Source organism: Idiomarina sp. 28-8, from assembly GCF_000320945.2.
Classification (GTDB): domain Bacteria; phylum Pseudomonadota; class Gammaproteobacteria; order Enterobacterales; family Alteromonadaceae; genus Idiomarina; species Idiomarina loihiensis.
Genome location: NZ_DF266792.1, coordinates 256,866 through 372,208 on the forward strand (window position 1 = coordinate 256,866; position 115,343 = coordinate 372,208).

Below are 115,343 nucleotides of genomic sequence, written 5' to 3' on the forward strand. Positions count from 1 at the left end.
GTGTGTAGGTTCCGCCGTAGAGTTGTGGTGTCGTCACTATGTTATCGCCCTGACGGGCAAGGGTAATTAATGCGTATTCAATAGCTGCCATGCCCGAGGCTACGGCAAGTGCGGCCACACCATGCTCCAGTTCCGCGACACGCTTCTCCAGAACATCGTTGGTGGGGTTCATTATGCGCGTGTAAATATTTCCCTCAACCGCCAAATCAAACAGGTCAGCGCCGTGCTGTGCGTTATCAAACTCGTAAGAAACGGTTTGGTAAATGGGAGTGGCTACTGACTTAGTTGTTGGGTCAGTTTCATAGCCATGGTGGATGGCTAACGTTTCGTCTTTCATACGGACTCCAGTTCAGATTCAGTTAAAAAATGCGTTAAAGCCGATTGGTATTGTTCAACATTCTTGATAAAACCATCGTGGCCGAACGGCGTTTCAATAGTGACCCTGCCAAATGAGTTGGGAAGCAAGTTTTCCAGTTCATTAACCAGACTCGGTGGCGCAATGGCGTCGTTGTTAAAGTCGACTAGCTGTACTTTTGCCTGCACGCGGGTTGGGTCAATTGAGTAGTGGTTGAGTATCGGCGTAAGGTGTGTAAATAAGCTGCGGCAGCCATTGCCGTTTTGCTTCAACAGTTTTTCGCCCTGATACAGTAAGTATTCAAAGGCATCGTCCGCATGGTTAAAACGTTGTTCGAATTCTTCGGCGGTGCGATAACTCAGCATGGCCAGCGCCCGCGCCAGAATAATGCCTGACTGTTTATCATCGCAGCGTTGAATGAGCGCCTGCTGAAAATAACGCAGTAACGCTGAATGCACTGACGGTTTATGGGCCGCACCAATAGCACTTAAACGAGGCAGTTCAGTTGGATGGTCAGCGGCATACTGAAGTCCCAGAACGCCGCCGAAAGACCCCCCGACCCAGGCTTGTAGGTTGTCGGTTTCCTGTTTCAGCGCGTGCCGAATGGCTTCACTGTGTTGCTGCACCGTTAAAGGCACCGACGGACACTCGGAGCCTCCTATTCCTCCGGGGTAGTCGAAGCTGATGACTTGCACATCAGTCAACTCTGCAAAGAGCGGATGCAGTGACTGCCACCAGCCACTCTCATCAGCCTTCCAGATTAGGCCGCTGGCACTAATCCCGCCCTGAACAACAACGACCGGCTTATCAGGATCGCCATAGCGATAACCTTTAAGACGTGCGAACGGCGTGTCTGCGTAAAAACTGCGGGCAACTGGCTGAACCATAGTTAACCTCAATATTCTGAGTGAGGTTTTGACTGTAATAAATAGATATCAGGACGTCAAGACATTTAGACGTCTAAAATGGCTGGGTTTATTTCGCTGTCAGCGGAATATGGTATGATTTATTTTTAATTTCGAAACAAGAGTGACGCCCATGGTGTATTCGGTCAGCCAGTTAAATATTGAGATCCGCCAGTTGTTAGAGCAGGGCTTTGGTCAAATAAGCCTGGTTGGAGAAATCTCAAATTTTGCCGCACCGGGTTCAGGGCACTGGTATTTCACTTTAAAAGACGAGCGGGCTCAGGTTCGCTGCGCTATGTTCCGCAATGCGAATCAGCGTGCAAAGGTTCGGCCGCAAAATGGTATGCAGGTACTGGTAAGAGCCAAAGTCACGGTTTATGAACCGCGGGGCGACTACCAACTGATTATTGAGCAGGTTGAAGACGCTGGTCAGGGGCTTTTACAGCAGCGTTATGAACAGCTAAAAGAGAAATTGTCAGCCGAAGGGTTATTTGCGGCAGAACGCAAGCGCTTACTACCCGACCATATTCGCAAAGTCGGCGTGCTGACCTCACCCACCGGCGCTGCTATCAAAGACATTCTGGCGGTGATGAAACGCCGCGACCCCGGCGTCGAAGTGATTATTTATCCGAGCGCGGTACAGGGAGAGGCAGCGGTTCCGCAGTTGCAGGCTATGCTAAAAACGGCATTTGAACGTAATGAAGTGGATGTACTGTTAGTCAGCCGTGGCGGTGGCTCTCTGGAAGACTTGTGGTGTTTTAACGATGAGACTTTTGCGCGTCTTTTGGCAACCGCGCCCATGCCAACCATTAGCGCTGTAGGTCATGAGATTGATTTCACTATTGCCGACTTTGTTGCCGATGTCCGCGCTCCTACACCTTCCGCAGCCGCTGAGTTAGTTACCAGAGATCAACAACAACAACAGCAAAAAGCGCAGGCACTGCAACAGCGCTTAGGGCTGGCGCAGCAAAGATTGCTGCAGCGTTTACAGCAACGTTGGCAATTTTTACAAACCCGGCTGCAACAGCAGCACCCGCAACGACAATTGCAACAACAGTCGCAATTAGCCGATGAACTGCAAGCCCGAGCTAACCGGGCTTTGCAGAACCGGCTGGCGCGGCAGAAGCAGCAAGTGTCATATTTACATGGGCGCCTGCAGGCAATGCATCCGCAAAAAGAATTACAGCGTTTGCAGCAAAAACTTCAGACGCAGCAGCAACGATTACCGCAGGTTATGCAACGAGTTTTAAAAGACAAGCGAACTCAGCAGCAACAGTTGATGCAGGCTCTGAACCTTGTCAGTCCTTTGAATACTCTGGAAAGGGGCTACGCTATTGTCCGTACAGAAAAGGGTGATGTGGTTCGTAGCGAGAAGCAAGTGACTGTGGGTGAATCAATAGAAGTTCGTCTGGCTGACGGTAATATTACCGCTAAACGGCAATGATTCTGCGGCTATTGTCATATTCCTGACATTCGCGCTTTGTTATACTGACTAGGTTATTCACAAAGGAGTCGTGGTATGAAACTCAAAGCACTGGCAGCCGGTATTGGACTGGCGTTGGCATCTACAATGGTGCAGGCAGAAGAACAGAAACCCAATATTATTTATATTATTGGTGACGGTATGGGATTTGAATATATTAGCGCGTACCGTTATGCCATGTCTGATTTAGACAGCAAAACGATTGCTGAAACTGAGTTTGATGCCATGCTGAAAGGCGCCGCAACAACCTATCCTGATGATAATACCTGGGTTACTGACTCAGCTGCGGGTGCAACCGCTCTGGCTACAGGCGTTAAAAGTTACAATGGCGCTATTGCGGTCGATTCAGATAAATATCCGCTGCAGAGTATCATGGAACTGGCTCGTGAAAATGGCTGGTCAACGGGTTCGGTATCGACATCACAAGTTAATCATGCAACACCGGCATCGTTTTTCACTCATCACCCGTCGCGCTACGAATATAATCAAATAGCCGACAAAATTGCGACTCAGGTGGTTGAAGGTAAGCCGTCTTTTGACGTCATGCTAGGTGGCGGACAAAGCTATTTTAACCGTGACGACAAAAACTGGCTGGATGTATTGCCAGAGCATGGCATGCAGGTAGTAACCGATATGCAAAAGCTAAACTCGGTTGACTCTACGCCTGTAATGGGGCTTTTTGCAGAAAAAGGTCTGCCGTTTGCTATTGATGGCGATGTTGATGCGTTGGCCAATATGACACGTACCGCTTTGCGCTTATTGGATAAAAAGCAGCAGCCGTTTGCTTTAATGATTGAAGGCAGCGAAATTGACTGGTGTGGTCATGCTAACGACATTGCTTGTGCCGTACACGAAATGGACGGGCTAAACCGCGCCTTGAAAGTGGTGAGTGAATACCGCGAAAACAACCCCAATACCTTAATTGTTATGACGGCTGATCACTCAACTGGCGGTCTGACACTAGGGCGTGACGGCGAGTATGCCTGGCATTCTGACCGTGTTATGAAAATTAAAAGCTCTATTGCGTCCATGAGTAAGGAAATGCTGACCATGGATACGGATAGCTGGGCGGAGTATGTAGCTGACAAAGTTAACTTTGAGCTGACTCAGGAGTATCTTGATGAACTTGCTATTGCTGCTGAAAAAGAAGGTGAAGAGCAGCAGGAGGCTCTGCATCAGGCATTGGTCTATATAACGGGCGATATTACCGGCACTGGCTGGACAACCAGCGGACACACCGGCGTTGATGTTCCTGTCTTCGCCGACGGCCCGTATAGCGAGAACTTCGGTGGCTATATGGACAATACTGATATTGGCAAGCAGCTAATAAAAGTCGTTAAATAATCCCTCTTTGTAAGTTCCCTCCGACAGTCGCGTTTTATAACGCGACTGTCATATTACTGTCATAAAAATACAGTCCGAGTACGCTAGGCTAGTGGCATGATGTATCTGTTGCCATGTCTACGCTATGAAATTTTTTAATAAAGAACTAAGCTGGCTTTCCTTTAACGAACGAGTGTTGCAAGAAGCTGCTGACAGCACGGTTCCGGCAATTGAACGAATTCGCTTTCTCGGAATTTTTTCCAGTAATATGGATGAGTTTTTTCAGGTGCGCGTGGCTGACGTAAAGCGCCGTATTTTCTTTAGCCAGGGGACAGAAGAGCGTGAACAATATGAGCAGTTGATGGCACAGTTGCAAAAAAAAGTTGTGTTGCTGCAAAAACGCTTTGATGAAGTACTGGAAGAAGTCTTAGAAACCTTAAGAAAAAATGGTATTTCACTACTAAGCATTGACCAGCTGAACGAGGAAGAAAAGCAAAGGCTGAAGCGTTTTTTCACGGAAAAAGTACAGCGTTTTATTGTGCCTATATGGGTTAATGGTAAAGGGAACCTTTCTAATATTATCCGCGAAGATGAAACCTATCTTTGTGTTGAAATTATTAACGCTGACGGCAAACAGTATGCGCTGCTGGAAGTGCCATCTGATCAAATGGATCGCTTTATTAAGTTGCCTGCTAAGGGGCGCAGTAAAAAGCACAAGCTTTTGTTTTTAGATGACATTCTGCAACTGAATTTAGAAGTACTGTTTAAGGGAATTATTCCGTTTAAGCAGCTGCGGGCTTTTTCATTTAAGACCACCAGAGACGCCGAATACCGTCCTTCAGATGATATTGAACAAAGCTTGCTTGAACGTATGGAAGAAGGCTTAAAGCAAAGAGTAAAGGCTGATCCTGTGCGTTTGGTCTATGATCGCGCAATGCCTGAAGATATGCTCTCTTTTTTGAGTGAAAAGCTGCAGTTAACCCAGTTTGATTCCTTTGTCGCTGGCGGCCGTTATCGTAACACACGAGATTTCGTTAAATTTCCGCATTTGGGCAAAAAATCACTGACGCACAAAGCTCTGCCTGCACTGTTTCATCCAAAATTTTCGCATTTTGATAATGTGTTTGATGCCATTCAGAAAAGCGATATTGCCTTGTATTACCCGTATCATAGGTTTTCGCATTTTACGGAGTTTGTCCGGCAGGCCGCTTACGATCCTAAAGTTACCCGAATCTCAATGTGTATTTATCGTGTGGCGCCTAACTCTCGGGTGGTTCGCTCGTTGATGGACGCGGTACAAAACGGTAAGCATGTGACTGTTATGGTTGAGCTTCAGGCTCGGTTCGATGAAGAAGCAAACATTGAATGGGCTAAAGAATTAACCGACTCAGGTGTTCGTGTCAGTTTTGGCATTCACGGGCTTAAAGTGCACTCAAAGCTGGTGCTAGTTCATCGCAGTGAGGGTAGCCTCGACCGACGGTACGCGGTAATTGGAACCGGTAACTTTCATGAGGGAACGGCACAAATTTATACTGACTTTAGTTTATTTACCTGTCAGCCGGATGTTTGTACCGATGTTGAATCGGTATTTCATTACCTTGAGCAACCTTACCGGGCACATAAGTTTCGTCATTTAATGGTGGCGCCGGTCAACATGCGCCAGAGAATAAATGATCTTATCGAGTTCGAGATAGACCAGGCCAAAGCCGGTAAACCTGCCGAATTGTTTTTTAAAGTGAATAACTTAGAAGACGAAAGTTTAATTGTGCAACTTTATAGAGCGTCACGTGCCGGGGTTAAAATTCGGGGCATAGTGAGAGGCATGTGTTCTTTGCGCCCGGGAATTGAAAACCTCAGCGAGAATATTGAAATTCGCAGTATTGTTGACCGCTACCTGGAGCATGCGCGGGTGTACGTTTTTGAGCATGCCGGTAAGAAAGAAGTCTTTATTGCTTCAGCCGACTTAATGACCCGTAACTTAGACCATCGTGTGGAAGTTGCTGCGCCCATCTATGATGATGAGGTGAAAACTGATATTTTGAAAATAATAAACTTGCAGTGGCAGGATAAAGCGAAGTCACGCTTTATTGATGCGGAGCAACAGAATAAATACTGTTTTGAGTCGGATAGGCTGGCTCCTAAAGGCCGCTCGCTGGTGCCTTCACAAGTCGCTATTCATCGATATCTTAAGCGACGTAAGAGAGATTATGAAAGCCAACAAAAAGACCTCTAATAATGACCCAAAGCAGTTTGCTGCTTTGGATATTGGCTCCAATAGCTTTCATTTAATTATTGCGCGCTTAGTTGAAGGTCAACTGCAGCCTATTTTCAAATTCAAACAACCGGTGCAGCTGGGAGAAGGTCTTTCTAATCGCCATCTGAGTGATGCTGCGGTTTACCGGGGAGTTGAAGCGCTCCGGCAATGCGCTGTCCGGCTGGAAGGTTTCCATCGCGATACCGTCAAAGTTGTGGCTACACACACATTACGTAAGGCTAAGAATCGTAAGCGCTTTTTGGCAGAAGCGGCCAAAGTATTACCCTTTCCTATCGAAGTGATTTCAGGTCGGGAAGAAGCCCGGTTAATTTTTCGGGGCGTGGCAGAAACCAGTTCCGAATCTGCCGGTTCTCAGTTGGTTATTGATATTGGCGGAGGCAGCACTGAGTTTGCTATTGGAATGAATCGCCAGCCGAAGTTTTTAAGTTCACGAAGTATTGGCAGCCTGGCTTTTTCAAAAGAGTTTTTCTCATCAGGGAAAATGACCCTCAAACGTTTCGATAAGGCGGTTGTATCCGCTCGTCAGCATGTTGAACCCATAGCGAATTATTTGGCTGAGCACCCGGTAGAAAGTGTTTTCGGTACGTCGGGAACCATTAAGGCTATTTATCAGTGGATTGTGAAACGCGATGGTGAACAACCTTTGGGCATAACTTATTCCCAGCTTCAGGGGTGCCGAACAGACCTTATTGCTGCTGAGTCGTTAAAAAAACTGAATAAAGAATGGGTTTCGCCCGAGCGCAGAGAATCTATTGCCGGTGGTGTTGCGGTGCTGTTGGGTATTTTCGAAGAACTGGGAATCGAACGTCTGGTTCCTCACGACTCCGCGTTAAGAGAGGGCGTGTTGTATGAACTGGCAGGTGAAGTCTTGCTGCACCAGGACGTACGTGAGCGCACTATTAACAGTTTAGCGCAACGCTACTCGGTTGATTCAGCTCAAGCTCAGCGGGTGTTATCTACGGTTCAGCAAATTTGGGGGAGCGTAGCTGAAAACTGGGGACTCACCGGACAAGATTTGGAAGTGTTATTAGAGGGGGCAGCTAAGTTACACGAGGTGGGACTTAGTATTAGTGCCAGTGGTGTACAAAAGCATTCTGGTTATATTTTAGCTCACGCTTATATGCCAGGGTTTAATGCCGAAGAGCAGCGTTTTCTATCGACCATTGTCCGGTACTTTCGTAAAAAAATACAAACCGCAGAATTTCCTGACTTGATTTTGTTTAGCCAGAATCAGCTTATTAAAATGCTGATAATTATGCGTCTGGGCGTTATTTTAAACAGCGATAGACAAAACTCGAGCTCATTGGATAAGGCTGTTATTGAAGACGGGGCGTTGAAACTGCAGCTGAAAGGCTCTGCTAAAGAGGATTCAGTGCTTACTATGCAACTTGAGTCCGAGGCCAACGTTATGCAGAAATTAGGTTATGAACTGCTAGTCTGCTGAAAACAGCAGGCGCACAAAATAAAATACATTTCTTTGTGCGCCCGTATTTATTTTATTGATTAAAACTTATACATAGCCATCAGCTGTAAACGGTTTAAGTCACCGTCGACATTGGCTTCAGTTTCACGGTTCGCTTGTGAAATTTCAGCACCAAAAGTCAGGTTAGACGCTGGTGAATACATCAGGTTAAATGCCAGACGTTGCGTGTATTCAGTGTAAGTCGCTGGGTTGACAGATGCTAATAACTCTTCATCGTTATCTGCCCAGCCACGCGAGTAAACCACGTTAGAACGTAATTTCTCTGACCAGAAGTGGCGATAAGCAAAGGATACACCGGTTGAGTCAATGGCTTCTAACTCACCATTGCTGTCAATATAAGCACCATTCCAGGTGTTTAGACCTAAATAACGACCTAAACCTGAACCTGTGGTAACTGATGCGCGGATATCATCCATGCCGAAGGTGTATTTAGCGCCAAAGCTGACACCGTAACCAAAGGTGGTTTCATCATCGCCAGTTTGACTGACATCGTACGTTAATTGGCGTAAAAGTGCGGAAGCCTGCCAGGTTAAGTTGTCAGTTTTACCGGTATATTTAAAGGTTACGTCCGGTGCAAAACCGTCACTGGAAATAATACGACCGCCACCAACCGGTGTTACGGTTGTTTCAGGGTTTTCAATTGAGGCGCTAAAGCCACCGGAGGTGTAACGAATTTGTGCCTGGCGGTTGAAGATAATGCCATCGGTGATGCCGATAAAGTCGACGGATTCAGCCAGAATGTTTAGGTCCTGAAAGTTAGACCAGGTTTGACCAAAAGTCCATTTCCCATATTTTAAAAATGCGTGACGTAGACGCGGATTATAAGAGTTTGAAATACGTTGGTCACCGTCAGGGGTCAACATAAAATCCATTTCGATATGGCCGGTCAGCGTTTCACCATTATCTAACTCAGTGTCGGTGGTAAGGAAAAAACGCGACTGACGTGCGTGAAAATCGGTGACCATGTCGTCGCCTTCACCACCCACAGGGGTGAGGCTTGGAATATACTGTTGCCGAGCGATACTGCCGCTTGAAGGTGCCTGACCATCGGTGTAGTCCGATACCATCATGTCCAGTTTAACAAAACCACCAAAATCGATGTCAGTTTCGTTTGCCTGAGCTCCTAAGCTCATAACACCGAGTACGGCAGCGCTTGCTGCTGATACGGTGAATTTCTTTGCGATACTTGCTTTAGCCATGGTGTTCTCCCCTGTAAGCCAAGTGTTCGTTTTGATCGTGCATTTTATTGTTATGCCAAAGATAAACGCTGTTAATTCTCGTTAACTGGTCAATTTTTATCAATCTAGACTATGGTCTAATAGTGTTTAAGCCCTTTAAAACGTACAACAGATACCATCTTGCGAATAAGGAGGAAGAGGTAATGTCGCAACTGTATTCAGTTCCTGAACATATCAAAGCTAAAGCCAAAATCGATAATGACGGTTATAAGAAACTTTACCAACAGTCAGTAGACGATCCTGAAGGTTTCTGGAGTGAACACGGACAGCGAATTACTTGGTTCACACCTTACACCAAAGTTAAAAATACCAGTTTCGAACCGGGTAAAGTCAGTGTTAAGTGGTACGAAGACGGCACTCTAAACGCCTGTTACAACTGTGTCGACCGTCACCTTGCTGATAAAGCCGATAAAACCGCGATTATCTGGGAAGGCGACGACCCTAGTGTAGACAAACACATCACCTACCGCGAGCTACATAAAGAGGTATCCCGTTTTGCTAATGGCCTGAAAAAACTAGGTATAAGCAAAGGTGACCGCGTTGCTATTTACATGCCAATGGTGCCGGAAGCGGCTTATGCCATGTTGGCTTGTGCGCGCATTGGTGCGGTTCACTCGGTTATCTTCGGTGGCTTTTCTCCGAACGCCATTGCTGACCGTATTAACGACTGTCAGGCAAAAGCCATTATTACCGCTGATGAAGGTCGTCGTGGTGGCGGCACCATTGGTTTGAAAGCTAATGTTGATAAAGCCATTGCTGACGATGCTTGTCCAACGCTGGAGCACAGCATTGTGTGCCGTGTAACAGAGGGTGATGTTGACTGGACTGAGGGTCGTGATGTTTGGTGGCACGAGCTGGTTGGCAACGTCAGCGACGAGTGTCAGGCAGAAGTGATGAATGCCGAAGATCCGCTATTCATTCTTTATACCTCGGGTTCAACCGGAAAACCTAAAGGGGTTGTGCACACCACCGGTGGTTATATGGTGTACGCATCCATGACCCACGAGTATGTTTTTGATTATCATGAAGACGAAGTCTATTGGTGTGCAGCGGACGTTGGCTGGATTACAGGCCATTCTTATATTGTTTACGGACCATTAGCAAACGGCGCAACGACCCTGATGTTTGAAGGTGTGCCTACTTATCCCGGTGTTGGTCGTATTGGCGAAATTGTCGATAAACACAAAGTGAATATTCTTTATACGGCGCCAACCGCTATTCGCGCGTTAATGGCTAAAGGCGACGAAGCGGCCAAAACCTCAACCCGCGAAAGCTTGCGTATTTTGGGCAGCGTGGGCGAGCCGATTAACCCTGAAGCCTGGGAGTGGTATCACCGCGCTATTGGTAACGGTAAGTGCCCAATTATGGATACTTGGTGGCAGACCGAGAACGGCGGTATTTTGATTACTCCGCTGCCGGGCGCCACGGATTTGAAGCCGGGTTCTGCAACTCGTCCTTTCTTCGGTATTCAGCCCGCGCTGGTTGATAGCGAAGGCAACATTCAGGAAGGTGAAGCCGAAGGCGGGTTGGTTATTAAAGACTCCTGGCCGGGTCAAATGCGCACATTATGGGGTGACCATGAGCGCTTTGAGCAAACCTACTTCTCTACCTTTAAAGGTATGTACTTTAGTGGCGACGGCGCACGCCGCGATGCCGATGGCTATTACTGGATAACCGGTCGTATGGACGATGTACTGAACGTTTCCGGCCATCGCCTGGGTACCGCTGAAATTGAAAGTGCTCTGGTTTCGCATAAAGCGGTAGCCGAAGCAGCTGTTGTCGGATATCCGCACGACTTAAAAGGTCAGGGCATCTACGTTTATGTCACGCCGGTTGAAGGTGTTGAAGTTACTGATGAGCTGACTAAAGAAGTTCGTAACTGGGTTCGCTCTGAACTTAGCCCAATTGCAACTCCAGACTTAATTCACTGGACTACAGGCTTACCAAAAACCCGCTCCGGTAAAATTATGCGTCGTATTCTGCGTAAAATTGCCGCTAATGAGTACGAAAACCTTGGTGACACCTCTACGCTTGCCGATCCAAGTGTGGTAGATTCTTTGATAGAGAATCGAATGAATAAATAATGTCACTTAATCTGGAATCTCATGGCGAAATTTTTAATCGCAGATGACCACCCATTGTTTCGCGAGGCGCTGCAGGGCGCTCTCGCGAATCACTTTTCTGAGCTGACCTTACGCGAAGCTGAAGACTTAGACTCAACTCTGACTGCACTGAATAACGACGACGATGTCGATTTATTGCTGCTGGACTTACACATGCCCGGCAGTGGTGACTTGTATGGTCTTATTCGTGTCAGAGAAGACTATCCGCTGCTTCCTGTTGCCATCATCTCCGGTAGTGAGGATTCCTCGATTGTGGCCAAGTGCATTGGCTTTGGGGCTTTGGGCTTTATTCCAAAATCATTACCCTCTGCAGAAATAGCCGAAGCAATAGATACCATCCTGCAGGGCGACACCTGGGTTCCGAAAGAAAACAGAGAACGTCTCGATGTGATTTCGGACGAAGATCAGCAGCTTGCACAAAAGGTTTCGGAGCTTACCCCGCAGCAGTACCGGGTTTTGCACTTTCTTCATGAAGGCTTGCTGAACAAACAAATTGCCTATCAACTGGGCATTACTGAAGCAACAGTCAAAGCACACATTACGGCAATTTTCCGCAAACTGGGAGTGTACAGTCGTACCCAGGCAGTTTTGGTGGCTGAACGTCTGCAATTATGACCTGGTTACTGATATTTGCCTCGCTGGCTTATGTGATTTTCCTCTTCGCAGTTGCCACCTGGGGCGACCGTTTAGGCTCGTGGGCGAATAAAATCAGTCACAAGCCAGTTGTCTACTCTATGTCGCTGGCCATCTACTGCACGTCCTGGACGTATTACGGCGCTGTGGGTAATGCAGCAGTTGACGGTTGGGCGTTCTTTCCTATTTTGCTCGGGCCAATTTTGCTGTTCTTGTTTGGTATCCGAATTCTGGAAAAGCTGGTTTCGGTTAGTAAACAACAAAATATTACTTCAATAGCCGACTTTATTTCTTCCCGCTTTGGTAAACGCCGCCGGCTTGCCGTGGCTGTTACCGCCATTGCTGCCGTTGCTATTATTCCTTACATTGCGCTTCAGTTAAAAGCTGTGGGCATTAGCTTTGCGGTTCTGACTGAAAGCTCTGGAGTGATGGCACAGTTTTCGATAAAAGAACTGGGTGCTGCTGCGCTAATGGCAATTTTTGCTATGTTGTTTGGTACCCGCCACGTCGAAGTCACTGAATATCGCAGTGGCATGATACTGGCTATTGCTGTTGAGTCGATGATCAAACTGGTTGCATTGCTGGCAGCTGGTGTTTTTGCCTGGTTCCTGATTCAGGGAGACGCGCAATCGGACTTATTCAGTTCATTCAGTGACGCAACGAAACCTCAGTGGTCATTTGCAGCCTTTGGCGAGTTTGAGTTCATTGTACAAACCCTAATGGCGGCCGGGGCAATTTTGTGTTTACCCAGACAGTTTCATGTGGCGGTAGTGGACAATGTTGATGTCCGGCATTTACGCACGGCTCGTTGGGGCTTTCCTCTGTATCTGGCGCTGACCGCTGCCGCAATTGTCCCCATTGCTATTGCAGGAACTTTCTATTTGTCAGCAACCACCGACGGTTCAACGTTTGCGCTGCAACTGCCGTTACTCAAAGACCAGCTTTGGTTATCACTGGTTATTTTTATTGGTGGTATATCCGCAGCAACAGCCATGGTGATTATCGCGTCCGTAACCTTAAGCACCATGATAACCAACGACGTTATCATGCCCATTTTGCTGCAGCGCGAGTCGCGCTTGCCGCTAAAACATCGGCGTCGTGAATACGACCGGGCCTTACTATTAATTCGGCGTGTGGCTATTGCCGTTACTATGGTGCTGTCGTTCTTGTGTTATTACTTCTGGGCAGCCCGGACTAACCTGGTCAGTATTGGTTTGTTGGCGTTCTCGTTGGTGTTGCAGTTGCTGCCGGCGTTGCTGGCCGCTCTGTATTGGCGTAAAGGCCACGCGCGGGGTGTTTACGCCGGGTTGGCTGCAGGTTCAGTCGGCTGGGTTTTAGCGGTACTAATACCACTTTACACCGACTTGCAACTGACCGATGTGGAAATAATAACCCGCGGTACTGTGGTTTCTTTAGCCTTAAATTGCTTCGGGTTCATTGTATTTTCATTGTTGGCAAAACCACGTCTGGTTGATCGTATTCAGGCAACGGCTTTTGTTAAACCCCGAGCCGCTTTACCCGATTTGCATTTCAACAAAAACGACAGTGCTACCAATGCCGATATGTTGTTGCTGTTAAGGACCTTTTTAGGGGCGGAACGGGCTCAGCAGTTAATGCAGTATTATCAGCGTCCGGAAAACACTGAGCTTCCGCTGGAAGGTGTGGCTGAAAAAACCTTTATCAGTTTTGTGGAAAGAGCGATAGCTGGTGTACTTGGCTCTGCCACGGCGCGCTCTCTTGTCGATGCTGCACTGCGCGATAAGCAGCTAAATTTAGAAGAAGTTGTTCACTTCTTTGACGATACAACGCAAGCTCTGCAAACTCAGCAATCTATTTTGTTTAGCTCACTGGAGAACCTGGCTCAGGGCATTAGTGTTGTCGATGCAGAGCTGAGGCTGGTGGCCTGGAATAAACGCTATATGGATTTATTCCAGTACCCTGAGGGCATGGTGAAACCCGGACAGCCCATAGCGACCCTTATTCGCTATAACGCAGAGCGCGGTGAATGTGGTCCTGGTGACGTTGATGGGTTGGTTAATAAGCGTTTGCGTTATATGCAGTTGGGGTCGCCACACCGTTTTATTCGTCGCCGCGCCGATGGCCGGGTGATAGAAATGGTCGGTAACCCTTTGCCGACCGGCGGCTTCGTTACCAGCTTTACCGACATTACGTCGCACGTTGAAACCCAGCAGGCACTGGAAGATGCCAATATTGATCTGGAACAGCGGGTTGACGTTCGGACCCAGGAAATACGCGAGATAAACCAGGAGCTGACAGCAGAAATAGACAGGCGCCGACAAGTTGAGGATGAGCTGAAAAAAGCCAAGGCCGAAGCGGAAGCGGCCAATGCTTCTAAAACGCGTTTTCTGGCGCTGGCCAGTCATGATATTTTACAGCCTCTTAATGCGGCGCGTTTATACCTTTCGGCTATTCAGGAAAAAGAACTTTCGGAGCGGAACTTGTCGTTAGTTGGTAAGCTGGATACTGCGCTTGGGTCAACTGAGCATTTACTCTCTACCTTATTGTCGATAGCAAAAATGGATCAGGGGGCTTTAAAACCGCAGTTCCGGCATGTGCAGCTTAGCTCATTACTGGAACCGCTAGTCGAAGAATATGCGGTGCTAGCCGAGCAGCGGAAGCTGGATTTTCGTGCATTTTATAAAGACCGGCCGGTGTACACTGACCCAACGTATTTGCGCCGAATTGTGCAGAACTTTTTATCTAATGCCATAAAATACACCCAAAGAGGCAGCGTGTTGTTGGGTGTGCGCAAGCGCGGAGATGAGCTTCAGATAGCCGTGTGGGATACCGGGCCAGGTATTGCGGCTCAGCAGCAGAATAAAGTGTTTGATGCATTTTATCGAGTACAGAACCAAACTGTAGACGGTGTCGGCCTTGGATTAAGTGTCGCGCAACGTATGGGAGAGCAGTTAAACTGTGACGTGCAGGTTGAGTCGGTTGAAGGTAAAGGCTCGTGTTTCTCGGTACGAGTGCCTTTAGGTAATGCTGCTCAGGTTGTCAGCCGGCCGAAGAAACAACTGGAAGATGCTTTATCTGATCCTTTACAGCTTATTGTGGTCGATGACGACAATGAAAACCTAAACGCGTTGAGTGCGCTGCTGAATAAGTGGGGGTGCGAAGCCCTGACCTTTAATCGCTATAGTAAAGCTTTAGCTTATGCCAAGGCTCACAGCCAGAACAAAGCACCGCACGGACTGCTATTAGACTATCAGTTAGGTGACGGTGACGGCTTGCAGTTGGCGCAGGAATTACGTGATATTTGGCAGCAACAGATACCGGCCGCTTTGGTAACAGCCATGCGCGATGATGCTGTGAAGCAGGCCGCCCGCAAAAGCGGTCTGCAGTTTTTACCTAAGCCGGCTAAGCCTGCCGCATTAAAAGCATTTTTAAAATACATTAGTACCCGAAAGGCGGGAGGAGCCAGAAGTTGATAGAGCTTTCCGAGCGACACACATTTAAACTCCCGGCACAATGCCGTTCGTTAATTGAACTGAAAAGCAGCGACGACGTCGAGGATTTAGAATTTGAGGAACCTTATTATTTGCTTGGTGAGGGTAGTAACACCTTATTTGTCGATAACTTCTATGGAACCGTCATTTGCAACCGGCTACTGGGTGTCTGCATTGAAGAACAGGAAAGCTCGTATTTAATTACTTCCGCAGCAGGCGAGAACTGGCATAACTTTGTTGCTGACTTACGCGCAAGAAGTATCGACGGGCTGGAGAACTTAGCGCTAATTCCGGGCTCAGTCGGTGCTGCTCCGGTGCAAAATGTTGGCGCTTATGGGGTCGAGGTAGCAACCTTTATTGAGCAGGTAACCGCCTGGGATATTAAAGAAAAATGCTGGGTTTCTATGAACAGAGAAGCCTGCCAGTTCGCGTATCGCGACAGTGTATTCAAGCAACACCCTGGCCGTTGGTTGATAACTTCGGTGGTGTTTCGGTTGCCCAAAGACTGGCAGCCGGTTACCCACTATGCTCCGTTGAACCAACTTCAGGGGCATGTGAGTGCCCAGAAAATTTTCGATACGGTTGTGGAAGTGCGCCAGAGAAAGTTACCGGATCCAAAAGTTATACCCAATGCCGGCAGCTTTTTCAAAAACCCGGTTATCACCAAAGCGCAGCTTGATGAGCTGTTGCTGAAATGGCCTGACATGGTCTATTTCCCAGTAGCCGGTAACCAAGTGAAAGTGGCGGCTGGGTGGCTCATTGAACATTTAGGCTTGAAGTCAGCGTTTGTCGGCGATGCTGCGGTTAACCCGCGTCAGGCATTGGTGTTGATTAATAAAGCACAGGCCACGGGCAGTGATATTAAGCAACTGGCACTAAAAATTATGAAACAAGTGGCGGATGCCAGTGGCATTATGCTCGAACCTGAAGTTCGTCTGGTAGGCCAACATGGTCTTGTGCAGTTGGCGGTAGAGAAATGAAGCAGGCAGAACGTCTTGATCAGTTAATTACTTTACTGGCTAATGGTGAGTTTCATTCCGGGCAGGCTATTGGTGAGTCTCTGGCTATATCCCGGGCTGCGGTAAACCAACACATTCATAAACTTGAAGAGCTTGGGCTTGAGCTGTTTTCGGTAACCGGGCGTGGCTATAAGCTTGCCCGGCCGATAGAGCTTTTGCAGGCGGGGGTTATTGAAAAGGAAAGCCCGGAAGAGTGGCGACAGTCGCCGGAGTTTGAAGTGAAGTCGGTGGTTGATTCCAGTAACGACCGGGTTAAAGAGTTGGCCAAAGAAGGGCCTTTAGAAGCGGGGTTTTCTATTTTCGCCGAAGCTCAGACCGCCGGACGCGGGCGTCGTGGGAAAAAATGGATTTCGCCCTTTGGCAATAACCTTTACTTTAGTGTGTACTGGCCTTTAGATGACGGTATTCATGGCGCCATGGGGTTAAGCCTTGCGGCCGGGGTCGCCTTAGCGGAATGTTTTACCGACCTGGGTATTGAAGGCGTTAGCGTAAAATGGCCTAACGATGTTTATATTGGCGGGAAGAAAGTGACCGGAATACTGGTCGACCTTGAAACCTCGCCTGAAGGCGCTGCGCACAGCATTATTGGTATTGGCATTAATTTAACCATGCCAGAGCATGTTGGTGCGAGCATTGATCAGGCCTGGACGGATCTGAACTCCGAATTGCCGCGGCCAATGTCGCGTAATCATATTGCGGCGCAGGTACGTGCCTCTGTGCTGTCGGCTTTACAGCAATACGAACAACACGGGCTGGCTGCTTTTCAGCAAAGCTGGCGCCGATACGACTGCTTTTTGGATAAGCCGGTGAAGCTCATTATGGGGCAAAGAGTTTGTTTAGGAACCTGTCGTGGAATCGACGAAAATGGTGCGTTACTGGTAGAAGATGAGCAGGGCGTACGTCGTTATTTTGGTGGTGAAGTTTCATTGAGGGCGCAAGATGCTACTAATTGATGCGGGCAATACCCGCAGCAAGTTTGCATGGTGGGATGCTGACACCGATAAAATAGAGATTCTGGGAGCTATTTCTCATCAAAGCTGGCTAAACGATTTAAGTCAGCCGCTAAAAGATTTGCTTCTTGAGGTTATTAGCGGCCGTCAGCTAAAACGTGAACAACAGGCCATTGGTTGCAGTGTGGCCGCTGTTCAGGTTATGGATACGTTAAATAGCTCGCTGGCGGAACTGGGTATAAAAGTTTTCTGGCAAAAAACCAGAGCACAGCAAGCAGGGGTTACTAATGGTTACACTAAAGAACCTGAGCGCCTCGGCTCGGATCGCTGGATGGCCTTACTCGGTTGTCATGAGCAAGTGAAACAGAACGCACTGATTGTCGATGCGGGTACTGCACTAACCATTGACTGGCTGATGGCTGATGGCCGTCATCTTGGCGGCTGGATTGTTCCCGGACGACAGTTAATGCTAAATGCCCTGGGTCAGGGTACGGCTAATTTAAAGGGCATTACGGTAAATGATATTGAGCGTGATGGTTTAGCTGCCGGCCTGGATACTTTTGACGGTATTACCCAAGGGGCTGAAGCAGCTTTAACCGGTGCTATTGCACAAGCGATTCAGTTGTCCGGCCGCTATTTTTCTGACCAGCCTTTTGATGTGGTGGTCACCGGTGGTGACGGTGAGCATTTGATGCGAACCTTGTCGGTTGAATTCTGTCGTTATGACGATTTGTTGTTTAAGGGTTTGCGACTCTGTGCCGATAACCTAAACAGTTAAGCTTTTAGGTATATTCAGAGAGACCACAGGCAACTTTATGAAGATAGTCATTCCAATGCTGATTGCTGTAGCCGGATTGACCGCTATGCACAAGGCGCAGGCGCAGGATGTTGAAGCGGTACAGTTATATTCAGACGCGGAACTGGTTGAGATGTTTGCAACTAATGCGCATCTGAAACGGGTACGCGATACCGATCGCTGCCAGTTGGCACAGGATATTGAAGCTCAGGCCGAGCTTGAGCGCCGACCGACTTATCAGTTTCTTTATGGCGACATGATGGCCTGGGGTGTGTGTTATGACCGTGATCCCGAACTTGGCCTGCTGTATATGGAGAAAGCAGCTCAGCATGGCTTACTGGAAGCTCTGGAGCAGTTAGGTCGCTATTACCATGAAGGGGTTTTGGTGCAAAAAGACATTGAGCGTGCCATTCTGTACCTTCGTGAAGCCGCATCGTTAGGGAATTTGCCTGCGCAACGACGCTTTGCCGATATTCTGCTGGCCGATGAAGGCAGCCCTTATGATTATGAAAAAGCTTATCATTGGCTGCATAATTCAATTACCGCTGATAAGCGGACTTATGCGGATATTGAACAGAAGCTTGCAAAGCTGGCTGAGAGAATGCCACCTTCGGTGGTTGAGAAAGCAAAAAGGCCACTGGATTAGTAGCCTTTTTCTTTAGATTTAGCTTAACGAAAAGTTAGGATAACCGGTTGCGGAAATCTTCGTAACTAAATTGTCGTACACAATCAAACTGACCATTTTCCCGCAAAATACCAATAGCTGGATGTTGAACACCGTTAAAGAACGAGGTTTTCACCATGGTGTAGTGCATCATGTCTTCAAACACTAAGCGATCACCAACAGCCAGAGGCTGGTCAAAACTGTACTCGCCAATAACATCACCGGCTAAGCAACTGTTGCCACCTAAGCGATAACTGAAGGCTTTTTCTGCTGGCAAACCAGCGCCGGTAATGACCGGGCGATAAGGCATTTCCAGCACGTCTGGCATATGCGCGGTAGCTGAAATATCCAGTAAAGCAATTTGCCCCTGGTTCTCAACAATATCCACCACCTCACAGACCAGCGGACCGGTTTGCCAGGCAACGGCGGAGCCGGGTTCCAGTATCACTTTCAGAGCGTAGGTTTCGCGCAGGCGCTTTAACTGTTTTATCAGGTGATCAACATCGTAACCTTTACGGGTCATGAGATGCCCGCCACCTAAGTTCAGCCATTTCATTTGTTTTAGCTGTTCGCCAAAACGGTTTTCCACGGCTTCCAGTGTGCGTTCAAGCGCAAAAGAGTCACACTCGCACAGGTTATGCACGTGTAAACCTTCAACGCCGGTTAAGTCCTGCTGCTTAAGCTCGCTGACGCGAATCCCCAGGCGTGAGCCGGGCGCGCTGGGATCATAAAGCTCAGTTTCAGCTTCCTGATGCTCCGGGTTAATACGCAGACCAATGGAAACACCGGCATCTGCGGCCTGTTCTCGGTACTTGTGCCATTGAGAGACACTGTTGAAAGACAAGTGATTCACTAACGGCAGCAGTTCGTCGATGTCTTCTTGTTTATAAGCTGGCGCATAAGCATGAACTTCGCGCGAAAATTCCTCTGCTGCCAGCTTTGCCTCCCAGACAGAACTGGCTGTGCAGCCTTTTAGATACTGACGAATAAGTGGAAAGGCAGACCACATGGCATAGCCTTTCAGTGCCAGAATAATGTCGGCACCACTTTGCTCCTGTACCTTTTGCATCAGCTCGAGGTTTTTGCGTAGCAGCTTTTCGTCCAGCACATAGCAAGGGGACGGAATTTCCGGCGATGTATATTGACTCATGCGTTGTCTTCTCTGTTACTTCTCAAATGGCTTATCGCATTCCTGAACTTGCCATGGCAGGCCATATTTGTTCAGGCGCTCCATGAACTCATCCGGGTCAAACTGTTCCATATTCCAGACGCCTGGTTCCATCCAGTGACCCTGCAACATCATCGAAGCGCCAATCATTGCCGGTACGCCAGTGGTGTAAGAAACCGCCTGAGCGCCCACTTCTTTGTTAGTTTCAGCGTGGTCACAGTTGTTGTAGATGAAGATGGTTTTTTCCTGACCATCTTTCATACCGGTGACATAGGTACCAATACAGGTTTTGCCGGTGTAACCTTCTGCCAGAGAACCCGGGTTAGGTAGTACGGCTTTCAGAAACTCCAGCGGTACAATTTTTTTGCCTTCAAACTCTACTGGCTGGATAGAGGTCATGCCGACGTTTTCAAGTACCCGTAAGTGAGTCAGGTACTGTTCACCGAAAGTCATCCAGAAACGCGCGCGTTTAATGGTTGGAAAATGCTTAACCAGTGACTCCAGCTCTTCGTGGAACAACAGGTAAGAAGGGCGGACGCCAACATTGGGGTAGTCCAGATCTTTACGCACACTGATAGGGTCAGTTTCGTGCCATTCGCCGTTTTCCCAGTACTTTCCTTTTTGGGTAATTTCGCGAATGTTAATTTCCGGATTAAAGTTAGTCGCAAATGCCTGACCGTGGTCACCACCGTTGCAGTCAACAATGTCCAGATAATGCACTTCATCAAAATAGTGCTTGGCGGCATAGGCGGTAAAGACGTTGGTCACCCCCGGATCAAAACCGGCTCCCAACAAGGCCATTAACCCTTTTTCTTTAAAGCGTTCCTGATAAGCCCACTGCCATGAGTATTCAAATTTAGCTTCGTCTTTAGGCTCGTAGTTTGCTGTATCAAGGTAGTGCACGCCAGTTTCCAGACAAGCATCCATGATAGGTAAGTCCTGATACGGAAGCGCAACGTTAATAACCAGTGATGGGTTAATACCACGAATAAGCTCAGCTACTTCAGCTGAATCATCGGCATCGACCTGATACACACCGACAACGCGGTCTTTACCGGCTTTTTCCTGCAACGCCTGACATTTTGACAGGGTACGGCTGGCCAGATGAATTTCAGAGAATACTTCAGGTAGGCCTGCACATTTTTGTACGACTACGCCAGCAACACCGCCGGCACCAATAATTAGAACTTTAGACATGAATGCTATCCTTCACAGAAATCTTTTAACTAATAAAGTTGCTGCGAAAGATAGCATATTTTTACTAAATCATCATTCAGAAGCGTTGCTTTGTACAACCTCTGAATTCATACCTAAATGCTTGTATAAAAAGGCCCAGTTTTCCGCGTGTTCTTCAATGCGCATCCAGGTTGGCGTACCGGCTCCGTGACCAGCGCGAGTCTCTACGTTTAACAGTATCGGCTGGTCGCAACTTTGGTCACGTTGTAATGCCGCTGCAAACTTGTAGCTGTGCCATGGAACCACTCTATTATCGTGGTCACCGGTGGTAATGAGTGTTGCCGGATAACAGGTGCCGCTCTCGGTATTGTGCACCGGCGAATAAGCATAAAGAGTTTTGAACTCCTCTTTATTTTCGCTTAAACCAAATTCACTACCCCAGCCTCGTGCATTAGCGCTGGGCAACTGGTATCTCAGCATATCCATAACACCAACGGCAGGAAGAGCCGCAGCAAACAGTTCAGGACGTTGAGTCATTGTAGCGCCAACCAATAAACCGCCGTTGCTGCGTCCCTGAATAGCGAGTTTATTCTTGTTGGTGTAGTTGTTGTTTATTAACCATTCAGCTGCGGCAATAAAATCGTCAAAGACGTTTTGCTTGTTTTCTTTCGTGCCTTGCTGATGCCACATTTCACCAAATTCACCGCCGCCACGAAGGTTAGGAATGGCCAGAACGCCTCCCATTTCTAACCAGACTAGGCGGGTTGTGTCGTAATCTGGCGTGATAGAAATATTGAAGCCGCCATAGCCGTATAAAAGCGTTGGGTTTTCACCGTTAAGTTCAATGTCCTTGCGGTGTACCAAGAACATCGGAACTTCGGTGCCATCGGCGCTGTTGTATACTACTTGCTCGGTTGTATATTGGTCTAACTCGGCCGGAACTTCGGTTTCATACCACAAGGTGGTGCGTTGTTGGTCAGGCTGATAACGATAGATTTTTCCAGGTTCAGTAAAACCTTTGAAGGAAAAGAACACATCGGGTGCTTTATGACTGCCTTCAAAACCACTGATTGAGCCTATACCGGGTAATGCCAGTTCCTGCAGCATGGTTCCCTTTAAATCAAAGATGGCTACTCGCGAGCGTGCATTCTGCAAATAATGTGCAAATAGTTGACCGTCTACCGCATGCACGTCTTTCAGTGTATGGGTTTTAGCGGCAATAATTTCTTTCCAGTTTTCAGGCTCAGGTTGCTTGGGATCAACGGCAATGACGCGACCTGTTGACGCTCCATTCGTGGTTTTAAAATACAGCTGGCCTTTTTGACTGGTAACGTATTGATATTGACCGTCCCATTCGGTGAAAAGCCCTTCGAAAGGCGCGTCTTCCTGAGCTAGCGGACGCAGATAGACCGCATTAGCATCGTAGCCTTTAAAGACATCAATAAGTAAGTACTTACCGTCGTCTGATACTTTTGCGTAAGGGTTCAGGTCGGGCTGGTTATCAAAAGCAAAAATCAGTTCGTCGTCGCTTTGTTTGGTTCCCAGTTTGTGAAAATAGACACTGACAGGTTTTGTATCATCAAAGCTGCTGTCTTTATTTTCAGGGTAGCGACTGTAATAAAAACCACGTTCGTTTGGCAGCCAGGCGACTTCAGTAAATTTTACCCCTTCAATAACATCGCTGGTGTCTTTTCCTGACTCGACATTACGGACTTTTATTTCCGTCCAGTCGCTGCCGCCGTCAGAGCTAGCATAAGCAACATAGGTAGCGTTGGGAGAAACGTTAATACGTGCCAGCGACACGGTTCCGTCATCGCTAAAGTTATTAGGGTTAATCAGAACATCAGGAGCACTGTTTAAATCTGTCATGGTGTAAAGCACGGACTGATTCTGAAGGCCGTCGTTTGAGAAATAAAAGTACCTGTCGGCATAGCGAAAAGGTGTGCTGATTTTTTCATAATTCCACAGTTCAGTCATGCGGTCTTTAATGTCCGCGAACGCAGGAAGCTTTTGCAATAAAGGGGTCGATAACTGGTTTTGCGCATCCACCCAATTGGCTACTTCCTGGCTATCCTGCTCCAGCCAGCGGTAAGGATCTTCAACCCGGGTACCGTGGTAGTCATCTTGCTGTTCGACGGTTTTCGTTTCCGGGTAAGGGCCATCAGGTTGTTCCTTTTCCTCTTTAAAAGAGCTACAGGCACTTAGTATCAACGCAGTCGAGCAAAGAATAAAAGCTGAATAACGGGTCATGGTTGGGCTTCCTGTTTAGATTCTGGGTTGATCATAGGAATTTGCTGTCAAAACAACAAGTCAGATTAGTGCAGTAAGCATACTTCTTTACAGAGATTTTCATTTGCCTGACGCTGAGATACTCCCCCCCAATACTCGCCCAGATGTTTGAGTGTTGTTGATGAGGTACACAGCAGTTCGGTAAGAGGGTGATCACTATGTTGCCAGTAAAACCACTGAGCTAAGGCAAAATGTGCCGCGTCAAAAGGGATGGTCTTAACACGATAGGCTTGAATAAGGCTTGTTCTTATCTCATTACTTTCCTCTGTCAGTTGCAGCATCTCTTTACCGCCTGACAACCATTGTAGCTGGTTATGTCCCCACTGGTTGAGCAATTGGAATACTTGGGATAAACCAGTGAGTTCATTGGATAGCGGTTGAGCATAAATAGCCGCAGGCCGCGCAGATACACTGTCTATACGGCTACTCAGGCGCCAAAGGGCATAGCCATTTTTCTTCCAGAAATTATCCAGTTCCTGTGACCAGGCAAAACTGGTTCCCAGCATCTGGTAGTTGTTGTCCAGTGCCCACCGGTAAATTTCAGCCAGCAATTCGGAGGCGGCTTTACGTCGTCTTTTCGCTGCTGGCACGGCAATACGTGCCACTCTTAGCCAATGTAAATCCATAGCCCAGTCTTGTTGCAGAAAATAGCCAATGGCCTGAGGCAGTAAATTCCCTTTGGGACGTCGTTTTCCTAGCCTGACTTCTTCTTTTAATGGAGAGAGAATGGGCCCTTCACTCATAAGCCAGGCAACCGCAGTAACTTCGCCGTTTGTGGAATGATATGCGAGCTTATGTCCGGGCTCGGTCAGCAGCAGATTAAGGTCATTCGGGCTACTCTGGTAATGCGCGTTGAGAAGAAGTTGAAAGCACTGTTGCAGCATACCTTCTTCAAGTTCCGATGCGTGTTCAATAAAAGTGCCGGACTCCCGGCTCCCGAACTGTGTTACTGGTTGCTCGTTCAGTAGAAAAGTCTCGGTTAGCCACTGCTCTAATGGATCATTTGCGGGCCAGCGTAATGGTTGAGTTAGCTGGTGAACAGATACCTGTGGCAAGGTTTTCCTGGCCCAGTCGGTAAAGTGCACAGCAAAACCACGACCACAACCTTCATAACCAGCAACGGTTGTGGCAAGCAACCAGGGATTAAATTTTTGGCATAGCTGTTCTGTTGCCCACAATGGCAGACCCGCAGCTTCATCAATAATTAATGTTACTTCCGAATTACCGGGTTGTTCCAGCAGCTTATCCCAGGCGACGAAATGAGCTTCCGGCGCTTGCTGTAGTAAAACTTTCGCATTGGCTTTTCGCGGTGCCGTCACAATAATCGAGCGGTGCTCTTTTGCTTGGGCAAGCGCCTGACCTAACAAGGTACTTTTACCGCGGCCGCGTTCGGCGGTAATGATATGAGTTTCGTATGGTTTTGCTGTGCTTTGTGTAAGAGCGTTAAAAATAGAGTTCTGCTCATTCGTTAGCTGTAGCGTCTCATTTGCTGAGCGTGTTTCAGTTTTATTGACCGATGAATAGGGTTTGATGTTTGATTCGGCAAAGTGCTTTGCGGCAAAACGCTCCATGCGGTGACTCATGGCGTTGCTCTCAGCCGGGAGTAAAATAGACAACAGACCACCGGCGGTAACGGTGCCACAAAGCGCTGCTATGGCGTCGGCGTGCAAACCGTCGTGGCAGTCTATCCAGACTTGTTCAAACTCATGCCCCAGATAATCGCGGTAACGGGAGAGTACGGCATCGGCATGAGTCTGTAGGTTTGATAAGTAGATAGAACTTTCAGAGCGAGCCTCGCAGTATTCGCGCCAGAGGCTCGCATCTTGCAGCAGTTGAAGTTGTCGGTAACCGCTGCGTTCTGCCATTTTAGAAAATGTTTATGCCCAAGTATTCAGTTAGTACTATATAAAGACTGATATTGAAAAAGTTAGTCAGCACTGTGTTCAAAAAGACCACCGTTAATATCAACGGAATAAAAGAACAGATTGATAAACGCACATATTTTGCCAATAGCGTGTTTGGGTAGCCGGGATTACCTTCAGCAAGCTCCGCATCCAGATTTTTGCGGCGCCAGTGGAAACTGACAAACAAGCAAATCAGCAGGCCATTTAACGGCAAAATAGTATCGTAAAAAACGTCGTAGATTACATCGAAAACCGACTTAGGCGTGTCAGCGTAGAAAGTAAACTCAGTGAATGCCGGAACAAAACCAAAAGAGGTCGCGGCAATAAGAGTCAGTACAGTAACGGCGATACCCATAACCAGCAGGGCTTTTTTACGGCTTATCTTCGCCTGCTCAATAACCGCTGCGGTTGGTACTTCAAGAATAGAAACCAAAGATGTAATAGCAGCAATAAAGGTCAGCAGGAAAAAGATAGTAGCGGCAATGCTTGCGCCAACATAGCCGACAACGCCTTCCAGAGCGATAAAGATTTGCGGAAAGAAAGAGAAAATCATACTAACCGAGGAGTCACTCAATGAATCCGGGTTGGTATTGGGATTGATGGCGAATATCGCGGGCAGAGTCATTAAACCGGCGGTAAAAGCAACGGCTGTATCTGTTAAAGCAACCAGTTTACCTGAGGTCACAATGTCGTCCCTGCGGCTGAAATAAGAGCCGTAGGTTATTAAAATGCCCATACCGAGCGATAACGAGAAGAAGGCCTGTGATAATGCGCCGTTGATTACTGAACCATCAATTTTTGAAAAGTCGGGAACCAGATAAAACTCAAGTCCGAGCACGGCGTTATCCAGTGACAGAACAAAGATAACCAGCAGAATGAGCATAATAAACAGCGCTGGCATCAGGAATTTCGCGGCTTTCTCTATCCCCTGACGAACACCACCAAGCAAGATAACATTGACGATTATTGTCACTGCAATAAGGAAACCAACAAAGCCGTAGTCGTTTACGAATTGGCCAAAGTATTCGGCGTCGGCCAGCATATCGAGGTTGCCGGTAACTGAATGCCAAAGATAACCGAAAATCCACACGGTAATGACCATGTAGAAAACCGCAATCATAAATGGCGTGATAACGGCCAGTAAGCCGGCAATATGCCAGCCTTTATTATTTGGCGATAACGCTTTGTAAGAACCTAAAGGGCTTTTTTGAGCGCGTCGGCCCAGGCCCATTTCCGCCAACATAACTGGCACGCAGATAAAGGCGACGAATAACGCATAGATAATTAAAAATGCCCCGCCCCCATTCTGAGTAGCAGCAACGGGGAACCCAACTAAGTTACCAATGCCGACGGCAGAACCTGCCGCCGCTAATATAAAGCCAATCTTAGAGCTAAATTGATCGCGTTGTTCGCTCATTCTGAACCTTCTTTTATCGTTTTTGTTGTCACGCTTTTAAGCGAGGCTGTTCAGCAAATTCCAGCAATCCTAGCAAGGCGTTAATTTAACGGCAAGCAGCTAATTACTGTTTGTGCGGCAGAATGCGGGAAATCCGGCTTGGAAACAAAACTTATTTTAACATCCATGACAATTGTAATATTGGAATTTGTTGCAAGTCATATAACATTTAATTAACTCAGTTTTAACACGCTGGTAAATACAGGGAATTCAACTCTCTGGAACAGATTGGCGTCTTTTTACCAGCGTGTTTCCCTGAACTGAGTCGCTCCATTGCTGCATTTCAAAAAGCCTCGAAACACAACGTCGAAAAGGAAAAGCCAATTGTCTGGCCTGATATAATTTATCGATGTCGGTTTCAGCGGTTACCAATAAGTGACATTTTCGGTCATAGCACTCATCGACCAAAGCTATAAAACGACGGGCTTCGTTATCCAGTTTACTGACAATATTTGTCTGATGTTCGCGCTGGTAGCTTTCCTCTACACCATGTACCAGGTCTTTATCTGGTATATAAGAAAAAGCCGGAACCTGATGCACCGCTATAGCGCCATAGCTGTCGGCCAGTTCCATATAGTCGCGCTGACTTCTGGGGCCGGAGCAGAGAGACATAAAGTCAAAACCAATCACTTTATTGTTGTGCCATAAGCAGGGAATTTCACGATTCATTATCCGAACTGAGGGTGTTTCTTTTGTGTGGCCGAAATGCCTCTCTGCGAGTGAACGGAGCTGTTGCAACGTGCCTTGCTTAAGGTAATAGGGTAAATCGGCTTCGTGCAGTCGGCGATAATCAACGCCCATACCTAAGTCCAGACAGTCACATTCCTTATTCAACAACTCTATTGTAGGTTCGAAGCGATGACGCGCCAAACCATCTCTGTAGAGCTCATTAGGTGGGGCGTTCGAGGTTGTTATTAAACTAACCTGCTCGTTGAACAGCGCATGCCATAGCCCGGCTAAAATCATTGCATCACCAATATCTTCAACGAAAAACTCATCCAGACAGATTATCGAATAGTGCTGTGACCACCTCTTTGCAATAATCTGCATAGGGTTAGCTTCGCCCTGAAGGCGATTCAGTTCTTCGTGGATTTTAGCCATAAAATGATGGAAATGCAGCCGAATGGCCTGGCTTTGAGGAAGGTGTTGATAAAACATATCCATCAGCAAGGTTTTTCCCCGGCCGACCGGACCAAATAAGTAAAGACTTTTGGGCTTATGTCCGCGTGCAAGTGAGTCCAGTCGTTGCTGCAGCGCTTTTACCGCCTTTAACTGATATTCATCGGGCTGGAGCACTCCTGACTGAATGCGTTGGTTATAATTTTCCTGCATGAGTTTATTATCACAAAACGTCCGGATAAAAAGAAGCCGGCTGGGGGAGCCGGCCAAACACTGCTGCTAGTTAACAACCATCAATACAAGTCTTCAATACATTGTGCTGTACAGTTTTCTACGATAGGTCGCTGCCAGAGGATCACCGTCGGGTAATGAATTGATAATGTCGAGTGCGTATTTTTTCGCATCAGCAAAATTGACGTCTTTACCTAATACAGTGAAAACCTGCTGCAGGGCTTCTTCGTCACGATTTGCTTCGTGAAATTTAAGTGCTAACTGTAATTTTAAAGCCTGGTCGTCGGGGTTACTTTCTACTTGCTCTTGTAACGCGCGTAACTCCGGAGAGTCAGCGGCATCCTCGGCCAACTCAAGCTTGCCCTTTATGCGCTGGTAGTCACCGTCTTGCTCGACCAGCGGAATCTTAGCGACCAGTTCTTTGGCCTGATCCAACCGACCGGCATCGACCGCCGCTTCGGCTAAGAGTTTAAGAGCCTGCATACTGGTATTGTCTAAATCGTAAGCTTGCTTAGCCAGCGTATAAGCCGTATTCGCGTCACCTTCGCCCATAGCTGTCTGAGCTTGTTGAATTAAGTCGTCTGACGGACTGGGCAGGTGTTTTGTCAGTATTTCCCGAATTTCACCTTCAGTTTTTACTCCGCCAAAACTGTCAACTGGCTGACCATCTTTAAAAAAGGCTACTGTAGGTAAACTGCGAATACCAAACTGTGCGGCCAACTCTTGCTGCTCATCACAGTTTATTTTGGCTAGAATAACCTGATCACTGTATTGCATAGCCAGCTTTTCAAGCACTGGCATAAGTTGTTTGCAGGGTTCACACCAGTCAGCCCAAAAATCGATAATAATGAGTTTTTCTTTTGAGCCTTCCAGCAAAACTTGCTGAAAGTTCTGCAAGTCAAGGTTAACGATATTGGATTCGGACATCAGCTGCGACGCTCCTGTTTTAATAAGTCATTTCAATCTCTGTTATCAGAGATATGCAGACGCGAACGCGTAATTTCAATGGTTAATGACTAAACCAGGATAAGATTTTATCTTTTAACTTGTTGTAGGGTGGGTAGTGTAAAGCGACGTCAAAGCGAAAACTGCGTTTCATCACGGGTTTTAAGTGGCTGAAGGTATCGAAGCCCCATTTACCATGGTAGCGGCCCATACCGCTGCGACCAACGCCACCAAAAGGCAATTCGTCGTTCAGCATGAACATGAGTGTGTCGTTGTAACAAACATTGCCGGCAGACACTTGTTGTGTAAATAAATCGAGCAGGCGCTGATTGTTGCTAAACGCGTAGAGCGCTAGTGGTTTTGGATGGCGGCGGATTTCCTCAATGGCGTCTGCTGCTGACTTAATGGTTATAATCGGCAATATCGGACCAAAAATTTCTTCCTGCATGAGCGCACTGCCGTCTTTTACACCATCCACTATTGTGGGAGCGATATAACGTTCGCTCTTATCAGAGTCGCCGCCGACAACCACGTTTTCGCCTTCCAGCATTTGCGTCAGACGCTGCCAGTGCTGCTGATGGATGATCCTGCCGTAATCACTGCTGTGCTGAGGATCTTCACCGTAAAAACTGATGAGTTCCTGCTGCATGGCGGCAATTAACGGTTCTTTCACGCTGTCCTCTACCAGCACATAATCCGGCGCAATACAGGTTTGGCCTGCATTAAGAAACTTACCCCAGATAATACGGCGGGCGGCAACTTGAATGGGTGCGTCGGTTAAAACTACTGCCGGGCTTTTACCGCCAAGCTCCAGCGTAACCGGGGTTAAGTTTTCAGCGGCAGACGCCATAATTGCTTTGGCTGCGTTTTCTCCGCCAGTATAGAAAATGTGATCGAAGGGCAGTGCTGTCAGTTGTTGTGACTCCGTTACGGATCCTGTCACGAGCTTTATTGCGGCATTGTCCAGGTAGTCTGGTAATCGGCGCGCCAGTAGGTCTGCTGTTGCTATTGCATGTTCAGAGGGTTTTATGACGGCACAGTTGCCAGCGGCTATGGCTGCAATTAAAGGCGCGAGAAGTAACTGTAAAGGGTAGTTCCATGCACCTAAAATCAGCACAATACCAAGCGGCTCAGGTACTAGCTGGCTTTTCGCCGGCCAGGCCAGTAAAGGATTACCAACTTTGCGAGGTTTGCTCCACTTAGGAAGAGCTTTAATTGTCTGCTTAATATCACTTTGGAGGAACTGTAATTCAGTTAAACGCGCTTCGCTAGGGTGTTTGTTGAGATCAGACTTGAGAGCTTGCAATAAAGACTTTTCGTTTTCAGTAAGAAAGCGCTGAAGCTGTTTAAGCTGATTTAAACGCCATGACAGCGGGCGAGTGAGCCCGCTGTCGAAGTGGCTTTGTAACTGCTTCAGTGTGTTTTCAAACGGGTTCATCCAAGTCCGCCAAGAGTCACCGTTTTTAACTCAAGATATTCGTCGATACCGTACTTAGAACCTTCACGGCCAACACCGGATTCTTTGATGCCACCGAATGGGTTATAAGCGTGCGATATGCCACCAGTATTTACACCAACCATGCCGTATTCAAGCGCATCACTTACGCGGAAAATACGTGCGGTGTCTTTGGCTGCGAAGTAAGAAGCCAGGCCAAATGGTGTATTGTTGGCTTTTTCAATGCCTTCTTCTTCTGTTTCAAAGGTATTGATAGCTACTACCGGACCAAAGATTTCTTCTTCGCTAATATCCATTTCTTCGGTTACGCCTGTAATGACCGTTGGCGCATAGAATAAGTCGCCTAACTCGGTCATTACTGAACCACCGGTTTCTATGGTTGCACCGTCAGATTTAGCAGCGAGCACTAAACGTTGTACTTTATCGACAGCATCCTGATCGATAAGCGGACCTAAGTCGACATTTTCTTCGGTACCTGGTCCTACTTTCAAAGCTTTCACTTTACTGACAACCGCGTCGGTAAATTTTTCAGCTACAGACTGTTGTACCAGTATTCTGTTCGCTGAAACACAGGTTTGCCCGCCATTGCGGAATTTGCAGGCTATTAGCTGTTCCGCGGCTTGCTCTATATCGGCATCGTCAAAGACCAGGAATGGAGCATTACCACCAAGCTCAAGAGACAATTTTGTGACGTGCTCTGAACATTGCTGCATTAGAATTTTCCCGACACCTGTAGAGCCGGTAAATGACAGCTTGCGAACCTGTGGTGAGGTCGCCAGACGTTTACCTACACTTTTAGCATCGCTGGTCGGAATAATATTAATAACGCCGTCGGGAATGCCAACTTCACTAGCCAGTTGGGCTAATGCCAGACTAGAAAGCGGAGTTAATTGCGGTGGCTTAACCACGATAGTGCAGCCCGCTGCCAGTGCCGGCGCAATTTTACGAGTGATCATGGCGTTGGGGAAATTCCATGGGGTAATGGCCGCACAGACACCAACCGGCTCTTTAGTGACCATTACACGCTTACTGCTATCAGCGTTGGGTAATATATCGCCATCGATGCGTTCAGTTTCACCGGCAAACCAGTCAACAAAGCTGGCGCCGTATTCGACCTCGCCAACGGCTTCGGCGACGGGCTTACCTTGCTCGGCACTCATTAATTCACCCAGTGCCTGCTTGTTGTCCATCATAGCTTCGTACCATTTACGCAGCAGCATCGCGCGTTCACGGGCGGTTTTCTTGCGCCAGCTTTTAAGAGCTGTCTCTGCAACGTTTATGGCACGTTGAGTTAAATCTTCGTCAGCGTCAGCAACCTCGGCTATTACTTCGCCAGTTGCAGGGTTAGTGACTGAGAAACGTTTGTCCGTAGGAACCCAGTGACCTTCAATAAAGCAGTCTTTCTTAGTCAGGGATGACATAGAATGTGCTGACATAATTCCTCCAAATTTGAGAATAACTCTAATAATGTAGGCAATATAAAAAGAAATGGTTCAACTTTTTCGATTATTTTGACGGAAATAGATGCGTTTGGTGAAAAAAAGGTCAAAGGCATTGCTTTTTGAGTAAAAAAACGTATAATCCGCCGTTCCTCAAGGAACACCGCATAACTGATGAGGCAGCGGTCACCCTTGATTCGTGGGGTTGCAGCGCCTGATTCCAGTCCAGACAGTTTAGAGACTGAACACTGATTCCTGTTGCCGGGCCATAACCCCTTTTTTATTGTGTTTGCCAATGGGCAAACGGGAATAAAGTGAGACAAATATGTCAAATACCCAAACGGGTCTGTCGTTTAACGACATGGCCTTACCTAGTGCTGTGCTTGAACAATTAAACGCAATGCAGTTTTTAACTCCGACTCCTATTCAGCTACAGGCTATTCCTGCATTGCTGGAAGGGCAAGACGTGCTGGGCGAAGCTCAGACCGGTACCGGTAAAACTGCTGCATTCGGCCTGCCTGCACTGGCAAAAATTGATGCGTCGGTTAAGCAAACTCAAGTATTAGTCGTAACTCCAACTCGTGAGCTGGCTATTCAGGTAGCTGAAGCGCTTGAAGGCTTTGCTGCGAAAATGCGTGGTGTTGGCGTAGCAACCGTTTACGGTGGCGCTCCATTTGGTCCTCAGGTTAAAGCCCTGAAGCAGGGAACCGCTATTGTTGTTGGTACCCCGGGTCGTCTTATCGACTTATTGAATAAAAACGTCCTGCAACTAGATGGTTTGAAAGTGGGCGTTCTGGATGAAGCTGATGAAATGCTTAACATGGGTTTCATTGAAGACATCGAGACGATTCTAAAAGCTGTACCGAATACGGCGCAACGCGCGTTATTCTCAGCAACTATGCCGAATGCAATTCGCAAACTGGCAAAAACTTTCCTGAAAGATCCGCTGAACATTCAGATTGAAGCTATTGCCCGCGAAAAAGCGACGATTAAGCAGAAAGCATGGAAAGTTCAGGGCATGACGAAAATGACCGCTCTGACTCGATTGTTAGAAGTGACTCCGTATCAGCGCGCACTGATTTTCGTACGTACCCGTCAGGATACGATGGATGTGGCTGAATTATTGCAACGCAACGGCTTTAAAGCGGCGCCATTAAGCGGTGACTTGAACCAGGCTCAGCGTGAGCAGACTGTCAGTCAGTTACGTAGTGGACACATCGAAATTCTGGTAGGGACCGACGTTGTTGCTCGAGGCTTAGACGTTCCTGAAATTACGCACGTTATTAACTATGACTTACCAAGCGATACTGAATCTTATGTTCACCGTATTGGACGTACTGGTCGTGCGGGCCGTACTGGTGAAGCGATTCTTTTCTTCCGTGCAAAAGAACGTCATTTGTTGCGTCACTATGAGCGCTTAACCAATGCACCGGTTGAGTTCTTTGAAGTACCAAACGCAAATGAACTGAGCAAGTACCGTCAGCAACAATTGTTAGAGAAGTTGCAGGCGTCACTGGCTCCTGAAACTGCAAGCGCCGATAAGCCTAAGCTAGAGAAACTGTTAGGCGAGTGGCTGGAACAGTCAGAGTTAAGTGCTGAAGAAATTGCTTTAGCGTTATTGGCTCAGCATAATGAGCAGCGCCCGTTGTTCCTGAAAGAAGACCGTCCGGTACGTGAAGCACGCAACGAGCGTAGTGAACGTTCAGGTCGTAATGAACGCAGTGACCGTGGCGATAAGCGTAAACCTCGTGCCGAACGTGGTGGTCGTGCAGCGGATGTCGATTTTGAAACCTACAAAATTCAGGTAGGCCGTGAGCACGGCGCTCGTCCGGGTGACATCGTTGGGGCTATTGCTAACGAAGCATCAATGGACAGCAAGTATATTGGGCAAATTCAGTTGTTTGATAATCATTCTTTAGTGCAGCTACCAAAAGGTATGCCAAAAGACATTATGCACGTACTGAAAAAAGCTCGTGTGCGTCAACAGCCTATGGGTCTGGAACTAAGTGATGAGCAAGTTAAACGTGCGCCACGCCCACCGCGTGACCGCGATGCTCGTGGCGGACCTAAGCGCAACTCCGGTAAGGGCGCTGCGCGTCGTTTTAGTTAATTAGCGTCTCTTAACTCGGCCGGATGATCAACAGTGATCATCTGGTCGATGTCATATCCCCACTCATGAGCCTTGGCTAAAGCGTAATCAATATCTGCCTGAGAAACATCAGGACTTCTCGATAAAAACCAGAAATACTCGTGTGAGTCGCTGGTTACTATAGCCTGCTGATAATCACCACCTAACCAACTTACGTAATAACCGCCATAAAAGGGCCAGAAGAAGGTGACCTGATATGCGGCCTCCATGTTTTCGACTGGCTCAGCCAATCCAATAGCGGTTTGCCATTCTTCATTTTGGGTGTGATAACCCCGGTTGGTCACTTCCAGTGTGCCATCACCATTTAAGCGATACTCTGCCGTAACACCCTGCAAGCCTTCTTCAAAGCTGTGTGGCATGCGGACTATTTCGTACCATTTTCCCAGGTAACGCTCGGCTTCAAAGTCGTCAACAACTTCGGCTACCGGCGTTGGTTGAGAGTTACAGGCACTCAGTAGAAACGTAAAAAATAATGACACCATCCATTTTTTCATTGTGCTTCCTTTTATAACTCGTTGATATTATCTAAATAAGTTTCGGCTTGTTTCATTAACGCCTGCTGTTCTTCTTCGGTTTTTTTATTCCAGACCTGATACATCATGCTCATTCTGTGATTGTCTTTAAAGCGTTCTTTATGACGTTCAATAAAATGCCAGTACAGGCTATTAAAAGGACAGGCTTTTTCGCCGATTTTCTTCTTCGGATCATAATAGCACTCTTTACAATAGTGCCCCATTTTTTGCATATAGTTGGCACTGGCAATGTAGGGCTTGGTTGCTATTAGCCCACCGTCGGCATACTGACTCATGCCGCGAGTATTGGGCAGTTCCACCCACTCAATGGCATCAATATAAATACCAAGATACCAGTCATCCAAAGCGTCCGGTGATACGCCGGCCAGCAGAGCGAAATTTCCGGTTACCATTAACCGCTGTATGTGATGGGCGTAGGCATAGTCTAACGACTGCCTAACGGCGTAATGCAAACATGCCATTTTGGTATTGGCAGTCCAGTAAAACTCCGGTAGCGGTCTGGTGTGGTTAAGTGCGTTAAGATTTTTATAGTCGGGCATATGCGCCCAGTAAATGCCCCGAACAAACTCTCGCCAGCCAATAATTTGCCGACAAAAGCCTTCAATTTGGGCTAGGGAAATGGTGTCTTTGTTTTTCGACCAGGCATCAATAGCAGCGTTAACCACTTCTAACGGATTCAGCATTTTGGTGTTTAGAGAAAATGAAAGCCTTGAATGATAAAGACTCCAGTGGGCCTTCCCAACGTTGTTTTCTGTTGCCATGGTGTCCTGATAACGACCAAAATCAGGAAGTCCGAATTGACAAAAATGTTCAAGCAACTGTTTAGACTGTTTTCGGTTAACCGGCCATATCAGTTGAGCAGCGTTCGCTTGTCCCATGGTTTTAATTTCACTGCTACGCAGCAGTTCATCTATATCTGATACGTCATTGGAGAAGATTAAAGGCAGTTCTACGTCATGACTTGCGGGAACCTTTTTCTGGTTTTCTTTATCGTAATTCCAGCGGCCACCAGTCGGACGTCCTCCCTCCATTAGAATATCGTATTGCTTACGTACCCTTCGGTAGAAGGTTTCCATTAAGTAGTTTTCGCTATTGGGGAAATACTCTTTTAGCGAGTTGCGGCCGGTAAGAAAGTGCTCTGTATCAAACCAGTTTAAATGAATGTTATTGGCGCCGGCCCAGCTTTTCAGTTGATGATCGAGCCGGTATTCGTCGGGTTGCTGACATTCCAGAGTGGTCACTTCGTACTTTTTCATTAACTGCTGAAGGTTCTGAGTCAGGCTTTGTTCATTAGTATCATCATCAAGTTTTATATAGTTTACCTGATGTCCTGCCGTGTTCAGAGCGTTACCGAAAGCCCGCATCGCTGCGAAAAAAGCTAATACTTTTTGCCGATGGTGAACAACGTAATCAGTTTCTTGTTTGAGCTCCATCATTACATAAAGTACACCCGCGTCCTTTTCTCTGAACCACGAATGTCTGGCATTGAGTTGGTCGCCAAGTATGAGTCGTAGAGTATGAATTTTCATAAACAGTGAGGAGTTAGGGTTGATAGCTTCATTACGTTCTATTCAGCGGTTCAGATCGGCATACCTAAATGCACCAAAATATGGCATGATGCGCGGTAGTTTCAGTTTCAGATTGGAGTAGTTATGAGCCAGGTAACGGATAACGAGAATTCATCAGAGCAAAAACCGGTCAATGTCATTTGCATTAAATGGGGTAAAAAGTATGGCCCCGATTACGTCAATACGTTGCATTCAATGGTCAGTCGCCACCTTAGTCGCCCGTTCCGTTTTGTCTGTTTTACCGATGACTTTGAGGGTATCAATGACGACATTGAAGTAAAAGCTATTCCTAAAATTGGCTTTAAAGACTTTGATGAACAAGTTCCTTGGTCAAAAGGTCACGGCTGGTTAAAGCTTACCTGCTTTGCGAACCCGCTTTATGATCTTGAAGGCCCCACCTTATTTCTGGATCTGGATATTATTATTGTTGGTAGTCTGGACGAGTTCTTTGAGCCGGAAGGTGAGTTTATGGTGATCAAAGAGTGGGATAAATCTGACGCTACCGGGAATACATCGGTATTTCGTTTTGATATTGGCGCTCATGAAGACGCGTTAGAACATCTGAAAAAAGATCCGAAAGCGGCTATCGCTGACGTACGAAATGAGCAGGAATATATTACCCATTTTGTCGATCGCCAAAACAAGCTGACGTACTGGCCGGAAAAGTGGTGTCGTAGCTTTAAGCGCCATTGTCTGCGTCCGTTTCCGCTTAGTTTCTTTCAGGAACCGCGTATTCCGGAAGAAGCAAAAGTTATTATTTTCCACGGCAAGCCGCATCCGGATGACGCGTTGGAAGGCCGAAGCGGCAAGTGGTACCGTAAGGTTCTGCCAACCAAGTGGATAGCCGAATACTGGCGTTAAATGATATGCAATTGTGGATCTACGGAGTATTAATACGGCTGGTCACTCCAGCCGTTTTTGTCTGGTTGTGGCTACGCGGCGGAAAAGACAGTCGCTACCGTCAGAACTGGTCAGAACGGCTTGCGCTGGGCTCTGTTGATAAAAAACAGCACGACTGTTTGGTTATTCATAGTGTTTCCGTTGGTGAAACCTTAGCGGCGAAACGGTTAATCGAGCAGCTTTTGCGTCAGGAGCCAGGTCAAAAAATACTCATTACCTGTATGACACCAACGGCCCGGGAACTTATCCAGCAGCATTTTGGCGACACTGTTAGTTGCCGTTATTGGCCGATAGATACTCCGGGTGCCGCGAAGCGTTTTGTGCGTAAGTTTAAACCTAAAGCCGTGTGGGTAATGGAAACCGAGCTTTGGCCGCAAATGTTGAACCAATTTTCCAAAGCGAATATTCCTGTCGCATTGTTAAACGCGCGACTTTCGGCTCGCTCAGCGGCAGGTTATCGGCGTTTTCATTGGTTGATGAAGAAGGTCTGGAAACAACTGACACTGGTTTCCGTTCAGAATAAAGAAACGGCGCGCAGAATGAAGGTTTTAGGTGTCCCCGATAGTGTGCTTTTTGTGGACGGAAACCTAAAATACGACATTGAGCTTTCTGTCACAGATATTGAGAAGGCTCTGTTGTGGCGGCAAAGCTGTGCGTCGCGACATGTGTGGCTTGCCAGTAGCAGTCATCCGGGCGAGCATGAGCTGCTGTTAGAGGCACATAAACTGATTCAACAGGACTTATCCAATTCCTGTCTTATCATTGCCCCGCGACACCCTGAGCAATTTGAGGTGGTAGCAAAAATGATACGGGAGTCCGGGCTTAAGCTTGCCCGCAGAAGCGAGAGTAATGCGATACCTGAAGATTGTGATGTCTTTCTTGCTGACAGCATGGGGGAAATGATGCTTTGGGGGCAATTAGCCTCAGCCAGCTTTGTCGGTGGCAGTATTATTGAACGAGGAGGGCACAACCCCCTTGAAGTTATAGCTGCTGGCTCCAATGTTATGTCAGGGCGGCACGTGTTCAATTTCCCGCAAGTTTATGGTGAACTGGCAAAAGCCGGTGCCGTTCAGTGGGTTAATAATGCCGGAGAAATTAAACAAGCTGTGGAGTTGATGCAGCAGACAGCTGTCATGAAAGCGCAACATGAAGCTGCTAAAAGCGTTTTACAAACGCACCAGGGTGCTACGTTAAGAGTATTAAAGCGGGCACTGGAATATACTCTGACAGGAAGCGGTATGATAAAAACAGAGCAGAGTCCCCAAGGGCTTATTCGCTACGACAGCGATATTTTTGAAACCATAGAAGATAAACATTTCACAGCCCAGTATTGGCAGCAACAAAAGTCAATTGCAGGAAACTCAACGGGACGCGCAACAGTCTGGTTTATTCAGCAAGGCGATTTGGGACTTTTACTGCGGCATTACTATCGTGGTGGTTTAGTTGGTAAAATTAATAAAGATCGTTTTTTACGTGAGCCGGCGGAAAAAAGCCGGGCAATTCATGAATTTGATTTGCTGCTAAAACTGCGGGAAATTGGTTTGCCCGTTCCGCGTCCGGTAGCCGCTCGTATGGAAAAAACAGCAGTTTTTAGTTACAAAGCAGACATATTGGTGGAAGTTATTCCGGGGGCTGTCGATGTTTTTCGCTTACTGCGTGAAAAGAAACTATCCGCGGAGCTATGGCAAAAGTTGGGAAGCGTCATTAAAGAATTGCATGATACCGGTGTCTACCATTCAGATTTAAATTGTCACAACCTTATGCTGGATGACAAAGACAAAGCCTGGATTGTCGATTTTGACAAGTGCGACTTCCGTGAAAACGGTGACTGGAAAGAAGCTAATATCCAACGGCTATTGCGCTCTTTACGCAAAGAAAAAGAGAAGAATGAAACCTTCTATTGGAAGGAGTCCCGTGACTGGCCAGAACTATTAACAGGCTATCGTCGTTAAGTTTTAAGCCATAAAAAAAGCCCCGGCCACTTGAAGTGACCGGGGCTTTTTAATGCGCTAAGCACTGAATCAGTCGCGAACCTGACCGTTACCGGTCACCACGAATTTTTCAGTTGTTAGTGCCTCAAGACCCATTGGTCCGTATGCGTGCAGCTTGCTGGTGGAGATACCAATTTCAGCACCCAAACCTAACTGGCCGCCATCAGAGAAGCGAGAAGAGACATTTGCCATGGTAACGGCTGAATCTACTTCACGAATGAAACGCTTAGCGGTTTCATCGTTTTCAGTGATAATAACTTCGGTATGACCGCTACCAAACTCCTGAATATGCTCAATAGCACCTTCGTAGTTGTCGACGGTGCGAACCGCAATCTCAAGAGCCAGGTATTCTTCACCAAAAGCATCGTCTGCAATCTCATCAGCGCCATCAAAGTAGCTTACTGAACGCTTATCGGCGTGGATGGTTACGTCTTTCTCTGCCAGAGCCTTAGCAGCCATAGGCAAGAACTTATCAGCAACGTCCTGATGAACCAGTAGACCTTCGAGCGCATTACAAACGCCGGTACGCTGAGTTTTACCGTTAAGTAAAATTGCCAGAGCTTTATCAAGGTCTGCGTCTTTATCCACATACAGGTGGCAAACACCTTTGTAATGTTGAATGACTGGGATTTTGCTGGTATCGCTAACGAAGTGAATCAGACCTTCACCGCCGCGAGGAATAACCAGATCGATATAGTCTTTCTGTTGCAGAAGTTCAGTCATCAGTTCGCGGTCAGGTGTTGGCACCACGGTGATAACGTCTTTAGGTAGATTGCTGGCTTCTAAAGCTTCGTGCAAGGCTTCAGCAATGGCTTTACTGCTCTCAATGGCTTCCCGGCCACAACGTAAAATTACTGCGTTACCAGACTTAAAGCATAGCGCTCCAGCGTCAGCTGTGACATTCGGACGTGCTTCATAAATCATGCAGATAACGCCGAGAGGAATACGCATTTTCTCAATTTTCATGCCGTTAGGGCGCTCATCGAGAACGTAGCTGTCGCCTACAGGATCTTTCAATGCAATGATCTCTTCAATGGCAGAAGCCATGCCTTCGACACGCTCTGGCGTTAATTCCAGGCGATCCATCATAGCGTCGCTTAGGCCTTTTTCTTTGCCTGTGGCCAAATCTTTTTTATTTACTTCAATAATCTTATCCTGACGTGCGCGAATAGCGTCAGCCATTTTTTGAAGTACGGCGTTTTTGTCCGTTTCCGATAAGGTTGCTACAGCGCGTGCCGCTTTTGCGGCGCGTTGCGAAATTTCTTTTGCTAGTTGCTGGCTCATGAATCCTCCAAAATCATTAGATCGTCGCGGTGAATAACTTCCGTAATTGGGCTATAGCCAAATTTCTCCGCTATATCTTCCGTTTGCTGCCCTTTAATATGCATCAGTTCATGTGCGCTGTACTGACAAATACCTTTTGCGATAGCGTCAGTATCGTTGGCGCTGCGAACCAGCACGGCGTCACCGCGATCAAAGTCACCTTGTACATCAACAATGCCTGAACTCAGTAGTGAGGCACCGTTCTCAATTAATGCTTTCTCAGCACCTTCATCAACCAATATTTCACCCTGGGCAACCAGAGTATGTCTTAACCAATGCTTTTTATTGCTAATTGGATCAGATTGGCGACGGAATAATGTGCCGGGGATGTCCCCCTGTAGTAACGATTCAAAAGTTTCACCCTTACGACCGTTAACTATGTAAGTATCGATACCGTGTGAAGTAGCTTTTTCTGCCGCCTCAACTTTAGTGCGCATTCCCCCGGTACCGACGGAACTTACTGAACCACCGGCAAGCGAATAAATGCTTTCGTCAATTTGTTCAACCACCGGTATTTTTTTCGCGTCCGGATTCAGGTTCGGATCTGAGTCATACAGACCGTCGATGTCTGAACAAATAAACAGCGCGTCGGCATCAACCAAAGTCGCGATCATGGCCGACAAGTTGTCGTTATCACCCACTTTCATTTCGTCAGTAGCAAGAGCATCGTTCTCATTTACCACCGGTAAAATGTCGTGCTCTAACAATCTGTTTAGGGTGTTTTTAATGCTGACGTAGCGAGCTCGGTCGCGTAAGTCACTGTGGGTCATAAGCAACTGGGCGCAGGGGGAATCGAAAAAGCGTGACCAGTAACCCATCATTTCATTTTGACCGACTGCGGACATTGCTTTACGCACAGCAACCGGTACTTTCTTGTGTTCAAAGTTAAAATGTTTGCGGCCGGCAGCAACGCTGCCTGACGAGACTAAGACAACTTCTTGCCCGCGTTCTCGGCACTCGTTAATAAAACGAGCTATGGGTAATAGGTATTTGGTGCTAACCCCAGTTTCATCTGGCGCGATGAGCGCACTCCCCACTTTCAGTACGGCTCTTCGCCAGGATGGCGCTTTCATAGAGACTCCCTTTTGTTGAATTCGTTAGTAGTCTAACAGATTGGCTGTCTAAGCTCCAGCGAGGCTCATAAGCCATACCTATTGTCAATATATTAGACAATAATTTCGATTTACAAGAAAAAAGAGTCAAGTCCGGAAATTCGTTAATGTAATGCATTAACTCTCTGGTGGGGTGTAGCCTTCAATTTCAGGGGCTTTTCCTTCGAATAAAAAGGCTGTCATCTGCTTTTCAAGAAACTCACGATCAGTCGGATCCATCATGTTTAACCGTTTTTCGTTTATCAGCATGGTCTGCTTCTTTTGCCACTCAGCCCAGGCGTCTTTTGATATATGGTTAAAAATACGCTCGCCCAGCTCGCCGGGGTAGAGTTGAAAATCGAGGCCTTCGGCTTCTTTTTGAAAATGCTCACAAAATACAGTGCGGCTCATGCGGTGTTCACCTATTTAGTAGTTAACTGCTCCATCAGTTTAACGGTTGGTGCAGCAAAGCCCAAGTCCTGATTGGTATCAGCCTTTACCCATAAATGTTGAGCTTCGTTGAGTAAAATCTCAGAGGGAGCGACATCAATCAGCAGAGGCTTGCAATCCAGGTGGAAGTGACTAAAAGTATGACGAAAAGGTGTCAGTTGCTGTCTTGCCAGTTCAGTGACACCGTATTGTTGGGCTAAGGAAGGAATGTCCGTTTCCTCATCACATTGTGGAAAGCACCAAAGCCCGCCCCATATACCAGACTGGGGGCGCTTCTCCAGCAAGAACTGATGATTATGCCGAAAAAGCAGCATGTGGGTTGTTTTTACTGGTTTAATCTTTTTCGGCTTCTTTCCCGGATACTGTGCTATTGTGTCCGTTGCTCTGGCAATACAGGTGCTATTGACAGGGCATTGCTCGCAAAGCGGTTTACTGCGAGTGCAAATCATTGCACCGATATCCATCATTGCCTGATTGTATGCGCCGGAGTCTTGCTTCGGGGTCAACTGTTCGCTCAGTTGCCACAGCTGCTTCAAAACATCTGCCTTACCAGGCCAGCCAGAAACAGCAAAATGGCGTGCTAATACACGCTTAACGTTGCCATCTAAAATAGGCGCGTACTCACCATGTCCAAGAGAGCGAATTGCACCCGCTGTTGAGCGGCCAACCCCAGGTAATTGTTCGAGTTCATGAACTTTTTTTGGAAATTCACCGTTATATTCAGTGCAAACAAGTTTTGCGGTTTTATGAAGGTTCCGGGCTCTTGCGTAATAGCCTAATCCAGTCCATAAATTCAATACTTTGTCTTGTGGGGCTGAGGCCAGTTCCTGAACCGTAGGAAAGGTTGCCATAAAACGTTCGAAGTACGGAATAACGGTAGTGACCTGGGTTTGTTGCAGCATAATTTCTGACACCCAGACGCGATAGGGCGTGACGTTTTTCTGCCATGGCAGATGCTTGCGCCCGTATTGCTGAAACCAATTGAGAACCTGTGAGCTAAATGTCTGAGTCAACTGTAAATCTCTGCAAATAAAAATGACTTATTCAAAAAATGTACTAGTCTTTATGTCATACACAGTGTCTCATATTCCGAGCATGATTGTTATTGCAATTAAAAGGAGCTTTGCAATGAAAACCTTAAATCTAATCACTATATCTTTGCTAACCGCTGGATTAACCGCTCCAGTTTTTGCACAACAAACTGAGGTTGAGCAAAACGACTTTTATCTGGGCGCGCGTTTAGGCGCATTTTCTGCCGACGATGATCGTGTTGCGGTAAAAAATGGTCAAGTATTCTCTGTTGATGACGGTTTCAAAACCATTACTTCAGGCGTTGAAGCCGGCATGATGTTTACTGAGGCATGGGAAGCCCGCATTTATTATGACTACATGGAAGCCGATCTGGTTGGCGCAGGCGACGCCTACGGCGACAGCTACGGTGTTGATGCGCTATACCACTTCAACAACAACTTTTATGCTGGTTTAGGTGTAAACAACACTGAAATTGGTGATGTGACGGATGTTGCTGCGCGAGTCACGCTTGGTCATCGTAGCTTTATAACCGATAATCTGGCCTGGCGTGTGGAAGGTGGAGCTCAGCGTGGTTGGGAAGAAGACTACACAGAAATGTTCGCAAACGTTGGTTTGCAATGGTTCTTTGGTGGTCGCGATACCAGCCCTGAACCAAGAACACGTCCAGAGCCACGTCCGGAGCCTCAACAAGCGGCACCTGAGCCGGAGTCTAAACCTGTAGATTCTGATGGTGATGGCGTTGTTGATTCAAAAGACAAATGTGCCAATACACCTAAAAATTACTCAGTAGATGAGACTGGTTGTATTCTTTATGAAAACGAGACCATTACGGAAGATTTGTTGGTTGAGTTCGACCTTAACTCTTCTAAAATTCGTAGCGGTGAGCAGTCAGATATAAAAGACATGGCGGAGTTCATGAAGGAACATCCACAACTGGATATTACCATTCATGGACATACAGACAGTACGGGTGAAGCGAAATATAACCAGTGGTTATCTGAGCGCCGTGCTGAGACAGTCGCTAATGAGCTAGTGAACAGATATGGAATTGAGAAGAGCCGCGTTGACTTTAAAGGTCACGGCGAATCTCAACCAAAAGTTCGCGAAGACAACGCTGCTGATCGTCAGGAAAACCGTCGCATTGAAGCAACATTGAAAGTCGTAAACCGGGTACCTAAAACTCGTTAATACCGATTGTATTGATTGCTCGAAATAGCGATAATAGCGCTACTCTAAACAGGCCTGATTTTTCAGGCCTGTTTTTTTGCTATTAGCTAAGTTATTCATTTTCAGGAAAGTCATGAGCCATTTTAAAACTGCCGAAGAAGCCGCCGCTGCGGGAAAATATGTGAGAACAGTGCGCAGCTTTGTGAAAAGAGAAGGAAGACTGACAAAAGGGCAGGCTGCTGCAATTGAGCGTCTCTGGCCTTCAGTAGGTTTAACTCTGGAGAATGGCCGACTGGACTTAGGCGCAGTGTTTGGCCGGCAAGCGCCGGTAACTCTGGAGATTGGTTTTGGTATGGGCCATTCACTAGTTGAGATGGCAGCTAATGCTCCCGAACGTGACTTTATTGGCATAGAAGTACATGAACCCGGTATAGGCGCGTGCCTTATGGCTGCTGAGGAAGCAGAGGTGGAAAATTTTCGGGTGTTTCATGAAGACGCGGTCGAAGTATTAAAACAGTGCATTCCGGATAAAAGTCTGAACTGTGTTCAAATTTTCTTTCCCGACCCCTGGCACAAGAAACGTCACCATAAACGACGCATTGTACAGCCCGAGTTTGTGCAATTATTAATTCAGAAAATTGAGACTGACGGAGTCATTCATCTTGCAACAGACTGGGAAAACTACGCAGAGCATATGCTGGAAGTTCTGAATGACGAACCCCGGTTAACCAATTTGTCGTCTTCAGGTGACTACGTACCACGTCCCGACAATCGCCCAAAAACCAAGTTTGAACGCCGGGGAGAAGGAAAAGGCCATGGCGTTTGGGACCTTCAGTTTAAAATCAACTAATCTGCCACGCTTCTGGGTTAATCCAGAAGCGTATCCAGAACCGAGTTTAAAAATCGGTGGCCGCGTTGAGTCAGTTGCCAGTTAAGCTCGTCTTCCATTACAAGCTCCAGAGTTTTGGCCTTCGTTAACTGCTTTGAGGCTACCTCTGCAGAAAGAGCCGTGGTTTGTTCAAAGTTACTTTTACTAACTGGCTCCAGTAAGCGGAACTGGTTCATGAAAAACTCAAACAAGCGGTCATCTACTGCAACTTCTTTTAATTGATAGCGCAGGGGCTTGGTTAAATCTAAATAGCCTTTGGGGTGCTTCACTTTTTCGCAACGCAGAATTTTATTTTCTTGAGGCAGAGTGACTTTGCTGTGGGCTCCGCAACCAATACCTAAATAGTCGCCATATTGCCAGTAGTTACGGTTATGCCTGCTCTGATGGCCTGGTTTAGCGTAAGCGCTCACTTCGTACTGAGAATAACCTGCTGCTTCCAGAAGTTTATGACCCTGCTGATAAATTTCCCACAGTGTATCGTCGTCCGGGAGTTCCGGGGGCTGGCTCGCAAATAGCGTGTTAGGCTCAATCGTCAACTGATACCAGGAGATATGCGGCGGGTTCAGGGCAATGACCTGACGTAGGTCGTCTAATGCCATTTCTACGGTCTGATCCGGTAAACCATGCATAAGGTCGAGATTGAAACTGGATAGCGGTAATTCACTTGCGTGCGCAGCTGCATCCTTTGCCTGTTGCGGATTGTGAATACGCCCCAGGCGTTGTAACTGATGTTCCTGTAAGCTCTGAACGCCAATAGACAAGCGGTTGATGCCTGCAGCAACGAAAGCAGAGAATTTTTCAGTCTCAAAGGTTCCCGGGTTCGCTTCCATCGTCACTTCACAATCGGAACTTAATGCGATGATTGAACGAACCCCGTCCATTAACTGCTGTATTGCTTTTGCAGACAATACACTCGGCGTACCTCCGCCGATAAATATTGACTGAATTTCCCGGCCCTGAACCCAGTCAATGTCGGCTCGTAAGTCTTCTAAAAGACGGCCGACATAACTTGCTTCAGGTACATCTCCGGTCAGTTTATGTGAATTAAAATCACAATAAGGGCACTTCTGAATACACCATGGAATGTGTATATACAGAGACAGCGGCGGAAGCGTCAGAGGAGAAGTCATTCAGCCAACTGCTCAAGTAGTAACTTTAACGCCTGTCCGCGGTGGCTAAGTCCTTGTTTTTCTGTCTTGCTTAATTGCGCTGCGGAACAGTTTTTTTCTTTAACCCAAAATACTGGATCGTAGCCGAAACCTTCTTCTCCAACCGGCTTGGTTAATATGTGTCCGTCCCAGCGGCCCTGGCAGATGATTGGTGTCGGATCTTCTGCACTTTGCATATAAACCAGTACGCAATGAAAACTGGCCTGACGCTGACTTTCTTCAATGCCCTCTAAGGCTTGCAGTAATTTATGTATGTTGTCGGAATCAGAGGCGTTGCTGCCAGCGTAGCGGGCCGAGTAAACGCCCGGAGCACCATTTAAAGCAGTAACAGCCAGACCTGAGTCATCAGCAATAGCAGGTAACCCCGTTTGCTGACACGCGTGGCGAGCTTTTATAATGGCATTTTCAACAAAAGTGGTGCCGGTTTCATCAGCCTCGGCGAAGTCCCATTCTGACTGCGGGCGAACTTGCCAGTCGGCGGTACCATGTGTCTGACTTAACATGTGACGTAATTCGGCAACTTTGCCCGCGTTGCCGGTAGCCAGCACTAAGGTTTTTTGTGACGTCATAAGCGAACCTGTACCCTAATTATCAAGGGGCACAGGATAAAGGGTTTTAACCGGATTTGAAATCTAACATTAGCTGCTAAGTGAAATCTGCTATGATGAACAAGCAGAGACAAAGATAAGGAGATTCTATTTGGATTCGGCTAACACCTTGATTTTATTGTGTGGCTTGCTGCTGGTTGTCAGTATCTTAGCCGCTGTAGCATCCAACCGGCTGGGTGCACCTGTGCTGCTGACCTTTTTATTAATTGGTATGTTAGCGGGTGAGCAAGGTGTATTAGGTGTCGAGTTTAATAACCCGGATGTCGCATTTTTTATTGGCTCTGCGGCCTTGGTCATTATTTTGTTTGACGGTGGTATGCGAACGCACCCCGAGCGCTTTAGGGTGGCACTTTGGCCGGCTATTAGTCTGGCAACCATAGGTGTTGCATTAACCTGCACTCTGGTGGCTTCTGCCGCGGTCTATTGGTTTGGTTTACCCTGGCCTGCGGCTTTACTAATGGGAGCTATACTCAGCTCAACAGATGCCGCGGCAGTGTTTGGTATATTTCAGTCCCGTGGATTGCAGATTAAAGAGCGGGTTGCATCAACCCTTGAGATAGAGTCGGGTAGTAACGACCCCATGGCCGTTATTCTGACTTTAACCATGACCGGTGCCGTAGCCAATGGCAACTTCCCAGACTGGTACTGGGTAGGCATGGATATTATCTGGCAGTTAATTGGCGGTCTGACCATAGGTTGGTTAGGTGGTCGGTTATTCATTATTGCGGCACGTAAGTTGCCTCTTAGTTTTAGCTTCTTTCCATTGCTGGCGGTAGCCTGCGCTATTTCCATTTATGCGCTAACAGCAAAACTCCATGCCAGTGGATTTCTGGCGGTCTATTTAATGGGTTTTGTTATTGGTAATGCACGACTTCCCCAACTGGTGCATATACTGCAGGTACAGGATGGTCTTGCGTGGTTAAGTCAGATAGCTATGTTCCTGATTCTGGGGCTGCTTGTTGTGCCTTCTCATTTAATGGCTAATGCGCCGTTGGCTGTGGGTATTGCCTTTACCTTAATTTTTATTGCCCGTCCGTTAGCTGTCGTTATTAGTTTATTGCCATTTAGCTTTCCCTGGCGTGAACAGGTGTTTATCAGCTGGGTGGGTTTAAGAGGCGCTGTTCCTATCATACTGGCGTTATTCCCCTGGCTGAGTGGCGTACCCGAGCAAGAGTTGTATTTTGATATTGCCTTTGTGGTGGTGATGATTTCGCTCATTATTCAGGGATGGAGTATTGCACCTGTGGCTCGTTGGTTAGGGCTTGAGGTGCCGCTAAAAGCTAAACCTCAGCAGCGTATGCCGCTGTCCTCAGTTCCCAGCAAGGAAGCGTTAGAAGTCTGGCTTTATCAAATAGACAAAAACTCGCCAGCTTGTGACCATACCTGGAAGGAGCTAAAACTAACGGCTCCGGCTACTTTTGTTGGGTTAATTCGCGATGGCGAATGGTTACAGCCAGAAACTCAGCCTATGGTGGAAGAGGGTGATGGCCTACTGGTCGCCGCAACGGTAAACGATATTGATGAAGTGAGCAGAATTCTCGCATCAGGAGGTAAGGGCTTAAAAGTATCGGAGAAAGACTTCTTTGGTGACTTTACTTTACGTGGCGACCTGACGCTGGCCGATGTCGGCAGTTTCTATCCTCTGGGTAACCTGGACGATGCGCTACTGAGTACCACTATTGCTGATTACTTCTCGCAGAAATTCCATCGCCGCGTTGTTATTGGTGACAATATACGTTTGGGCGACGTCATTCTGACAGTAAGGAAAATCAGTGATAAAGGTGATATTCAGTCGATAGGTGTTAAGCCGGTTTAAAGCTAGTCGTTTAACCAGAACTCCTGGTTAAATTTAAACTGTTGCTCACCAACCTGAATGGTAAAACGCAGGGTTTCAGCATTAGAGTACTCAAACTGAGCCAGATAATAACTGGCATCACCTTCTGTCACCTGTTGAAAATCGAGCTCTTGTATCTGCCCCAGCGGATTAACCACTTGCCCGGTTACCCCGGGTGTTTGCGCTTTTTGAGTGTTTTTATCCAATACCGCAATATTGAGCACGCCTTTCGATGCGCTGCGGGTTAAGTCGTATTGCGTCGCAATAGAGGGAGATAAAGAGGTGGAGTTAAAAGCGCTGTAGTGAACATCCCAGTCGCCGAGCGTCTCTTTCTGTTCAGCCATGACAATGCCTGAAAATATTAAAGAAACGACCATTACTGTTTTAACAAAGAATGCTTTACTCATCACTTTTTCCTCCACCAGTAGCGTTAAACGCCAATGAGTATGCGTAGAAATTGCAGGGCAATAATGACAACCAGTACCGATAAATCTAAGCCCCCAATTGGAGGAAGAATTTTACGTACAGGCGCTAATAACGGCTCTGTGATTTGATGTAGCATGGCTTCTACCGGGTTGTACCCCTGTGAGAACCAGCTGAGTATTGCCCGAATAACCAGTACCCAGAACAACATTGACAGCAAACTGCTTACAGCCGTTAATATTCCCTGAATAACAATCACCAGCGGGTCAACAACTAAGTTGTTAAGCCAGACCAGCGCCGCTACTTTTAGCATGCCTAATGCTAACGCAAAAATTAAGCTGGCTGTGTCCAACTTGCCCAGCATTGGCATAAAGCTGCGCAACGGACCCACTACTGGCTGGGTTGCCTTATAAATAAATTGACTGACCGGGTTATAAAAGTCAGCCTGAGTTAACTGCATCCAGAGTCTCAGCAGGACAATGATCAGATAAAGATCAATTATGGTTGCGACTAAAAATGTAAGGGCGTTATTCATAATGACTCCTAAAAGAGTTTCGCCATTTCCTGATTGCGGTTAACCGCGGCTTTAACCGCTTTTTCCGAAATGCCGTGTAAGTCTGAGTCTTGATAAGCTTCAACACCCTTGGCCGTTGAACCGCCTTTGCTGGTGACTTGTTTGCGTAAGTCTTCCAGTGATAATTCACTTTCCTTCGCCATTTGAGCGGCACCTAAACAGGTTTGCTGAACCATAGCGCGGGCTTTTTCGGCATCAAAACCAAGCTCTGTTGCAGCTTTTGCCAGGCTGTCCATAAACTCGAAAAAGTAAGCTGGTCCGCTTCCGGCTACAGCACCGAGAATATCGAGCTGATCTTCGTCACTAACCCAGAGAGTTTCACCTACGCCATTAAAGGCTTCGGTTACAAAGTTTTTATCCGCTTCGTCAACGGAATCGTCCGTAACTAAACCTGACATGCCCTGACCTACCAGTGACGGCGTATTTGGCATAACCCGGATAATACGGATGTTTTCGCCTAAATACTCGCGGTATTTTGGAATACGAATACCTGCTGCAATGGTAATAATCAATTTGTCTGTCAGGTTGTGAACGTTTTCACGTAAGTGAGCGCAAACTTCTGCCATTAACTGAGGCTTAACCGATAGTACGATAGCGTCAGCGTTATTCACCACTTCCAGATTGTCGTTACTGGTATTTACGCCCAGTTCGGACTTCATCTTTTCTAATTTGGCGTCACTTGGGTTACTGACCCAGACTTTATCAGCAGGGTAACCGCTTTTACACATACCGCCGACAATGCTTTGTGTCATATTTCCTGCGCCAATGAAGGCAATATTCCGAATGTCGTTCATTAGGACTCCCGTTCTCCAAAAATTGCTGTTCCAATACGTACCATGTTAGCACCCTCAAGCACTGCTTGTCGCATATCACCTGACATCCCCATGGATAAGGTATCAATTTGCGCTCCATAGGTTTGTTGCAGTTGCTCATAAAGGCGAAACATGTGCTGAAAACTTTGCTTGCGTTGTTCTTCCGTTGTTCCTGCTTTGAGTATGGTCATTAAGCCGCGTAATTTAAGCTTTGAGCAGCTCATCACATACTCAGCTAATTCTTCAACTTGCTCTGGCGCCAGACCCGACTTGTTGTCATCGTCGTCAATATTCACCTGTAGTAAAATGTTGAGTTGCTCGAGACTGTCTGGGCGCTGTTCATTCAGGCGGCGAGCTATTTTTTCCCGCTCCACGCTTTGTACCCAGCCAAAGTGCTGAGCTATGTCTTTGGTTTTGTTCGACTGAACCGGGCCGATAAAATGCCAATGTACCGGCTCGGAAGTTTGTTCTTTTAGCTGAGTAATTTTATCAACGGCTTCCTGAACATAGTTTTCGCCGAAATGCATTTGTCCGGCGGCAATAGCGGCTTTTATCGCATCCAAAGAGTGCTTTTTACTCACCGCCAGCAATTTTACTGACTGCTGGTGTGGCGATTTTTCAGATAAAATCTGCAATTGCTGACGTATTTCCGCGAGATTATTTGTTATCTTTTCTGCTACCTTAGTTGTCATTGCCACCGTCATCTCACTTATTCGGGGATAAGATATATGAATGTTAACGAATTACTGGCCTTCAGTGTGAAACAAAATGCTTCGGACTTACATTTGTCCTCCGGCAGTGTCCCTATGATTAGAGTGGATGGGGACATTCGTCCGCTAAATCAACCCGAGCACCAGCCGGATGAGCTGAAAGACATGTTGTTTGAGGTGATGACTAAAGGTCAGTGGCAGGAGTTCGAAGAAAAACTTGAGTGTGATTTTTCGTTTGAAATTGAAGGTGTCGCGCGTTTCCGTGCCAACGTGTTTACCCAACGCAAAGGCATTGCTGCCGCTTTTCGCATGATCCCCGCGGAAGTCACCACTTTAGAACAACTGGATGCTCCGGAAATCTTTAAGGACATTGTCAGTGCTAACCGGGGTTTAGTGTTGGTAACCGGACCGACCGGCTCCGGTAAATCAACCACATTGGCGGCCATGGTGAATTATTTGAACCAAAACCGCTCGTTGCATATTTTGACCATTGAAGACCCAATAGAATTTGTTCATGACAATCAAAAAAGTCTGGTCAGTCAGCGCGAAGTACACAGGGATACTCTTAGTTTTAGTGCGGCGCTTCGCTCAGCGCTGCGTGAAGACCCTGATGTGATTCTGGTGGGTGAAATGCGCGATTTAGAAACCATCCGTTTAGCTATGACGGCAGCTGAAACCGGGCACTTAGTTTTAGGTACCTTGCATACTACCTCTGCGCCAAAAACCATTGACCGTATTATTGACGTATTTCCGGGTGATGATAAACCCATGATTCGTTCTATGCTGTCGGAATCTTTGCGTGCCGTTATTTCGCAGAGCTTGCTGAAACGAGTAGGGGGCGGTCGTGTTGCCGCACATGAAATTATGCTGTCATCGCCCGCTATTAAGAACTTGATTCGCGAAGACAAAGTGGCGCAAATGTACTCTTCTATCCAAACCGGAGCAGAGCGGGGCATGCAAACATTAGATCAGGCGCTCAAGAAATTACTGGCTCGTGGCGATATAGAAGCAGAAGAGGCGCGCCACTGTGCGGTGACTAAAGAGGATTTCTAATGCTAATACGGGTCGTTTGGCTGCTTCTGTTGTTGGGGGGGGCGTTTAGCGCAGCTGCACAGCAGACAACACGAGTGGCTTTTGGCTGTTGCATTGACCATACCAAGCGACAGGAAGTCTGGGATGCGATTAATCATGCGCAGCCTGAAGTCTTTGTGTTCCTGGGCGATACTATTGACGAGAACGCCGGTGATATGGACGACTTACTGGATGCCTATGAGGTGTTTAACCGGTACCGTGGGCCGCGGGTTCTGCGGCGCAACTCTGCGGTTATGTCGGTATGGAACCGCAACGACTACAGTCTGGATGATAAGAGCGGAAAAAATAACCCGAATCGCTATGCTGTTCGCAACCACTTTCTGACTTTCTGGCGTGAACCGGCAACCTCGGAACGTTTGTTTCAAAGCCATGGTATTGCGAAGAGTGTGATTTTTGGGAATGAACCGCAACGTGTGCAGGTTATTGTTCTGGATGGCCGCTGGAACCGTGACCCACTGAGCCAGGTGGGCTGGGTAGAGCGTCAGACTCGCCGATTTAATGCTGATTTAGGCCCTTATCAGTCGAATAATACGGGCGATTTGCTGGGTGATGAACAATGGCAGTGGCTTGCGGAGCAATTACAACAGCCTGCCGAAGTCCGCATTATTATGAGCGCGACACCGGTAATAGCTCCTGCTAACGGCTATGACAGCTGGGCACTATACTTGCGCGAACAAAATCGTTTAAAAGAGCTGCTAACCGAACTGAAGCCTTCGGGATTATTGCTGGCCAGTGGTGGCCGCTTGTTTGGTGAGTTCGCTAAGTCAGATGAATTCCTGTCTTATCCACTCTGGCAGGTGACTCCGGGGTCTGTTAACTTTGACGGTGAAACGCCTTACTCGTCTGTTTATCGCGACGGTGAAGCATATGCCGAAAGCCGTTATGGTCAAATTGAAGTCATTTGGAAAGAGCAGCCGGAACTGGAGTTAACACTCCGCGATGTTGACGGCCGGCCGCTCGATACTCGTAAACTCAACCTTAGTCAGTTACAACCAGATTAGGCGGTTTACGGTGTTTAGTTTTCCCAAAAGTGTTCTAACTTCAGCGAGTCATGCGAATAAAAATCAGGTAAAATAGCGTCAATTGTCGGTAAATAGCAGAATTGGTTAGTATTATGCGGGTATTGGGTATTGAAACGTCTTGTGATGAAACGGGTGTTGCGGTGTACGACACCGAAAAAGGCTTATTAGCCCACCAGTTGTACTCGCAGGTGAAACTGCATGCCGACTACGGCGGCGTAGTGCCCGAGCTGGCATCTCGTGACCACGTGCGCAAGACCTTACCGTTGATTAAAGCTGCGCTCAAAGAGGCCGGGATTTCGCATCAGCAACTGGATGGTATTGCTTATACAATGGGGCCTGGGCTGGTTGGTGCTCTGTTAGTTGGTGCTTGTATTGGTCGTAGTCTGGCTTTTGGATGGAATTTACCCGCGGTTGGAGTTCATCATATGGAAGGCCATTTGCTGGCGCCTATGCTGGAAGAAAACCAGCCCGAATTTCCTTTTGTCGCCTTGTTGGTTTCCGGCGGGCATACTCAACTGGTTCAAGTAAAAGGTATAGGCGATTATCATTTGCTGGGCGAATCAGTAGACGACGCCGCAGGCGAGGCTTTTGATAAAACAGCTAAGCTAATGGGGCTTGATTATCCCGGGGGGCCGCGATTGGCTGCTTTGGCTGAACAGGGCAACAGCGATCGTTTTACCTTTCCCAGACCAATGACAGACAGACCAGGTCTTAATTTTTCTTTCAGTGGTTTGAAAACTTCTGCGGCTAATACTCTGGCCGCTAATGACAGTGATGAGCAGACCCTGGCGGATATTGCGCGGGCATTTGAAGATGCGGTGGTTGATACCTTGGTGATTAAATGTCGCCGGGCGCTAAAAGAAACCGGTTACAAGCGTTTGGTCGTTGCCGGTGGGGTCAGTGCCAATAAGCATTTACGCGCAAAACTTGAAGCTTTATTAGAAAAACAAAAGGGCCAGATATTTTACCCGCGTACGGAATTTTGTACTGATAACGGTGCGATGATCGCCTTAGCGGGCGCTCTGCGTTTAGAAGCGGGAGAACGTGAGCCATTGGCAGTGAAAACACACCCAAGATGGCCGATGACAGATTTGAAACCCATGGTGAATATTAGCGACGCCGTTTAAAGGCTTTTTCTTCGCCGGAGGACAAGCGCAGAATATTGGCCTGGTGACGCCAGAGTATTAATAGCGAAATCATAATAACCGGCACTGTGTATTGGGGTTTTATCCAATAGGCATAAAAGGGTGCCAGACAGACGGTTACTAAAGCCGCTAAAGAGGATACCCGGCTGACACGGAAAACCAGTAACCAGGTGGCAATGAGCAACAACGCCATTTCCCAGGCAACCGGAAACATAGCACCTAAGGCGGTAGCAACAGCTTTGCCGCCACGAAAATGAAAGTAAAGCGGAAAAATATGGCCAAGGCAGGCTGCAACCGCAATTAGCCCAAGGAAAAAGGGCTCAATGCCGAGAAAGTAAGAGCCCCACACCGGAACCATACCTTTTAAAACATCAAACCAAAGAGTTAATAACGCAGGGATTTTTCCGCCAACCCGGTAAACATTCGTGGCTCCGGGGTTGCCGGAACCTTCTTTGCGCGGGTCAGGTAAGCCCCAAAGCCGGCAGATAACCACAGCGCTACTGATAGAGCCCAGAAGGTAGGCTGAAAGTATCATCAGTAAAGTAAGCGCTGTCATGGGGTACGAATCCCTCGTTGGTTAAGGTAGACTGCGATTAAAACTCAATGTCCCTAGAATAAGCGGTTTTTTGGGCAATTACCACGGGTTAACACAAATGGAACAAGCAGATATTGATGTCGTTAGCATTGAAGGCTTAACCGTAGAAACCATCATTGGTGTCTATGACTGGGAAAAAGAAAAAAACAGCAGTTGGTGCTGGATATTCAGATGAGCTGGGACAACCAGCGCGCGGCAGTTACTGACAATATTGACGACGCTTTAGATTATGCACTGGTGAGCGAGCGAGTGTCGGCCTGGGTAGCAGAGAAGCCGCGTCAGCTCATAGAAACGGTTGCTGAAGGCGTTGCCAGCCTCATTTTGAATGAATTCGGTGTGCAGAACGTTGAAGTGCGGGTGGCTAAACCCGGAGCTGTGCCTAATGCTAAAACGGTGGCTGTAAGCGTTCGCCGAAGTGTTTTCGACAGCCCATTTGGGTAAGAGGATAAGTTGTGGCGCAAGTTTTTCTCGGAATAGGTTCTAATACGGATCGTGAAAAACATATTCGGGCAGGGTTGAAAGCCATTGCAAAGAGCTTTACCTGGCAACAACGCTCAAGAATTTTTCGCAGTGCCTCGGTAGGGTTTTCCGGAAGTGATTTTTACAATCTGGTGGTGGAGGTAATAACCAACCTTTCTGTTACCGAAGTTCTGGCTGAATGCAAGCGCATTGAGCAGGAAAACGGACGGATTCCGGGCAGTGCTAAGTTCAGCCCGCGAACATTAGACATTGATGTCTTATTGTATGATGACGTTATTCGGGAGCAACAACCGCAGTTGCCCCGTGGCGAAATTCTTGAAAATGCCTTTGTGCTCTGGCCACTGGCTGAAATAGCCGGGCACCACCTGCATCCGCTTTTAAATGTGAGTTACGAGCAGTTGTGGGAGCAATACCAGCAGACTCATAAAGACTCACCGCAACAATTAGAGCCTATTAGCGACACTTCTTGGCTGGAAGGTTAATTCAATGCCTCAGCCAGTATCTGCTCACGCTGTTCGCGTAAAGCATCGCCCAAGGCTTTACCGGTAAAGCCCTGCTGCTGCAAAGTCCCAGCATTAAGCGCTGCGGCTTTTTCTGCCCCCGAACGTAACTTTTTATGCTGAGCAGCAATACTTTTCTGCTGCTTAGATTCACTATATTCAGCTTGCCGTAACTGTAGCAACTGCTCCAGCTTCTCCGGTCGGCGCCAGTAGTCAATTTGTTTCAGTAGTGCAGCCAATTGAGCTTTTTCTGGGAGCTCCGGTGTGGTAATGAAATCTTCATGATTTCTTGCCAGCAAAGCGCTGTCACGATAATGATTCGGTATGGCCAGTTGCCTGCAGAACTGCTTCAGGCTCTCAGGGGTTTCTTGCTCTATAAATAAGCTGGCAAATCTTAGCGTCACTGAATCGGAATAAGCCGATGTTCTTTGCAATCGTTGCAGTTGTGAATCATCGGCGGTTATTCCGGGTAACACCTGAGAAAGCGCCTGTATGTCTCTAAGCAGAGTTAAAAAGACAGTTGGCGTTTGGGTTAACAGTGACTTCTCCCATTCCCGCCAGACCCTTTCCGGGACTAAGTGACTGAGTTCCTGACTGGCTGACATTTCCTGCAGCATTTGCTGAGTCTCTTCGGCGACGGTAAAATCTAAGTGGGCAAAACGTGCGGCAAAGCGCGCCACTCTTAATACCCTTAGCGGATCCTCAGTAAAAGCCTCAGAAACATGGCGTAACTTGCGCGCTTTAATATCTTGCACGCCATTGTATGGATCGACTATTTCACCGTCCTCACTTTGCGCAATGGCGTTAATGGTTAAATCCCGGCGGGCTAAATCATCTTCCAGAGTCACATCGGGAGAGGCAAAAACGTCAAAGCTGGTGTGGCCTTTGCCGGATTTTCGTTCAGTCCGGGCCAGTGCGTATTCTTCGCGGGTACTGGGGTGCAGGAACACCGGGAAGTCTTTACCAACTTGCAGAAACCCCTGTTTCAGCAAGTCTTCTGCACGGGCACCGACCACTACCCAGTCGCGTTCGTGTACTGGTAATTTCAGAAGTTTATCGCGTACTGCGCCACCAACTAAGTATACGTCCACTGTTCACCTCAACTTTGTTTGGCATGATCATGTCGAATCACTGGTCGATGTGCAAGCAAGTCGTTACACTGTTGAACAAATAATATTATCAGCACAGTAGCGGGCCGATATGTATCAGAACTATTTTGGTCTTCAGGCAGAGCCTTTCTCCATTGCCCCGGACCCAAATTACCTTTACCTGAGTGAACGGCATCAGGAGGCTTTGGCGCATCTTACACAGGGGCTACAAGGCAGCGGTGGTTTTATTCTGTTAACCGGGGAAGTGGGCACAGGTAAAACCACGGTATCCAGAGCGTTACTGGAGCAGTTGCCCGAGTCAACGGAAACGGCGTTCATCCTCAACCCTATGTTGAATGAAGATGAACTGCTTGCCAGCCTGTGCGATGAGTTTGGTATTCGTTATCAAAAGCGCTCTGCGACCCGTAAAACACTGACCGATAAGCTCAGCCAGTTTTTTCTGAAAGCTAATGATGATGGCCGCCAATGTGTGGTGCTCATTGATGAAGCTCAGCATTTGCGACCACAGGTTCTGGAACAGCTGAGGTTACTGACCAACTTAGAAACTCATGATCGTAAATTGCTTCGGGTCATTTTAATTGGTCAGCCGGAATTACAGGACTTACTGCGCCGACAGGAGCTTCGTCAACTGGCACAGCGTATTACCGCCCGCTATCATATTTTGCCGCTGACAGAGCAGGACACGCAACGCTACATTGCTTACCGCCTGCAGGTGGCTGGCGCAAACCGGCCTTTGTTTACTGCTGCTGCAGGAAGGAAGGCACACCAATTAACCCAGGGTATTCCCCGCTTATTAAATCTTTATTGTGACCGGGCATTGTTGGCAGCTTATACGGAATCCAGTAGCGAAGTGTTGCCAAGGCATATAAAGCAAGCGCATATTGAGCTGAATGGCACTACCGGTAGTCGGAATAGACAGCCGCACTCAGCTTTATGGCGTTGGGCGGGGGCTTTTTTGCTTCTTGTCGCCAGCGCGGTTGGCAGTTACACCCTGATTAACGATACGGAAAAACCGTTGGACGCAACGTCCAGCAGTCAGTATCAGGCCGCAAAAGAGTTGGCGAGTGTCTGGGGCTTGCCCGAACCGCCGGTAGATACTGATTTTTGTCAGTGGATAGAACAATATGATCTCGTCTGTCTTGAGTTAAACCAGAGCCTGCAGCAACTGCGCAGCATTAATTACCCGGCATTGCTTTATAGGCGAGATAAAAGCGCCGATTTAATAACCGATGGTACGGCGATAGATACTAATGGCTGGAACGGGGCTTTCCTTATTTTGTATCAACAGCCGCTGGCTGAAAGTGACGACGCACACCAACAGTGGGTTCGTGAACAGCTGATAAAACACCTGGGTTCTAAATGGCAAAGCAAGTCATCGGACGAGCAATTTAAAGAGCTGCAAAAAAGCCAGGGGCTAAGGGTAACCGGGAAACTAGATGAAGCGACAATGGCATGGCTGGCATCACGCGCGTCTGACTTTGGGCCCAGATTGAGTAAAGAAAGCGAATGAAAAAAGCGAGTAAAGAGAGCAAATAATGTCATCCTTATTAAAAGCATTAAAGCAGCAACAGTCGCCATTATTAAAACAAACCTCGGTGCTTGATGCCTCGCTTATGGCTAACGATAAACACGGCCGTAGCTGGAGTTGGTTACTTTGGCCTTTGGTGCTTATTCTCGGCGCAGTGCTGGGCTCTGCCGGAGCGGTATGGCTTGGTGAAACAAACCAGTCTGAACGTCCTGAAGCGGAAGGCTTCCGGTGGGGAGAAACCGCCAGTATTGAATCGGTTGAATGGGAAGCAGAACCCGAACCCGTTCCGGAAGAAGAACCCGAAGTAACACAGAGTGCTGGTCAACAGCAATCGTCAGAATCGGAGCCAACGGGACAAGCGGGGTCACAGCGGCAAGCTCTGGATCTTTCGACTGTTTCGCCAGATTTGTTGCAGCGTTTTGAAGCGGCAGTGAATGATACTAGTAGTAGCGATGATAATAGAGCCGATACCAGTGTGATACCCTCGTTAAGTGAACTTTCGCGCTCGTTTCAGCGACAGGTTCCGGCGTTTAGTTACGATAGCCATATGTATCGCTCCAGTGCATCTCAGCGGTGGATTGAGCTGAACGGACGGCGACTTTACGAGGGCGACGCGTTAAATCAACTGACAATATTGCGAATAGAACCGCAAAAGGTGGTTTTGGTGAAAGACTCACAGGCATTCTCCCAGCCCGCTTTAGAAGACTGGCAACCATAGAAATTATTGACATCCTGCGAAGGGATTCATACTCTTGTGCGATACAGTTTAAACAGGCGTTTAAATTATTAGTTTGAACGCTTTGTAATTTCTACAAGAGGTAATGATATGGCTGACTACAGAGCTCCCCGCGACGACATGGATTTTGTTTTGCATGATGTATTCCGCGTTGCTGATGACTGGCAGCAGACTCCGGAACTTGCCGACATGATGGACGTTGAAACCGCTGGCGCTATTCTTGATGAAGGTGCAAAAGTTGCGGAAAACTTGGTTGCGCCCATAGCCCGCGAAGCAGACGAAGAAGGTGTTAAGTTTAAAGACGGCGAGGTGACAACACCTAAAGGCTATAAAGAGAACTTTCGCCAGTTGGCTGAAGGTGGCTGGGTTGGTGTAACGGCAAATCCTGATTTTGGCGGCATGGGTTTGCCGAAATCTTTATCTGCTCAGTACGAAGAAATGCTTTGCAGCGCCGACATAGCCTTTTCTCTTTATCCGGGCTTAACCTCCGGCGCTATAATGGCAATTAACTCACATGGCAGTGATGAGCTGAAGAACCATTATTTACCGCGTATGGTTTCGGGGGAATGGGCAGGTACCATGTGCCTGACCGAACCTCATGCCGGTACGGATTTAGGCATTATTCGCAGTAAGGCTATTCCCGCGCAAGACGGTAGTTTCTCACTTAGCGGCACCAAAATATTTATTACCGGCGGTGAGCATGACTTAACCGACAATATTGTCCACCTGGTGTTGGCTAAATTGCCTGACGCACCGGCGGGTACAAAAGGTATATCGTTGTTTGTGGTGCCTAAGTTTTTATCCGACGAGCAGGGTAACCTGACCGAACGCAACAATGTTAGCTGCGGTTCTATTGAACACAAAATGGGGATTCACGCGTCAGCAACCTGTGTGATGAACTTTGATGGAGCTAAGGCCTGGCTGGTTGGTGAGCCTCATCGCGGTTTACCCGCTATGTTTACCATGATGAACTATGAGCGATTAGGCGTTGGTATTCAGGGGCTGGGCGCAGCAGAACGTTCGTATCAGAATGCTCTGGAGTACGCGAAAGACCGTATTCAGGGGCGTGGTGCAAAAGCAACTCGTAACGACCAGGCCGAAGCCGACTCAATTTTAGTGCATGGTGATGTGCGCCGTATGTTGCTGACCATGAAGTCTCTGACTGAAGGTGGTCGTGCGTTTTCTACCTGGGTTGGGCAGCAGCTCGATCGTTCAAAATACGCCGCAGATGATCAGGTTCGACAAAAAGCCGACGCCATGGTGGCGTTATTAACGCCTGTTGCGAAAGCATTTTTAACCGACACTGGACTGGAGTCGACCATTCATGGCCAACAGGTTTTCGGCGGGCACGGTTATGTCAGGGAATGGGGCCAGGAGCAATTGGTTCGCGATACCCGTATAGCTCAAATATACGAAGGCACTAATGGCATTCAGGCTCTGGACTTGCTGGGCCGTAAAGTTTTTGGTTCACAAGGTCAGCTACTGCAGCCATTTAATGAAGAGATTCAAAGCTTTCTGGATGAAACGGTTACTGGCAGCGAATGGATAAAGCAGCGTGAGCAATTGCAGCAGGCGCTAAATATCCTCAATGGTGTCAGTGAGGAAGTACTGCAAAAAGCAGCTGGTGATGAGAACTTAGTGAACAGTGTGGCGGTTGAGTATCTGCATCTGGTAGGCTATGTTTCTTACGCTTACCTGTGGTTGAAAATGGCAATAGCCGCCGAGCCACTATTAAGCGACAAGCCATACCTTGCAACTAAAGCAAAAACGGCACGTTTCTATTTTGCCCGCATTTTGCCTCGCATTCATAGCCTGGCAGCTGCGATAAAAGATGGTAGTGAAAGCCTTTACTTACATAGTGACGATGAATTCTAAAAACGAAAAAAAAGAAAGCAATGCACTGACGTTTTATCGTGATAGTCGCCGCCCTCAGGCCTGGGGCGGCTTCTTTTTAGCGATATGGATGGCAATTTATATTGGTGACGCGGTTCCCTTGTGGATTATCGTTACAGGCGCGCTGCTGACCATGGCTATTGTTATGGTAATTGTGGTGAAGTTTAGACCATTACAGCCTGCTGCTTTTTATCAGAACCTTGAGTTAACGGAAAAACGCCTCATTTTACCCCCCAGAACTTATCAGTTGGAACACCCGCCGGTACTGCAGCAGTATGAAAAAGATTTAGCCGGTTTGAGTTTTGTGGATGAAAAAGGGCGCAGGCAGGAAATTATTGTCGTTTTAAATGACAGCCTCAAACCGCAACTGGAAAATTACCAGATAGAGCTAAAAAGTTGCGAAGAAATAAACGAAGAATAAAGTAAAAAGCCAGCGATTTCTCGCTGGCTTTTTTGTCTCTTGCTGGTCTCTAATCGTCCAGAGACAACAAGGTGGCGTTACCACCAACGGCAGTAATATTATCACTACGCGTTTTTTCGGTAATAAAGCGGGTCAAGTAGTGTGGACCACCGGCTTTCGGTCCGGTACCTGACATACCGCGACCACCAAATGGTTGTACGCCAACAATCGCACCTATCTGGTTACGGTTAATGTACACGTTACCTACATCAATGCGGCTTGCCACGTCGTGAGCAAAGGTTTCGTTACGGCTGTGAATACCAAAAGTTAAACCAAAGCCTGTGTTATTAATACTCTCGATAACCTCGTCAATTTCACTGGTTTTAAAGCGAATAACGTGCAGAATTGGCCCGAAGTTTTCTTTCACCAGCTGGCTGATACTGTCGATTTCGATCGCTGTAGGCGCAACAAAGGTACCACCCATAGCGTAATCTGGCAGTGGCGCGCGAGCAATCAGTCGACCGGCCTGCTGGATATCAGATATGTGCTGTTCCAGGTTGGTTTTTGCAATGCCGTCTATAACCGGACCAACGTCGGTTTCATGCAGCAGTGGGTCACCAACTTGCAGCTCTTCCATAGCGCCACGTAGTAAGTCGAGAACACGATCAGCAACATCATCCTGAACGAATAGAACTCGCAGGGCTGAACAACGCTGTCCCGCACTCTGGAAGGCACTGGCAACGATATCGGTGACAACCTGTTCCGGCAGAGCGGTAGAGTCAACCATCATGGCGTTCTGTCCACCGGTTTCAGCAACCAATGGCACAATTGGACCAGTACGTGCCGCTAGTGCCCGGTTAATGGCCTGAGCGGTATAAGTTGAACCGGTAAAGCAAACGCCACCAATGTCTTCCTGGCTGGTTAAATAGCTACCGACCTCGGCACCACTGCCAGGCATAAAGTGCAATACGTTACCCGGAATGCCTGCTTCCAAAGCCAGCTGCACTGCGCGGTATGCGATAAGCCCAGTTTGCTCTGCCGGTTTAGCAATAACTGAGTTACCGGTAACCAAAGCGGCTGCAACCTGGCCGACGAAAATGGCAAGAGGGAAGTTCCATGGGCTAATACAAATGAAAGTTCCACGGCCTTCAACAAATAGCTCATTGTCTTCGCCTGTCGGACCCGGTAACTGAATAGGGCCACCCATGAGTTCACGCGCCTGATTGGCGTAATAGCGACAGAAATCAACGGCCTCGCGAACTTCGTCGATCCCGTCCTGTAAGCCTTTTCCTGCTTCTACAGAACACAGAGCGATAAGCTCGTTGCGGTTAGCTTCCATTAAGTCGGCAAATTTCTCTAAACATTCCGCTCGCTCGTCGGTAGGAACCTTACGCCAGGATTTGTAGGCAGCGTTCGCACTTTTCAGTGCCTGTTCAGAGAGTTTTTTATCACCCCAGTAGATACTACCAACCTGCTTCGAGGTTTCCTGAGGGCTGGTAATACTGACGTGGTGATCGGTTTCTATGGTTTTCCCATCGACGATGGGGCCGCCTTGCCATTGTTTGTCACGGTACTGTTGAACCGCTGCAATAAAATCATCTGCTTGTGAGTGAATATTCATATTCAATCCTAATGAATTTGTGCGATCCCCATACATTTCTGAGGGAAGTGGAATTTTGCTGTTTGCGTACTTCTCGTAGCCGGACGCGGTTTTCATCGGGTGCTCGACTAAGTCATTGACCGGTGTGTCTGCATCTAGCAGTTTGTGGACAAACGACGAGTTAGCACCGTTCTCTAGAAGCCGGCGGACTAAATACGGCAACAAATCTTTGTGAGGGCCTACTGGTGCGTAGATACGTACCACCATACCTGGATTTTGCTCCATTATGGTGTCGTATAAGCTATCACCCATGCCGTGCAAACGCTGATACTCAATTCTACGCTGGTGGGTCTCATTCATTTGTTGAATGGCCATAAAGGTTTGCGCGTTGTGAGTCGCGAATTGCGGATAAATGGCACCGTCAGTGTCGTCACTTAGTAAGTAACGGGCACAGGCCAGGTATGAAATGTCGCTGTGTGACTTACGAGTAAATACCGGATAACCAAGTAAACCGTTTTCCTGAGTCCACTTAATTTCGTTATCCCAATAAGCCCCTTTTACCAAACGAACAGGAATTTCATCGCCACACTCTTTTGCCAGTGCGGTTATCCAGCACAAGGTTGGTAGTGCACGCTTCGAGTAGGCCTGTACAACCAAACCAAAACGTGGCCAGCCTTTACAGACGCCGCTGCGGTAGACTTTCTCAAACAGCTCCATTGAAAGCTCGTGGCGATCGGCTTCTTCGGCATCAATGGTCACACCAACATCGGCTTCTTTGGCCAGCTTGACCAGTTCAGTCAAAGTGGTGGCCAGTTCAGTTAGTACACGTTCGTGATTTGATGCTTCATAACGAGGGTGCAAGGCTGACAATTTAATTGAAATTGTTGGCCGTGGTGCATCCGGGTTATTGAACTCTTCTTTGGTGATCGTCTTGATTGAGTTGACGTACTGCTGCTTGTAGTAATCCGCATCCTTCATAGTTAATGCGGCTTCGCCAAGCATATCGTAAGCGTGAGTGTAACCCTTGTCACGGTTATCACGGCTTTCTTTCAAGGCTTCCTCAATGGTACGTCCCAATACGAACTGCTTACCCATAATTTGCATGGCGGTATAGGTTGCCTTGCGAATAATGGGTTTACCGAGTTTGCGAACAAGACGACGGAAAGCACCACGAGGTGTTTCCATGGCTTTGCCTGTAGGGTTTGTCACACTGTTTGTCAGTGCCAGCCCCCAGGTACCTGAGTTAACTAACCAGGACGCGCTCTGGCCCATATGTTTCTGCCAGTCTCCGCCGGAGAGTTTATCTTGAATTAACGCGTCGGCTGTATAAGCATCAGGAATTCGCAATAGTGCCTCGGCAAGGCACATTAAAATAATACCTTCTTTGGTATCTAGGCTGTACTCTTGCAGAAATGCGTCGACGACGCCGTTATCTGCCTGTTCCCTCACTTGCTCAACTAACTTAGCTGCGCGCTCGGTTACTGCGCTAACCGTATCATCATCGGCAGGAACCAGCGGCAACAGCTCACGCATATATTCGTCTTCATCAACAATATAATTGTCAGTAATTGCCTGCTGTAAGGACTTTAAGTCCTCAGCCTGATGCTGTTTGGATAGCACCTCACTCGCTTTGAACATAGCATCTCCTGTGTAGCCAGGCCGAAGCTCGGCGTGCTTCCCCAAAGTTGGGAATCGGCGCAAGTATAAGCTTATTTTTGCGCGGGTAAAGACCCTTCATGGTCGGATCTCACGTTGCAACTTTTCACCCTTGGTGTCAAGTGAACTAAATGCCCGTGTTTGTTGACCGTTAGCCGCCAAGCCAGTACCTTTAATCTAACTTATTAAACGCATCGGAATCGATTTATGTCACAAGAAGTTGAGCTCAAGTTACTGATTGCTCCAGAACAGCGAGAAAAAGCGCTCGAAGTCTGCCAGTCGTTGGCGGATTCTCATCAGGCAAAACCCCGCAAAGAGCAGTTTGAACTCAAAAATGCTTATTTTGACACGTCCGATTTACGTTTACGTCAGTTCGATATTGGATTACGGATACGTAGCGATAAAGATCATAAAGAGCAGACAGTGAAATTGGCTGGTCGAGTTATGGGCGGCATGCACCAAAGGCCAGAGTATAATATTGACATTGATAGCGACAAACCCGACTTAACCTTGTTTGATAACGAAATATGGCCGGAGGACTTTCCGGTTTATGATATTCAGCGTGACTTGGACACCTTGTTCGTTACCGATTTCATCCGAACCCGTTGGCGGCTTCCTAGCGGCGAAGGTGTTATCGAAATGGTTCTTGATGAGGGATATATAGAGTCGGGCGAGCAGCGAGAGCCAATAGCGGAGATTGAACTGGAGTTACAGGGCGGTTCTTTGGCCGAGGCCTATCGACTGGCACAGGAGTTAGTGAAAAAAGCCGGTGCGCGAGTAGGCTCGTTAAGTAAAGCGGCAAGAGGCTATCTGCTGGCCGGAAAAAGCTTGCTGGAGCCTTTTACTCAAATGCATTACGTACCAATACACTCTGAGCAAAATGTTGGCCAGGCGCTTTATCGGTCGCTGGAATCGGGCTTGCGCCATTGGCAGCACAACGAAGCGTGCCTGGACTTCCAACCCAGTGTCCGGGCGGTACAGGGCATGGCGGACGGCATGCAAATGGTGCGAGTTGTGTTGGAACAACTTATTGAGAACGGGGTTGGTGAACGACGATTGCTGACCGGCATCTCGCAAATAACCGCAAAGCTGCAGTGGCTTAAGCGATTTGAAGGGCTGGATGAGTTAACCGCTGAAGATGGTGCTTATCATCGCGCGCTTAAGCGTTACAGCAAATTGTATGAATCTTTAGTCAACAGTCAGGAGGATGTTATTCGCCTGAATGAAGTTGCTGAACTGGTGCATTCTGCGGCATACCAAAAAACCGTACTGGGATTGTCAGAGTTTCTCTTGAAAGAAGAAATGACAGAGGAGCTGGAGCAGCCGGTTTTACCCTGGAGTAGTCAACTTTTGAAAAGCGACTGGCAACTGGTGCAAACGGCATTTTCTGAGCATGAAAAGCTCAGTGAAGAAGGGTATCTTAAGTTGCTTACACCCTTGCAAAACAGCCTTTTGATGGGAACTTGCTTCGGACATTTGTTTGATGCTGACTTGAGAGAAAGCTTCCGGCTGCCGTGGCAGGATTTAGCCCGGGGTATTCGTGAAATTACCGCATTGCATATTCTACATGAGCGTATTCGGGACCGCGACGACGAAGTGGATGAAAAACTAATGGACTGGCAAAAAGTCCAGCGAGAGTCCCTGCTAAAAGCTCTTGAATATTCGCGTAAAGCTGCGCTGAAACGTGAACCATACTGGTTAAATTAAGGTGGTTATGCAGACTCCCGACAACAAACTGATGAGCGAGACTGAAACAACCTGGGAACGTTTTAAAGAGGTTGCAGAGAGTATTACACTCACAGCTGAACAGGAGCAAATATTACGGGCATTATTCGCTGTCAGCCCGTTCATTGGCAGGGTTGCGGAAAGTTACCCAGAGCATCTTTTAACCGACTTTTTTGACGACGGTGGAACGAGTATTTGTTTGGTTGATGCTGACAGCTACGGTGACCGTATAGCAGAGTCGTTAAATCAAATAACGCATGACGATGACGCAAAAAAATGCCTCCGCAGGCTACGGCACTGTTGGATGGCGAAGCTGGCCGCAGCCGACATCCTGCAGCAAGTGTCGTTAAAAGAATCTTTGCACCACTACAGTACCTTTGCTGATGCAGCAATCAATAAGAGTCTGCAGTGGTTGTTTGAACGTTTTGTCCAACGTCACGGTAAACCGCTAGATGCTAATGATCAGCTAATGCCAATGCTGGTCATTGGAATGGGCAAGCTGGGCGGAAAAGAGCTGAATTTCTCGTCCGACATTGACCTTATTTTTGCTTTTCCTGAACAAGGCGAAACCCAGGGGCCCGGACGTAATCTGGAGCACGGGGTTTTTTACAAGCGGCTGGCGCAGTCACTTATTGGGTTACTTGACGAGACGACTGCAGACGGGCAAGTGTTTCGGGTCGATATGCGGTTAAGACCTTTCGGTCAGTCGGGTCCGCTGGTAACCAGTTTGAATGCGCTGGAACATTACTATCAGGAGCAGGGGCGTGACTGGGAACGTTACGCCATGGTTAAAGCCCGTATGATAGGGGCAGATGAACAGTATGAGCAAGCGTTTCAGCAGTTGATACGACCTTTCGTTTACCGCCGCTATATTGATTTTGGCGCCATTGAAGCGCTGCGTAAAATGAAGCTTTTGATTACCCAGGAAACCCGCCGACAGGGAGTTAAAAATAACATCAAGCTGGGTGCCGGCGGGATTCGTGAAGTTGAGTTTATTGTTCAGGCGCATCAGCTTATCCGCGGGGGGCAGGAAAAATCACTGCAGACACGTTCAGTTTATATCGCCATGAACGGCCTGGTGGAACTGGATTTGATAAGCTCGGAGCATGCCAGTCAGCTATTAAAAGATTACGAGTATTTGCGGGTTATTGAGCACCGCCTGCAACAAATTGATGACCAGCAAACTCAGCAATTACCCAGCGATGAAACTGGCCGCGCACGGTTGTGCACAATGCTGAATGAACCTGAGTGGGAAACCTTGCAGAGAAAAATAGACAAGTGCATGGAGCGCATTCATGCTGAGTTCCAGCAAGTGGTTGGCGCGGAGTCTGAAGATGACGAGGATGAACAAGGCTTGCAGGTTTTGTGGCAGGACATGCTGGATGATGATGCTGCGATAGAAATCATAGAGAGCGAGGGCGTTGATGAACCTCAGGCATTATGGACTCTGATTAAAAACTTTCGCCAGGAGAGCCGCCGTCGTAGTTCGGGCCCAAGAGGGCGTTCAGCGTTAGCTAGGTTAATGCCCATAATGCTCCGGCATGCCATTCAGCATCAGCACCCGGAGCGGCTACTGGAAAGGCTGCTTTCTATTATCAAGGCGGTTATGAGTCGAACGGCGTACATTGAACTGCTGGCGGAAAACCCCGGCGCCCGCGAGCAGCTTTGCAAATTGTGTATGGCGAGCCCATGGATCTCTGAACAGTTGGCTTTGCACCCCATACTTCTGGATGAACTGATTGACCCGCAGCAGCTATACAGCCTACCTGAGTCAAAGGACTACGCGGCAGTGCTACGCGAATACCTGCTGCGCATTCCTGAACAAGATCTGGAAACACAGATGGATGCGTTGCGTCAGGCTAAGCAGGCGCTGCAACTGAAAATTGCTGCAGCGGATATCAGTGGCGTTTTGGAACTGATGAACGTTAGTGATCATTTGAGTGCGCTGGCAGAAGCCACTATTTCTCAAGTGGTCGGTCTGGCCTGGCAACATCTGACTCAAAAACATGGGAAGCCCGCGGGAACCAGTATCGATAATACCGGGTTCGCAGTATTGGGATATGGGAAACTAGGCGGGCAGGAGCTGGGTTATGGTTCCGATCTTGATCTCGTTTTTGTAACGGATGCTAATTATCAGGGGCAGACAGACGGTCCACGACCGATTGAAGTTCAGCAGTTTTACTTAAGACTGGCGCAACGAATTCTGCATTTATTTACTACCCGTACCGTTGCAGGCATTTTGTATGACGTGGATTTACGCTTGCGCCCGTCAGGGCAGGCTGGTTTACTGGTGACGCAGGTGGGCTCTTTTGCCCGTTATTTGCGCGACGACGCCTGGACCTGGGAGTTGCAGGCACTGGTGCGTGCGCGGCCTGTATTCGGCGTTCCGGCTTTAAGGGATACGGTTATGGATATACGCCGGAGTGTTCTTTCTCAACAACGAGATGAACACGAACTGCGTCAGAATATCGTTAGTATGCGAGAAAAAATGCGTGAGCATCTGACCCAAAGAAACAGTCGGAAGTTCGACTTAAAACAAGACCCGGGTGGTATCGCTGATATTGAATTTATTACTCAGTACCTGGTTCTGCGTTACGCACATCAATATCCGGAGCTATGCAAATACAGTGATAACGTCAGGCTTCTGACTGAAGCGCAACAGTTACACCTACTTACAGAGGTGGACGCTCAGAATTTAATTAACGCCTTTCAGATTTTCCGCTGTGAGAGTCATTCGCTGGCGTTGCAGGGGGAGCAGTTATTGGAGGAGCACAACCTGGACAGCGAACGTCAGGCTGTGCTCAATTGCTGGAATCATTTATTGGAAGATGACTTGTAGTAGCTTGGCATGTCAGGGTCGGGGCGGGTTTTAAACCTGCGGTGAACCCAGAGGTACTGGGCCGGAGCTTTTAGAATGGCGTCTTCCACCAAACCATTAACGCGTTCTGCATCCGCTTTCTTGTCTCCCGTGGGGAAATTTTCAAGCGGCGGTTCGTAAAAGAGATCGTAACCGCTTCCGTCGTCACGTCTGACGCAACGGCTAACCATGACTTTGCAGTTCGGGTTGCGGGCAAAAAGCATAGTACCCAAGGTTGTTGAAGCATCTGGTACTTCAAAGAACTTAACAAACTCGACGCGACGACGGCCATAATCCTGATCCGGAAGATAGCCGGCGATATCACCTTCGGTCAGTGATCTCATCATCGCTTTAACATCGCGACGCTGGATCATATATTTGTTTGAACGCCCTCTGCCGCGGGTTTGTAAGAACTCCATGACCGCATTATTATGTGGGCGGTAAAGACCTACAGCTGGCTCGACAAAGCCATGTAAGCGGGCATGAACTTCTAAGCTCAGGAAGTGAAAGAGCAATAACAGTACGCCGCTGCCATCCTCCTGTGCCTTACGTAAGTGCTCTTCACCATGGACGTGTAGCTTACGTTTAATTCGCCAGTTCGGCCACCACCAGGCCATGCCAACTTCAAAGTATGCGATTCCGGTATTTTTCATATTTTCGGTTAGCAATGCCTCGATCTTCTCATTGCTGTATTCCGGGAAGCAAAGCTTTAAGTTGGTACGGGCTATATTCACCCTGCGCGGCATGAGTTTTTTAAACAACAAGCCCAACCCGCGCCCCATGGCAAGCTGTAGCCGATAAGGCAGCCATGACACGCTATACAGGATGAAAACACCGAGCCAGGTAAGCCAAAACTTAGGATGTAAAAAGTAGAATTTAAATTTGGGAGGTTCGATCACAGCTGATGTCGCTTATTATTCGCTATTTGCCGCGGATAGTAACATAAAAATTCTAAAATGAGGCACCGCCAATAGTCAGGCGGTGCCACGGTCTGCGCAACTAGTCTGCGGCAGTGCCTTGTACGTTTTCAGAAAGACTGCTGTTAATCGCCATTAGGTCTTGTTCCTGCAGCTGTCCAGCGGCTTTTTCCAGAGTCAGCACTTGACGGATGTAGCCATAGCGCGCTTCTGACAAGTTACGTTTTGCATTGTAAAGGTTACGAGTACTGTCCAGCACGTCAACAATAGTACGAGTACCTACTTCAAACCCTGCTTCTGTGGCTTTTAAAGCACTTTCGGCAGAAACAACTGACTGTTGAAATGCTTTAATACTGGCAATTGACGCAGAGACTTCATAAAAAGAGTTACGAACTTGACGCTCCACATTACGGCGGGTCTGCACCATTTGTTGACTGCTAACAACGTAGTTATCCCGCGCTTGCGCAATTTCAGATGACGTGCGGAACCCGGAGAAAATAGGAACACTGACATTCAGACCAATCGAGCGGCTGTCGAGTCGGGGCAAATTCGTTGTCTGCTCTTGTCCATTATCGCCGGTAATTGTGCGCTCGTTATCACTTGTGGAATAGCGTGCCTCTAAAGATACTGTAGGGTAGTGTCCACTTTGCTGCAGTTTTATTTGTTGCTCTGCAATTTCTACCTGTACCTGACTCTCCAGTAAACTCAAGTTAGCATTTTCAGCTTTTTTAACCCATGTTTCGATGTTGTCAGGAGATGGATCGCTCGGAGAAAATGTTTCAGTGTTTAGGGCCGCGAGATCTTGTGGGTAGCGACCAGTAATTTCACGAATGTCTTCCAAAGCAATTTTGACTGCATTCTTGGCCTGAATTTCACTAGCGACAGCACTATCATACTGAGCTTGTGCTTCGTGGACATCAGTAATAGCTGTTAAACCTACCGAAAAACGCTGTTTCGTTTGTTCAAGTTGGCGTTCAATGGCTTTTTTCTCAGCTTCAGCGAAAGATAAATCGTCGCGCGCCTGCAAAGCCTGAAAATAAGCATTAACAACACGGATCATTAAATCTTGCTGAGCGTTACTGTAGGCAACTTCTGCCTGGTATGCTTGTTTTTCTGCAATATCTGCATTTTTCCAGACGCTCCAGTCAAAAAGGCTTTGATTAAGACTTACACCTGCACTCCAGCCATTGCTGTCAGTATCAAAAACCTGAATGCCGGATTCAAAAACCTGAGGTGATTCGCTGGTCGAGTCAGTGTAACCTGCCTCACCTGAAATTTGCGGCAGGAATCCTGACTTGGCAATATCAATACCTTTTTGTGCGGCATTGCGTTCTGCTGCAGCACGTAATAAGGTCGGGTCGTTATCTACGGCTAAACGGTAAATTTGAGCCAAATCTTCAGCATTTGACGTAAAAGAGGCTGTGGTCAATGCCAGACCGACAGCTGCCGACAAAATATGCTTTTTCATGGTAGTCAGATTCCTGTTACTTGACATGCAATTGTTCAATGATTGCGCATAGTTTACATACAGTGTTGAATGATTACCAGTGTAAATGATTTGCGCAGATAGTTTAAGAAAAACATGGTTTCAGAATTCGCTCAAGTGTAACAGAATGTTTGTCTTTAATTACCCCTAAGAAAGGACAGTAAGTATGACGATTCGTTTTCACCGAGATGATGTGAAAGTAAAGGAAAAGGTACCCCTTTATCAAGGTTTTTTATCGGTTTATCGCTATTCTTTACAACATCGGTTGTTCTCCGGTGACTGGAGTCCGGAAATAAGCCGGGAGCTAATGGAGCGCGGGCACGCTGTCGTGGTTATTCCTTATGACCCAGTCCGCGACGAGCTGGTCGTTCTGGAGCAATTCAGGGTGGGTGCGCTTGATGATAAAAATGGCCCCTGGTTGTTTGAGTTTGTAGCCGGTATGTTTGACGCTGACGAGAGCGCAGAGGAAGTCGCCACGCGCGAGTTAGAAGAAGAGGCAGGGTTAAAAGCTAAACGCCTAATTTACGCGACCAGCTATTATTCTAGTCCCGGTGGCACAGACGAAAAACTGACCATTTATATTGCCGAAGTCGATAGTCAATCAGCTGCCAGTTTTGGCGGGTTAGTTGAAGAAGACGAAGATATCCGGGTTCATGTCTTACCCAGAACAGAAGTTATTAGCATGCTCGAACGTGAAGAAATCAACAACGCTGCTAGTGTTATTGGGTTACAATGGTTGCTATTACATCGTGATAAGATGTTCTCTGACCAGGAGCAAAACTGAGGTTTTATTATGCAACAGCGCTATGTTGTCGACGTTGCGGAACTGCACCGGCTAACTGAACGAAATTATGCAGGCTTGTTACCGCTGCTGTCTCAGCTTGAATCTGAAGCTGAGGTAGCGCTCTACGCGGGCGAAAACTTAGCCTTCAATTTACGTAATGTTAGCGAATCGCGCTACACCTCAGATATAGAAATTGAACAATTGAAGCCAAACTGGGCGGATTACTTACAGGCAAAAATGACGGTAAGATTATACCATGATGTGCGTATGGCTGAGATCATATCCAGTCAGGGGGTTACCCGATTAGCGGCACGTTATCAACAACCTAACCGCGAAATGCGACACCGTGACGAAAAGCATCAGGTTAATCAGTTTTTGGCTGACTGGTTAACATTGTGTCGTGAGCAAGGTCATATTCAACCAAAACTCAGTGAAGCCGTTCAGAAATTTATGCCTTACTACTTCAAATAGACGCCAGTTAGCGGTAAATTGAGGCACACTTTTCGCGGATCGAGCCAATAATAAAAACAGGGACTCATGACAGACTATAAATCCGACTCCATTGAGGTGCTGAACGGACTGGAACCGGTTCAGCGCCGCCCCGGTATGTATACTGACACCTCTCGACCTAATCACTTGGGTCAGGAAGTTATAGATAACAGTGTCGATGAAGCTCTGGCGGGGCACGCTAAATCATTAATCGTTGTTCTGCATCCCGATCAGTCGCTTGAGACGACAGATGATGGACGGGGGATGCCTGTCGATATTCACCCGGAAGAGGGTGTTCCGGGCGTTGAACTGATTATGAGCAAATTGCACGCCGGCGGTAAATTTTCAAATAAAAACTATCAATTCTCCGGTGGCTTGCATGGTGTCGGTATTTCGGTCGTTAATGCGCTCTCTAAGCGCGTTGAGCTGACTATTAAGCGTGATGGCCAGATTTATGAAATGGCCTATGAAAACGGTGATAAGGTCAGTGAACTGGAAGTTACCGGCACCGTAGGCAAGAGAAACACTGGTACCCGGGTTCATTTTTGGCCAGATCCTCAATATTTCGATTCGGCAAAATTCTCGGTGACCAAGCTCAAGCATATTCTACGTGCGAAAGCGGTACTGTGTCCCGGGCTTAAAATAACCTTCCGCAATAAAATAGATGACACAGAAGATACCTGGTTTTATCAGGACGGCCTGACAGACTACCTTGTGGAAGCGGTAAAAGATGTACCGACCTTACCGGAAATGCCGTTTGACGGAAGTTTTAGCTCTCAGACTGAAGGCGTTGACTGGGCTGTCACCTGGTTACCAGAAGGTGGCGAAGGGGTCTCAGAAAGCTACGTTAACCTCATTCCTACTACGCTCGGCGGTACACACGTTAATGGACTACGTCAGGGCTTGCTGGAAGCTATGCGCGAGTTCTGTGAGTTTCGTAACTTGTTACCCAGAGGTGTCAAATTAACACCGGAAGACGTCTGGGAACGTTGCAGTTATATTCTGTCGACAAAAATGCAGGATCCGCAATTTGCCGGACAGACAAAAGAACGCCTGTCATCCCGTCAGTCAGCCAGTTTTGTTTCCGGCGTGGTAAAAGACGCTTTTAGCCTCTGGCTGAACGAGCATACCGATCAAGCTGAGCTTTTAGCCGATGTGTGTATTAGTAACGCGCAGCGACGTTTAAAAGCCAGTAAAAAAGTTGTTCGTAAAAAAGTGACTCAGGGGCCGGCATTGCCAGGCAAGCTTACTGACTGCTCAAGTCAGGAACCTGGTCGCAGTGAATTGTTTTTAGTGGAAGGGGACTCCGCCGGAGGCTCTGCTAAGCAAGCCCGCGATCGTGAGTTTCAGGCCGTTATGCCTCTGCGGGGAAAAATTCTTAATACCTGGGAAGTTGATCCCGAACAAATTCTGGCTTCGCAGGAAATTCATGACATTTCGGTAGCTGTCGGAGTCGACCCAAATAGTGTTGATTTAGACAAACTGCGGTATGGAAAAATTTGTATTCTTGCTGACGCCGATTCCGATGGTCTGCACATTGCCACCTTGTTGTGCGCATTGTTTGTAAAACATTTCAGACCTTTGGTTGAACATGGTCATATTTTTGTGGCGATGCCTCCGCTGTACCGTGTCGATGTGGGGAAAGAAGTGTTTTACGCACTAGATGAAGCAGAAAAGCAGGGCATCCTGGACCGGATTGAAGCAGAGAAACGCAAAGGCAAAGTGAATGTGCAGCGTTTCAAAGGTCTGGGTGAGATGAATCCGCTGACACTGCGAGAAACAACCATGGATCCTAATACCCGCCGGTTAGTCCAGTTGACCATTGATGACGGCGAAGTAATGGAAGAATTAATGGATATGCTGTTAGCGAAAAAACGCGCTGGTGATCGCCGTACCTGGCTGGAAAGCAAAGGTAATATGGCCGATTTGGCTGAACTGTAAGCACTTGTGAGCAAGGAGAAGTCAGAATGTCGACGGAAGTTACAGAAACCCGCCCACTGAGTCGCTTTACCGAAGAGGCCTACCTTAATTACTCCATGTACGTAATTATGGACAGGGCATTGCCAAATATTGGCGATGGCCTGAAGCCGGTACAGCGACGCATTGTTTACGCAATGTCAGAGCTGGGTTTATCTGCATTAGCAAAATATAAAAAATCGGCTCGTACCGTGGGTGATGTGCTGGGTAAGTTCCACCCTCATGGTGACAGCGCCTGTTATGAAGCAATGGTATTAATGGCGCAGCCCTTTACCTATCGTCACCCTCTGGTCGATGGTCAGGGTAACTGGGGTTCGCCGGATGACCCTAAGTCTTTCGCGGCCATGCGTTATACCGAAGCCCGGTTGTCTAAGTTCAGCGAGGTACTGCTGAGTGAGCTGGGTCAGGGCACGGTTGACTGGATACCGAATTTCGACGGCACCATGAAAGAACCTCAGGTACTGCCGGCACGGTTACCACATATTTTGCTGAATGGCGTAACTGGCATTGCGGTTGGCATGGCGACGGACATCCCGCCGCACAATGCCCGTGAAGTAGCAAATGCCTGCGCGATGTTACTGGAAAAGCCCGGTAGCCAGCTTGAAGATATAATGGAAGTGTTGAAGGGCCCGGATTATCCGACAGATGCAGAAATCATTACGCCGTCGGAAGACATTGTAAAACTGTATGAAACCGGGCGTGGCAGCATTAAAATGCGAGCCTGTTACAGTGTTGAAGACGGCGAAATTGTTATTACGGCACTGCCACATCAAGCTTCCGGGGCAAGGGTTTTAGAACAAATAGCACATCAGATGCAGGCGAAAAAACTTCCTCTGGTGTCTGACCTGCGGGATGAGTCTGACCACGAGAACCCGACCCGGTTGGTTGTGGTTCCACGTTCAAACCGGGTCGATATCGAACAGCTAATGAATCACTTGTTCGCTACTACCGACCTAGAGAAGCAATATCGGGTTAACCTGAATATTCTTGGTTTGGACGGTCGGCCCAAAGTGAAGCCTTTGGTGGGCATTTTGAAAGAATGGCTGGAATTCCGCCAGACCACTGTTACCCGTCGTCTGCAGCATCGTTTAGATAAAGTGCTGGCCCGTTTGCATATTCTGGAAGGTTTGTTAATTGCGTATCTCAATATTGATGAAGTTATTGAGATTATTCGTACAGAAGACAAGCCGAAAGAAGAGCTGATGAGCCGTTTTGCGCTCACCGATAAGCAAGCCGAAGCGATTCTTGAATTGAAGTTACGTCACTTAGCTAAATTGGAAGAAATGAAGCTGACTGGCGAGCAGGATGAGTTGAATAAAGAACGAGAGAAACTTGAGACCTTGCTGGGTTCTGACCGTCGGTTGAAAACTTTGATTAAGAAAGAGTTGCTTGCCGATGCCGAGAACTATGGCGATGACCGCCGTTCACCTATTGTTGAACGCTCTGAGGCAAAAGCGCTAAGCGAACGAGACTTAACCCCTGCTGAGGCGGTCACAGTCGTGCTCTCGAAGAAGGGGTGGGTACGTACAGCCAAAGGCCATGATATAGAAGGCGATAAGCTCAGTTATAAATCCGGAGACAGCTATCTTGCTTCGGCTGAGGGTAAGAGTAATCAGCCGGTGGTGTTCCTGGATACTTCGGGGAAAAGCTTCTCCTGTGAAGCTCATTTGTTGCCATCAGCGAGAAGTCAGGGGGAACCTCTGACCGGACGTTTCAGCCTGGTTGCTGGTGAGAATGTCGAGCATGTTTTAATGGCAAAAGATGAAAGCCATTTGCTGCTGGCCTCTGACGCAGGCTACGGGTTTGTTTGTCAATTTAGTGATTTAGTCAGTCGTAATAAAAATGGAAAAGCCATTATTACATTACCGACCGGGGCTAAAATCCTGTCGCCGAATAACGTGAATGACCTGCAACACGACAAAGTCATTGTTATTTCCAACGAGGGCCGGATGTTGGTCTTCCCGGTTGCAGACTTACCGCAGTTGAGCAAAGGAAAAGGGAATAAGTTAATCAGTATTCCGGCCTTAAGAGCGCAGTCCCGCGAGGAGTATGTGGTTGCTCTGGCCACAGCAGCACCGGATGCTGCCATTACTCTCATCGCGGGTAAACGCAAGCTGACTCTGAAGCCGGCTGATTTAGAACATTATTACGGAGAACGTGGTCGCCGGGGCAATAAACTGCCGCGCGGGTTGCAACGTGTCGACGAAATAGTGGTTGAGGAAAACAAGGATTAATTGGGGAGTTTGGATGTTAGCCTTGTTGCGATGGTTGTTTCTTGGCGGTTTTGTTGTGGTGTTCGGTGTCGTAGGCTGCTTGTTTTGCATTGTCCGGCCTTTTCACCGCAACAATACCTATCGTTTTGCCCATATTTTTGGTTGGGCAATACGGGTTTTGGGGATGCGAATTGAGGTCAGCCGACACCCGGATATTGAAAAGGGCGGGCCTTATGTCTTTATTTGTAATCATCAAAATAGCTGGGAAATTTTCACCATAGCAGCAATGCTGCCAAAAAATACGGTGACTGTTGGCAAGAAGAGCCTTAGGTGGATACCCTTCTTCGGTTGGCTCTACTGGTTGGCAGGCAATATCCTTATAGACAGAAAAAATGCCGGTAAAGCTCATGGCACAATCGGGCAGACGGCGGATGCGATAAAGCAACGTGATATTTCGGTGTGGATGTTTCCTGAAGGCACACGCAGTTATGGACGTGGTTTGTTGCCATTTAAAAACGGTGCTTTTCATACTGCGTACCGGGCGCAAGTGGACGTAGTACCGGTTTGTGTATCTGAATTGCACGGTAAGATAAAAATGAACCGCTGGAATAACGGAGTGTTAAAAGTGGCGTTTCTTGAACCGGTGAGAATTGCGAATTATCAGCGAGAGAATCTACGTGAACTGAGTGCTCACTGTCATCAAAAAATGGATGATAAAATTAAGCAGTTAAACGCGAGCATTGAGCAAGAACAGGCTAAAAAGGAAAAAACATGAGTCGAGATCTTAATGATCTACTTACCCAAAGTGAAGAAACTGTACAGGCTTTGATTGCTGATGGTGCAGAAACAGAACTCTTGTATGAAATTGAGCATCACTTAGCCAGCCAGGACTTTACCAAACTGGAAAAAGCCGCTGTTGAACTGGTTAAGCAGGGGTATCATGTGGACGATGCCGACGAGTTTGAAGACGAACGTGGCAAGCGTTGGTTTGCGTTTATGGCGGTCACAGATGCTGAGCTCGATAACGACATTTTAAACCGTCAGGTGCGTGAAATAGCCGCTATTGCTGACGAATGCGAAGTGGAGTATGACGGCTGGGGCACGCTGATTGAAGACGAAGAACTTGACGATGAAGACTTAGATGATGGAGAGGAATGAGCCTCTCTCAGCCTTTATTGGTAATTAAAGCAATAGTTTTGTTTAGAATAGATAACTTTAGAAAAAAGCCCGAATCTAATGATCCGGGCTTTTTTTGTTCAGCAATGGCGTCGTACAAAATTAGAGAGCTTTAATTTTGTCCTGCTGCTCCTGCAACTGTTTTAGCGTTGTTTCAGCCTCTGAAAGCTTTTCACGTTCTTTGGCAATGACCGCTTCAGGTGCTTTACTGACAAAGTTGTCATTGCTTAACTTGCCATTCAGGCGTTGCCACTCTTTATTGGCTTTCTCAATAGACTTTTGTAGACGCTGCAGCTCAGCTTCTTTGTCAATTAAACCGGCCATTGGAATGTGCAGCTTCAATGTATCAACCAGTGCGGTCATACTGGCCGGGGCATCATCGTCGCTTTCAATAAACTCAATAGATTCCAGTTTTGCCAGGCTACTCAGGAAGCTTTCATTGTTTTGAATACGACCTTTTGCCATTGCATCGGCATTTGAGAGTAATAGCGGTAGCGGTTTATTCGGTGATAAGTCCATTTCACCGCGAATATTACGAATAGCCAAAATAACGCGCTTCAGCCACTCCATGTCCTGCATTGCCTGATGGCTGACGTTGTCCTCAACCTGAGGGAACGGCTGCAGCATAATGGTATCATCCGTATTACCAACCAGCGGCTTAACGCGTTGCCAAATGGTTTCGGTAATGTAAGGCATAACCGGGTGTAACAGGCGCAGTAACTGCTCTAAAACATTTACCAGCGTGTGACGGGTACCGCGTTGTTGTACTTCCGTACCATTTTGCAGCACCGGCTTAGTGAGCTCCAGATACCAGTCACAGAATTGGTTCCAGGTAAACTCGTACGCAATAGCCGCAGCCTGATCAAAACGGTAGGTATCCAAAGCCTGACGGAAATCTTTTACTGTGCTGTTAAAGCGGGCAATGATCCATTCGTCAGCCAGTGACAAAGTCATGTCGTCGTTTTCAAGGCCACAGTCATGCTCTTCGGTGCTCATCAGCACATAACGGCTGGCGTTCCACAGCTTGTTACAGAAGTTGCGATAACCTTCCAGGCGTTTCATGTCCCAGTTGATATCGCGACCTGTTGAGGCAAGCGCAGTTAATGTAAAACGCAGTGCATCAGTTCCGTGAGCGGTGATACCTTCTGGGAATTCCTTGCGGGTGCGCTTCTCAATTTTCTCGCGCATTTTAGGCTGCATCAAATTCGCGGTACGTTTGGCGACCAGCTCGTCAGCACTAATGCCATCAATCATGTCCAGCGGGTCTAATACATTACCTTTAGACTTAGACATTTTCTGGCCTTCTTCGTCACGAATAAGGCCGGTCACATAGACTTTCTTAAACGGAACTTGCGGCTGGCCTTCTTCGTCTTTCATAAAGTGCATGGTCATCATGATCATGCGGGCAACCCAGAAGAAAATAATGTCAAAACCGGTAACCAGCACATCGGTTGGATGGAAGGTTTTTAAGTCCTCGGTATTTTTTGGCCAACCGAGAGTAGAAAAGGTCCATAGTGCAGAAGAGAACCAGGTATCTAATACGTCTTCGTCTTGCTGAAGAGGCGTATCGCCTAAATTATGTTTGTCCCGTACTTCTTCTTCGGTGCGACCAACGTAGACATTGCCTTGCTCGTCGTACCATGCCGGAATACGGTGTCCCCACCATAACTGACGCGAAATACACCAGTCCTGAATGTCGCGCATCCAGCTGAAATACATGTTTTCGTACTGCTTGGGTACAAATTCAATGCGGCCGTCTTCAACCGCTTCAGTCGCCTGTTTGGCCATAGGCTCAACGCGGACATACCATTGGTCGGTTAAATGCGGTTCAATAGGAACGCCACCACGGTCACCATACGGTATTTTGTTGGTGTGCTTTTCAATTTTTTCCAGCAAACCGAGTTCGTCAAATTCAGCAATAAGCTGTTTGCGAGCCTCGAAACGCTCTTTACCGGCGTACTGCTCAGGTAGTCTACCGTTAAATCCGTTCAGCTCTTCAAGCGCTTCACCCGTACTGGTGTAAAGGCCTGCTGTTGCCATAACATGAGCCGTGTCATCAAAAATCGAAATCATGCCCGTTTGATGACGCTTGCCAATTTCGTAGTCGTTAAAATCATGCGCCGGGGTTACCTTTACGCAACCTGTACCGAATTCGCTGTCAACGTGATGGTCAGCAACAATAGGAATGCGACGGTTAACAATTGGTAAGTTAATGTGCTTGCCAACCAAATGACCGAAACGCTCATCGTCCGGATGAACCGCCACGCATACATCGCCTAACATGGTTTCCGGGCGGGTGGTCGCGACCACTAAATGATCTTTACCGTCTTCGGTTTTCTCACCATCGGCCAGCGGGTAGCGTAAATACCAGATAGAACCTTGTTGTTCTTTGTTCTCGACTTCTAAGTCGGAAATGGCAGTCTGGAGCGCAGGGTCCCAGTTTACCAGGCGCTTACCACGATAAATCAGGTTGTCTTCGTGTAGTTTTACGAAGACCTCGCGGACCGCATCTGAAAGACCTTCGTCCATCGTGAAGCGTTCGCGATCCCAGTCAACTGAGTCGCCCAGACGGCGCATTTGTTGGGTAATTGTGCCACCGGATTGTTCTTTCCACTCCCATATTTTATCAATGAAAGCGTCGCGACCAAGTTCCTGGCGAGTTTGTCCCTGAGCCGCCAACTGGCGTTCAACGACCATCTGGGTGGCAATACCGGCGTGGTCGGAACCGACTTGCCATAATGTATTAAGGCCATCCATGCGCTGGTAACGGGTCAGCGTATCCATAATAGTGTGTTGGAAGGCATGGCCCATATGCAGACTGCCGGTAACGTTGGGTGGTGGAATCATAATCGAGTAGGAGTCGCCTTTACCTGAGGGCTTGAAATAGCCCTTATTTTCCCATTGTTGGTAGAGATCTTGTTCTATCGCTGCAGGGGAGTATGTTTTATCCATAATGACCTTACTTCTGTTCGGATGTCAGGGGCTCGGTTTGCATTTGGCAACCGCGCGCCCTGTAATGTTTGTAACGCTCGCGAGCTGTTTTTTTGCCATTGTCATCGGCTGGAACAATGTCATAGAGCTGTTGGCTCTGCTGGGCTTGCACCGGAATTTCTTCCGCCAGATTAAACAGCGCATAACCCGGACGGTTTTTTACTGCATCGGCCTCAGGCCAGCAAAACTCTACCGGAGCACCTGTAGCCGGGCCTTCGCCGTGTAAGTTATGCGGAATAAAAGCATCACTTGGTTGTTGCCACAAAAGCTCGTCCAGAGCTTCAGCCTGCTGTTGATTGCGGGCCCAGACCCGCAACTTTTTATGCTTTCGGTACAGTTGCGCTATCTTATCGCAGATAAGCCGGTTTTGCTCATCTTCGGCTCCGTCCGGCATTAAGAAAAAGGTGGCTGACGACATGTTATTCAGCTGCCTCGGTGTTACACCGGTTAATTAAGAACTGAGTTAACAGTGGAACCGGACGGCCTGTTGAGCCTTTGTCTTTACCACCTTGCCACGCTGTGCCTGCGATATCCATGTGTGCCCAGTTGTACTTTTTAGTGTAACGCGAGAGGAAACAAGCAGCAGTAATAGTGCCGGCTTCACGACCGCCGATATTCGCCATATCCGCAAACGGGCTATCCAGCATCGACTGATATTCGTCCCAAAGCGGCATGCGCCAGGCTTTGTCACCACTTTGTTGAGCTGCGTTAAGAATTTCGTGTGCTAGCGGGTTGTGCTGGCTAAGCACGGCAGAAGCGTGACTGCCTAACGCAATAACACAAGCACCGGTCAGCGTGGCTAAATCAATCACTGACTCAGGTTCAAACCGTTCGATATAAGTTAGGGTATCGCACAGTACTAATCGCCCTTCTGCGTCGGTATTAAGCACTTCGACCGTCTGGCCGCTCATAGTCGTCAGAATATCTCCAGGGCGGTATGCTTTGCCATCTGGCATGTTTTCACAACCAGCGACCGCACCAATAACATTAATAGGCAGCTGCAATTCGGCCAGAGCCTGCATTGCGCCTAAAACGCCAGCTGCGCCACCCATATCGTATTTCATTTCATCCATATTGGCGGACGGCTTAATAGAAATACCGCCAGAATCAAATGTCAGACCTTTACCAACCAGCACAATAGGAGCCTGGTCATCGGGTGCGCCTTTATAATGCATTAATGTGAGCACTGACTCATGCTCTGAACCACGGCCAACGGCTAAGTATGCATTCATACCCAGTTTTTCCATTTCGGCTTCTTCAACCGTGGTAACTGTTAAGTTGTCGTAATTATCAGCCATTAATTTGGCTTGATCGGCTAAATAACGAGGCGTGCAAATGTTAGGTGGCATATTCGCTACGTTGCGGCAAATATCCATTCCGGTTGCCACCGCTAATGCGTGCTGCACAGCTTGTTCGCCCAAAGCCAGTTCTTTGCGGCTTGGAACGTTAAAAACCAATTTGCGTAACGGGCGGCGAGGCTCTTCTTTTTTACTTTTGAGCTCATTAAAGTTATACAATGTTGCCCGCGCAGACTCCACCGCCTGGCGAACTTTCCAGTAGGTATCGCGCCCTTTAACGTGCAGTTCACTTAAAAAGCACACCGCTTCCATTGAACCTGTTTCGTTCAAAGTGTTCATAGTACGGGCGATAATTTGGCGGTACTGACGCTCATCGAGTTCGCGTTCTTTACCACAGCCGACCAGTAAAACCCGTTCGGCAAGAATATTGGGTACATGATGTAACAGCAAAACCTGGCCGGATTTACCTTCGAGGTCTCCGCGGCGTAATAGGTTGCTTAAATAACCATCACTGACTTTGTCTAATTGTTCGGCAACGCCAGACAGACGACGAGGTTCAAACACGCCAACAACGATACAAGCAGAGCGTTGTTTTTCCGGATTACCACTTTTGACGCTGAACTCCATGACAGTGCTCCTGTTTCAGGTGGCTTCAATGCCTGCTATAGTTTCGCTATAAAGACACTTTGTTGTTAAAATAACAAGTTTACTTAAAAATCACAGCTATTCCAGTAAAAACCTAAGTTATGAGTGAACGCCAGTGCGCATATTCCGATATTTGATCAGTGAAACCTTGAAGTCGCAGCTTGCTGTACTTTTTATCCTGATGACGATTTTTGTCAGTCAGAAATTTGTCCGTGTGTTATCGGATGCGTCAGAAGGGGACATACCCGGCGCTATTATTTTTCAACTGCTGTCGTTGAACCTGCCTGCATTATTATCACTGATTTTGCCTCTTAGCCTGTTTTTAGGGATTCTACTGGCTCACGGACGTATATACGCCGACAACGAAATGACCGTTTTGCATGCCTGCGGAGTCAGTGAGTGGTACGTCACCCGGGTGACTCTGGTGCTATCACTGATTCTGGCGTTAATTACTGCGTCTTTTACTTTATGGCTGGTACCCTGGTCGCTTGATCAGGAACAAAAGTTAGAAGATAAAGCGCGCTCGGAAAGCGGGTTAACAGCGCTTATGCCCGGACGATTCCAGCAAGCCAGTAACCAGAAAGCGGTTATTTTTGTACAACGTGTTGGCGATGAGGGTGATTTGGAGGAAGTTTTTGTTGCGCAGCACACGCACAATCAGGGCGAATTACAGTCCGGTAGTGTAGTGATGGCCAAAACCGGTAAAGTGATTAGTGAAACAACGGGTTCGCAATGGCTGGAACTGGGGCAGGGGAAACGTTATGCCGGCGACGATGACAGCTATCAGATGATGTCGTTCGACAGTTATCAATTGCAAATTAAAGAGCAGCAGGCAAGTGAGCAATTACGAAAACTTGAGGCCTACCCAACGGTTGAATTGTTATCGCGGAAAGAACCGGCAGCGGTTGCAGAATTGCAATGGCGTATAGCTATCCCGCTGGCAATGCCGTTATTGACACTTATTGCTGTGCCGCTAAGTCGGGTGAACCCGCGCCAGGGCAAGTTCGGCAGAATGGCTCCGGCTCTGCTTATTTATCTGGGATATTTTTTATTGTTGATGGCAGCTAAGTCAGCTATCAGGGACGGCGTTATTCCGCCTATTATCGGCTTGTGGTGGATACATTTCATTTTGCTGATTTTTGGGCTGGCTCTGGTAGGTAAGGGGCGTCCGCTCGGATTGAGATTACTGGCAAACTTGCGCTTTGGCGCTGCGCGGGGGCACTGATGTTTAGTATTTTAGATAAGTACATTGGCCTTTCCGTATTACGGACGTCGCTTTTAAGTCTGGCCGTATTAACCGGGCTTTCCTCGTTAATCCGTTTCGTCGAGCAACTTAAAGCGGTTGGTCGCGGCGACTACAATGTTATGGATGCGGCACTCTTTGTGTTTTACAGCCTGCCGCGTGATGTTGAAACCTTCTTTCCTATGGCAGCCTTACTCGGAGGACTTATTGGCGTGGGCATGCTGGCCAGTAACTCCGAGTTAGTGGTTATGATGGCAGCCGGGCGGTCACGTTTAAACATTATTGGTGCGGTAATGAAGTCCGCCATTATTATGATGGTTGCGGTTATGGCCATTGGGGAGTGGATAGCGCCACCGATGGAAGCTCAGGGCCGGGCTATACGCTCGCAGGCTATTTCCGGCGGTAGCTTAATATCCGCTCAACAGGGTGTGTGGGCAAAAGATGGTTCGGACTTTATCAATATTGGCGAAGTCGAGGATACCGGACGGCTTAACGACGTATTGATTTACGACTTTAACGACAATCGTGAATTGCAAAAAGTAACTTACGCTCTAACGGCTAATTTTAGCGGTGATAAATGGCGTATGCAGCAAGTGACTGTTACGCAGCTTGATGATAGCCGCATGTTACGTGATGAAAAGCCAAGCATGGTTTGGCAGTCGAGCTTAACGCCCGACAAGCTCGGAGTGGTGACCATAAAGCCTGAATCGCTTTCGATTACGGGGTTGCTGGATTACTTAACTTACCTGGAGAGTAACCAGCAATCTGCGGAGCGCTACGAACTGGCGTTATGGCGGAAGCTTTTCGCACCGATAACGGTAGCGGTTATGTTGTTGGTGGCCTTGTCTTTTATTTTTGGCCCGCTTCGTTCAACGACAATGGGTGCCCGGATATTACTTGGTGTCATTACTGGTTTTGGCTTTCATGTCAGTAACGAAATTTTTGGGCCGTTGGCTCAGGTTTATCAAATTCCGGCTATTCTGGGAGCTTTACTGCCCAGTATTTTATTTGCCGGAGTGGCGGTTTACTTTATGCGGGGGCGTACGGCCTGACAATTGGCCGTACTTCATAAAGGCTAAAGTTCATTCCAGTAGAACAGCTGGTTTGCTTCTTTTGAAAGCGTGACAACTTCGGTGCCGGCAGCATAATCCTGCCAGGCTCGTTTGTTTTTAAAATCTACCAGAACCCAGAGGTTTCCAAGGCCGGCACAACAGGTAATCAGCCTGATAAAAACCTGGCGATTAGTCAGTCGTGAACCATCACGATTCTGGAGCTTCAGGCGCCATGCGCGCATGCCTAAGGTTTGACCCGAACGCTTCCAGAACCAGCCAAAAAATAGCGAAACAACGGCTATAAGATACAAACTGTACCATGGTCCCTGAGCCAGCCAGGCGGCGTGATCCATTCCTTCGGGCAGCACTAACCAGTCAAATGCAGTTAGCAGTGCGGCAAAGAGTAAAGCCACAGCTGAAGCAAGCATAATAATAGCTACTGCGACTAAAAAGTCATAAACCCAGGAAACAAAACGTCTGGGAAAGCCGGCACTGGGGAAGCTGGCGTGTAATTTTTGTGCTTCGGAACTCATGTGAAACTCATTTAACTCAATCGTGTTTTAATCATATCATGAGCTAAGCGGGCTGACAGCTACCTCAGTTCACTCTCAGTTGTACTCTTAGCTGTATAAGGAATCAGCAGTTAGTTGGATTATAAGGTGTTTTAGTGAATTATTGCTTGATTAGAGAGAGTGGACGAGTATAATTCCGTCCCGTTGCTTTGTTACGCAACGGCTTCACCTTATAAAGCATGGCGCTGTGGTGGAATTGGTAGACACGCCTGATTCAAAATCAGGTTCCTTCTGGGAGTGACGGTTCAAGTCCGTCCAGCGCCACCAAGTTTTTCCCTTCGTAGTTAGTACTGAAAATGCCAGAAGCGCAAAAGCACTTCTGACATATAACCGACTTCAGTCAATGACCTCATGATGATTTATCGCTGAAATAATTTCAGCAAAAGTTGAGGGCAGGTGATAAACGTTCACTGACTCACCTGTTAATTCAGCTATTCTAAGCGACGATACTACGCCACAGACTTCTCCCTCGTTAATCACAAGAAGAAAGTCACGACCACTGGCTTTGAGCGTTGCTGCCGCGTCGCCGATTTTCGCTTTCTTTAAGTCTTCAAGTTTGACCTGTGGTAATGCAACCAGAGGCAACATCAACTCTTTTACTGCTAATTCCCGCCAGCCAATTTGTTTGACGGTACTTAGCTGAGTTGCTTTACGACCGTGAAGCTCACGCAGCGCAAGTAAACCTGTCATTTCATCACTTTGATTTTTTATGCAGGCATAACGACGGTTGGCACCACGAAGTTTTTGCTCGGCGTCGCTGACCAGAGTGCTCTCCCTTATTTCCAGAGGAGATACTTTTGTGAAATCATCAACAACATGCATAGCGCTATCGTGCCAGCTAATTAATGGTTGATGCTCATAGTTGTGGTGTATTGCAATTTTATCGGCTGCAGAAGACCATTGAATTTCTTTAAACTCACTCATGACAAACTCCTTTAAAAATTAGAAAAATACAGAATTTTTAAAGGTGAGCGGGTGGTCCCCGGACAAGATGCCAATTCCACTGAGTTAGTTTCGGTTTACTTTTTCTCTGAGCGAGAGGGACAAGCGCCTGAACGCTTTGAAACACTCTTGATGAAACATCTATTGTTTTGTCGAATTCGGGCTCTTCAGCCTGAACCTCAAAAACGGATGACGAGAGATCGGCAACGAGAACAGAGTCAGGGGTTGGTTGATCCGTTAGGTGCTTCTCGGCGTTTTCAGCCGATGCCGCGTAGCTGGAAGTACTAAATGCGACAAGCAATAAGCACAGCAGTAGCTGATAGCATCCTTTTTGGAGCCAGTTTATTTCAGCTTTATGTACTGCGTATTTTTGCATTTGTTTGATCTTAGTAAATGTCTCAGTTCACAAATTAGAGTATATAGGATGATTCGACAACTCATTTTTTACCTATTAAGTAATACATGGGTATGTTTTGTTCAAAATACAAGCTAAGCACTGACATTATGACTTTCAGCACGTATACTGTTGCCCATCGGTTCTCCTTAACCGTGCAACTACAATAGGATTCTATGTCAGATAATCAACAGAACAACAGTACGCCAGAATATGAAGTTGAAATTCCGGGCCGTGAGCAATTGCTTGAACTGGTAACCTCAAACAGTAAACCAGTTCAGTTTGATGAGTTCATTCGTCATTTTGGTTTAGATGATGAGCGCCAGGCAATTGGTTTGAAACGGCGTTTGCGCGCTATGGAGCGAGACGGACAGCTTATATACAGCAAAGCGAATGCTTATGGTCTGCCTGAGCGTATGGATTTGATCAAAGGTCGTATCATTGGTCATAAAGACGGTTTTGGATTTTGTCAGACTGAGGATGGCGGTAAAGACTTGTTTATTCCGCATCATCAAATGTATTCAGTTTTGCATGGTGATCGCGTACTGGTCAAAACCAGCGGTAAAGATAGCCGTGGTCGCACCGAAGGCCGTATCGTCAGAGTTACAGAGCCTCGCGACAGCAATATTGTAGGGCGCTACTTTATTGAACATGGTCTGGGCATAGTGGTACCGGACGACGGCCGTGTCAGTCAGGATATTCTTATTCCGGATGCGGATAAAAATGGCGCGCGTCATGGACAACTTGTGGTCGTTGAAATTACCCGACGCCCAAGCCGCCGTACCAGCCCTATTGGTCGGGTCAGCGAAGTGCTGGGTGAACATATGGCACCGGGTATGGAAATTCAGGTCGCGATTCGTGAACACGATATCCCTAATGAATGGCCTGCTGAGGTTGATGGAGAACTGAAAAAATATAGTGAAGAAGTTCCGGCTGAGGCTTACGAGGGCCGTAAAGACTTACGTGATCTGCCGCTTATCACTATCGATGGTGAGGACTCCCGCGACTTTGATGATGCCGTTTGTTGTGTGCAGGAAGAGAAAGGCTGGCGCCTTTGGGTCGCAATTGCTGACGTGTCTTATTATGTTCGTCCGGAAACCGTTCTTGATAAAGCGGCAACGGAACGCGGTAATTCAGTTTATTTTCCCAGCAATGTAATTCCAATGCTACCGGAAAAGCTGTCCAATGGTTTGTGTTCGTTAAACCCTGATGTCGACCGTTTGTGCATGGTTGCTGAAATGGAATTAGGGCCTCGCGGAAAACTGAAGTCTACAGAGTTTTATCCGGCAGTAATGAAAAGCCATGCGCGGTTGACTTACAATAAAGTTAAAAAGCTACTGGATGGCGATGAAGAACTGCAACAACAGTACCAGCATGTTATGGACAATGTGCAGGAACTGGAGCGACTTTATAACGCATTAAGTGCAGCTCGTAAGCGCCGCTCAGCTATTGAGTTCGATACGCAGGAAACCCGCTTTATTTTTAATGCTCAGCGTAAAATTGAGAGTATCGAACCGGTTAAACGTCATATTGCTCACAAAATTATTGAAGAGTGCATGATTATGGCAAACGTGGCTTCTGCTCAGCTTATAGAGTCTGATAAAGAAGTTGGCGCGTTGTTCCGGGTACATGAAACTCCGGCTGATGAACGACTGAATAATTTCCGCAGTTTTCTTGGTGAACTGGGTCTGAACCTGGAAGGCGGTGATGAGCCATCTCCAAAAGACTACGCGACTTTGCTTGAGCAAGTGAAGGATCGCCAAGATCATGAACTGATTGAAACCATGTTGTTGCGCTCTATGCAGCAGGCGGTATATCAACCAGAGAATAAAGGGCATTTTGGCTTGGCATTGAAGTCTTATGCACACTTTACGTCACCTATTCGTCGTTATCCTGACCTGATTTTGCACCGCGCGATAAAAGCAATTTTGCGTAAGAAAAAAGGCGAAGAGAAAGGTTTAGTGGGTGCATGGGCATACTCAGAGAAGCAATTGGACGAACTGGGTGTACATACTTCAATGACCGAGCGACGTGCAGATGATGCCACCCGTCAGGTTGACGAGTGGTTGAAATGTGAATTTATGCTCGATCACGTCGGCATGGAATTTGAAGGGATTATTTCCTCGGTAACTAACTTTGGCCTGTTTGTGCGCTTGAGCGACTATCAAATCGATGGGCTGGTTCACATCAGTAATCTTGATAACGACTATTATCACTTCGATCAACAGAAAGGCATGTTGGTTGGCGAAAACAGCAACAGCGTTTTTCGCTTGGGTGACAATGTTAAAGTCAAAGTAAAAGACGTAAATCTGGATGATCGAAAAATTGATTTAACGTTGCTGGAAGCGACGAGTCCGGGCGGCCAGAAACGCAATATGCCAGCTAAAGGTTCAGGCAAAGGTAAGAGAAAAGGACAGTCTCGCGGAAAAGGCGGCCAACGGAAAAGTGGTAATCGCGGCAGCAATAAAGGACGTAGTAAGTCATGAGTCAAAAAGTGACCGTATTTGGCTTGCACGCGGTGCGGGCCATATTAAAAAATCATCCGGATCGTTTGGTGGAACTCTATGTTTCTAAAGAGCGTCAGGATGATTCGGTACGTGACATTGTCAATCAATGCCACGCGACGGGCGTCAGACCTCAATGGGTGCCTAAACAAGCTCTGGAAAAACGCGCGGAAGGCGGTAACCATCAGGGCGTAGTCGCGACCGTTCAGTCGCCGCCTACTTTAACCGAGCATGACTTACCTAAATTACTGGAACAAAGCCAGCAAGCCGGGTTGTTCTTAATACTCGATGGCGTGACTGATCCGCACAATTTAGGTGCATGCCTGCGCACGGCCGATGCAGCAGGTGTTACGGGCGTTATTGTGCCAAAAGATAAGTCGGCTCAAATTACCCCAACCGTGCGTAAGGTGGCATCCGGTGCAGCCGAGAACGTTCCTCTTATTGTGGTAACCAACTTAGCCCGGGCGCTTCGTGACTTACAGGAGTTGGGCGTGTGGGTATACGGTACTGCAGGCGAAGCGACTCAATCTGTTTATGATGTTGATTACAGAGGTCCTGTCGCTTTGGTTATGGGAGCCGAAGGTAAAGGCATGAGACGCCTTACCCGCGAAACCTGTGATGATTTAGTCTCCATTCCTTTATCTGGTAGTGTCAGTAGCTTAAATGTTTCTGTAGCCAGTGGTGTTTGCTTATTTGAGGTTGTCAGACAGCGTAATGGATCTTAAACGTCGCCTTTTGCCTATAGCTATTGCTCTGGCAATGATTGCAGTATTGTTTGTCAGCTGGACGCCTAACTGGGAATCGCCTACCTGGCTGCGTTCAGAGAAACCCTATGCTAACTTTCACTTTGACGTAGAGGATGACGCGACTCAATCTGTGCAGAATCTAGCCTTTGATATTAGTAATCGACTCGATGTCAGGCACGAGTGGCACAGAGTTGAGGACAGTAATGCTGAATGGCAAGTCACTCTGGTGTTCGCTGAACAACAGGATGCGGTACAAATTGATGCTACAGCACGTCGCCAGGGTAAAATAGTGGACCACATTGTAGTTCGTGGCGAAAAAGCCGTAGCAAACGAATTAGCCGACCGCATTGTTGCTTTACTCAGCTCCCGCATTGAAAAAGCCCATAAAAACGCCGATTAATTTGCAATTGGCGTTCATTTTAGTTAGTATCGCGCGGCTTAAATCAGCCATATTTTCATTTTACTGAATGTGTTCCTTGCTTCTATGTTAGTGCGGCTGAGCTAAACTGAGGCTATACGAACCAAAAGGAAACTGTAATGCGTCATTACGAAATCGTATTTATGGTCCACCCGGACCAAAGCGAGCAAGTACCTGGCATGATCGAGCGCTACAGCGAAACGATCAAGCAAGGTGGTGGTGAAATCCATCGTTTAGAAGACTGGGGCCGTCGTCAATTGGCTTACCCAATCAACAAACTGCACAAAGCGCACTATGTTCTGTTGAACATTGAAGCGTCTGCAGAGGTTGTGGAAGAGCTTGAAACTGCATTCCGTTATAACGATGCAGTATTGCGCAATATGATCATGCGTAAAAAAGAATCTATTACTGAGCCTTCGCCGCTGACTAAGCCGAAGGAAGATCGTAAAGGTGACAGTGAAGCAGCGTAAGCTTGCTGACTTTCAATAACCCTTATGAATCGACTGCATTTAACCGGAACGCTTGGCAAAGTACCTAAGCTGGAAACCAGCCCGTCAGGTATTGAGCATTTACAATTAGTGATTGAGCATCGGTCTATGCAACCGGAAGCTGGTATGAATCGTCAATCTTATGTGCGTATTCAGGTCGTTTTAAGTGGTGAAGGTTTACAACACTGGTTAGAAAAATTGACGGTGGGTTGTGAAGTTTTAGCAGAAGGTTTTCTGCACCGTCACGAGGATAGCAATGGCTCACCTCGTTTGGTACTTCATGCTCAGCATCTCGAATTGATTTAAGGAGACCATCATGGCTCGTTTTTTTCGTCGCCGCAAATTCTGCCGCTTTAAAGCAGATGGCGTAAAAGAAATTGATTATAAAGATATCGCTACGCTTAAGAACTACATTACTGAAACTGGTAAAATCGTTCCTAGCCGTATTACTGGAACATCCGCTAAGTATCAGCGTCAGTTAGCGCGCGCTATCAAGCGTGCTCGTTATTTGTCACTGCTGCCTTATACTGATTCACATCAGTAAGCTAGCACCGGTTCGATTACCAAAAGTAGAGGTAGCGAGAAATGAATGTCATTTTGTTAGATAAAATTGCTAACTTGGGAAGCCTTGGCGATCAAGTCAGTGTAAAATCTGGTTATGCACGTAACTTCCTTTTCCCTCAGGGAAAAGCTGTACCTGCAACCAAAAGCAACGTTGATTTATTTGAACAACGTCGCGCTGAGTATGAAGCGAAGTTAGCTGATCAATTAGCAGCCGCTCAAGCTCGTGCTGAGAAAGTTAACGCTCTGGAAGCTGTTACTATTGCTTCTAAAGCTGGCGATGAAGGCAAACTATTTGGCTCTATCGGTACTCGCGACATCGCTGATGCAGTAACAGCTGCTGGCGTTGAAGTGAAGAAGAGCGAAGTTTTAATGCCGCATGGTACATTACGTGAAGTAGGTGAGTTTGATATTGAACTGCACTTGCATGCCGATGTATTTGCAAACATTACATTGAAAGTTGTACCGGCTGAATAAGTCAGTGCACTGTCTGAAAAAGCTGCCTTCGGGCAGCTTTTTTTTTGCAAAATTTTCATCACTAAAGTGATTCTTATGGCAATATGCTGTAACGGCGGAAAAAAATAGGGAGCGAAAAGTGAAAAAGATATTATCGTTAGTTGGATTCATACTATTGACGGTCAGTTCGGTTAGTCTGGCGCAGGAAAAAGTTGATGAGACACTTTCTACGTCGCCCGGGGCTCAAGTGTTAATTGACAACATGAGAGGGAAGGTCGAACTCATTACCCATGATAAAGACGAGATACGGGTCGTTGGTACATTAGATGAAAAAGCCGAGAGGTTTATTTTTGAACAAAGGGGAAGTCGTATCCAAATTAAAGTTGAGACCCCGCAAGAAAGAGGATTTAACTTTTCTTCGGATGATAAAGGTTCCGATCTGAAAATATACTTGCCTGACTCTATGGATATAAAAGTGAATGGCGTGTCTATGGAAGTCGTTGCTGAAGGCTTTAATGGTGGGTTGGAAATTCGGTTGGTTAGCGGGGATATAACAGTCAATCAAGTTGCCAATCGCATACTGCTGAAGACGGTTAGCGGGAATATTAACGCTGAAAAGATAAGCGGCGATGTTCGTTTTGAGACGGTCAGTGGCGATATTAAGGATATAAATAACAGTGCTGACTCCGCAACTTACCAGTCTGTTAGTGGTGATATTACCAGTCAATCGGATTCTATTTCTGATTTTACGGCACAATCGGTTTCGGGTGATATTAGCGCAAAAGTCGGCACACTGAATAAGGCTAAGATGACTACGGTTAGCGGCGATGCAATATTAACTGCCGGTCTGTCCGAGAGCGCCCGTATAGAAACAAATTCAGTCAGTGGCGATTTAACTTTTAAGTGGGTAGGTGACATCCACGCAGACTTCAATATTAAGTCTAACGCGGGCGGTGAAATTACAAACCGCTTAAGCGACGAAAAAGCAACTGAAGCCGAGTGGGGGCCATCCTCTAAGTTAGAGTTTACAGTTGGAGACGGTGGAGCGTCTGTTTCCGCGACAACGGTTAGTGGTGAAATAATGCTCGATAGAAATTAAATCGTGCTGTTAGGTGTTGCTTCGCTTTCTAAACAAGAGGGGATTTTGTATAGTAATCCCCTCTTATTATTTCCCTTTGCGAGACAACTTTCCCCATGGCAGAGAAGTCAAAAAAACGCGACGCGTCAATAGAAGCACTGCGCTCAGCACCCCATTCAATTGAAGCTGAACAATCCGTTCTTGGCGGTTTAATGCTGGATAATGATGCCTGGGACAATGTTGCCGGTAGCGTTATCGCTGAAGACTTCTATCATCGTTCGCACAGACTCATTTTTAAAGCCATGCACGAGCTTGCTCAGCGCAGTCAGCCAATGGACTTGGTGACGGTTTCCGAAAACCTGGAAACCGCCGGAGAGCTTGAGCAAATAGGTGGTTTTGCCTACCTTGGAGAGATTGCAAAAAATACCCCCAGCGCGGCGAATATATTAGCTTATGCGAACATTGTTCGCGAACGAGCGGTGCTAAGGGAAATGATTGGTGCGGCAAATGATATTGCCGAGTCTGGTTACGACACTCAGGGCCGCAGCAGCGCAGAACTGCTCGATCTGGCTGAATCAAAAGTCTTCCAAATTGCAGAGAAGCGAGTCAGTTCCAGCGAAGGGCCGCAGGGTATTAACTTAATTCTTCAGCGCACAGTTAGCCGTATTGAGCAGTTGAGTAAACTGAAAAACAATAACGGCGTGACTGGTGTTTCTACCGGCTTTACGGATCTGGATCAGATGACTGCAGGCCTTCAGCCCTCCGACTTGATCATCGTAGCGGCACGTCCGTCTATGGGTAAAACAACCTTCGCTATGAACCTGGCAGAGAACATCGCACTCAATGATGACCGCCCGGTACTGGTGTTTAGTTTAGAGATGCCCGCAGAGCAGCTGATGATGCGTATGCTGGCTTCACTTAGCCGGGTCGACCAGAATAAAGTACGTACAGGTAAGCTTGAAGATGACGACTGGGCTCGCATCGCGTCCGTTATGAACATGCTAAACGATAAGAATAATATTTACATAGATGACTCGTCTGGCCTAACGCCGACCGAAGTGCGCTCCCGTGCTCGCCGGATCCATAGAGAGCACAAAGGAATCTCCATGATTATGGTGGATTATTTGCAATTAATGACAGTTCCGGGCATGTCGGAAAACCGGACTCTGGAAATTGCAGAAATATCTCGTTCTTTGAAGTCGCTAGCGAAAGAGCTGGAAGTGCCTGTGGTAGCGTTATCTCAGCTTAACCGTTCACTAGAGCAGCGCTCTGATAAAAGGCCCGTTAACTCAGATTTACGTGAGTCTGGCTCTATTGAGCAGGATGCGGATGTCATTATGTTTATTTACCGTGACGAGGTTTATCACCCAGATTCAGCCGAGCAAGGCCTGGCTGAAATTATTATCGGGAAACAGCGTAATGGACCTATTGGTAAAATTGAATTGAAGTTCCATGGGCAATTATCGAGGTTTGACAACTATGCCCGCCATGCCAGCGACGAGCGTTACTAGTCGTCGCTACTTGATTTTATCGAAGCAGATTTCGATGTAGGCTTTGCCAGAAACGTGGTTGAACGGCATAATCAGTTTCGAGCCTTCAGATTTGTGCGAAATGGTATGGTCTTTTCCTGAAACCACAATTGGAGTGGCCATATCAAAGTCGTAACCTTTTTCACCCAGGGTCTTTTTAGCTCCGCCGGTAACCATATTAGTGATTTCGCCGACCATATCGCAGACATCTTCGTTAATTGAGTTTGGTAGCTCGCCCAGCATTTTATTCATGATTTCACAGGCAAGGTTCTCCTCAAATGAAATTGAGAATGACCCTTTTATTTGTGGACCGACCATACCGATGATGCCGGATACATCGCCACGCGCATACTCATCTTTTTTCAGTTGCGCTTTACCGGGCTTCAATTCCATTTGAGCCATCATCGACAAGACATTTTGCAGTGCTTGAAGAAATGGGTTTACGAACTCGGCATTCATTTTCTATTCCTTTATCTCTTGCTGACACGTAATTGTGTCAGATGTATTTTCAACGGTCAGAATCAGGCTGCGATTGCCATGATCATCGACGACATTGATAGTGTTTACCTGGGCAGAAAAGCTATCCATTAACAGCTTATTTGAAACATCCCACCCACACAGGTTATCACGCTTTGGTATCTCCTGATAAACCCAAATTTTTTGATAGTCAGCTTCAAAACCTACCCAATTTGGCTCAACTTTATTGCCTTGCGAGTTTATCAGTTGAAATTTTTCAGTTATCCAGTCCCTGATATGTTTCTCAGAGCCTTCTTCTTCAAGTCTAAAAGTTTTGCCCAAACGCTTTTTAAGCACTTGTTGTACGTCATGCAAAGTATACTGATGAATGATTTCTATTGCCTGCGTGTTTTTATTCGCACTTATTTCGGTTAATCCGAAAAAATAGCGGTGCGCTGATACAGAAGGTATCAGCGCGAACAAAAAAACAGTAGCAGCAACCAGTTTAATCATCGTTGCCGGACTCCAACTCTTCGTTGTAGTCTTCCATCATGCTCTTATTACGGTCTTCACGCTTAAACAGTTCAATCCGGGAGGGCACAGCTCTTGCTGGCCAGTAGTTGTTACTGGTATCAACATCTGCTGTCTCCCAGTTAGGGTCAACAACAACCTGAGTTAAAGTTTTATCGCGAATTAGTAACTTACTCACTTTTTCCGGAGAGCGACGCCATACCTCGGCTGGAATACGAACATGCTCTTTACTGCCATCTTCAAAATGCAGATCAAGCAAAACTGGCATAACTAAGCCGCCTTTATTGGCGAAATCAAGTACATAGAAGTTGCTGCCATTCTTCAGCATTTCTTGTTGTTCTTCATTTAGCCCTTTTATGAGTTCTTTATATTTGTTGCGGTCAGCGTTAGTGACAGTGTAGTTATCGTTCTCATTATAAAAGTCAGCAAGATCCGGTTGCTGATGAATTTTATAATTAACATTGGCATTACGCTCAGTTGTCAAAGACTCTGGCTCAGCATCGTCTTGCTGCTTCTGCCATGCTTTTTCAATTTCAGGGTCTTGCGTGTTAATAGTTAACTGATTGACTTGCTCAAGGGCAATATCGACATGGTCGGTAGAGTAGAACCAACCTCTCCAGAACCAGTCTAAATCAACACCAGAGGCATCTTCTAATGTTCTGAATAAATCTTCTGGTGTTGGGCGTTTAAACTTCCAACGCTGCGCATACTGACGAAACGCGAAATCAAAGAGTTCACGACCAACGATTGTTTCACGCAATATATTAAGAGCGGTAGCTGGCTTTCCGTAGGCATTATTGCCGAACTGCAGAATCGACTCCGAGTTAGTCATAATTGGCATTTGGTTACTGCTGGCCATGTAACTGGTAATGTTACGCGGTTCACCGCGCCACGACGGGTAGTCTTTTTCCCATTTTTGTTCAGCCAGGAACTGCAGATAAGTATTGATACCTTCATCCATCCAGGTCCATTGACGCTCATCCGTATTGACAATCATTGGGAAATAAATATGACCAATCTCGTGAATGATGACTGAAATTAAGCCGTACTTGGTGCGTTTAGAGTAGTATTTTTCACCTGAATCTTCGTCAACGTATGGACGTGGGCCATTAAAGGTAATCATCGGGTATTCCATACCACCAACTGGACCATTCACCGATATAGCGACAGGATAAGGGTAGTCAAAGCTGTAATCGTTATAGTGCTCAATAGTGTGAATAATAGAGGCCGTTGAGTAACGTTCCCATAATGGGTTGCCTTCTTCAGGGTAAAACGACATCGCCAGTACATCGGTGTCATTCTTTTTGTAACCTTGGGCGTCCCAGATAAACTTGCGCGATGAAGCCCAGGCAAAGTCACGAACTTTATCGGCTTCGAAAATCCAGGTTTTAGTATTACTGGTGCCTTCTTTCTGGTTTTCTAATGCTTCTTCTTCAGTGACAATTTTTACCGGCTTGTCTGAACTACGGGCTTTTTCAAGGCGTTGACGCTGAGCAGAAGTAAGTACTTCCTCGGGGTTTTGCAAAACACCGGTGGAGGCAACAATATGATCAGCCGGAACCGTTATCTCCACACGGTAGTCGCCAAACTCTAAAGCGAATTCGCCATTGCCGATAAACTGTTTATTCTGCCAACCTTCTGCGTCGTAATATGCAGCCATGCGAGGGAACCACTGAGCCATCTCGTAAAGGTAGTTGCCGTCGTCTTCAAAGTATTCGTAACCTCCACGACCACCAAGTACTTCAGCTTCAATAATATTGAACTGCCAGTTGATATTAAAAGTGACACTTTCGCCGCTTTTAAGTGGCTCATCCAAATCTAGCCTTAGCATAGTGTCGTTAACGTAATGCGTTAGCGGTTCACCATCTTCGTTACTAATTTCAGTAAGCTCATAACCCGCCGGGAACTCTTCCTGAGTGAGCATACTCTCCATTCTGGAAAAGCTTACCCGATCTAAATCTCCGGTGGCTTGACTCTGTGGCCCAATGGAATCTTTCTTAAAACGGTTCTGGTCAAGCTGAACCCATAAGTAGCGCAAAGTATCGGGAGAATTATTGGTGTAAGTTATGGTGCTTTGTGCCGTAATACTTTGATTCTCATCGTCCAGAGTAACCTCAATTTTGTAGTCCGCTTCCTGTTGCCAGTAAGCATGTCCTGGAGCACCGGAAGCGGTACGGTAAATATTCGGACTACGGAATTTATCATCATTAAGTTGACGAAATTTGTCTTCAAAAGCTTGAGCAGTTGCCGCCTGATTAACGGTTAAACAAACCGCAGCAGTAGCAATAAGATGACTGAGCTTCATAGTGTTACCTATTGTTATTATTTAATAGCGCTATTATTTAAAGGCATTTGGTGCACAAACCATGTGCTTCTATAGTTTGGCTTTGAACCTTAAAACCTTGATCTTCGGCCTGACGCTTCAATTCGTCATAAACCCCTTCGGACTGAATTTCCTGAACATCGCCGCAGGAACTGCAGATTAACATTTGAACCGGATGTTGATGGTCGAAATGCGAGCAAAGAACAAAACTATTCGACGAAGTGATTTTATGAACGAAGCCTTGTTCTTGTAAAAAGTCTAAAGCGCGGTAGATCGTCGGGGGTTTAGCATTTGGTACAACTTCCCGCAGTTGATCAAGTAAATCGTATGCACCCACGGCTCCCGAATGCTCTGCGAGAATTGCGAAAACTTCACGGCGGGTATTTGTCAGGCGGGCACCGCGTTGCTGACAGAGTTTTTCAGCTTTTTGTATAAGTCGTTGTGCTTCTTGAGCTTTCATTATTGACTACAATTTATGATCATTTTAGTCATTGTAGAGAGTTTTAGGGGTAAGGAAAAGGGTTTTACGGAAGAGGCTGCTTACGGATGTATTCTGAGTTAAAATAGTCTGCTAACTATACTGACTTTGTCAGTTAACTTTTTACCGGGTGGATGTTTTGACCGAACCATATTCTTATAAGCTTTCTGTAGCCCCGATGCTGGACTGGACCGATCGCCATTGTCGGTATTTTCATCGTCTGCTGACCAGAAAGACCCTGCTTTATACCGAGATGGTAACGACAGGTGCGATTATTTTTGGTCAGCAGGACTTTCTGTCATTCAATGCAGAGGAACATCCGGTTGCTTTGCAACTTGGAGGTTCGGAGCCTGCGGCTATGGCGGAATGCGCACGTTTGGCACAAGAGCGGGGCTACGATGAAGTTAATATTAATGTGGGGTGTCCATCTGACCGAGTGCAAAACGGTAGCTTTGGCGCGTGTTTGATGGCTCAACCGGAAAAGGTTGCCGAGTGCGTAAAAGCAATGAAAGCAGTAACCGATATTCCGGTTACCGTAAAAACCCGTTTGGGCATTGATGAGCAGGATTCTGATGACTTTCTATATGAATTAACTGATGCCATTGTTGCTGCTGGTGTTGATCAACTGACTTTGCATGCCCGTAAAGCCTGGCTGCAAGGCCTTAGCCCGAAAGAAAACCGGGATATTCCAGAATTGCAGTATGAGCGGGTTTACCGGGCCCAAAAAAGATACCCTGATGTCCCCGTGGCGATTAACGGCGGAATTGTCGAATTGCAAGAGGTTAAGCAGCATTTAAACCAGGTTCATGGAGTGATGATTGGTCGGGCAGCCTACCAAAATCCGTGGTTACTTACTGAGCTTGATTCTTTGAGTGAAACGAAGCCGGCAGAGTTAACTCGTGAGGCTGTGGTTACCGCGATGATACCTTACATAGACAACCATATTCGACAGGGCGGGCGCGCCTGGCATGTCGCCCGCCATATGCTGGGACTGTTTCAGGGAATGACCGGAGGTAAGCGGTGGCGCCAGTATCTTAGTGTGAAAGGCCCCAGAGCTACTAGCGCCGAACAACTGCTTTATGGTGCTCTGGCTTTTCGCGATGATCACAGTCAGCACGTATCATCATTAACGTCATAAATTGACTAAAAGTTGGTGAAAAACACTAACCTGGAAAATCTTCTTTCTTTCAATTGAGAACGAAAAGTTATTATATAACAAATGGTTAGCGGTATTTAAAAAGATGGCACAACCTTTGAATTACATAGTGTGACTTAACTAACGCACTGTCATTTATTCAAAGGAGAAAATCATGAAAGCGTTAATCGTAAGTGTTGCCAGTGGTGTTATGTTGTTCAGTGCATCGGTCTCAGCTGCCGATGAGAATAGAGATTCTATCACTGCTGAGCTACAAGCTCAGATTGCTGAAATGTCTGAAGAAGCGATGCAAAGCATCAAACAGTCGGTTTCGGAGTCAATTGAAGAGTGGGTTATCGAGTTTATGCCCGACTTACAACTCGCTGAAACTGAGACTGACGCTTCCGAACAAAAAAATAAGCAGATTCAGTAAGGAGCCCCCGTGATTTTATTAGATCAATGGTGGCTCATTTGGTTGGCGGCGCCGGTAATAGGAACCTTAATTGTCGGCGCTGTCATAAGTTTCAGCGCATCACTGATGCGACATAGCTAGACTTTTGCTACTCTGCGTATATCTTCATATAAAAAATAAAAAGAGGAATACGTATGATGAAGTCTCTGATAGCCGCTTCTGTGCTGGCAGTTATTACCGGTTGTGCAACAGCAGGCCAAGCTGCAACCAGCGGTTCTGAACAAGCGGAATATACCGCTAGTGATAAAGCTGAAAAACTGGCGAAGCAGTATTTGCTGATAGACACACATATTGATGTACCTTATCGAATTCACGATAAGTGGGAAGATGTAACAGAGGCCACTGCAAAAGGGGATTTTGACTACCCTCGGGCAGTAGAAGGTGGCCTCGATGCCCCGTTTATGTCTATTTATATTCCGGCCTCTTATGAAGAGAGTGGCGGTAGTGTTCAGTTGGCTCATGAGCTTATCGATGGTATGGAAGCCCTTGTCGGACGTGCACCAGATAAGTTCGCAATGGCTTATAGCACTGATGATATCCGCGAAAATAAAGAGCAGGGCTTAATGTCAATTGCGTTGGGAATGGAAAACGGCACTCCTATCGAAGGCGATCTTGATAACCTGCATATGTTCTATGAGCGCGGTATTCGCTACATTACTTTAGCTCACTCATTATCTAATCACATTTCAGACTCTTCTTATGACATTCGCCGTCAATGGGATGGCTTAAGCCCATTTGGTAAAGAACTGGTCAAAGAAATGAATAATGTCGGCGTTATGGTCGATGTGTCGCACATTTCCGATGACGCGTTTTACCAGGCGGTTGAAATTAGTGAAGCTCCGGTCATTGCGTCGCATTCGTCGCTGCGTTCTTACACCCCGGGTTTTGAACGAAATATGAGCGATGACATGCTAAAAGCTCTGGCTAAAAATGAAGGCGTTATCCAAATTAACTTTGGTTCTTCGTTTTTGGCAGAGCAGGCCAATCGTTACCGTGACATGATGAAAAAACGGATTAGCGCAGTAAAAGAACAATACGGCGAAGACAGCGACGAAGCGAAACGTCGCATTAAGGACATTGAAGCCAATAATCCGTATCCATTTGCGACTTTAGATACCGTTTTAGACCATATCGATCATGTACGTGACTTGATTGGGGTTGAACACATAGGTGTAGGCTCTGACTACGACGGTGTTGGTGACTCCCTGCCGGTTGGACTAAAAGACGTATCTAGCTATCCAAATCTTGTTCAGGGATTGATGGACAGAGGGTACTCAGATAAAGAAATTGAAATGATTCTGGGTGGTAATTTAATGCGTGTTTGGGGACAAGTTGAAGATTACGCCAAAACACATTAAGGCCTTGACTCCAGGCCGTGAATCGGTATAATTCGCGGCCACGTCTTTTGAGTTTATCGGCTTTGGCCGTGTGAAAGGCGTTCGACAACAGTCCCGATTGGGGACTGAATGGTTGACGTAGAACATCGCACCCCCGGTATGTGCCAGGGAGGTTGCGATTTTCTGTGCTCTTTTTTAAATGCTCTTTTATTGAGGCTTTGATTTATTTATGGCTAATCAAAGAATTCGGATTCGTTTGAAAGCGTTCGATCACCGTCTGATCGACCAGTCGACTGCAGAGATTGTTGAAACTGCAAAACGCACTGGTGCTCAGGTACGTGGTCCTATCCCACTGCCAACACGGAAAGAACGCTTCACCGTGCTGATTTCTCCACACGTGAATAAAGACGCGCGTGACCAGTACGAAATCCGCACCCACAAGCGTCTGATTGATATCATGGACCCTACTGACAAAACGGTTGACGCGCTTATGCGTTTAGATTTGGCAGCTGGCGTTGATGTACAGATCAGCTTGGGTTAAGTGGGCAGTAATAGGATTACACACGAGAGGTTTTAACAATGGCTATAGGTCTAGTCGGTCGTAAAGTAGGAATGACGCGTGTCTTCCAGGAAGACGGCGCTTCTGTTCCTGTTACTGTGATCGAAGTGCTGGCGAACCGTGTGACTCAGGTTAAATCTGATGACACTGACGGTTACCGTGCCCTTCAAGTAACCACAGGCGAGAAGAAAGCGAGCCGTGTAACCAAGCCTTTAGCAGGTCACTTTGCTAAAGCTGGTACAGAGGCTGGTCGTGGTCTTTGGGAATTCCGCCTGCAAAATGGCGAAGGCGAAGATTACGCAGTAGGTTCTGAACTGACTGTTGATATTTTTGCAGAAGTTAACAAAGTAGACGTTACTGGTACTTCAAAAGGTAAAGGCTTTGCCGGTACTGTGAAGCGCTGGAACTTCAGCATGCAGGACGCTACTCATGGTAACTCATTATCTCACCGTGCACCGGGTTCAATCGGTCAAAACCAGTCGCCTGGTAAAGTATTCAAAGGCAAGAAAATGGCTGGTCAGATGGGTAATGAGCAAGTCACTACGCAATCACTTGAATTAGTTCGGGTTGATGCAGAGCGCAGCTTGTTGTTGATCAAAGGTGCGGTCCCGGGTGCAACCGGAAGTGATGTGATCGTTAAACCAGCGGTCAAGGCATAACGTCTGAGGAGAATAGTGATGGAATTAACATTGAAAGACGCAAAAGGCGCTCTTGAGGTTTCCGAAGCTACCTTTGGACGTGAGTTTAATGAAGCCCTTGTCCATCAAGTAGTTGTAGCTTACGCTGCAGGTGCTCGTCAGGGCACAAAAGCTCAGAAAACTCGTTCTGAAGTAGCCGGTGGTGGTAAGAAACCTTGGCGTCAAAAAGGTACTGGTCGTGCCCGTGCAGGTACAATCCGTAGTCCTATCTGGCGTTCTGGTGGTGCGACTTTTGCAGCTAAACCGCAAAATCACAGCCAGAAAGTAAACAAAAAAATGTACCGCGGTGCGATTAAAAGCATTTTGTCGGAACTGATTCGTCAGGAACGTTTGATTGTTGTTGAGAAGTTTGGTGTTGATGAGCCAAAAACAAAGCAACTGGCAGCGAAACTGAAAGAAATGGATCTGAACGACGTTTTGATCGTGACAAAAGAAGTTGATGAGAACCTGTTCTTAGCTTCTCGCAACTTGCATAAAGTCGACGTGCGTGATGTTCAGGGTATTGACCCTGTCAGTCTGATTGCTTTCGAGAAAGTGCTGATGACTGCTGACGCCGTCAAGCAGCTTGAGGAGGTGTTATCATGATGCGCGAAGAACGTTTGCTTAAAGTGATTTTAGCACCTCACGTTTCGGAAAAATCGACTAACACTGCTGAAAATAACAACACGGTTGTTTTTAAAGTAGCTGTTGATGCGACTAAAACCGAAATCAAAGCGGCTGTCGAAAAATTGTTTGAAGTTGAAGTCAAAAACGTACGTACAGTAAACGTGAAGGGTAAAACCAAACGTACTGGTTCTCGTTTCGGGAAACGCAGTGACTGGAAGAAAGCGTATGTTGCCTTGAATGAAGGTGCTGACATTGACTTCTCAGGCGGCGCTGAGTAACAGGAGGAATAAACATGGCTGTAGTTAAAAGTAAGCCTACGTCTCCGGGTCAACGCCACGTCGTTAAAGTCGTCGGTCAGGACCTGTACAAAGGCAAGCCTTACGCACCGTTGCTGGAAAAAAACAGCAAGTCTGGTGGTCGTAACAATAACGGTCGTATCACGGTTCGTCACATTGGCGGTGGTCATAAACACCACTACCGTGTAATCGACTTTAAACGTAATAAAGATGGTATCCCTGCAAAGGTTGAGCGTATTGAATACGATCCTAACCGTTCAGCGAATATCGCTTTAGTTTTGTATGCTGACGGTGAACGCCGTTACATTCTGGCTCCGAAAAACCTATCAGTAGGCGATCGTATCCAGTCTGGTGTTGACGCACCAATCAAGCCTGGTAACAGTCTGCCAATGCGCAACATCCCTGTGGGTAGTGTTGTTCACGCGGTAGAGTTACAGCCAGGTAAAGGCGCACAAATGGCTCGTTCAGCGGGTGCTTATTGCCAGATTCTTGCGCGTGACGGTGCTTATGTTACTGTTCGCTTACGTTCAGGTGAGATGCGTCGCGTTCAGTCTGAAGGTCGTGCAACTATCGGTGAAGTAGGCAACGCAGAACACATGCTGCGTCAATTGGGTAAAGCCGGTGCAAACCGCTGGCGTGGTATTCGTCCGACCGTTCGTGGTGTGGCGATGAACCCAGTTGATCACCCTCACGGTGGTGGTGAAGGCCGTACCTCTGGTGGACGTCATCCTGTGACTCCATGGGGCACGCCGACCAAGGGCTACAAAACCCGTAAAAACAAGCGTACTGATAAGTTCATCGTACGCCGTCGCAACAAATAAGAGTTGAGGATAAAACATGCCACGTTCTCTTAAAAAAGGTCCATTTATTGACCTTCACCTGCTAAATAAGGTGGAGAAAGCGTTGGAAGCCGGGGATAAAAAGCCAATTAAAACTTGGTCCCGTCGTTCAATGATCATCCCAGATATGATCGGCCTGACAATCGCTGTTCACAACGGTCGTCAGCACGTTCCTGTCTACGTGACAGATGAAATGATCGGTCATAAATTAGGCGAATTCGCGCCAACCCGTACTTATCGCGGCCATGCTGCTGATAAGAAAGCGAAGAAACGGTAAGAGGTAGAGAGTGATGGAAGCAATTGCTAAACACCAATTTGCCCGCGTTTCAGCGCAGAAGGGCCGTTTGGTCGCAGACCAAATCCGTGGACTTCCAGTAGAAAAAGCACTGGATATCCTGGCATACAGCCCCAAAGCAGCTGCTGGCTTAATCAAGAAAGTTCTTGAGTCAGCAATCGCGAACGCGGAACATAACGAAGGTGCGGATATTGATGAACTTAAAGTAAGCCGAGTCTTTTTAGACGAAGGTCCTACTATGAAGCGCATCAAGCCACGGGCGAAAGGCCGTGCCGATCGTATCTTTAAGCGCACCAGCCACATTACTGTGGTCGTGTCAGATAGCTAGGAGATAAATTATGGGTCAGAAAGTACATCCTAATGGTATTCGCCTAGGTATCTCCAGACCATGGAATGCAACCTGGTATGCGAATACAAATGAGTTCGCTGATAACCTGCACAGTGATTTTCAGGTACGTAAGTTCCTGAACAAAGAACTGCGCAATGCATCAGTCTCTCGTATCGTTATCGATCGTCCAGCTAAGAGCGTTCGTGTGACTATTCACACTGCACGTCCTGGCGTGGTTATCGGTAAGAAAGGCGAAGACGTAGAAAAACTGCGTAAGCAAGTTTCTAAATTGACAGGTGCTCCTGCGCAAATCAATATCTCAGAAGTTCGTAAGCCTGAGTTGGATTCGCAGTTAGTAGCTGACAATATTTCTGGTCAGTTGGAACGTCGTGTCATGTTCCGTCGTGCTATGAAGCGTGCTGTACAAAACGCCATTCGCTTAGGTGCCAAAGGTATCAAAGTTGAAGTGAGTGGTCGTTTAGGCGGCGCAGAAATTGCGCGTACTGAGTGGTATCGTGAAGGCCGTGTACCGCTGCACACATTACGTGCAGACATCGACTACTCGACCTCAGAAGCGAACACCACTTACGGTATCATCGGTGTTAAGGTCTGGATTTTCCGTGGTGAGGTTCTTGGTGGACTTCCAACTGAAGAAAAGCCAGCTCCTAAGCGCGGCAAGAACCGTAAGTAAGGAGAGACGATATGTTACAACCTAAGCGTACAAAATTCCGTAAGGTTCACACAGGCCGCAACCGTGGTCTGGCGCAGTCTGGTAACAAAGTCAGCTTCGGTACTTTTGGTTTAAAAGCTACTGATCGTGGTCGTATGACCGCGCGTCAAATCGAAGCAGGCCGTCGTGCAATGACTCGTCACGTTAAGCGTCAAGGTAAAATCTGGATCCGTGTATTTCCTGACAAGCCTATTACCAAAAAGCCTTTAGAAGTTCGTATGGGTAAAGGTAAAGGTAACGTCGAATACTGGGTTGCTCAGATTCAACCAGGTCGCGTTCTGTATGAAATGGACGGTGTTCCTGAAGAGTTGGCACGTGAAGCGTTCCGCCTGGCGGCACGTAAACTGCCTTTCAAAACCACTTTTGTGACTCGGACGGTAATGTGATGAAAGCAAGTGAACTGAAAGATAAAACCGTTGAGCAGCTGCAAGAAGAGTTGTTAGGCTTGCGTCGTGAGCAGTTTAATCTGCGCATGCAGGCAGCAACTGGTCAGCTGAATCAGACTCACATGATGAAACAAGTGCGTCGTGATATCGCACGTGTTAAAACCATCTTAAATGAGAAGGCAGGTGCGTAATGACTGACGAAAAACGTGTTCGTACTCTGCAAGGCAAAGTTGTCAGCGATAAGATGGATAAAACCATCACTGTAGCTGTTGAACGTCGTGTAAAGCACCCGGTATACGGGAAGTACATCACGCGTACAACTAAAGTACATGCGCATGACGAAGAAAACCAGGTTAAAGCTGGCGATACCGTGATTGTTCGCGAATGTCGTCCGCTGTCTAAGAATAAATCTTGGACTCTGGAAGAAATCGTTGATCGCGCTACTGTTGTCTAAACGCAGATAGCGATAAGAAATTAAAAAGCCTCCCTTGCGGAGGCTTTTTTTTTGATCTAAACCTTAATAGGTTTAGTACAAATATCTGAAATTAAATAAATTTCTTTTTAACATAAGAAATAATAAATACGCACATTAATGCGTAGTTCTCAGAGGGAGACAATTCATGTCAAAAAGTTTATTTTTTGCAGCTACTGTGCTTGCGGCAAGTCCGGTCATTGCTGCTCCTCAAGATAGTAATTCGGTTGAACAGGAAATACAGGCGTTAAAAGAACGCTTAGCTCAATTGGAAAAACGGCTTGAAGAAAAGGAAGAGCGTGAAAAAGAAGAAGTCGTTGTTGTAAAAGAACGAGAAGTAGAAAAAGGCAGTGAAACTGCCAGCAAAGAAAGCAGTTCGAACCGCAGAGTTGTCTATGACTCCGGAGTCCATGCGCGTTTAGACGAGCTGGAGAAGAAAACTGAAGAGAATGAAAACTGGCCGATCAAGATTCATGGCGCGGTTCGTTTTCAATATGAATACAACAATTATGACTCAGATAACGAAAACCGCGGTGGCGATTTGGACTTCGATATTTTCCGTCTGAACTTTGATGGAGAAATGGGAGGTGTCATCCTTTCTGCTGAATATCGTTGGTTTAATTATCAGGACGTTATTAAACACGCCTGGTTTGGTTATGACTTCACCGATAAACTGCAGGGGCAGGTTGGTGTTGTAAAAATCCCATTTGGCAACATGCCTTACAACTCCCACAGTTATTTCTTCAATAGTACTTTCTATGTTGGTCTTGAAGATGAACATGATAACGGCATTCGGTTTAAATACCGTGGCGATGAGTGGGATTTCGATTTAGCATACCTGAAATCAGATGAGCAGGGCGGTATTGATGGCTCAACTTCTGATCGTACAGCGCGCTATAACTATGACACCGTGGGTATTCGGTTACCCGGTCAGGGCGCTTACGATGAACCTGGTTTACCTGTAGGTGAGAGCAATAGTTATGCTTTCAGAACCGCGCGTAAGTTTAGCTTCAGCGACGATGAGAACTTAGAGCTTGGTGTATCTTTGCAAGGCGGGAATTTGTATTCAGGAACGGCCGCTGAAGGCTTTACAGATGCACAGGCGTATGAGAATCAGAATGTTGGTAATCGCATGGCCTGGGCCGCTCATGGTGTCTACAATAACGGACCATGGAACGTACAATTACAGTATTCAGACTATGACTACGATATAAAACTGGAAAACCGTGGCGTTTACATGGCTGCTTACGCTTATTACGACGCAATTCCTACTGAAGCGAAACTGTATACAGCCAATGTTGCTTATACTTTACCAGTAGATATTGGGCCTCTGACAAGCTTAACTTTCTATAATGACCATAGCTTAATGACCGATAAAATGGGTTATCAAGATGATACCTGGATGAACGTTCTAGGAGTTGCTGTTGCAGCCGGTGGCGGTTTTTATACTTACGTTGATTATGTAAGAGCAAAAAACCAACCGTTTATTGGTGGTAATACCGCAACTGATGGTGGCGAGGTCAATGACCGCTTTAATATTAACTTTGGTTATTATTTCTAAAGCGACTTAAGCTTTGACTGCAAAAGACATGGAACCTTATGGTTCCATGTCTTTTTTATTAGGCAGGATATGCTCGTAAGAATCCCCTTCCTGACGAAAGTCTTTCGTTCGATTAAACATCTTCAGTTCTGTATGTAATGCGGCTTTAGCCATAATGTGCGCACTAATAGGTGCCGTCAAAAACAGAAATATCGCAATCAATAGCTCGTTTAGGTTAATTGACCCTTGTACCGAAGTAATAAGAATGGAAGCTATGACTATGCCGCCAATGCCTATTGTGGTGTTTTTCGTGGGGGCGTGTAAACGGGTAAAAAAGTCCGGGAGTATGGCTAACCCCAAAGAGCCAATAAAGGCGAAAATAGCGCCTAATAAGATAAAGAAGGCCGCTAGCCATTGTGACCATGCCGGTAATTGGTTTAGTGCATCCATAAGGTTTTCCTCTTTATTCTATTAAGTCGCCACGCAGTAAAAACTTACCTGCTGCGATGGTGCTGACAAAACCGAACATGGCAATGAGTAACGCCGCTTCAAAATAGGTTTGCGTGTTTTGGTACATACCCAGCAAAAGCAGTAAAGCCAGCGAATTAATGTAAATTGTATCCAACGCTAATATTCTGTCCGGTAGATCGGGCCCTTTAATAAGGCGCCAAAAATTCATTAATACTGATAAACTGAATAATAAGAAGGCAATGTGCAATACCGTCGTTAACATTGGAATATCTCCTTCAGGCGACGCTCGTAACGGTTTCGAATTGTTTTTATGACTTCTTCCGGGCTTTCTTCTGAGAATGCGTGAATAAGAATGCCTTTTCGTCCACGAGTAATTTCACAGGATACCGTTCCCGGTGTCAGTGTTATGGTACTTGCGAGAAGAGTAACCGGAAGTTCTTCTTTCATATCCAGTGGGAAAACAAACAGCGCGGGTTTAATCGAGCGGGGCTTCCCAAGAATCATACCGGCAACCTTAAAGTTAGCCACGACAATGTCATTCAGCAGAATGAAAAAATAAACGACAGCAAGGTCGGGCCGCTTAACCTTCGCAAAATTAGGCCAGGCGTCACGGAATAAAAATGGAATAAACCAGGAAAATAAAGCGCCCAGTATGACTACCCCGGGCGAAACCGAGTTAAACAATAGAACCCATAGCGTCAATAAGAAAAAAGATAACAAAGGTGTCGGAAATAGCTTTTTCATAGTAATTATTCCACTCCTTCTGTCAGTACACGCGATGGGTACTGGTCAATGTCGTAAAGCTGTTTAGCGACATCATCGGTATAGTTACGGATTGGGCTGGCAAATAACGTCATAACAACCGATAACGACAGAAGCATAACAACGGCGGCTCTTTTTCCTAAAGGAGCCGATTGCTCATTCGCTTTACCTGACAGTGTGTGCCAGAGCATTTTACTTCCCGCCCGGGTCACTGAAATCAGCATAATAAGGGTTGCGCCTAACATGGCACCCCACAGCCAAAAAGTTGCACCGGTCGGGCTTGCCGATTCCATAATCATAAGTTTTCCGACAAAACCTGACAGAGGTGGTAAACCAATTATTGCTATTGCAGCAATTAAAAACATGACTGAATAAGCAGAGTGATTGGCCATTTTCTTGCCTGATACGATGCGTGATGCGGTTTTACCACGTTCGAACGCAATAAGGTCGGCTAGTAAAAATAATGCGCCAGTGATAAAGGTTGAGTGGATTAAGTAAAACAGCATGGCTCCGGTTGTCGCTATGCCATTCAAGCTGTAGGTTGCGATAAGTGTGCCAATTGAAATGACGACTAAATAAGCCACAAGCAAGCGCAAGTCGCGAGCCCCGATAATTCCGATAGCGCCGGCTAGCATGGTAATAAGACCCATAACCCAAAGCCAGTCATGTGCAATGAGTGCGAGTTCATTAGCTTCAGGGCCGAAAATGAGTGTGTAGACCCGAACTATGGCGTAAACCCCAACTTTTGTCATTATTGCGAATAGAGCGGCAACAACTCCGGTTGTTGTGGAATAGGCCTGAGGCAACCAGAAGTGCAGCGGCAGGATAGCGGCTTTAATGCCGAATACTATCAATAGCATCATACCACCGGCTTTAGCTAAGGCGGCCTGATCTCCGCTTAATTGCTGGACTTGGGTAGCAAGGTCAGCCATATTCAAAGTGCCTGTAACACCATATAGAGTGCCGACACTAATTAGGAAAAGTGCTGAACCTAAAAGGTTGAGCAACACGTAGTGCAAGGTCGTGCGCAAACGGAATTTTCCTCCGCCGTGCATCAATAGTGCGTACGAGGAAATCAGGAGGACTTCGAAAAAGACGAATAAGTTGAAAATATCGCCGGTAGCAAAAGCCCCCATAATGCCCATAACCTGAAACTGAAATAATGCCTGAAAGTGAGAGCCAAGATTATCTTCGGCATAACAACCGTAGATGAGCACCGGTAACGCTAGTATTGCCGTTATCAGCATCATCAGAGCACTAAGTTTGTCCACCATCAGGACGATTCCAAATGGCGCGGACCAGTTGCCTAAGGCATAAACAATCATCTGATCCTGGTTAACCTGAACAAGTAGGGCAATACTCAGTATCAAGGTTAATATACTAGACAGCAGGCCTATAGCCCTGCGTTTTGGCTGCGGTCTGTCTCCCCAGGGAAGAAGCTGTAGCAGCGCTGCCATTAACGGCACCAAAATAGGAAGTATCGCCAAATGTTGTTGCCACATTAGCGGTTGCCCTCCGTGCTGTTATCCTGCTGGTTCACTTCGTCTGTTCCTATCTCGCCACGGGCACGCACAGCCAGAATAATTGAATACGCTGTCATGGCGAAACCGATAACGATAGCCGTTAGAACCAATGCCTGAGGTAAAGGGTCGGCATAGGTTTCCTGAGTACCATAAATTGGTGCCCCGTCTATTGTCAGACGACCAGTTGAAAATAGAAATAAGTTAACGGCATAAGACAGCATTGTAATGCCGACGACCACAGGAAATGAACGGCCGCGCAGAATAAGAAAAACACTGCATGCGGTCAAAATACCAACGGTAACAGAATATAAAGTTTCCATTAATGCCCCTCATGCGTTGGGCGATGACGTGTCGTCATCTTCCCGAAGTTACTTAAAATCATCATAGTAGCGCCCACAACCGTTAGGAAAACGCCAAGATCGAAGAGTAAAGCCGTGGCAAATTCAAATTTACCAACCACGGGCCAGTCTAAATAGGTAAACCAGGAAGTAAGGAAAGGTTTACCAAACAACCAGCTACCAAGGCCGGTAAGCGCGGCAATTAAAACACCAAACGACATTAGAGATTGATAATTAACGCTAAAACGTTCTTTCATCCAGTCGACACCATTGGCAATGTATTGCAGGATCATCGCCGAGGCGACAATCAGACCCGCAATGAAACCACCACCCGGTAAGTTATGGCCTCTCAGGAAGATATAGGCAGCAACTACCATTGCCATTGGTAAAATAATGTTGGCGACAGTTGTTAACATCAATGGGTGTCTAATTCTATGCCAGGGACGTCCGTCAATATCACTGGAAGGCATAAATGGTTTTAGCTTATTAAGCAGCTTATGAATACCTGCAGCAGCTATTGCCAGAACGGTAATTTCCCCTAAGGTATCGAAACCACGAAAGTCCACCAGAATGACATTCACTACGTTGGTTCCACCACCACCGGATTTTGCATTCGCGAGGAAAAAGTCCGAGATGCTTTCAAACGGTGAGGTCAGTATTGCGAAATTTAAGGTAGCGACAATACCACCTATAAAGCTGGCAATGATTATGTCACGAAAAACTCGGTGGCCAGAAGAGGCCCGACTGGTTTTTTGTGGCATAAAGAACAACGCCAGTATCATTAATATAATACTGACCACTTCGACAACCAACTGAGTCATGGCCAGATCCGGTGCCGAGAAATGCGCGAAAGCTAATGACACGACCAATCCAACCACCGATAGCATCATTAACATCACAAAGCGATTGCGGTGCAGTGTAGCAGTGGCAAATGCTGCGGATATCAGGACGATAGCACCAACCATGCTAACCATATCAACAGGCAATTGAGGTTTGCCACCAGTCACCACACTTAGGTCACTTAACGAAGGCAACAACACCACAATAACGCTGATAAGAACAAAAGCAATGTAGCGTTGTAAGGAACCAGTGTCTAAGCGCTCGTAAAAATCAGCTGCGGCATCAGAGGTTTTTTGTACAAGGCGTTCAAAATTGTGTTTAGCGTCCTGTCCGTCAAATTGGCGATTAAATGTAAACAGTTGGTCGCGGGAAAGGTATATCAGAATGCCGCCAACCACTGCGACTACGCTCATTAACAGAGGCATGTTAAAGCCGTGCCAAAGCGATAGCTTTACTTCAACAGGAGAGCCGGTAACAGCCGCCGCAGCCTGGTCAAGTATACCTGAGACCATAGTCATTGGCGCGATGCCGATAGCGATACAAAGCAACCCAAGCACAGCAACAGGTGCGGACATCATGCGTGGTGGGTCATGTGGTTTTTTGGGTAGCTCTTTGTAGTCGCCGTTAAAGAAAACATCGTGAATAAAGCGAATTGAGTAAGCCACTGACAGCATGGCACCGACAGTAGCCAATATAGGAATAAACCATGACAGCCCGCCGAATAAATGTTGCTGTAAAGCCTGATCCAGGAAGAGCTCTTTAGACATGAACCCATTGAATGGCGGTATTCCTGCCATTGAGGCCGCGACAATCATGGCGAGAGTCGCTGTTATTGGCATCAGGCTCATAAGTCCTTGCAGCTTGCGCATATCACGAGTGCCTGATTCATGGTCAATAATACCTGCGGTCATGAACAGTGCGGCTTTAAAGAAAGCGTGGTTAATAACATGAAATAATGCGGCTATTACGGCACCTTGGGTGCCTATCCCCAGTAGCATGCAAATAAGACCCAGATGGCTTACCGTAGAGAAGGCGAGTAAACCTTTCAGGTCGTGCTTTAACAAAGCAAAGTAAGCGCCGACTAACATGGTAATTAAGCCGGTCAATGTAACCAGAGTAAACCAAAGCTCCGTTTCTGCTAGTACCGGATGAAAACGAGCTAATAGGAAGATGCCAGCTTTTACCATGGTCGCGGAGTGTAAGTAAGCACTTACAGGAGTTGGCGCCGCCATGGCATGTGGTAGCCAAAATTGAAATGGAAACTGGGCTGACTTAGTAAAGGCCCCTAATAAAACGAGTATTAAAGCCGGAACATAGTAAGCATGTGCTTTTATCTGGTCTGCTGCGGCGAATACGGTATCCAGTTGGTAGCCACCGGCTATGTGTCCAATGATCAGTAACCCGGCTAATAGGGCCAGACCTCCGGCGCCGGTGGTTGCCAGTGCCATGCGGGCACCGCGGCGTGCATCACTGCTATGGAACCAGTAACCTATAAGTAAAAAAGAAGAAATGCTAGTCAGTTCCCAGAACACCCACATTAGTAAGATATTATCTGCCATAACGATGCCTAACATCGATGACATAAATAAAAGCAGGCAAGCATAAAAACGAGCTTCATCGTCATTACTGCTTAAATAGTAGTGGGCATAGCCAATAATCAGGACACCTATGCCTAAAATGAGCCCCACGAAAAGCAGTGATAAGCCGTCCAGACGCACGGCGAAATCGAGCCCTATACCCGGCAGCCACTCCACCATTTGTTTAGGTACTTCACCGGCAAGCGTAGCGGGCGCGTACTGAAACAAAACAATTAAGCAGAAAATAGGAACAAGTAATGTAATCCCAGTCTTTATCGGTCGCGACGCTTGCTTAAATAATAGCGGTAAGAGCGCACCAAAGAATGGGGCAAAAATAATGAATAGCAGATTCATACCATAGAAGTCCCAAGTCAGCCTGTGCTCTTATAATAAGGTATACTTACCTGAGCAACGTAAAGTATTGAATTTACCATTGGTTCTGCCGCAATCCAACTAAACTAAACCCTTAAGATAGTGAATTCACCTTACGCCTACGAAATTTTCTGAGATTACCCTACCACTTCCAAAATTTATCTGTTACACTTCGCGACCCTTTTTATAAGGGAAAAACCAAAGGCAGCACGACCCGAGAGGGTCTGTTTTTTTAACTAAGCGGGGCACTGAAATGATCCAAATGCAAACTACCCTGGACGTTGCCGATAACTCCGGCGCGCGCAGCGTACAATGTATTAAGGTTCTAGGTGGTTCGCACCGTCGCTACGCAAACATCGGCGATATCATCAAAGTTACTGTCAAGGAAGCAATTCCGCGCGGTAAGGTGAAGAAAGGCGATGTAGTGAATGCGGTGGTCGTTCGCACCAGAAAAGGCGTCCGTCGACAAGACGGGTCGGTCATCCGTTTTGACCGCAACGCGGCTGTGTTGTTGAATAACAACCAACAGCCCATTGGCACACGTATTTTCGGGCCGGTA

106 protein-coding genes and 1 tRNA gene (1 of these 107 only partly in view) are annotated in these 115,343 nt (G+C 47.1%); 62 read left to right on the forward strand and 45 right to left on the reverse strand.

Annotation, left to right across the window (positions count from 1 at the left end; genetic code table 11):
• Both RJ32_RS11470 and RJ32_RS11475 read right to left on the reverse strand, forming a co-directional pair.
• On the reverse strand, window positions 1-337 hold a 337-nt coding region (locus tag RJ32_RS11470), incomplete at its 3' end, for a PLP-dependent transferase (protein WP_034822429.1).
• A complete protein-coding gene (locus tag RJ32_RS11475) occupies window positions 334-1,242 on the reverse strand; it encodes an alpha/beta fold hydrolase (protein WP_034822431.1) in 909 nt (302 codons plus the stop codon). The genes RJ32_RS11475 and RJ32_RS11470, both read right to left, overlap by 4 nt.
• Window positions 1,243-1,393: 151 nt before the next feature.
• Between RJ32_RS11475 and xseA the strand changes: the two genes are divergently transcribed.
• From xseA to RJ32_RS11495, 4 genes are all read left to right on the forward strand, one after another.
• On the forward strand, window positions 1,394-2,704 hold the full coding sequence (xseA, locus tag RJ32_RS11480) for an exodeoxyribonuclease VII large subunit (RefSeq protein ID WP_034822432.1): 1,311 nt from the start codon (window positions 1,394-1,396) through the stop codon (window positions 2,702-2,704).
• A gap of 75 nt (window positions 2,705-2,779) precedes the next feature.
• The gene (locus RJ32_RS11485) at window positions 2,780-4,087 is read left to right on the forward strand and encodes an alkaline phosphatase (protein ID WP_011235239.1); all 1,308 of its coding nucleotides are present in this window, start codon (window positions 2,780-2,782) and stop codon (window positions 4,085-4,087) included.
• A gap of 124 nt (window positions 4,088-4,211) precedes the next feature.
• Window positions 4,212-6,299 carry a polyphosphate kinase 1 gene (gene ppk1, locus RJ32_RS11490; protein WP_034822434.1) on the forward strand — a complete coding sequence of 696 codons (2,088 nt, stop codon included), beginning with the start codon at window positions 4,212-4,214 and terminating at the stop codon, window positions 6,297-6,299.
• Window positions 6,274-7,785, forward strand: a complete 1,512-nt coding sequence (locus RJ32_RS11495; RefSeq protein WP_034822436.1) for an exopolyphosphatase — start codon at window positions 6,274-6,276, stop codon at window positions 7,783-7,785. The genes ppk1 and RJ32_RS11495 overlap by 26 nt, the downstream gene beginning before the upstream one ends.
• A gap of 59 nt (window positions 7,786-7,844) precedes the next feature.
• Here the strand turns inward: RJ32_RS11495 and RJ32_RS11500 are convergent, their stop codons facing one another.
• Window positions 7,845-9,023 (reverse strand): DcaP family trimeric outer membrane transporter, encoded by a 1,179-nt coding sequence (locus RJ32_RS11500; protein ID WP_011235236.1) that lies wholly within the window; start codon window positions 9,021-9,023, stop codon window positions 7,845-7,847.
• A 182-nt stretch (window positions 9,024-9,205) separates the two neighbouring features.
• Here RJ32_RS11500 and acs point away from each other — a divergent pair, with 182 nt between their 5' ends.
• From acs to RJ32_RS11535, 7 genes are read left to right on the forward strand one after another with little or no spacing between them, the layout of a single operon-like run.
• Complete coding sequence (acs, locus tag RJ32_RS11505; protein ID WP_011235235.1) at window positions 9,206-11,146, forward strand: acetate--CoA ligase; 1,941 nt, start codon at window positions 9,206-9,208, stop codon at window positions 11,144-11,146.
• A 21-nt stretch (window positions 11,147-11,167) separates the two neighbouring features.
• A complete protein-coding gene (locus RJ32_RS11510) occupies window positions 11,168-11,800 on the forward strand; it encodes a response regulator transcription factor (protein ID WP_011235234.1) in 633 nt (210 codons plus the stop codon).
• Window positions 11,797-15,270 (forward strand): PAS domain-containing hybrid sensor histidine kinase/response regulator, encoded by a 3,474-nt coding sequence (locus tag RJ32_RS11515; protein WP_034822439.1) that lies wholly within the window; start codon window positions 11,797-11,799, stop codon window positions 15,268-15,270. The genes RJ32_RS11510 and RJ32_RS11515 overlap by 4 nt, the downstream gene beginning before the upstream one ends.
• Complete coding sequence (gene murB / locus RJ32_RS11520; protein ID WP_034822441.1) at window positions 15,267-16,268, forward strand: UDP-N-acetylmuramate dehydrogenase; 1,002 nt, start codon at window positions 15,267-15,269, stop codon at window positions 16,266-16,268. The genes RJ32_RS11515 and murB overlap by 4 nt, the downstream gene beginning before the upstream one ends.
• Window positions 16,265-17,260, forward strand: coding sequence for a bifunctional biotin--[acetyl-CoA-carboxylase] ligase/biotin operon repressor BirA (gene birA / locus RJ32_RS11525; protein WP_034822442.1), 996 nt, complete (start codon window positions 16,265-16,267; stop codon window positions 17,258-17,260). Before murB ends, birA begins: the two co-directional genes overlap by 4 nt.
• Window positions 17,247-18,035 carry a type III pantothenate kinase gene (locus RJ32_RS11530; RefSeq protein WP_034822444.1) on the forward strand — a complete coding sequence of 263 codons (789 nt, stop codon included), beginning with the start codon at window positions 17,247-17,249 and terminating at the stop codon, window positions 18,033-18,035. The genes birA and RJ32_RS11530 overlap by 14 nt, the downstream gene beginning before the upstream one ends.
• 37 nt (window positions 18,036-18,072) lie before the next feature.
• Complete coding sequence (locus RJ32_RS11535; RefSeq protein WP_011235229.1) at window positions 18,073-18,699, forward strand: tetratricopeptide repeat protein; 627 nt, start codon at window positions 18,073-18,075, stop codon at window positions 18,697-18,699.
• 34 nt (window positions 18,700-18,733) lie between these two features.
• Here the strand turns inward: RJ32_RS11535 and nspC are convergent, their stop codons facing one another.
• From nspC to RJ32_RS11580, 9 genes are all read right to left on the reverse strand, one after another.
• Window positions 18,734-19,867 (reverse strand): carboxynorspermidine decarboxylase, encoded by a 1,134-nt coding sequence (gene nspC / locus RJ32_RS11540; protein ID WP_034822446.1) that lies wholly within the window; start codon window positions 19,865-19,867, stop codon window positions 18,734-18,736.
• Window positions 19,868-19,882: 15 nt separating this feature from the next.
• Window positions 19,883-21,082, reverse strand: a complete 1,200-nt coding sequence (locus RJ32_RS11545; protein WP_034822448.1) for a saccharopine dehydrogenase family protein — start codon at window positions 21,080-21,082, stop codon at window positions 19,883-19,885.
• A gap of 72 nt (window positions 21,083-21,154) precedes the next feature.
• The gene (locus RJ32_RS11550) at window positions 21,155-23,311 is read right to left on the reverse strand and encodes a prolyl oligopeptidase family protein (protein WP_034822450.1); all 2,157 of its coding nucleotides are present in this window, start codon (window positions 23,309-23,311) and stop codon (window positions 21,155-21,157) included.
• A gap of 65 nt (window positions 23,312-23,376) precedes the next feature.
• Complete coding sequence (locus RJ32_RS11555; RefSeq protein ID WP_034822452.1) at window positions 23,377-25,215, reverse strand: GNAT family N-acetyltransferase; 1,839 nt, start codon at window positions 25,213-25,215, stop codon at window positions 23,377-23,379.
• A 1-nt stretch (window position 25,216) separates the two neighbouring features.
• Window positions 25,217-26,671 carry a sodium-dependent transporter gene (locus tag RJ32_RS11560; RefSeq protein WP_051018789.1) on the reverse strand — a complete coding sequence of 485 codons (1,455 nt, stop codon included), beginning with the start codon at window positions 26,669-26,671 and terminating at the stop codon, window positions 25,217-25,219.
• A gap of 249 nt (window positions 26,672-26,920) precedes the next feature.
• On the reverse strand, window positions 26,921-28,042 hold the full coding sequence (gene zapE, locus RJ32_RS11565) for a cell division protein ZapE (protein ID WP_034822454.1): 1,122 nt from the start codon (window positions 28,040-28,042) through the stop codon (window positions 26,921-26,923).
• Between the two features lie 93 nt (window positions 28,043-28,135).
• The gene (trxA, locus tag RJ32_RS11570; protein WP_034822457.1) at window positions 28,136-28,987 is read right to left on the reverse strand and encodes a thioredoxin; all 852 of its coding nucleotides are present in this window, start codon (window positions 28,985-28,987) and stop codon (window positions 28,136-28,138) included.
• Window positions 28,988-29,069: 82 nt separating this feature from the next.
• Window positions 29,070-30,443: an aldehyde dehydrogenase family protein gene (locus RJ32_RS11575; RefSeq protein ID WP_034822459.1), complete on the reverse strand. Its 1,374-nt coding sequence runs from the start codon at window positions 30,441-30,443 to the stop codon at window positions 29,070-29,072.
• Window positions 30,440-31,882, reverse strand: coding sequence for an NAD-dependent succinate-semialdehyde dehydrogenase (locus RJ32_RS11580; protein WP_034822553.1), 1,443 nt, complete (start codon window positions 31,880-31,882; stop codon window positions 30,440-30,442). The genes RJ32_RS11575 and RJ32_RS11580 overlap by 4 nt, the downstream gene beginning before the upstream one ends.
• A 343-nt stretch (window positions 31,883-32,225) precedes the next feature.
• Here RJ32_RS11580 and RJ32_RS11585 point away from each other — a divergent pair, with 343 nt between their 5' ends.
• Window positions 32,226-34,010 carry a DEAD/DEAH box helicase gene (locus RJ32_RS11585; protein WP_011235219.1) on the forward strand — a complete coding sequence of 595 codons (1,785 nt, stop codon included), beginning with the start codon at window positions 32,226-32,228 and terminating at the stop codon, window positions 34,008-34,010.
• Here RJ32_RS11585 and RJ32_RS11590 read toward each other — a convergent pair.
• Window positions 34,007-34,543: a lipocalin family protein gene (locus tag RJ32_RS11590; protein ID WP_034822461.1), complete on the reverse strand. Its 537-nt coding sequence runs from the start codon at window positions 34,541-34,543 to the stop codon at window positions 34,007-34,009. The two genes, RJ32_RS11585 and RJ32_RS11590, sit on opposite strands and share 4 nt — an antisense overlap.
• Before the next feature lie 11 nt (window positions 34,544-34,554).
• Window positions 34,555-36,111 carry a cryptochrome/photolyase family protein gene (locus RJ32_RS11595; RefSeq protein WP_034822463.1) on the reverse strand — a complete coding sequence of 519 codons (1,557 nt, stop codon included), beginning with the start codon at window positions 36,109-36,111 and terminating at the stop codon, window positions 34,555-34,557.
• 123 nt (window positions 36,112-36,234) lie between these two features.
• On the opposite strand from RJ32_RS11595, the gene RJ32_RS11600 reads away from it, so the two are divergent.
• Window positions 36,235-37,011, forward strand: a complete 777-nt coding sequence (locus RJ32_RS11600; protein ID WP_034822465.1) for a hypothetical protein — start codon at window positions 36,235-36,237, stop codon at window positions 37,009-37,011.
• Between the two features lie 5 nt (window positions 37,012-37,016).
• On the forward strand, window positions 37,017-39,002 hold the full coding sequence (locus RJ32_RS11605) for a 3-deoxy-D-manno-octulosonic acid kinase (RefSeq protein ID WP_034822554.1): 1,986 nt from the start codon (window positions 37,017-37,019) through the stop codon (window positions 39,000-39,002).
• Window positions 39,003-39,071: 69 nt separating this feature from the next.
• Here the strand turns inward: RJ32_RS11605 and RJ32_RS11610 are convergent, their stop codons facing one another.
• From RJ32_RS11610 to mutY, 4 genes are all read right to left on the reverse strand, one after another.
• A complete protein-coding gene (locus RJ32_RS11610) occupies window positions 39,072-40,325 on the reverse strand; it encodes a glutamate-5-semialdehyde dehydrogenase (RefSeq protein ID WP_011235214.1) in 1,254 nt (417 codons plus the stop codon).
• Complete coding sequence (proB, locus tag RJ32_RS11615; RefSeq protein ID WP_011235213.1) at window positions 40,322-41,437, reverse strand: glutamate 5-kinase; 1,116 nt, start codon at window positions 41,435-41,437, stop codon at window positions 40,322-40,324. Before proB ends, RJ32_RS11610 begins: the two co-directional genes overlap by 4 nt.
• Before the next feature lie 156 nt (window positions 41,438-41,593).
• A complete protein-coding gene (locus RJ32_RS11620; protein WP_011235212.1) occupies window positions 41,594-41,866 on the reverse strand; it encodes an oxidative damage protection protein in 273 nt (90 codons plus the stop codon).
• A gap of 11 nt (window positions 41,867-41,877) precedes the next feature.
• Window positions 41,878-42,918, reverse strand: coding sequence for an A/G-specific adenine glycosylase (gene mutY, locus RJ32_RS11625; RefSeq protein WP_011235211.1), 1,041 nt, complete (start codon window positions 42,916-42,918; stop codon window positions 41,878-41,880).
• A gap of 115 nt (window positions 42,919-43,033) precedes the next feature.
• Here mutY and RJ32_RS11630 point away from each other — a divergent pair, with 115 nt between their 5' ends.
• Together RJ32_RS11630 and trmB are read left to right on the forward strand one after the other, a co-directional pair.
• Window positions 43,034-44,125, forward strand: a complete 1,092-nt coding sequence (locus tag RJ32_RS11630; RefSeq protein ID WP_034822467.1) for an OmpA family protein — start codon at window positions 43,034-43,036, stop codon at window positions 44,123-44,125.
• A gap of 112 nt (window positions 44,126-44,237) precedes the next feature.
• Entirely contained in the window at window positions 44,238-44,954 is a 717-nt protein-coding gene (gene trmB, locus RJ32_RS11635) for a tRNA (guanosine(46)-N7)-methyltransferase TrmB (RefSeq protein WP_034822469.1), read from the forward strand.
• 17 nt (window positions 44,955-44,971) lie between these two features.
• Here trmB and hemW read toward each other — a convergent pair whose 3' ends face one another.
• A complete protein-coding gene (hemW, locus tag RJ32_RS11640; RefSeq protein WP_034822471.1) occupies window positions 44,972-46,123 on the reverse strand; it encodes a radical SAM family heme chaperone HemW in 1,152 nt (383 codons plus the stop codon).
• Complete coding sequence (rdgB, locus tag RJ32_RS11645) at window positions 46,120-46,731, reverse strand: RdgB/HAM1 family non-canonical purine NTP pyrophosphatase (RefSeq protein WP_034822472.1); 612 nt, start codon at window positions 46,729-46,731, stop codon at window positions 46,120-46,122. The genes hemW and rdgB overlap by 4 nt, the downstream gene beginning before the upstream one ends.
• 130 nt (window positions 46,732-46,861) lie before the next feature.
• Between rdgB and RJ32_RS11650 the strand changes: the two genes are divergently transcribed.
• Window positions 46,862-48,586: a potassium/proton antiporter gene (locus RJ32_RS11650; protein WP_034822474.1), complete on the forward strand. Its 1,725-nt coding sequence runs from the start codon at window positions 46,862-46,864 to the stop codon at window positions 48,584-48,586.
• A gap of 2 nt (window positions 48,587-48,588) precedes the next feature.
• On the opposite strand, the gene RJ32_RS11655 is transcribed toward RJ32_RS11650, so the two are convergent.
• The 4 genes from RJ32_RS11655 to RJ32_RS11670 are packed head-to-tail and all read right to left on the reverse strand — an operon-like array spanning window position 48,589 to window position 51,105.
• Entirely contained in the window at window positions 48,589-49,011 is a 423-nt protein-coding gene (locus tag RJ32_RS11655; RefSeq protein WP_034822476.1) for a DUF4426 domain-containing protein, read from the reverse strand.
• 23 nt (window positions 49,012-49,034) lie between these two features.
• Entirely contained in the window at window positions 49,035-49,562 is a 528-nt protein-coding gene (locus tag RJ32_RS11660; RefSeq protein WP_034822478.1) for a YggT family protein, read from the reverse strand.
• An 8-nt stretch (window positions 49,563-49,570) separates the two neighbouring features.
• A complete protein-coding gene (gene proC, locus RJ32_RS11665) occupies window positions 49,571-50,395 on the reverse strand; it encodes a pyrroline-5-carboxylate reductase (RefSeq protein WP_011235203.1) in 825 nt (274 codons plus the stop codon).
• Window positions 50,395-51,105, reverse strand: coding sequence for a YggS family pyridoxal phosphate-dependent enzyme (locus tag RJ32_RS11670; protein ID WP_034822480.1), 711 nt, complete (start codon window positions 51,103-51,105; stop codon window positions 50,395-50,397). Before RJ32_RS11670 ends, proC begins: the two co-directional genes overlap by 1 nt.
• A 36-nt stretch (window positions 51,106-51,141) precedes the next feature.
• Between RJ32_RS11670 and RJ32_RS11675 the strand changes: the two genes are divergently transcribed.
• The 3 genes from RJ32_RS11675 (at window position 51,142) to tsaD (ending at window position 54,364) form a co-directional block, all read left to right on the forward strand.
• Window positions 51,142-52,176, forward strand: coding sequence for a type IV pilus twitching motility protein PilT (locus RJ32_RS11675; protein WP_034822483.1), 1,035 nt, complete (start codon window positions 51,142-51,144; stop codon window positions 52,174-52,176).
• The gene (locus RJ32_RS11680) at window positions 52,176-53,216 is read left to right on the forward strand and encodes a phosphodiesterase (RefSeq protein WP_034822484.1); all 1,041 of its coding nucleotides are present in this window, start codon (window positions 52,176-52,178) and stop codon (window positions 53,214-53,216) included. The genes RJ32_RS11675 and RJ32_RS11680 overlap by 1 nt, the downstream gene beginning before the upstream one ends.
• Window positions 53,217-53,329: 113 nt before the next feature.
• Window positions 53,330-54,364, forward strand: coding sequence for a tRNA (adenosine(37)-N6)-threonylcarbamoyltransferase complex transferase subunit TsaD (gene tsaD / locus RJ32_RS11685; RefSeq protein ID WP_011235198.1), 1,035 nt, complete (start codon window positions 53,330-53,332; stop codon window positions 54,362-54,364).
• Here tsaD and plsY read toward each other — a convergent pair.
• Complete coding sequence (gene plsY, locus RJ32_RS11690; protein WP_011235197.1) at window positions 54,348-54,938, reverse strand: glycerol-3-phosphate 1-O-acyltransferase PlsY; 591 nt, start codon at window positions 54,936-54,938, stop codon at window positions 54,348-54,350. The genes tsaD and plsY overlap by 17 nt on opposite strands.
• Before the next feature lie 210 nt (window positions 54,939-55,148).
• Here plsY and RJ32_RS11695 point away from each other — a divergent pair, with 210 nt between their 5' ends.
• Together RJ32_RS11695 and folK are read left to right on the forward strand one after the other, a co-directional pair.
• Window positions 55,149-55,418, forward strand: a complete 270-nt coding sequence (locus RJ32_RS11695) for a dihydroneopterin aldolase (RefSeq protein WP_370543304.1) — start codon at window positions 55,149-55,151, stop codon at window positions 55,416-55,418.
• Between the two features lie 11 nt (window positions 55,419-55,429).
• Window positions 55,430-55,939 carry a 2-amino-4-hydroxy-6-hydroxymethyldihydropteridine diphosphokinase gene (gene folK / locus RJ32_RS11700; protein WP_011235195.1) on the forward strand — a complete coding sequence of 170 codons (510 nt, stop codon included), beginning with the start codon at window positions 55,430-55,432 and terminating at the stop codon, window positions 55,937-55,939.
• Here folK and RJ32_RS11705 read toward each other — a convergent pair.
• Window positions 55,936-57,048, reverse strand: a complete 1,113-nt coding sequence (locus tag RJ32_RS11705) for a CCA-adding enzyme (RefSeq protein WP_011235194.1) — start codon at window positions 57,046-57,048, stop codon at window positions 55,936-55,938. The two genes, folK and RJ32_RS11705, sit on opposite strands and share 4 nt — an antisense overlap.
• 109 nt (window positions 57,049-57,157) lie before the next feature.
• Between RJ32_RS11705 and RJ32_RS11710 the strand changes: the two genes are divergently transcribed.
• The 4 genes from RJ32_RS11710 to RJ32_RS11725 all read left to right on the forward strand — a co-directional run bounded on the left by RJ32_RS11710 (window position 57,158) and on the right by RJ32_RS11725 (window position 61,644).
• Entirely contained in the window at window positions 57,158-58,576 is a 1,419-nt protein-coding gene (locus RJ32_RS11710) for an ExeA family protein (RefSeq protein ID WP_034822487.1), read from the forward strand.
• A 25-nt stretch (window positions 58,577-58,601) separates the two neighbouring features.
• Complete coding sequence (locus RJ32_RS11715; RefSeq protein ID WP_034822489.1) at window positions 58,602-59,312, forward strand: general secretion pathway protein GspB; 711 nt, start codon at window positions 58,602-58,604, stop codon at window positions 59,310-59,312.
• A 108-nt stretch (window positions 59,313-59,420) separates the two neighbouring features.
• Window positions 59,421-61,205: an acyl-CoA dehydrogenase C-terminal domain-containing protein gene (locus tag RJ32_RS11720; protein ID WP_034822491.1), complete on the forward strand. Its 1,785-nt coding sequence runs from the start codon at window positions 59,421-59,423 to the stop codon at window positions 61,203-61,205.
• Window positions 61,195-61,644, forward strand: a complete 450-nt coding sequence (locus RJ32_RS11725) for a hypothetical protein (protein WP_034822492.1) — start codon at window positions 61,195-61,197, stop codon at window positions 61,642-61,644. The genes RJ32_RS11720 and RJ32_RS11725 overlap by 11 nt, the downstream gene beginning before the upstream one ends.
• 49 nt (window positions 61,645-61,693) lie before the next feature.
• On the opposite strand, the gene putA is transcribed toward RJ32_RS11725, so the two are convergent.
• Window positions 61,694-64,861 (reverse strand): bifunctional proline dehydrogenase/L-glutamate gamma-semialdehyde dehydrogenase PutA, encoded by a 3,168-nt coding sequence (putA, locus tag RJ32_RS11730; RefSeq protein WP_011235189.1) that lies wholly within the window; start codon window positions 64,859-64,861, stop codon window positions 61,694-61,696.
• A 225-nt stretch (window positions 64,862-65,086) separates the two neighbouring features.
• Between putA and RJ32_RS11735 the strand changes: the two genes are divergently transcribed.
• Both RJ32_RS11735 and glnE read left to right on the forward strand, forming a co-directional pair.
• Window positions 65,087-66,586: an inorganic triphosphatase gene (locus RJ32_RS11735; protein WP_034822494.1), complete on the forward strand. Its 1,500-nt coding sequence runs from the start codon at window positions 65,087-65,089 to the stop codon at window positions 66,584-66,586.
• A 7-nt stretch (window positions 66,587-66,593) separates the two neighbouring features.
• On the forward strand, window positions 66,594-69,443 hold the full coding sequence (gene glnE / locus RJ32_RS11740; protein ID WP_034822495.1) for a bifunctional [glutamate--ammonia ligase]-adenylyl-L-tyrosine phosphorylase/[glutamate--ammonia-ligase] adenylyltransferase: 2,850 nt from the start codon (window positions 66,594-66,596) through the stop codon (window positions 69,441-69,443).
• On the opposite strand, the gene lpxL is transcribed toward glnE, so the two are convergent.
• Both lpxL and tolC read right to left on the reverse strand, forming a co-directional pair.
• Window positions 69,419-70,360 carry an LpxL/LpxP family Kdo(2)-lipid IV(A) lauroyl/palmitoleoyl acyltransferase gene (gene lpxL / locus RJ32_RS11745; RefSeq protein WP_034822497.1) on the reverse strand — a complete coding sequence of 314 codons (942 nt, stop codon included), beginning with the start codon at window positions 70,358-70,360 and terminating at the stop codon, window positions 69,419-69,421. The genes glnE and lpxL overlap by 25 nt on opposite strands.
• Before the next feature lie 100 nt (window positions 70,361-70,460).
• Window positions 70,461-71,846, reverse strand: a complete 1,386-nt coding sequence (tolC, locus tag RJ32_RS11750; protein ID WP_034822498.1) for an outer membrane channel protein TolC — start codon at window positions 71,844-71,846, stop codon at window positions 70,461-70,463.
• A gap of 184 nt (window positions 71,847-72,030) precedes the next feature.
• Between tolC and RJ32_RS11755 the strand changes: the two genes are divergently transcribed.
• The 6 genes from RJ32_RS11755 (at window position 72,031) to rraB (ending at window position 78,485) form a co-directional block, all read left to right on the forward strand.
• Complete coding sequence (locus RJ32_RS11755) at window positions 72,031-72,648, forward strand: NUDIX domain-containing protein (protein ID WP_034822499.1); 618 nt, start codon at window positions 72,031-72,033, stop codon at window positions 72,646-72,648.
• 9 nt (window positions 72,649-72,657) lie between these two features.
• Window positions 72,658-73,119 (forward strand): DUF1249 domain-containing protein, encoded by a 462-nt coding sequence (locus RJ32_RS11760; RefSeq protein ID WP_034822500.1) that lies wholly within the window; start codon window positions 72,658-72,660, stop codon window positions 73,117-73,119.
• A 66-nt stretch (window positions 73,120-73,185) separates the two neighbouring features.
• Complete coding sequence (gene parE / locus RJ32_RS11765) at window positions 73,186-75,078, forward strand: DNA topoisomerase IV subunit B (RefSeq protein ID WP_034822501.1); 1,893 nt, start codon at window positions 73,186-73,188, stop codon at window positions 75,076-75,078.
• Window positions 75,079-75,104: 26 nt separating this feature from the next.
• Window positions 75,105-77,348, forward strand: coding sequence for a DNA topoisomerase IV subunit A (gene parC, locus RJ32_RS11770; protein WP_034822502.1), 2,244 nt, complete (start codon window positions 75,105-75,107; stop codon window positions 77,346-77,348).
• 13 nt (window positions 77,349-77,361) lie between these two features.
• Window positions 77,362-78,102, forward strand: a complete 741-nt coding sequence (locus RJ32_RS11775; protein WP_034822503.1) for a 1-acylglycerol-3-phosphate O-acyltransferase — start codon at window positions 77,362-77,364, stop codon at window positions 78,100-78,102.
• On the forward strand, window positions 78,099-78,485 hold the full coding sequence (rraB, locus tag RJ32_RS11780; protein ID WP_011235179.1) for a ribonuclease E inhibitor RraB: 387 nt from the start codon (window positions 78,099-78,101) through the stop codon (window positions 78,483-78,485). The genes RJ32_RS11775 and rraB overlap by 4 nt, the downstream gene beginning before the upstream one ends.
• A gap of 120 nt (window positions 78,486-78,605) precedes the next feature.
• Here the strand turns inward: rraB and RJ32_RS11785 are convergent, their stop codons facing one another.
• The 3 genes from RJ32_RS11785 to pepA are packed head-to-tail and all read right to left on the reverse strand — an operon-like array spanning window position 78,606 to window position 83,419.
• Window positions 78,606-81,455: a valine--tRNA ligase gene (locus RJ32_RS11785; RefSeq protein WP_034822504.1), complete on the reverse strand. Its 2,850-nt coding sequence runs from the start codon at window positions 81,453-81,455 to the stop codon at window positions 78,606-78,608.
• A gap of 7 nt (window positions 81,456-81,462) precedes the next feature.
• Window positions 81,463-81,912 carry a DNA polymerase III subunit chi gene (locus tag RJ32_RS11790; protein WP_034822505.1) on the reverse strand — a complete coding sequence of 150 codons (450 nt, stop codon included), beginning with the start codon at window positions 81,910-81,912 and terminating at the stop codon, window positions 81,463-81,465.
• 1 nt (window position 81,913) lies between these two features.
• Entirely contained in the window at window positions 81,914-83,419 is a 1,506-nt protein-coding gene (gene pepA / locus RJ32_RS11795; RefSeq protein WP_034822507.1) for a leucyl aminopeptidase, read from the reverse strand.
• Between the two features lie 133 nt (window positions 83,420-83,552).
• Between pepA and lptF the strand changes: the two genes are divergently transcribed.
• Both lptF and lptG read left to right on the forward strand, forming a co-directional pair.
• The gene (gene lptF / locus RJ32_RS11800) at window positions 83,553-84,662 is read left to right on the forward strand and encodes an LPS export ABC transporter permease LptF (protein WP_201029216.1); all 1,110 of its coding nucleotides are present in this window, start codon (window positions 83,553-83,555) and stop codon (window positions 84,660-84,662) included.
• The gene (gene lptG, locus RJ32_RS11805) at window positions 84,662-85,732 is read left to right on the forward strand and encodes an LPS export ABC transporter permease LptG (protein WP_034822511.1); all 1,071 of its coding nucleotides are present in this window, start codon (window positions 84,662-84,664) and stop codon (window positions 85,730-85,732) included. The genes lptF and lptG overlap by 1 nt, the downstream gene beginning before the upstream one ends.
• Window positions 85,733-85,755: 23 nt before the next feature.
• Here lptG and RJ32_RS11810 read toward each other — a convergent pair whose 3' ends face one another.
• A complete protein-coding gene (locus RJ32_RS11810) occupies window positions 85,756-86,265 on the reverse strand; it encodes an RDD family protein (protein ID WP_034822512.1) in 510 nt (169 codons plus the stop codon).
• A 220-nt stretch (window positions 86,266-86,485) separates the two neighbouring features.
• Between RJ32_RS11810 and RJ32_RS11815 the strand changes: the two genes are divergently transcribed.
• Window positions 86,486-86,571: transfer RNA gene (locus tag RJ32_RS11815), tRNA-Leu, on the forward strand.
• Between the two features lie 69 nt (window positions 86,572-86,640).
• Here the strand turns inward: RJ32_RS11815 and RJ32_RS11820 are convergent.
• The gene (locus RJ32_RS11820; protein WP_034822514.1) at window positions 86,641-87,228 is read right to left on the reverse strand and encodes a hypothetical protein; all 588 of its coding nucleotides are present in this window, start codon (window positions 87,226-87,228) and stop codon (window positions 86,641-86,643) included.
• 37 nt (window positions 87,229-87,265) lie between these two features.
• Entirely contained in the window at window positions 87,266-87,622 is a 357-nt protein-coding gene (locus tag RJ32_RS11825; protein WP_034822516.1) for a hypothetical protein, read from the reverse strand.
• A gap of 194 nt (window positions 87,623-87,816) precedes the next feature.
• Between RJ32_RS11825 and rnr the strand changes: the two genes are divergently transcribed.
• The 9 genes from rnr (at window position 87,817) to dnaB (ending at window position 95,402) form a co-directional block, all read left to right on the forward strand.
• Window positions 87,817-90,126 carry a ribonuclease R gene (rnr, locus tag RJ32_RS11830; RefSeq protein WP_034822518.1) on the forward strand — a complete coding sequence of 770 codons (2,310 nt, stop codon included), beginning with the start codon at window positions 87,817-87,819 and terminating at the stop codon, window positions 90,124-90,126.
• A complete protein-coding gene (gene rlmB, locus RJ32_RS11835; RefSeq protein WP_034822520.1) occupies window positions 90,123-90,869 on the forward strand; it encodes a 23S rRNA (guanosine(2251)-2'-O)-methyltransferase RlmB in 747 nt (248 codons plus the stop codon). Before rnr ends, rlmB begins: the two co-directional genes overlap by 4 nt.
• Window positions 90,859-91,290: a hypothetical protein gene (locus tag RJ32_RS11840; protein WP_034822521.1), complete on the forward strand. Its 432-nt coding sequence runs from the start codon at window positions 90,859-90,861 to the stop codon at window positions 91,288-91,290. Before rlmB ends, RJ32_RS11840 begins: the two co-directional genes overlap by 11 nt.
• Window positions 91,291-91,427: 137 nt before the next feature.
• Entirely contained in the window at window positions 91,428-91,778 is a 351-nt protein-coding gene (rpsF, locus tag RJ32_RS11845; protein ID WP_034822522.1) for a 30S ribosomal protein S6, read from the forward strand.
• Window positions 91,779-91,802: 24 nt separating this feature from the next.
• A complete protein-coding gene (gene priB, locus RJ32_RS11850; RefSeq protein WP_011235167.1) occupies window positions 91,803-92,102 on the forward strand; it encodes a primosomal replication protein N in 300 nt (99 codons plus the stop codon).
• 10 nt (window positions 92,103-92,112) lie between these two features.
• Window positions 92,113-92,340, forward strand: a complete 228-nt coding sequence (gene rpsR, locus RJ32_RS11855; RefSeq protein WP_011235166.1) for a 30S ribosomal protein S18 — start codon at window positions 92,113-92,115, stop codon at window positions 92,338-92,340.
• A gap of 41 nt (window positions 92,341-92,381) precedes the next feature.
• Window positions 92,382-92,834, forward strand: a complete 453-nt coding sequence (gene rplI, locus RJ32_RS11860) for a 50S ribosomal protein L9 (RefSeq protein ID WP_034822523.1) — start codon at window positions 92,382-92,384, stop codon at window positions 92,832-92,834.
• A 118-nt stretch (window positions 92,835-92,952) separates the two neighbouring features.
• On the forward strand, window positions 92,953-93,912 hold the full coding sequence (locus RJ32_RS11865) for a DUF4097 family beta strand repeat-containing protein (RefSeq protein WP_034822524.1): 960 nt from the start codon (window positions 92,953-92,955) through the stop codon (window positions 93,910-93,912).
• Between the two features lie 95 nt (window positions 93,913-94,007).
• Window positions 94,008-95,402, forward strand: coding sequence for a replicative DNA helicase (dnaB, locus tag RJ32_RS11870; RefSeq protein WP_034822525.1), 1,395 nt, complete (start codon window positions 94,008-94,010; stop codon window positions 95,400-95,402).
• Between the two features lie 6 nt (window positions 95,403-95,408).
• Here the strand turns inward: dnaB and RJ32_RS11875 are convergent, their stop codons facing one another.
• From RJ32_RS11875 to zur, 4 genes are read right to left on the reverse strand one after another with little or no spacing between them, the layout of a single operon-like run.
• Window positions 95,409-95,879, reverse strand: coding sequence for a chemotaxis protein CheX (locus RJ32_RS11875; protein WP_034822526.1), 471 nt, complete (start codon window positions 95,877-95,879; stop codon window positions 95,409-95,411).
• 3 nt (window positions 95,880-95,882) lie between these two features.
• On the reverse strand, window positions 95,883-96,389 hold the full coding sequence (locus RJ32_RS11880) for a DUF6702 family protein (protein ID WP_034822527.1): 507 nt from the start codon (window positions 96,387-96,389) through the stop codon (window positions 95,883-95,885).
• The gene (locus RJ32_RS11885; RefSeq protein WP_034822529.1) at window positions 96,382-98,712 is read right to left on the reverse strand and encodes a M1 family metallopeptidase; all 2,331 of its coding nucleotides are present in this window, start codon (window positions 98,710-98,712) and stop codon (window positions 96,382-96,384) included. The genes RJ32_RS11880 and RJ32_RS11885 overlap by 8 nt, the downstream gene beginning before the upstream one ends.
• 37 nt (window positions 98,713-98,749) lie before the next feature.
• Window positions 98,750-99,190, reverse strand: coding sequence for a zinc uptake transcriptional repressor Zur (gene zur / locus RJ32_RS11890; protein ID WP_034822531.1), 441 nt, complete (start codon window positions 99,188-99,190; stop codon window positions 98,750-98,752).
• 157 nt (window positions 99,191-99,347) lie between these two features.
• On the opposite strand from zur, the gene dusA reads away from it, so the two are divergent.
• The 15 genes from dusA (at window position 99,348) to RJ32_RS11965 (ending at window position 108,922) form a co-directional block, all read left to right on the forward strand.
• Window positions 99,348-100,346, forward strand: coding sequence for a tRNA dihydrouridine(20/20a) synthase DusA (gene dusA, locus RJ32_RS11895; protein WP_034822532.1), 999 nt, complete (start codon window positions 99,348-99,350; stop codon window positions 100,344-100,346).
• Window positions 100,347-100,518: 172 nt separating this feature from the next.
• Window positions 100,519-100,776, forward strand: a complete 258-nt coding sequence (locus RJ32_RS11900; protein ID WP_034822533.1) for a hypothetical protein — start codon at window positions 100,519-100,521, stop codon at window positions 100,774-100,776.
• A gap of 176 nt (window positions 100,777-100,952) precedes the next feature.
• The gene (locus RJ32_RS11905) at window positions 100,953-102,173 is read left to right on the forward strand and encodes a dipeptidase (protein ID WP_034822555.1); all 1,221 of its coding nucleotides are present in this window, start codon (window positions 100,953-100,955) and stop codon (window positions 102,171-102,173) included.
• Window positions 102,174-102,381: 208 nt separating this feature from the next.
• The gene (gene rpsJ, locus RJ32_RS11910) at window positions 102,382-102,693 is read left to right on the forward strand and encodes a 30S ribosomal protein S10 (protein WP_008488677.1); all 312 of its coding nucleotides are present in this window, start codon (window positions 102,382-102,384) and stop codon (window positions 102,691-102,693) included.
• A gap of 38 nt (window positions 102,694-102,731) precedes the next feature.
• The gene (rplC, locus tag RJ32_RS11915; RefSeq protein WP_011235153.1) at window positions 102,732-103,370 is read left to right on the forward strand and encodes a 50S ribosomal protein L3; all 639 of its coding nucleotides are present in this window, start codon (window positions 102,732-102,734) and stop codon (window positions 103,368-103,370) included.
• An 18-nt stretch (window positions 103,371-103,388) separates the two neighbouring features.
• Window positions 103,389-103,994 (forward strand): 50S ribosomal protein L4, encoded by a 606-nt coding sequence (gene rplD / locus RJ32_RS11920; protein WP_011235152.1) that lies wholly within the window; start codon window positions 103,389-103,391, stop codon window positions 103,992-103,994.
• Window positions 103,991-104,293 carry a 50S ribosomal protein L23 gene (rplW, locus tag RJ32_RS11925; protein WP_011235151.1) on the forward strand — a complete coding sequence of 101 codons (303 nt, stop codon included), beginning with the start codon at window positions 103,991-103,993 and terminating at the stop codon, window positions 104,291-104,293. Before rplD ends, rplW begins: the two co-directional genes overlap by 4 nt.
• 14 nt (window positions 104,294-104,307) lie before the next feature.
• Window positions 104,308-105,132 carry a 50S ribosomal protein L2 gene (rplB, locus tag RJ32_RS11930; protein ID WP_011235150.1) on the forward strand — a complete coding sequence of 275 codons (825 nt, stop codon included), beginning with the start codon at window positions 104,308-104,310 and terminating at the stop codon, window positions 105,130-105,132.
• A 16-nt stretch (window positions 105,133-105,148) separates the two neighbouring features.
• The gene (gene rpsS / locus RJ32_RS11935; protein WP_034822534.1) at window positions 105,149-105,427 is read left to right on the forward strand and encodes a 30S ribosomal protein S19; all 279 of its coding nucleotides are present in this window, start codon (window positions 105,149-105,151) and stop codon (window positions 105,425-105,427) included.
• A gap of 13 nt (window positions 105,428-105,440) precedes the next feature.
• Entirely contained in the window at window positions 105,441-105,773 is a 333-nt protein-coding gene (rplV, locus tag RJ32_RS11940; RefSeq protein ID WP_011235148.1) for a 50S ribosomal protein L22, read from the forward strand.
• A 10-nt stretch (window positions 105,774-105,783) separates the two neighbouring features.
• Window positions 105,784-106,464 carry a 30S ribosomal protein S3 gene (gene rpsC / locus RJ32_RS11945; protein ID WP_034822535.1) on the forward strand — a complete coding sequence of 227 codons (681 nt, stop codon included), beginning with the start codon at window positions 105,784-105,786 and terminating at the stop codon, window positions 106,462-106,464.
• An 11-nt stretch (window positions 106,465-106,475) separates the two neighbouring features.
• Window positions 106,476-106,889 (forward strand): 50S ribosomal protein L16, encoded by a 414-nt coding sequence (gene rplP / locus RJ32_RS11950; RefSeq protein ID WP_011235146.1) that lies wholly within the window; start codon window positions 106,476-106,478, stop codon window positions 106,887-106,889.
• The gene (gene rpmC / locus RJ32_RS11955; protein ID WP_011235145.1) at window positions 106,889-107,080 is read left to right on the forward strand and encodes a 50S ribosomal protein L29; all 192 of its coding nucleotides are present in this window, start codon (window positions 106,889-106,891) and stop codon (window positions 107,078-107,080) included. The genes rplP and rpmC overlap by 1 nt, the downstream gene beginning before the upstream one ends.
• The gene (gene rpsQ, locus RJ32_RS11960) at window positions 107,080-107,343 is read left to right on the forward strand and encodes a 30S ribosomal protein S17 (RefSeq protein WP_011235144.1); all 264 of its coding nucleotides are present in this window, start codon (window positions 107,080-107,082) and stop codon (window positions 107,341-107,343) included. The genes rpmC and rpsQ overlap by 1 nt, the downstream gene beginning before the upstream one ends.
• Window positions 107,344-107,509: 166 nt before the next feature.
• Window positions 107,510-108,922, forward strand: coding sequence for a hypothetical protein (locus tag RJ32_RS11965; protein WP_034822536.1), 1,413 nt, complete (start codon window positions 107,510-107,512; stop codon window positions 108,920-108,922).
• 36 nt (window positions 108,923-108,958) lie between these two features.
• Here RJ32_RS11965 and RJ32_RS11970 read toward each other — a convergent pair whose 3' ends face one another.
• The 6 genes from RJ32_RS11970 to RJ32_RS11995 are packed head-to-tail and all read right to left on the reverse strand — an operon-like array spanning window position 108,959 to window position 114,766.
• Complete coding sequence (locus tag RJ32_RS11970; protein WP_011235142.1) at window positions 108,959-109,351, reverse strand: Na+/H+ antiporter subunit G; 393 nt, start codon at window positions 109,349-109,351, stop codon at window positions 108,959-108,961.
• 13 nt (window positions 109,352-109,364) lie between these two features.
• Window positions 109,365-109,634 carry a K+/H+ antiporter subunit F gene (locus tag RJ32_RS11975; RefSeq protein WP_034822537.1) on the reverse strand — a complete coding sequence of 90 codons (270 nt, stop codon included), beginning with the start codon at window positions 109,632-109,634 and terminating at the stop codon, window positions 109,365-109,367.
• Window positions 109,628-110,116, reverse strand: coding sequence for a Na+/H+ antiporter subunit E (locus RJ32_RS11980; RefSeq protein ID WP_034822538.1), 489 nt, complete (start codon window positions 110,114-110,116; stop codon window positions 109,628-109,630). The genes RJ32_RS11975 and RJ32_RS11980 overlap by 7 nt, the downstream gene beginning before the upstream one ends.
• A gap of 5 nt (window positions 110,117-110,121) precedes the next feature.
• Complete coding sequence (locus tag RJ32_RS11985) at window positions 110,122-111,636, reverse strand: monovalent cation/H+ antiporter subunit D (RefSeq protein WP_034822540.1); 1,515 nt, start codon at window positions 111,634-111,636, stop codon at window positions 110,122-110,124.
• A complete protein-coding gene (locus RJ32_RS11990; protein ID WP_011235138.1) occupies window positions 111,636-111,977 on the reverse strand; it encodes a Na+/H+ antiporter subunit C in 342 nt (113 codons plus the stop codon). The genes RJ32_RS11985 and RJ32_RS11990 overlap by 1 nt, the downstream gene beginning before the upstream one ends.
• A complete protein-coding gene (locus tag RJ32_RS11995; RefSeq protein ID WP_034822542.1) occupies window positions 111,977-114,766 on the reverse strand; it encodes a monovalent cation/H+ antiporter subunit A in 2,790 nt (929 codons plus the stop codon). Before RJ32_RS11995 ends, RJ32_RS11990 begins: the two co-directional genes overlap by 1 nt.
• Before the next feature lie 271 nt (window positions 114,767-115,037).
• Here RJ32_RS11995 and rplN point away from each other — a divergent pair, with 271 nt between their 5' ends.
• Window positions 115,038-115,343: the 5' portion of a 50S ribosomal protein L14 gene (rplN, locus tag RJ32_RS12000; RefSeq protein WP_006956444.1), read on the forward strand. It continues 63 nt past the right edge of the window; the window shows 306 of its 369 coding nt (coding positions 1-306); the start codon lies at window positions 115,038-115,040; its stop codon lies beyond the right edge, outside the window.

Excerpts from the sequence above, each read along its gene's own strand:
- RJ32_RS11475 (WP_034822431.1), bottom strand. The coding sequence starts at position 1,242 with ATGGTTCAGCCAGTTGCCCGCAGTTTTTACGCAGACACGCCGTTCGCA.
- xseA (WP_034822432.1), top strand. The coding sequence starts at position 1,394 with ATGGTGTATTCGGTCAGCCAGTTAAATATTGAGATCCGCCAGTTGTTA.
- RJ32_RS11485 (WP_011235239.1), top strand. The coding sequence starts at position 2,780 with ATGAAACTCAAAGCACTGGCAGCCGGTATTGGACTGGCGTTGGCATCT.
- ppk1 (WP_034822434.1), top strand. The coding sequence starts at position 4,212 with ATGAAATTTTTTAATAAAGAACTAAGCTGGCTTTCCTTTAACGAACGA.
- RJ32_RS11495 (WP_034822436.1), top strand. The coding sequence starts at position 6,274 with ATGAAAGCCAACAAAAAGACCTCTAATAATGACCCAAAGCAGTTTGCT.
- RJ32_RS11500 (WP_011235236.1), bottom strand. The coding sequence starts at position 9,023 with ATGGCTAAAGCAAGTATCGCAAAGAAATTCACCGTATCAGCAGCAAGC.
- acs (WP_011235235.1), top strand. The coding sequence starts at position 9,206 with ATGTCGCAACTGTATTCAGTTCCTGAACATATCAAAGCTAAAGCCAAA.
- RJ32_RS11510 (WP_011235234.1), top strand. The coding sequence starts at position 11,168 with ATGGCGAAATTTTTAATCGCAGATGACCACCCATTGTTTCGCGAGGCG.
- RJ32_RS11515 (WP_034822439.1), top strand. The coding sequence starts at position 11,797 with ATGACCTGGTTACTGATATTTGCCTCGCTGGCTTATGTGATTTTCCTC.
- birA (WP_034822442.1), top strand. The coding sequence starts at position 16,265 with ATGAAGCAGGCAGAACGTCTTGATCAGTTAATTACTTTACTGGCTAAT.
- RJ32_RS11530 (WP_034822444.1), top strand. The coding sequence starts at position 17,247 with ATGCTACTAATTGATGCGGGCAATACCCGCAGCAAGTTTGCATGGTGG.
- RJ32_RS11535 (WP_011235229.1), top strand. The coding sequence starts at position 18,073 with ATGAAGATAGTCATTCCAATGCTGATTGCTGTAGCCGGATTGACCGCT.
- nspC (WP_034822446.1), bottom strand. The coding sequence starts at position 19,867 with ATGAGTCAATATACATCGCCGGAAATTCCGTCCCCTTGCTATGTGCTG.
- RJ32_RS11545 (WP_034822448.1), bottom strand. The coding sequence starts at position 21,082 with ATGTCTAAAGTTCTAATTATTGGTGCCGGCGGTGTTGCTGGCGTAGTC.
- RJ32_RS11550 (WP_034822450.1), bottom strand. The coding sequence starts at position 23,311 with ATGACCCGTTATTCAGCTTTTATTCTTTGCTCGACTGCGTTGATACTA.
- RJ32_RS11555 (WP_034822452.1), bottom strand. The coding sequence starts at position 25,215 with ATGGCAGAACGCAGCGGTTACCGACAACTTCAACTGCTGCAAGATGCG.
- RJ32_RS11560 (WP_051018789.1), bottom strand. The coding sequence starts at position 26,671 with ATGAGCGAACAACGCGATCAATTTAGCTCTAAGATTGGCTTTATATTA.
- zapE (WP_034822454.1), bottom strand. The coding sequence starts at position 28,042 with ATGCAGGAAAATTATAACCAACGCATTCAGTCAGGAGTGCTCCAGCCC.
- trxA (WP_034822457.1), bottom strand. The coding sequence starts at position 28,987 with ATGTCCGAATCCAATATCGTTAACCTTGACTTGCAGAACTTTCAGCAA.
- RJ32_RS11575 (WP_034822459.1), bottom strand. The coding sequence starts at position 30,443 with ATGAACCCGTTTGAAAACACACTGAAGCAGTTACAAAGCCACTTCGAC.
- RJ32_RS11580 (WP_034822553.1), bottom strand. The coding sequence starts at position 31,882 with ATGTCATCCCTGACTAAGAAAGACTGCTTTATTGAAGGTCACTGGGTT.
- RJ32_RS11585 (WP_011235219.1), top strand. The coding sequence starts at position 32,226 with ATGTCAAATACCCAAACGGGTCTGTCGTTTAACGACATGGCCTTACCT.
- RJ32_RS11590 (WP_034822461.1), bottom strand. The coding sequence starts at position 34,543 with ATGAAAAAATGGATGGTGTCATTATTTTTTACGTTTCTACTGAGTGCC.
- RJ32_RS11595 (WP_034822463.1), bottom strand. The coding sequence starts at position 36,111 with ATGAAAATTCATACTCTACGACTCATACTTGGCGACCAACTCAATGCC.
- RJ32_RS11600 (WP_034822465.1), top strand. The coding sequence starts at position 36,235 with ATGAGCCAGGTAACGGATAACGAGAATTCATCAGAGCAAAAACCGGTC.
- RJ32_RS11605 (WP_034822554.1), top strand. The coding sequence starts at position 37,017 with ATGCAATTGTGGATCTACGGAGTATTAATACGGCTGGTCACTCCAGCC.
- RJ32_RS11610 (WP_011235214.1), bottom strand. The coding sequence starts at position 40,325 with ATGAGCCAGCAACTAGCAAAAGAAATTTCGCAACGCGCCGCAAAAGCG.
- proB (WP_011235213.1), bottom strand. The coding sequence starts at position 41,437 with ATGAAAGCGCCATCCTGGCGAAGAGCCGTACTGAAAGTGGGGAGTGCG.
- RJ32_RS11620 (WP_011235212.1), bottom strand. The coding sequence starts at position 41,866 with ATGAGCCGCACTGTATTTTGTGAGCATTTTCAAAAAGAAGCCGAAGGC.
- RJ32_RS11630 (WP_034822467.1), top strand. The coding sequence starts at position 43,034 with ATGAAAACCTTAAATCTAATCACTATATCTTTGCTAACCGCTGGATTA.
- trmB (WP_034822469.1), top strand. The coding sequence starts at position 44,238 with ATGAGCCATTTTAAAACTGCCGAAGAAGCCGCCGCTGCGGGAAAATAT.
- hemW (WP_034822471.1), bottom strand. The coding sequence starts at position 46,123 with ATGACTTCTCCTCTGACGCTTCCGCCGCTGTCTCTGTATATACACATT.
- rdgB (WP_034822472.1), bottom strand. The coding sequence starts at position 46,731 with ATGACGTCACAAAAAACCTTAGTGCTGGCTACCGGCAACGCGGGCAAA.
- RJ32_RS11655 (WP_034822476.1), bottom strand. The coding sequence starts at position 49,011 with ATGAGTAAAGCATTCTTTGTTAAAACAGTAATGGTCGTTTCTTTAATA.
- RJ32_RS11660 (WP_034822478.1), bottom strand. The coding sequence starts at position 49,562 with ATGAATAACGCCCTTACATTTTTAGTCGCAACCATAATTGATCTTTAT.
- proC (WP_011235203.1), bottom strand. The coding sequence starts at position 50,395 with ATGAACGACATTCGGAATATTGCCTTCATTGGCGCAGGAAATATGACA.
- RJ32_RS11670 (WP_034822480.1), bottom strand. The coding sequence starts at position 51,105 with ATGACAACTAAGGTAGCAGAAAAGATAACAAATAATCTCGCGGAAATA.
- RJ32_RS11675 (WP_034822483.1), top strand. The coding sequence starts at position 51,142 with ATGAATGTTAACGAATTACTGGCCTTCAGTGTGAAACAAAATGCTTCG.
- RJ32_RS11680 (WP_034822484.1), top strand. The coding sequence starts at position 52,176 with ATGCTAATACGGGTCGTTTGGCTGCTTCTGTTGTTGGGGGGGGCGTTT.
- tsaD (WP_011235198.1), top strand. The coding sequence starts at position 53,330 with ATGCGGGTATTGGGTATTGAAACGTCTTGTGATGAAACGGGTGTTGCG.
- plsY (WP_011235197.1), bottom strand. The coding sequence starts at position 54,938 with ATGACAGCGCTTACTTTACTGATGATACTTTCAGCCTACCTTCTGGGC.
- RJ32_RS11695 (WP_370543304.1), top strand. The coding sequence starts at position 55,149 with ATGAGCTGGGACAACCAGCGCGCGGCAGTTACTGACAATATTGACGAC.
- RJ32_RS11710 (WP_034822487.1), top strand. The coding sequence starts at position 57,158 with ATGTATCAGAACTATTTTGGTCTTCAGGCAGAGCCTTTCTCCATTGCC.
- RJ32_RS11715 (WP_034822489.1), top strand. The coding sequence starts at position 58,602 with ATGTCATCCTTATTAAAAGCATTAAAGCAGCAACAGTCGCCATTATTA.
- RJ32_RS11720 (WP_034822491.1), top strand. The coding sequence starts at position 59,421 with ATGGCTGACTACAGAGCTCCCCGCGACGACATGGATTTTGTTTTGCAT.
- RJ32_RS11725 (WP_034822492.1), top strand. The coding sequence starts at position 61,195 with ATGAATTCTAAAAACGAAAAAAAAGAAAGCAATGCACTGACGTTTTAT.
- putA (WP_011235189.1), bottom strand. The coding sequence starts at position 64,861 with ATGTTCAAAGCGAGTGAGGTGCTATCCAAACAGCATCAGGCTGAGGAC.
- RJ32_RS11735 (WP_034822494.1), top strand. The coding sequence starts at position 65,087 with ATGTCACAAGAAGTTGAGCTCAAGTTACTGATTGCTCCAGAACAGCGA.
- glnE (WP_034822495.1), top strand. The coding sequence starts at position 66,594 with ATGCAGACTCCCGACAACAAACTGATGAGCGAGACTGAAACAACCTGG.
- tolC (WP_034822498.1), bottom strand. The coding sequence starts at position 71,846 with ATGAAAAAGCATATTTTGTCGGCAGCTGTCGGTCTGGCATTGACCACA.
- RJ32_RS11755 (WP_034822499.1), top strand. The coding sequence starts at position 72,031 with ATGACGATTCGTTTTCACCGAGATGATGTGAAAGTAAAGGAAAAGGTA.
- RJ32_RS11760 (WP_034822500.1), top strand. The coding sequence starts at position 72,658 with ATGCAACAGCGCTATGTTGTCGACGTTGCGGAACTGCACCGGCTAACT.
- parE (WP_034822501.1), top strand. The coding sequence starts at position 73,186 with ATGACAGACTATAAATCCGACTCCATTGAGGTGCTGAACGGACTGGAA.
- parC (WP_034822502.1), top strand. The coding sequence starts at position 75,105 with ATGTCGACGGAAGTTACAGAAACCCGCCCACTGAGTCGCTTTACCGAA.
- RJ32_RS11775 (WP_034822503.1), top strand. The coding sequence starts at position 77,362 with ATGTTAGCCTTGTTGCGATGGTTGTTTCTTGGCGGTTTTGTTGTGGTG.
- rraB (WP_011235179.1), top strand. The coding sequence starts at position 78,099 with ATGAGTCGAGATCTTAATGATCTACTTACCCAAAGTGAAGAAACTGTA.
- RJ32_RS11785 (WP_034822504.1), bottom strand. The coding sequence starts at position 81,455 with ATGGATAAAACATACTCCCCTGCAGCGATAGAACAAGATCTCTACCAA.
- RJ32_RS11790 (WP_034822505.1), bottom strand. The coding sequence starts at position 81,912 with ATGTCGTCAGCCACCTTTTTCTTAATGCCGGACGGAGCCGAAGATGAG.
- pepA (WP_034822507.1), bottom strand. The coding sequence starts at position 83,419 with ATGGAGTTCAGCGTCAAAAGTGGTAATCCGGAAAAACAACGCTCTGCT.
- lptG (WP_034822511.1), top strand. The coding sequence starts at position 84,662 with ATGTTTAGTATTTTAGATAAGTACATTGGCCTTTCCGTATTACGGACG.
- RJ32_RS11810 (WP_034822512.1), bottom strand. The coding sequence starts at position 86,265 with ATGAGTTCCGAAGCACAAAAATTACACGCCAGCTTCCCCAGTGCCGGC.
- RJ32_RS11820 (WP_034822514.1), bottom strand. The coding sequence starts at position 87,228 with ATGAGTGAGTTTAAAGAAATTCAATGGTCTTCTGCAGCCGATAAAATT.
- RJ32_RS11825 (WP_034822516.1), bottom strand. The coding sequence starts at position 87,622 with ATGCAAAAATACGCAGTACATAAAGCTGAAATAAACTGGCTCCAAAAA.
- rnr (WP_034822518.1), top strand. The coding sequence starts at position 87,817 with ATGTCAGATAATCAACAGAACAACAGTACGCCAGAATATGAAGTTGAA.
- rlmB (WP_034822520.1), top strand. The coding sequence starts at position 90,123 with ATGAGTCAAAAAGTGACCGTATTTGGCTTGCACGCGGTGCGGGCCATA.
- RJ32_RS11840 (WP_034822521.1), top strand. The coding sequence starts at position 90,859 with ATGGATCTTAAACGTCGCCTTTTGCCTATAGCTATTGCTCTGGCAATG.
- rpsF (WP_034822522.1), top strand. The coding sequence starts at position 91,428 with ATGCGTCATTACGAAATCGTATTTATGGTCCACCCGGACCAAAGCGAG.
- priB (WP_011235167.1), top strand. The coding sequence starts at position 91,803 with ATGAATCGACTGCATTTAACCGGAACGCTTGGCAAAGTACCTAAGCTG.
- rpsR (WP_011235166.1), top strand. The coding sequence starts at position 92,113 with ATGGCTCGTTTTTTTCGTCGCCGCAAATTCTGCCGCTTTAAAGCAGAT.
- rplI (WP_034822523.1), top strand. The coding sequence starts at position 92,382 with ATGAATGTCATTTTGTTAGATAAAATTGCTAACTTGGGAAGCCTTGGC.
- dnaB (WP_034822525.1), top strand. The coding sequence starts at position 94,008 with ATGGCAGAGAAGTCAAAAAAACGCGACGCGTCAATAGAAGCACTGCGC.
- RJ32_RS11875 (WP_034822526.1), bottom strand. The coding sequence starts at position 95,879 with ATGAATGCCGAGTTCGTAAACCCATTTCTTCAAGCACTGCAAAATGTC.
- RJ32_RS11880 (WP_034822527.1), bottom strand. The coding sequence starts at position 96,389 with ATGATTAAACTGGTTGCTGCTACTGTTTTTTTGTTCGCGCTGATACCT.
- RJ32_RS11885 (WP_034822529.1), bottom strand. The coding sequence starts at position 98,712 with ATGAAGCTCAGTCATCTTATTGCTACTGCTGCGGTTTGTTTAACCGTT.
- zur (WP_034822531.1), bottom strand. The coding sequence starts at position 99,190 with ATGAAAGCTCAAGAAGCACAACGACTTATACAAAAAGCTGAAAAACTC.
- RJ32_RS11900 (WP_034822533.1), top strand. The coding sequence starts at position 100,519 with ATGAAAGCGTTAATCGTAAGTGTTGCCAGTGGTGTTATGTTGTTCAGT.
- RJ32_RS11905 (WP_034822555.1), top strand. The coding sequence starts at position 100,953 with ATGAAGTCTCTGATAGCCGCTTCTGTGCTGGCAGTTATTACCGGTTGT.
- rpsJ (WP_008488677.1), top strand. The coding sequence starts at position 102,382 with ATGGCTAATCAAAGAATTCGGATTCGTTTGAAAGCGTTCGATCACCGT.
- rplC (WP_011235153.1), top strand. The coding sequence starts at position 102,732 with ATGGCTATAGGTCTAGTCGGTCGTAAAGTAGGAATGACGCGTGTCTTC.
- rplD (WP_011235152.1), top strand. The coding sequence starts at position 103,389 with ATGGAATTAACATTGAAAGACGCAAAAGGCGCTCTTGAGGTTTCCGAA.
- rplW (WP_011235151.1), top strand. The coding sequence starts at position 103,991 with ATGATGCGCGAAGAACGTTTGCTTAAAGTGATTTTAGCACCTCACGTT.
- rplB (WP_011235150.1), top strand. The coding sequence starts at position 104,308 with ATGGCTGTAGTTAAAAGTAAGCCTACGTCTCCGGGTCAACGCCACGTC.
- rpsS (WP_034822534.1), top strand. The coding sequence starts at position 105,149 with ATGCCACGTTCTCTTAAAAAAGGTCCATTTATTGACCTTCACCTGCTA.
- rplV (WP_011235148.1), top strand. The coding sequence starts at position 105,441 with ATGGAAGCAATTGCTAAACACCAATTTGCCCGCGTTTCAGCGCAGAAG.
- rpsC (WP_034822535.1), top strand. The coding sequence starts at position 105,784 with ATGGGTCAGAAAGTACATCCTAATGGTATTCGCCTAGGTATCTCCAGA.
- rplP (WP_011235146.1), top strand. The coding sequence starts at position 106,476 with ATGTTACAACCTAAGCGTACAAAATTCCGTAAGGTTCACACAGGCCGC.
- rpmC (WP_011235145.1), top strand. The coding sequence starts at position 106,889 with ATGAAAGCAAGTGAACTGAAAGATAAAACCGTTGAGCAGCTGCAAGAA.
- rpsQ (WP_011235144.1), top strand. The coding sequence starts at position 107,080 with ATGACTGACGAAAAACGTGTTCGTACTCTGCAAGGCAAAGTTGTCAGC.
- RJ32_RS11965 (WP_034822536.1), top strand. The coding sequence starts at position 107,510 with ATGTCAAAAAGTTTATTTTTTGCAGCTACTGTGCTTGCGGCAAGTCCG.
- RJ32_RS11970 (WP_011235142.1), bottom strand. The coding sequence starts at position 109,351 with ATGGATGCACTAAACCAATTACCGGCATGGTCACAATGGCTAGCGGCC.
- RJ32_RS11975 (WP_034822537.1), bottom strand. The coding sequence starts at position 109,634 with ATGTTAACGACGGTATTGCACATTGCCTTCTTATTATTCAGTTTATCA.
- RJ32_RS11980 (WP_034822538.1), bottom strand. The coding sequence starts at position 110,116 with ATGAAAAAGCTATTTCCGACACCTTTGTTATCTTTTTTCTTATTGACG.
- RJ32_RS11985 (WP_034822540.1), bottom strand. The coding sequence starts at position 111,636 with ATGTGGCAACAACATTTGGCGATACTTCCTATTTTGGTGCCGTTAATG.
- RJ32_RS11990 (WP_011235138.1), bottom strand. The coding sequence starts at position 111,977 with ATGGAAACTTTATATTCTGTTACCGTTGGTATTTTGACCGCATGCAGT.
- RJ32_RS11995 (WP_034822542.1), bottom strand. The coding sequence starts at position 114,766 with ATGAATCTGCTATTCATTATTTTTGCCCCATTCTTTGGTGCGCTCTTA.